The sequence below is a fragment of the SAR324 cluster bacterium genome, from assembly GCA_015232315.1.
GTDB lineage: Bacteria > SAR324 > SAR324 > SAR324 > NAC60-12 > JADFZZ01.
The window spans coordinates 1-115,343 of the sequence record JADFZZ010000007.1; the positions used below are offsets into that span (position 1 = coordinate 1).

The 115,343-nt window shown below is 46.1% G+C and carries 84 protein-coding genes (1 of these 84 running past the window's edge); 32 read left to right on the plus strand and 52 right to left on the minus strand.

Features of this window, described 5'->3' with window-relative positions; all coding sequences use genetic code 11:
• The 3 genes from HQM11_07260 to HQM11_07270 form a co-directional block, all read right to left on the minus strand.
• The coding region (locus HQM11_07260) for an AAA family ATPase (protein MBF0350814.1) at window positions 1–468 on the minus strand (468 nt) is incomplete at its 3' end.
• Between the two features lie 100 nt (window positions 469–568).
• Window positions 569–1,978, minus strand: a complete 1,410-nt coding sequence (lpdA, locus tag HQM11_07265; protein MBF0350815.1) for a dihydrolipoyl dehydrogenase — start codon at window positions 1,976–1,978, stop codon at window positions 569–571.
• 134 nt (window positions 1,979–2,112) lie between these two features.
• Complete coding sequence (locus HQM11_07270) at window positions 2,113–3,276, minus strand: hypothetical protein (protein ID MBF0350816.1); 1,164 nt, start codon at window positions 3,274–3,276, stop codon at window positions 2,113–2,115.
• A 76-nt stretch (window positions 3,277–3,352) separates the two neighbouring features.
• Between HQM11_07270 and HQM11_07275 the strand changes: the two genes are divergently transcribed.
• The 4 genes from HQM11_07275 to HQM11_07290 all read left to right on the plus strand — a co-directional run bounded on the left by HQM11_07275 (window position 3,353) and on the right by HQM11_07290 (window position 6,340).
• A complete protein-coding gene (locus HQM11_07275) occupies window positions 3,353–3,787 on the plus strand; it encodes a DUF3299 domain-containing protein (GenBank protein ID MBF0350817.1) in 435 nt (144 codons plus the stop codon).
• 94 nt (window positions 3,788–3,881) lie between these two features.
• A complete protein-coding gene (locus HQM11_07280) occupies window positions 3,882–4,736 on the plus strand; it encodes a zinc ABC transporter substrate-binding protein (GenBank protein ID MBF0350818.1) in 855 nt (284 codons plus the stop codon).
• 13 nt (window positions 4,737–4,749) lie between these two features.
• Entirely contained in the window at window positions 4,750–5,535 is a 786-nt protein-coding gene (locus HQM11_07285; protein ID MBF0350819.1) for a metal ABC transporter ATP-binding protein, read from the plus strand.
• Window positions 5,528–6,340: a metal ABC transporter permease gene (locus tag HQM11_07290; protein ID MBF0350820.1), complete on the plus strand. Its 813-nt coding sequence runs from the start codon at window positions 5,528–5,530 to the stop codon at window positions 6,338–6,340. Before HQM11_07285 ends, HQM11_07290 begins: the two co-directional genes overlap by 8 nt.
• A gap of 86 nt (window positions 6,341–6,426) precedes the next feature.
• Here HQM11_07290 and HQM11_07295 read toward each other — a convergent pair whose 3' ends face one another.
• A complete protein-coding gene (locus HQM11_07295; GenBank protein ID MBF0350821.1) occupies window positions 6,427–8,277 on the minus strand; it encodes an acyl-CoA dehydrogenase in 1,851 nt (616 codons plus the stop codon).
• A gap of 1,123 nt (window positions 8,278–9,400) precedes the next feature.
• On the opposite strand from HQM11_07295, the gene dnaA reads away from it, so the two are divergent.
• The 4 genes from dnaA (at window position 9,401) to HQM11_07315 (ending at window position 17,977) form a co-directional block, all read left to right on the plus strand.
• Window positions 9,401–10,900, plus strand: coding sequence for a chromosomal replication initiator protein DnaA (gene dnaA / locus HQM11_07300; protein MBF0350822.1), 1,500 nt, complete (start codon window positions 9,401–9,403; stop codon window positions 10,898–10,900).
• Between the two features lie 685 nt (window positions 10,901–11,585).
• Window positions 11,586–12,845 carry a response regulator gene (locus tag HQM11_07305; GenBank protein ID MBF0350823.1) on the plus strand — a complete coding sequence of 420 codons (1,260 nt, stop codon included), beginning with the start codon at window positions 11,586–11,588 and terminating at the stop codon, window positions 12,843–12,845.
• A gap of 5 nt (window positions 12,846–12,850) precedes the next feature.
• A complete protein-coding gene (locus HQM11_07310) occupies window positions 12,851–15,811 on the plus strand; it encodes a cyclic nucleotide-binding domain-containing protein (GenBank protein MBF0350824.1) in 2,961 nt (986 codons plus the stop codon).
• Between the two features lie 96 nt (window positions 15,812–15,907).
• Entirely contained in the window at window positions 15,908–17,977 is a 2,070-nt protein-coding gene (locus tag HQM11_07315; protein ID MBF0350825.1) for a cation:proton antiporter, read from the plus strand.
• Between the two features lie 17 nt (window positions 17,978–17,994).
• Here the strand turns inward: HQM11_07315 and HQM11_07320 are convergent, their stop codons facing one another.
• The gene (locus HQM11_07320) at window positions 17,995–18,960 is read right to left on the minus strand and encodes a hypothetical protein (GenBank protein MBF0350826.1); all 966 of its coding nucleotides are present in this window, start codon (window positions 18,958–18,960) and stop codon (window positions 17,995–17,997) included.
• Window positions 18,961–19,248: 288 nt separating this feature from the next.
• Complete coding sequence (arsS, locus tag HQM11_07325; protein ID MBF0350827.1) at window positions 19,249–20,244, minus strand: arsenosugar biosynthesis radical SAM protein ArsS; 996 nt, start codon at window positions 20,242–20,244, stop codon at window positions 19,249–19,251.
• A gap of 392 nt (window positions 20,245–20,636) precedes the next feature.
• Between arsS and HQM11_07330 the strand changes: the two genes are divergently transcribed.
• From HQM11_07330 to nspC, 9 genes are all read left to right on the plus strand, one after another.
• Window positions 20,637–21,635: an aspartate carbamoyltransferase gene (locus tag HQM11_07330; protein MBF0350828.1), complete on the plus strand. Its 999-nt coding sequence runs from the start codon at window positions 20,637–20,639 to the stop codon at window positions 21,633–21,635.
• A 36-nt stretch (window positions 21,636–21,671) separates the two neighbouring features.
• A complete protein-coding gene (locus HQM11_07335; protein MBF0350829.1) occupies window positions 21,672–23,171 on the plus strand; it encodes a CDP-alcohol phosphatidyltransferase family protein in 1,500 nt (499 codons plus the stop codon).
• Window positions 23,172–23,174: 3 nt separating this feature from the next.
• Entirely contained in the window at window positions 23,175–24,203 is a 1,029-nt protein-coding gene (gene ruvB / locus HQM11_07340; protein MBF0350830.1) for a Holliday junction branch migration DNA helicase RuvB, read from the plus strand.
• Window positions 24,204–24,364: 161 nt separating this feature from the next.
• Window positions 24,365–25,882 carry an amidophosphoribosyltransferase gene (locus HQM11_07345; protein ID MBF0350831.1) on the plus strand — a complete coding sequence of 506 codons (1,518 nt, stop codon included), beginning with the start codon at window positions 24,365–24,367 and terminating at the stop codon, window positions 25,880–25,882.
• Complete coding sequence (locus tag HQM11_07350; protein MBF0350832.1) at window positions 25,879–26,139, plus strand: hypothetical protein; 261 nt, start codon at window positions 25,879–25,881, stop codon at window positions 26,137–26,139. Before HQM11_07345 ends, HQM11_07350 begins: the two co-directional genes overlap by 4 nt.
• 19 nt (window positions 26,140–26,158) lie before the next feature.
• Window positions 26,159–26,362, plus strand: a complete 204-nt coding sequence (locus HQM11_07355) for an integrase (GenBank protein ID MBF0350833.1) — start codon at window positions 26,159–26,161, stop codon at window positions 26,360–26,362.
• Between the two features lie 12 nt (window positions 26,363–26,374).
• Window positions 26,375–26,905, plus strand: coding sequence for a DUF1640 domain-containing protein (locus tag HQM11_07360; protein MBF0350834.1), 531 nt, complete (start codon window positions 26,375–26,377; stop codon window positions 26,903–26,905).
• 149 nt (window positions 26,906–27,054) lie between these two features.
• A complete protein-coding gene (locus tag HQM11_07365; protein ID MBF0350835.1) occupies window positions 27,055–28,233 on the plus strand; it encodes a saccharopine dehydrogenase family protein in 1,179 nt (392 codons plus the stop codon).
• Between the two features lie 12 nt (window positions 28,234–28,245).
• Window positions 28,246–29,382: a carboxynorspermidine decarboxylase gene (gene nspC, locus HQM11_07370; GenBank protein MBF0350836.1), complete on the plus strand. Its 1,137-nt coding sequence runs from the start codon at window positions 28,246–28,248 to the stop codon at window positions 29,380–29,382.
• On the opposite strand, the gene HQM11_07375 is transcribed toward nspC, so the two are convergent.
• From HQM11_07375 to HQM11_07450, 16 genes are all read right to left on the minus strand, one after another.
• Window positions 29,383–31,140, minus strand: coding sequence for a SpoIIE family protein phosphatase (locus HQM11_07375; protein ID MBF0350837.1), 1,758 nt, complete (start codon window positions 31,138–31,140; stop codon window positions 29,383–29,385).
• Between the two features lie 362 nt (window positions 31,141–31,502).
• Window positions 31,503–34,625 (minus strand): CHASE domain-containing protein, encoded by a 3,123-nt coding sequence (locus tag HQM11_07380; protein MBF0350838.1) that lies wholly within the window; start codon window positions 34,623–34,625, stop codon window positions 31,503–31,505.
• Window positions 34,626–34,919: 294 nt separating this feature from the next.
• Window positions 34,920–37,604 (minus strand): response regulator, encoded by a 2,685-nt coding sequence (locus HQM11_07385; GenBank protein MBF0350839.1) that lies wholly within the window; start codon window positions 37,602–37,604, stop codon window positions 34,920–34,922.
• A 279-nt stretch (window positions 37,605–37,883) separates the two neighbouring features.
• The gene (locus tag HQM11_07390) at window positions 37,884–40,031 is read right to left on the minus strand and encodes a DctP family TRAP transporter solute-binding subunit (GenBank protein ID MBF0350840.1); all 2,148 of its coding nucleotides are present in this window, start codon (window positions 40,029–40,031) and stop codon (window positions 37,884–37,886) included.
• Between the two features lie 60 nt (window positions 40,032–40,091).
• On the minus strand, window positions 40,092–41,225 hold the full coding sequence (locus HQM11_07395) for a fused response regulator/phosphatase (GenBank protein ID MBF0350841.1): 1,134 nt from the start codon (window positions 41,223–41,225) through the stop codon (window positions 40,092–40,094).
• A 268-nt stretch (window positions 41,226–41,493) separates the two neighbouring features.
• Window positions 41,494–44,727 carry a PAS domain S-box protein gene (locus HQM11_07400; GenBank protein ID MBF0350842.1) on the minus strand — a complete coding sequence of 1,078 codons (3,234 nt, stop codon included), beginning with the start codon at window positions 44,725–44,727 and terminating at the stop codon, window positions 41,494–41,496.
• Window positions 44,728–44,874: 147 nt separating this feature from the next.
• A complete protein-coding gene (locus HQM11_07405) occupies window positions 44,875–45,075 on the minus strand; it encodes a hypothetical protein (GenBank protein MBF0350843.1) in 201 nt (66 codons plus the stop codon).
• Window positions 45,076–45,094: 19 nt separating this feature from the next.
• The gene (locus tag HQM11_07410) at window positions 45,095–45,403 is read right to left on the minus strand and encodes a hypothetical protein (GenBank protein ID MBF0350844.1); all 309 of its coding nucleotides are present in this window, start codon (window positions 45,401–45,403) and stop codon (window positions 45,095–45,097) included.
• Between the two features lie 2 nt (window positions 45,404–45,405).
• Window positions 45,406–46,290 (minus strand): ATP-binding protein, encoded by an 885-nt coding sequence (locus HQM11_07415; protein MBF0350845.1) that lies wholly within the window; start codon window positions 46,288–46,290, stop codon window positions 45,406–45,408.
• A 437-nt stretch (window positions 46,291–46,727) separates the two neighbouring features.
• Window positions 46,728–49,172 carry a hypothetical protein gene (locus HQM11_07420; protein ID MBF0350846.1) on the minus strand — a complete coding sequence of 815 codons (2,445 nt, stop codon included), beginning with the start codon at window positions 49,170–49,172 and terminating at the stop codon, window positions 46,728–46,730.
• A 502-nt stretch (window positions 49,173–49,674) separates the two neighbouring features.
• Window positions 49,675–50,262 carry a response regulator gene (locus HQM11_07425; protein MBF0350847.1) on the minus strand — a complete coding sequence of 196 codons (588 nt, stop codon included), beginning with the start codon at window positions 50,260–50,262 and terminating at the stop codon, window positions 49,675–49,677.
• Between the two features lie 52 nt (window positions 50,263–50,314).
• Window positions 50,315–52,528: a PAS domain S-box protein gene (locus HQM11_07430; protein ID MBF0350848.1), complete on the minus strand. Its 2,214-nt coding sequence runs from the start codon at window positions 52,526–52,528 to the stop codon at window positions 50,315–50,317.
• A gap of 43 nt (window positions 52,529–52,571) precedes the next feature.
• A complete protein-coding gene (locus HQM11_07435) occupies window positions 52,572–54,845 on the minus strand; it encodes a cyclic nucleotide-binding domain-containing protein (GenBank protein ID MBF0350849.1) in 2,274 nt (757 codons plus the stop codon).
• A 297-nt stretch (window positions 54,846–55,142) separates the two neighbouring features.
• Window positions 55,143–56,048 (minus strand): ATP-binding protein, encoded by a 906-nt coding sequence (locus HQM11_07440; protein ID MBF0350850.1) that lies wholly within the window; start codon window positions 56,046–56,048, stop codon window positions 55,143–55,145.
• A gap of 47 nt (window positions 56,049–56,095) precedes the next feature.
• A complete protein-coding gene (locus HQM11_07445) occupies window positions 56,096–57,847 on the minus strand; it encodes a tetratricopeptide repeat protein (protein MBF0350851.1) in 1,752 nt (583 codons plus the stop codon).
• A gap of 599 nt (window positions 57,848–58,446) precedes the next feature.
• Entirely contained in the window at window positions 58,447–59,826 is a 1,380-nt protein-coding gene (locus HQM11_07450) for a response regulator (GenBank protein MBF0350852.1), read from the minus strand.
• 235 nt (window positions 59,827–60,061) lie between these two features.
• Here HQM11_07450 and HQM11_07455 point away from each other — a divergent pair, with 235 nt between their 5' ends.
• The 4 genes from HQM11_07455 to HQM11_07470 all read left to right on the plus strand — a co-directional run bounded on the left by HQM11_07455 (window position 60,062) and on the right by HQM11_07470 (window position 65,251).
• Window positions 60,062–60,469: a hypothetical protein gene (locus tag HQM11_07455; GenBank protein ID MBF0350853.1), complete on the plus strand. Its 408-nt coding sequence runs from the start codon at window positions 60,062–60,064 to the stop codon at window positions 60,467–60,469.
• A 36-nt stretch (window positions 60,470–60,505) separates the two neighbouring features.
• Window positions 60,506–61,000: a DUF4442 domain-containing protein gene (locus HQM11_07460; protein ID MBF0350854.1), complete on the plus strand. Its 495-nt coding sequence runs from the start codon at window positions 60,506–60,508 to the stop codon at window positions 60,998–61,000.
• A gap of 338 nt (window positions 61,001–61,338) precedes the next feature.
• Window positions 61,339–63,537, plus strand: coding sequence for a hypothetical protein (locus HQM11_07465; protein MBF0350855.1), 2,199 nt, complete (start codon window positions 61,339–61,341; stop codon window positions 63,535–63,537).
• Between the two features lie 127 nt (window positions 63,538–63,664).
• On the plus strand, window positions 63,665–65,251 hold the full coding sequence (locus HQM11_07470) for an AAA-like domain-containing protein (GenBank protein ID MBF0350856.1): 1,587 nt from the start codon (window positions 63,665–63,667) through the stop codon (window positions 65,249–65,251).
• A gap of 34 nt (window positions 65,252–65,285) precedes the next feature.
• On the opposite strand, the gene HQM11_07475 is transcribed toward HQM11_07470, so the two are convergent.
• The 3 genes from HQM11_07475 to HQM11_07485 form a co-directional block, all read right to left on the minus strand.
• Window positions 65,286–65,984 carry an SOS response-associated peptidase gene (locus HQM11_07475; GenBank protein ID MBF0350857.1) on the minus strand — a complete coding sequence of 233 codons (699 nt, stop codon included), beginning with the start codon at window positions 65,982–65,984 and terminating at the stop codon, window positions 65,286–65,288.
• Between the two features lie 34 nt (window positions 65,985–66,018).
• The gene (locus tag HQM11_07480; protein MBF0350858.1) at window positions 66,019–67,239 is read right to left on the minus strand and encodes a tyrosine--tRNA ligase; all 1,221 of its coding nucleotides are present in this window, start codon (window positions 67,237–67,239) and stop codon (window positions 66,019–66,021) included.
• Between the two features lie 69 nt (window positions 67,240–67,308).
• Entirely contained in the window at window positions 67,309–68,097 is a 789-nt protein-coding gene (locus tag HQM11_07485) for a phosphoadenylyl-sulfate reductase (protein MBF0350859.1), read from the minus strand.
• 77 nt (window positions 68,098–68,174) lie between these two features.
• Between HQM11_07485 and HQM11_07490 the strand changes: the two genes are divergently transcribed.
• The 5 genes from HQM11_07490 to HQM11_07510 all read left to right on the plus strand — a co-directional run bounded on the left by HQM11_07490 (window position 68,175) and on the right by HQM11_07510 (window position 71,755).
• Window positions 68,175–68,333 carry a hypothetical protein gene (locus tag HQM11_07490; GenBank protein MBF0350860.1) on the plus strand — a complete coding sequence of 53 codons (159 nt, stop codon included), beginning with the start codon at window positions 68,175–68,177 and terminating at the stop codon, window positions 68,331–68,333.
• Between the two features lie 73 nt (window positions 68,334–68,406).
• Window positions 68,407–68,661: a hypothetical protein gene (locus tag HQM11_07495; GenBank protein MBF0350861.1), complete on the plus strand. Its 255-nt coding sequence runs from the start codon at window positions 68,407–68,409 to the stop codon at window positions 68,659–68,661.
• Window positions 68,662–68,674: 13 nt separating this feature from the next.
• Window positions 68,675–70,024: a DUF445 family protein gene (locus HQM11_07500; GenBank protein MBF0350862.1), complete on the plus strand. Its 1,350-nt coding sequence runs from the start codon at window positions 68,675–68,677 to the stop codon at window positions 70,022–70,024.
• A 76-nt stretch (window positions 70,025–70,100) separates the two neighbouring features.
• Window positions 70,101–70,940 carry a methyltransferase domain-containing protein gene (locus HQM11_07505; protein MBF0350863.1) on the plus strand — a complete coding sequence of 280 codons (840 nt, stop codon included), beginning with the start codon at window positions 70,101–70,103 and terminating at the stop codon, window positions 70,938–70,940.
• A 23-nt stretch (window positions 70,941–70,963) separates the two neighbouring features.
• Window positions 70,964–71,755 (plus strand): tetratricopeptide repeat protein, encoded by a 792-nt coding sequence (locus HQM11_07510; protein MBF0350864.1) that lies wholly within the window; start codon window positions 70,964–70,966, stop codon window positions 71,753–71,755.
• Here HQM11_07510 and HQM11_07515 read toward each other — a convergent pair.
• From HQM11_07515 to HQM11_07535, 5 genes are all read right to left on the minus strand, one after another.
• Window positions 71,752–72,384 carry a mechanosensitive ion channel family protein gene (locus HQM11_07515; protein MBF0350865.1) on the minus strand — a complete coding sequence of 211 codons (633 nt, stop codon included), beginning with the start codon at window positions 72,382–72,384 and terminating at the stop codon, window positions 71,752–71,754. The two genes, HQM11_07510 and HQM11_07515, sit on opposite strands and share 4 nt — an antisense overlap.
• Window positions 72,385–72,811: 427 nt before the next feature.
• Window positions 72,812–74,290 carry a TrkH family potassium uptake protein gene (locus tag HQM11_07520; GenBank protein MBF0350866.1) on the minus strand — a complete coding sequence of 493 codons (1,479 nt, stop codon included), beginning with the start codon at window positions 74,288–74,290 and terminating at the stop codon, window positions 72,812–72,814.
• Window positions 74,291–74,359: 69 nt separating this feature from the next.
• Window positions 74,360–75,052, minus strand: a complete 693-nt coding sequence (locus HQM11_07525; protein MBF0350867.1) for a response regulator — start codon at window positions 75,050–75,052, stop codon at window positions 74,360–74,362.
• Window positions 75,015–76,511 carry a DUF4118 domain-containing protein gene (locus HQM11_07530; protein ID MBF0350868.1) on the minus strand — a complete coding sequence of 499 codons (1,497 nt, stop codon included), beginning with the start codon at window positions 76,509–76,511 and terminating at the stop codon, window positions 75,015–75,017. Before HQM11_07530 ends, HQM11_07525 begins: the two co-directional genes overlap by 38 nt.
• A gap of 371 nt (window positions 76,512–76,882) precedes the next feature.
• Window positions 76,883–77,992: a 2'-deoxycytidine 5'-triphosphate deaminase gene (locus HQM11_07535; protein MBF0350869.1), complete on the minus strand. Its 1,110-nt coding sequence runs from the start codon at window positions 77,990–77,992 to the stop codon at window positions 76,883–76,885.
• 248 nt (window positions 77,993–78,240) lie between these two features.
• On the opposite strand from HQM11_07535, the gene HQM11_07540 reads away from it, so the two are divergent.
• The 6 genes from HQM11_07540 (at window position 78,241) to HQM11_07565 (ending at window position 83,947) form a co-directional block, all read left to right on the plus strand.
• Window positions 78,241–80,052 carry an acyl-CoA dehydrogenase gene (locus tag HQM11_07540; GenBank protein ID MBF0350870.1) on the plus strand — a complete coding sequence of 604 codons (1,812 nt, stop codon included), beginning with the start codon at window positions 78,241–78,243 and terminating at the stop codon, window positions 80,050–80,052.
• A 158-nt stretch (window positions 80,053–80,210) separates the two neighbouring features.
• Entirely contained in the window at window positions 80,211–80,999 is a 789-nt protein-coding gene (locus HQM11_07545; protein ID MBF0350871.1) for a DUF1295 domain-containing protein, read from the plus strand.
• A 72-nt stretch (window positions 81,000–81,071) separates the two neighbouring features.
• Complete coding sequence (locus HQM11_07550; protein MBF0350872.1) at window positions 81,072–81,932, plus strand: 1-acyl-sn-glycerol-3-phosphate acyltransferase; 861 nt, start codon at window positions 81,072–81,074, stop codon at window positions 81,930–81,932.
• 75 nt (window positions 81,933–82,007) lie between these two features.
• A complete protein-coding gene (locus HQM11_07555; protein MBF0350873.1) occupies window positions 82,008–82,454 on the plus strand; it encodes a DNA lyase in 447 nt (148 codons plus the stop codon).
• A 437-nt stretch (window positions 82,455–82,891) separates the two neighbouring features.
• A complete protein-coding gene (locus HQM11_07560; protein ID MBF0350874.1) occupies window positions 82,892–83,146 on the plus strand; it encodes a WGR domain-containing protein in 255 nt (84 codons plus the stop codon).
• 111 nt (window positions 83,147–83,257) lie between these two features.
• On the plus strand, window positions 83,258–83,947 hold the full coding sequence (locus tag HQM11_07565; GenBank protein MBF0350875.1) for a hypothetical protein: 690 nt from the start codon (window positions 83,258–83,260) through the stop codon (window positions 83,945–83,947).
• Window positions 83,948–83,962: 15 nt separating this feature from the next.
• Here HQM11_07565 and HQM11_07570 read toward each other — a convergent pair whose 3' ends face one another.
• From HQM11_07570 to HQM11_07675, 22 genes are all read right to left on the minus strand, one after another.
• Complete coding sequence (locus HQM11_07570; GenBank protein MBF0350876.1) at window positions 83,963–84,172, minus strand: hypothetical protein; 210 nt, start codon at window positions 84,170–84,172, stop codon at window positions 83,963–83,965.
• The gene (locus HQM11_07575; protein MBF0350877.1) at window positions 84,165–84,767 is read right to left on the minus strand and encodes a cyclic nucleotide-binding domain-containing protein; all 603 of its coding nucleotides are present in this window, start codon (window positions 84,765–84,767) and stop codon (window positions 84,165–84,167) included. Before HQM11_07575 ends, HQM11_07570 begins: the two co-directional genes overlap by 8 nt.
• A complete protein-coding gene (locus tag HQM11_07580; GenBank protein MBF0350878.1) occupies window positions 84,764–85,546 on the minus strand; it encodes a lipase family protein in 783 nt (260 codons plus the stop codon). The genes HQM11_07575 and HQM11_07580 overlap by 4 nt, the downstream gene beginning before the upstream one ends.
• A gap of 20 nt (window positions 85,547–85,566) precedes the next feature.
• The gene (locus tag HQM11_07585; GenBank protein MBF0350879.1) at window positions 85,567–86,043 is read right to left on the minus strand and encodes a hypothetical protein; all 477 of its coding nucleotides are present in this window, start codon (window positions 86,041–86,043) and stop codon (window positions 85,567–85,569) included.
• 107 nt (window positions 86,044–86,150) lie between these two features.
• Window positions 86,151–87,107, minus strand: a complete 957-nt coding sequence (locus HQM11_07590; protein MBF0350880.1) for a hypothetical protein — start codon at window positions 87,105–87,107, stop codon at window positions 86,151–86,153.
• 64 nt (window positions 87,108–87,171) lie between these two features.
• Window positions 87,172–87,453 (minus strand): hypothetical protein, encoded by a 282-nt coding sequence (locus HQM11_07595; protein MBF0350881.1) that lies wholly within the window; start codon window positions 87,451–87,453, stop codon window positions 87,172–87,174.
• A 213-nt stretch (window positions 87,454–87,666) separates the two neighbouring features.
• Window positions 87,667–88,365 carry a hypothetical protein gene (locus HQM11_07600; GenBank protein MBF0350882.1) on the minus strand — a complete coding sequence of 233 codons (699 nt, stop codon included), beginning with the start codon at window positions 88,363–88,365 and terminating at the stop codon, window positions 87,667–87,669.
• A gap of 270 nt (window positions 88,366–88,635) precedes the next feature.
• Complete coding sequence (locus HQM11_07605) at window positions 88,636–89,700, minus strand: hypothetical protein (GenBank protein ID MBF0350883.1); 1,065 nt, start codon at window positions 89,698–89,700, stop codon at window positions 88,636–88,638.
• A 113-nt stretch (window positions 89,701–89,813) separates the two neighbouring features.
• A complete protein-coding gene (locus HQM11_07610; protein ID MBF0350884.1) occupies window positions 89,814–93,917 on the minus strand; it encodes a LamG domain-containing protein in 4,104 nt (1,367 codons plus the stop codon).
• Between the two features lie 15 nt (window positions 93,918–93,932).
• Window positions 93,933–95,102, minus strand: a complete 1,170-nt coding sequence (locus tag HQM11_07615) for a hypothetical protein (GenBank protein ID MBF0350885.1) — start codon at window positions 95,100–95,102, stop codon at window positions 93,933–93,935.
• 1 nt (window position 95,103) lies between these two features.
• The gene (locus HQM11_07620) at window positions 95,104–96,510 is read right to left on the minus strand and encodes a hypothetical protein (GenBank protein MBF0350886.1); all 1,407 of its coding nucleotides are present in this window, start codon (window positions 96,508–96,510) and stop codon (window positions 95,104–95,106) included.
• Between the two features lies 1 nt (window position 96,511).
• Complete coding sequence (locus HQM11_07625; GenBank protein ID MBF0350887.1) at window positions 96,512–97,006, minus strand: hypothetical protein; 495 nt, start codon at window positions 97,004–97,006, stop codon at window positions 96,512–96,514.
• Window positions 97,006–98,277 carry a hypothetical protein gene (locus HQM11_07630; GenBank protein MBF0350888.1) on the minus strand — a complete coding sequence of 424 codons (1,272 nt, stop codon included), beginning with the start codon at window positions 98,275–98,277 and terminating at the stop codon, window positions 97,006–97,008. The genes HQM11_07625 and HQM11_07630 overlap by 1 nt, the downstream gene beginning before the upstream one ends.
• 23 nt (window positions 98,278–98,300) lie before the next feature.
• Window positions 98,301–108,704: a phage tail tape measure protein gene (locus HQM11_07635; protein MBF0350889.1), complete on the minus strand. Its 10,404-nt coding sequence runs from the start codon at window positions 108,702–108,704 to the stop codon at window positions 98,301–98,303.
• Entirely contained in the window at window positions 108,701–109,210 is a 510-nt protein-coding gene (locus HQM11_07640; protein MBF0350890.1) for a hypothetical protein, read from the minus strand. The genes HQM11_07635 and HQM11_07640 overlap by 4 nt, the downstream gene beginning before the upstream one ends.
• A 113-nt stretch (window positions 109,211–109,323) precedes the next feature.
• Complete coding sequence (locus tag HQM11_07645) at window positions 109,324–110,103, minus strand: hypothetical protein (protein ID MBF0350891.1); 780 nt, start codon at window positions 110,101–110,103, stop codon at window positions 109,324–109,326.
• 47 nt (window positions 110,104–110,150) lie between these two features.
• Entirely contained in the window at window positions 110,151–112,142 is a 1,992-nt protein-coding gene (locus HQM11_07650) for a hypothetical protein (GenBank protein ID MBF0350892.1), read from the minus strand.
• Between the two features lie 6 nt (window positions 112,143–112,148).
• The gene (locus HQM11_07655; GenBank protein MBF0350893.1) at window positions 112,149–112,559 is read right to left on the minus strand and encodes a hypothetical protein; all 411 of its coding nucleotides are present in this window, start codon (window positions 112,557–112,559) and stop codon (window positions 112,149–112,151) included.
• Between the two features lie 12 nt (window positions 112,560–112,571).
• On the minus strand, window positions 112,572–112,961 hold the full coding sequence (locus HQM11_07660; GenBank protein ID MBF0350894.1) for a hypothetical protein: 390 nt from the start codon (window positions 112,959–112,961) through the stop codon (window positions 112,572–112,574).
• Window positions 112,958–113,461 (minus strand): hypothetical protein, encoded by a 504-nt coding sequence (locus HQM11_07665; GenBank protein MBF0350895.1) that lies wholly within the window; start codon window positions 113,459–113,461, stop codon window positions 112,958–112,960. The genes HQM11_07660 and HQM11_07665 overlap by 4 nt, the downstream gene beginning before the upstream one ends.
• 388 nt (window positions 113,462–113,849) lie before the next feature.
• Window positions 113,850–114,224, minus strand: a complete 375-nt coding sequence (locus tag HQM11_07670) for a hypothetical protein (GenBank protein MBF0350896.1) — start codon at window positions 114,222–114,224, stop codon at window positions 113,850–113,852.
• A gap of 11 nt (window positions 114,225–114,235) precedes the next feature.
• Window positions 114,236–115,343: the 3' portion of an NUDIX domain-containing protein gene (locus HQM11_07675; protein ID MBF0350897.1), read on the minus strand. Its footprint extends 2,888 nt past the window's final position; only the last 1,108 of its 3,996 coding nucleotides appear in the window; its start codon lies beyond the right edge, outside the window; its stop codon occupies window positions 114,236–114,238.

Genomic DNA, 115,343 nt, shown 5'->3' on the forward strand with positions numbered 1-115,343 from the left:
AAGGTAGATTTTCTTGTCCTTGTGCTGATCCAGAAACTGTTTCAGCAGTTGGGACGCCTCCAGGTTGTCCGCGAAACCGAGGGTGGGCAGTGCGTAGTCTCTTTCAAAATTTCTGAGACCTCGCAGAACATTAAAGGCAAAACCCTTGCGAGTGCTTTCCGGGGTATCGGTATGGATTCCGCTGAACTCGAACCGCAGGACATAATAGGTTCCCGCCAGCGGGGTACGGTGCTGGCCGATCCAGTATTTACCAAACCATTCCTCGAAATGTTCCCTGTGTTCGAGGCCGTAGTAGTGAAGCAGAATGGAAATCCACAGGCTTTTGCCAAAACGCCGCGGACGCAGGAACACCAGATAGCGTTCCGGCAGATTTTCCAGTTGTTCCAGAAAGGGCGTGCGGTCGATGAAATGGTAATTTTCGGTTGTCAGTTGGGGAAAGTGGCTGATGCCATAGGGAAGTCGGAGCATAAAATCCTGTGGGGTGAAGATGAAGATTTTTCTCTGAAAAAATGAACTACCCCGCCGCAAGTGAGGGGGGAGTTCATTTTGATGTCCCTGAAATCCGGGATTACATGTGAATGGCACGTTTGCCGGTTGCGTCCAGCGCAGCTTCCTTGATGGCTTCGGCAAAGGTTGGATGGGCATGCGACATACGGGCAAGATCTTCAGCGCTGGCACGGAACTCCAGCGCGACAACAGCTTCCGCGATCAAATCCGCGACTCGGGCTCCAAGCATGTGAATTCCAAGAATTTCATCAGTTTGGGCATCAGTCACTACTTTTACCAGTCCTTCAATTTCATTTGCGGCACGGGCACGTCCCAGTGCTCTGAAGGGGAATGAGCCTGTTTTGCAGGCACGGCCTTCTTTTTTGAGTTCATCTTCCGTGTAGCCAACCCCCGCGACTTCGGGCCATGTATACACCACGCCCGGAATCGCCCGATAATTGATGTGCGGTTTTTGTCCAGCCATGACTTCAGCAACCAGCACGCCTTCTTCCTCAGCTTTGTGAGCCAGCATCATGCCGCCGATAACATCACCGATGGCATATATTCCGGGAACGCTGGTTTCCAGATGGGAAGTGACCGTAATGAAGCCACGTTCACTGAGCTGGATTCCAGCATTTTCGAGGCCAAGTTGCTGAGTATAGGGTTTGCGCCCGACCGCAACGAGACAATAATCCGCTGAAAAATCTACCAGGTCTCCTTTTTTGTTTTTTGCGGTCACCGTGACTTGATTCCCGTCGGATACCGCTTGCTGTACCGCATGTTCCAGAAAAAACTCCATCCCCTGTTTTTTAAGGACTCGCTGAAGTTCCTTGCTGAGTGTGGAGTCCATTCCGGGAATGATACGGTCCATGAATTCCACAACAGAAACTTTCGTACCCAGACGTGAATAGACGGATCCAAGTTCCAGACCAATCACGCCGCCGCCGATCACCAGCATTTTTTCAGGAATAGTCCTCAGGCTCAGTGCTTCTGTGGAGGTGATGATACGTTGCTTGTCAATCGCGATTCCCGGTAGCGATGAAGGTTTGGAACCGGTAGCAATGACTGCTTTTTTTGTTTTGAGTTCAATCCTTGTGTCTCCCTGCTGAACCGCAATGGTATTGGCGTTCAAAAAACTGGCATGCCCATGGAGCACCTCAATTTTGTTTTTTTTCATCAGGAATTTTATACCGTCACAGGTTTGGGAAACCACACTGTCTTTTCGATCAAACATTTTCTGAATGTTGGGACGTATCCCATCGATTTCAATGCCATGGGTGTTAAAATTTTTAGTTGCCTGATGAAAAAATTCAGTAGAGTCCAGTAGTGCCTTGGACGGAATGCAACCGACATTCAGGCAGGTTCCGCCGAGAGTGGCGTAACGTTCCACCAGAGCGGTTTTCATACCAAGTTGAGCACAGCGAATAGCACAAACGTAACCCCCAGGGCCAGAACCTATAACAACCACATCATATTCCACAGGAACCTCCATAAAAAAACTTACTTTAAAAATAACGCTGATGTCAGCAACAAATTAAAATTATCCAACCAATGAATATTCACACCGGTGCTCTGTATCACAAAATAGCAGTGAAAACCAAGCTTTCATCAGCGGGTGATGTATGTTTATTCAGCAAACGGATAATAATTTTCCGGAATAAGTGGTCCATTGAAGGGTTCACACAACCCTGTAACCTGATCAAATGTTTTCCGTATTTTAATATCCTTGAAGATTCCGCCTCTAAAAACTCCCATAAAATATTTTCCAGAATACAAGACCTTCATACAGGCTTTCTGTGTTCTGAAATATAAGGGCAAGATTCCGCCCGGTTGATTCACCCCCATGACCCAGGCTTGTTGTGTTTGAACAGTTGACGGCTCAACTGCCGCAGTGGATGACGAATGCAGGGATGCCCAGGGATACAGGAACGGGACTTCGTTGGCTTTGGGTTGTCGTCGTTCACAATGCCGTAAATGCAATGGTATCTGATAAGTCACCTGGAGATCCTGAAAGGCTCGATGAGAAATCTTGCTGTAATACATCCCATCGCGCGCAACCAGTTCACATAAAGACTTATTCAGAAATTGAAGCAGTCGAACATAACGGCCCTCATCCACCGCCATGGACCAGGCCTGATACACAGCAGGTGGCTTGCCTGATGCCGGCGGATGGTCCCGGGTGAATCCATAGAGATCTTCATATTGGCCAAACGAAAGCCTCTCCTTCAAACAATATTGAGATTCTTTTCGCAGAGAAACATTGAGCTGCCCGGAAGTTTTATAAAAACCACTGAGGGCCACACGCCAGCAATCGTTTGCCTTCGGAAAAATCAATGCTTTTGAATCTTCACCGGTCGCAAGTGGTAATACCCAGGCGTCGATATGATGGGAGCGCCATTGATAAAACGATCGTGTTTCTCTTAAATAACAGGCACTGTGAGGCTTGTCGGATTTCAATGCGTGAAATTGACAACCATCCTGATTTTCGAAGGGGCCTTTCAATCCGACAATCCGGGTTTTGACAGAAACAGGCATATCCGTATCCGGGACCGATGAATCCGGATGTTTCAGGTTATAGTACCACCCTTCACGCATGCCGGTGAAGGGAACAAAAGCTTGTTCCACAGCGGATGCAATCTTTGCCGGAGAAATTAAAACAACAACCAGCAATGCCAAACACCTGAATAAATTATTAGAAGGCAGGAGTTTTAAGACAGCTTTACAATTTGTGTTTTCACTTGAAGATTGGTCATGTCCCATGAATGATAACTCACTGAATATTGGTTTCATTGCAGGAATCCTTTCAAATCCTGTTCCTGTATAACCGGAATCCATCCCTCTGGCTAAAAAAACTCATGAGAATTTTATGAAACAAGTCCGTCTGTTGCTCTTGATAACGATATTTCTGGGAATTGGAGCAACGGTTCAAGCCGTTCCCAAACTGACCATTCATTGGAAAATGCTCCAGGAATTGAATGTTAAAACAGGCCAGGCCTCCGAAGCGCTCAAACACCTGCAGGGGAAACTGGTGCGTCTGCCAGGATATATCGTCCCTCTGGAGGGCGATGAAAATACCGTGAAGCAATTCCTTCTGGTGCCAACGCTGGGGGCATGCATTCATGTTCCCCCTCCGCCACCGAACCAGATTGTGATGGTTAACATGCAAAAATCTATCCCCGCGGATTTTATGACCTATGCGGTCTGGGTAACGGGTTCATTCCACATTGAACAAAAGAACAATGACATTGCTGAAGCCAGTTTTTTTATGGAAGGTGAAGACGTACAGCCTTACCAGCGTTAAGCCGATCAACCCTTCGTTTATCTTGAGTATCGCCTTCAACCAGATATATTTCACAAATTTTTAATCTCAACCCAACATTTGTCAGCTTTTCATTATGAAATCCGTGGTCTGGGCCTTATGCCTTCTCTTGCCGCAACTGGCCTGGAGTGAGCCTCTGCATCTCACTGTCAGTATCATGCCGCAGAAATATTTTGTTGAAAAAATAACGGGAAACACCGTCTCTGTGAATGTCATGGTCCCCCCGGGGGCCGACCCTCACACCTATGAACCCAAACCCAGACAAATGATGGAACTTCAGCAGTCCAAACTGTATTTTTCCATCGGCATTGAATTTGAGAATATCTGGTTGCCAAGGTTCAAGGATATCAACACGAACATGCAAATCATTCCAACCGATCAGGGAATCCCTAAACTCGGAGGCCAGATCGAATCTTTCGAAGAAGAATCTGACCATCAGCATGAATGGCTGGATCCGCATATCTGGTTATCGCCCCTGCTGGTCAAAATACAGATTGTGCACATGCTTCAGGCACTGATCCGGTTGAATCCGGAACAAACAGAACTGTATCAACAGAACTATCAACGGTTTCAGGCAGAACTGGATCAATTGCATTTTGAACTTCAGCAACGGTTTCAAACGGCAGAATCAAAGACATTTCTCGTATTTCATCCGGTCTGGGGATATTTTGCGCAGGCTTACGGCTTGACTCAGGTTCCAATCCAGATTGGAGGCAAGGAACCTAAACCAGGCCAGTTGAAAATGATGATTCTTGCCGCCAGAAAACAGGGAATTCATACGCTGTTCCTGCAACCTCAGATTTCATCCAGAACAGCCGATCTGGTTTCAAGAGAAACGGGTGCCTCCTTGATTGTACTCGACCCTTTGGCTTATGACTGGCCCGCGACCTTGAAAACCGCAACCCAACATATTTGTTCCCCCCACAATTGATGTTACGACACTTATGGCGTTACTGGAAATCAACAATCTTTATTTCAACTATACCACCAGCACTCCAGCACTGAAACAGGTCAATCTGAACGTGGAAGAAGGTGATTTTCTTGCTATTCTCGGACCTAATGGGGGAGGTAAAACCACATTGCTCAAACTGATCGCTGGATTGCTGAACCCCTCGGAAGGGACTATTCGAATTTTATCAGGAACCCCTCGTCAGTCCAGTAAAGTTATGGGTTACATGCCACAGCACACCAATACCAATCCGGATTTCCCAATCGCTGTGCTGGATGTGGTATTGATGGGGAAACTCAATTCCAACAGCGTTTGGTCCATGCTCAGCAAACAGGATCGAAAACAGGCTGAAGAATCACTGAAACGAGTGGGCATGCAAGAATTCCTGCAAGCCAGAATGAATCAGCTTTCAGGAGGCCAGAAACAACGTGTTCTTCTGGCAAGAGCCTTATTGACTCACCCTCGCTTGTTATTGCTCGATGAGCCAACCGCGAATATTGACGCCTCTGGAAAAAGCGAATTTTATAAATTGCTACGAGAATTGAACCGGCAGATGACCATCATCATGATCAGTCATGATCTGAACGCGATCCCCTCCATTGTGAAATCAGTGGCCTGTGTCAACAAGACCCTGGAATTTCATCCATCACCCAAACTCAATGAAAAAATGATCACCATGCTGTATGGCTGTGATGAGGAGTGTCCTGTGGAATTGATCGCTCATGGACACCCACATCGAATATTATCCCATCATCATCATGCCCACGAGTCCCATGATTGAAGCTCTTCAATTTGATTTTATGCGGCATGCCATTTATGCAGGACTCCTCGCGGCCTTGATCTGCGGCATGATTGGCAGTCTGGTTGTTGTCAAACGAATCGTCTTCATCGCTGGCGGCATCGCTCATGCCGCCTATGGTGGCTGTGGTATTGCCATCTATGCCGGAATTCCTATTTTAATCAGCACTCTCGGTTTTTCCGTGGGTATCACAATGTTGATGGCCGCAATCACGTTGAGACAAAAACACCGTGCTGATACAATCATTGGCATTTTATGGGCCGCGGGTATGGCTATCGGCATAATTCTTACCGACTTGACTCCCGGATATCAGGGAGAGTTGATGGGATATCTGTTTGGAGGAATTCTTGCGGTTCCGGGATATGAAATTTACTGGATGTCTACTGTTTCTTTTGTAATTTTCTGTTTACTGACCCTGTTTTATCGGCAATTTCTGGCATTGGCCTATGATGAAGAATTCGCAAGAGTCCGGGGCGTAGAGGTCGATGGTTTGTATTTGCTGTTGCTGTTGATGATTGCGGTTTCAGTCGTGGTCGTGATTCGGGTTGTCGGACTTATTCTGGTTTTAGCCCTGCTGACAATTGCACCCATGATTGTAGAGCGTTATGTCCGGTCCCTGGCATGGATGATGTTTTTTTCGGTGTTGATCAATTTGTGTTTTGTGATTGGGGGCTTGTGGCTTTCCTATAGCTTCAATCTCACTTCAGGTGCCAGCATTGTTCTGGTGGGGGTTGCGGGTTATTCAGTGGCCCAGATTCCCGTGTTTGTGAACAGGTTTTTAAAATAAAAAAGGCGAATCGCTTCGCCTTTTTTTGACACTCTGACTTCGTTTGTTTGACCTCTGCCTTTTTCAAAGTTTAAGGCAGAAAAGTCTTATAACGAAATATCCAACGGAGAAAAATTCCGTTTTTTAGCGATGGTCAACAGTGATTCAAACTGAGGCAGCACCACATCCACAAAATAGCTGATTGTTTTGAGTTTGTTGTCATAGAACAACGCATCGGAATTCGTTTTAAGAAAGGCCTTGTATTGATCGGCTCCAATATTATTTTCCGCTTTGAGTGCTTCCAGTTTTTCCGCGACAACAATTGACTGCTGAAGCAAGAAATAACCAGCGGTAACAGACGAGCAATACATCAGAAATGGGGTTGCGTACAAGGCCACGCCTTCCATACCACGAGTGGTCATGACCTCCTGAACACCCATTGCCATTTCTGACAGGGTTTCACAATGTTGAATCCAGTTTTGAACAATTGGTCCAACCACAGGATGTCCACTGTTTTCTTCTGCCATTTTTCCGAAACGCCCCATGAGTAACATGAAATAAGCGCCATTTTTCATGGTCATTTTACGACCGATCAGATCAAGAGCCTGAATTCCGGTGGTTCCTTCATAAATCGCTGTAATACGAAGGTCACGGTAAAATTGTTCCAGAGGAAAATCTTTGGTATAGCCCACACCACCCAGAACCTGAATGCCAATACGAACGACATCCAGTCCGACCTCAGTCGCCCATGCTTTGCACATGGGTGTCAGCATCTGGATGATACCTTCAGCTTCTTCTTTTTCCTTTTCATTGTCAGAAGCCATGGAAATATCCAGCAAATCCGCTGACGCGTACAACAATGCCCGGATGGCTTCCACACGGCATTTCATATTCAACAGATTCAGACGAACGTCAGGGTGCTCAATGATAGCTACTTTGGGCGGATCGGCTTCCCGCATATTGTTGATATGGGATCCCTGAATTCTTTCTTTGGCATAATCGAGCGTATTCTGATACGCCGCGCTGGACAGGGCCAATCCAATTGTTGCTGTTCCCATACGTGCTTCATTCATCAACTGGAACATATTGGCCATCCCCTTGCCTTCTTCGCCCAGCAACCAACCGTAGCAGTTGTTGTTTTCGCCAAAATTCAACACACATGTAGAACTACAGTTGATCCCCATTTTATGTTCAATGGATGCGACTTCAACATCATTACTTTCACCCACAGAGCCATTATCAGCGACATGTAGTGTTGGCACCACGAACAGACTCAATCCGCGAGTTCCCTCAGGAGCCCCCTTGATTCGGGCAAGAACAGTATGGATCGTATTTTTTCCAAGATCACTGGCACCACCTGAAATCCAGCATTTTGTTCCCTTGATTTTGTATCGGCCATCTCCTGTAGGTTCCGCAACAGTTGTAGACGCACCTACATCCGAACCAGCATGCGGTTCGCTCAGACACATGGAACCCAGAAATTCACCGGTATACATTCGTTGACAATATTTCTGACGCAAAGCCTCAGTGCCGAAAACCTCAATCAGATGCGCGGCACCTTCTGTCAATCCAAAATACATGGAAAGTCCCAGATTTGCTGCGGCAATTCCTTCACTCAACGCCATTCCCAGAATTTGAGGAGCTCCCTGCCCACCAAATTCTGGATTTGCTTTAAGGGACGCCCAGCCCAATTCATAGGCTTTTTTGTAGGGTTCATGGATACATGCTGGCACCTTGACCTTGCCATTTTCAAGCTTGCAACCTGTTCGATCAGCCTCAGACCGGCTTGGATACATAACCTCCAGCGCAAATTTATGACCTTCTTTGACCAGAAGATCTATCGTATCAACATCAAAATCCTTAAAGCGTTCAAATTTTGACAGATTTTCAATATGTAACCATTCCTTCAGTGCAAATTCAATCTCTCGGTTGTCCAGTGTCAATTCAGTACTGCTCATATCCATGCTCCTTTGTTGAATGAATGTAGAGGATTTCGTCCAGGACGAAATGAAGATCACAGAATGACTTATTCTGCAATCGATGATCAACTGATACAGGAAATGTTGTGCGTATGCCGCAAAATTTATTGAGTGACGACATATGGTCTGGTGGTTCTGATTCACCTGAACTCTTGCATTTATCAATGCAGACATCCAATAGTTAATCAGAAAAAGAGGGCTTAATTAGCCGGTTTCAACTAAATGTTCAATCATTTTTTATAACTCGATAGCTGTTAGTTTCAGCTTTCAACATGCGGTTCTCATCAACATATCGCTGTTGCACAAATCCAACGTGGTGCGACACCAACCTAATGGAGAGTGTTTAGTTTTATAAAATCAGAAGCTTAATGAGCAACAAATCCAACGTATCCTGTCGGAATGACACAATAAACGATTTACGCGACAACGACCAGTGAACCGTTTGAATATGTCATTCCGACAGAGCGAGGAACAAGGGACGAGGGATATTAAATAGTGGCGTATCAGTTATCTCCTTAGTCAAAATGACAAACTGTAATCAGAAAAATGCAAATGCAACAGAAGTATGGTGATGCGACATTTTCACCTGAGATGAAACAGATTGAGACAGTTTAAAAATGTTTTACTCAGACACACAAAAAAGTTTCGCTCAAAACAATGCGGTCACAAAAAAACAGAGCATAAAATAGTTATTGATTTTAAGGGATTAATGAGAAACTTGTTGATTACAAAGCTTTTATTTCTGTCAATTTTTTTAGAAAAGCTTTTCAACGGTTTAACCTTATTAACATGTTTTTATTGAGTTTAATTTTGATTGCATTAGATGAAACTTTGTCATAGCTTGACCGGGAGTTAATCGTATCCTAACAACGATTAAACGTTTTTTTGCGCCAAGGCAAAAGAGATATAAAGTTTCTTCTGAGGGGAAAAGAAACTGTTTTTAAGGGGGGTCATAGCAGGGGGAGTGTCAAGAGAATCACTCCATAAATTATCCTCTCAATCATTGACTAATTTTGTTACAGTTGCACAAAATTTTCAGGCGAGTGTCCATTGATGGTCCTCAGGCCTTTGTGCGTCAACTTGTACATCAAACGGGATAAGAATGGATTTTAATCAACAGTGGACTGTTTTTAAAAAAAATATCCGGGAGCTATTGCGACCGGAAGAATATGAAGGTTGGCTGGAGGCCATACAGATTGTAGAACTGGAACATGGGCGTGCGGTGATCGCAGGCATTCCGCATCCTGTCTTTCAATATGATATCAAGAAGAATTACGATGTTCTTTTCCGCAAAGTTCTGGGAGACCTCTTTCCCGAAAAAGCACCTTTTTATAAAAAAAATGTAGAATATCATGTGGGTGAATATCAATTCAAAACCAGGAAAACTTCTGAGAAGCAGACATTGAATCAGCTTTCTCTGTTTGATGAATCATCCACAGCCGTCCCTGAAGTGTCTGAAAAGGCAGGAAAAGAGGTGTCCCGCCCGGTGAACAAAGTGGTGAGGTTACGCCAAAAACCTGTGTTTGATCCGAAATATATTTTCAGCTCTTTTGTGGTTGGATCCAGCAATCGTCTGGCCTATAAAGCGGCTTCCATGATCGCGCAGACACCTGGAGTGTGCTACAATCCTTTTGTGATTACTGGCACGTTGAGTACCGGCAAGACCTTTTTGCTGCAATCCATTGGTCAGGCCATTGAAGAAAATTATCCCGGATTGCAGATTGCCTACATCACGGCTGAGTCGTTCCTCAATGATTTTCTCTATCATTTAAAACATGGTATGTCCGCGTTTCGACAAAAATATCGGGAAGCCGATGTGTTTTTGCTTGATGATCTGCATATATTGGCTGGCGCCAGGGAGTGTCAGAAAGAATTATTGAATACCATCACGACACTCCTTCAGATGGATAAGCAGATTGTGATGACCAGCCAACAGCAACTACATGACATCAAAACCCTTGACCCGACACTCCGCTCCAGACTTGAAGGCGGTCTTACGGTTGAGGTAATGATGCCTGATGTTGAGACAAGAATGGCGATTCTTGACAGCAAAGCAGCCCAGCGCCAAATGAATTTGCCACCACAGGTCACACGCTTCATGGCCGAATATATTTATAGTGATGTACGAAAACTGGAAGGTGCGTTGACACGGCTTGGAGCCTACGCGTCTTTGGCCGCAGAAGAAATTTCACTGGATTTTGCGTTTGCCACTCTGGAAAATTTTTTGGATAGAACCCCGACGGGATATGATCTTTCCAACATTCCACAGGTTTCTACCGAAAAGATTCTGGAGCGGATCTGCAATATGTTTCAAGTGACACAGACAGAAGTTCTGTCTAAAAAAAGAGAACGGCGTATTGTCCTGGCAAGATCTATTCTGATGTACATGCTTAAAGAATTGACGACCCTTTCACTCAAGGATATTGGTGCCAAAATTGGGGGCAGAAGTCATTCCGCTGTTCATAATGCCATTCGGCATCTCAAAGCCCAAATGTTAAAAGATGAATTTTTTCAGCGTCAGATTCATAATCTGATCCGCGAATTTAGCCAGACCCAACTTCCAGAAAAAATCATCCCCAGCAAAAAACAATCCCGTCTTTAACTTCTATTAGAGGGTGGTTCTCCAGTCCATCCTCTATTTCCGGAATTCATTATTTGCATCCTTCACGGGAATCCTGACGCACTCACAAAGCCACACACCATCCCCCAAAGTATCCCAGATAATCTGTGTCATTTCGAGCCAAGGGCGAGAGATCTTTCTAATGTTCCTTCGGGATGACACGTCCTCCAATACTAAGGAATTGCAAAAGAATAAATTGTATAAGTTTGCTCGTGCCCTACGTCCCGTGGGGCACGTTATCCACCAGGCGAAGCTCTGCTTCGCACCCACCGGAGGTGGGTCATGGAACGGTTACGAACGGGACGTTCGTAACCAGAAAGTGTTCCCTGTTATTTTTTGAACATTCCTATAGTGGACCACAGCAGAGCGTTGTTGCGTCATACATAAACTAAAAATTGAAAATTCAGATTTATTTTGCATTATTGACAGGTCTGTATTGCATGAATGGCGATAAATTGTTAAGAAACGTTTATCAATTTGTAAGCGTTTCAGCTTTTAGTATTCAGCTTTCAGTGTTTAGGCGCCTCAGAAGCATTATGACTCTATAGCAGAAAAAATCGTTTGGCTTCCAGGCCTTGAGAATTTCTGAAAACAGATAGCTGACGGCTGTAACGCTTACATCAATGTTATATACCATTCAAAATTCCACTGTGTTTAGAGTGATATTATGGAAAAAACTACAGGGCATGTATTGTATGTCGAAGATGAAAAAGCATTGCGCGATGTGACCTCATTTCAACTAAAAACGATTGGGTGTCAGGTTTCGACAGCAGGACATGGCAAAGAAGCGCTGGATTTCATGGAAAAACAGATCCCTGATCTTGTGCTTACAGATGCGATGATGCCTGTCATGAACGGTTTCGATCTGGTAAAAGCCATGCAGGAAAATGAAAGATTGAAAGCTATTCCTGTTATTTTTATCTCTGCCAACGCGCAGGATTCCAGCAAAGCTCAGGCCTTTGGTACAGGAGCGATTGACTATCTGCAGAAACCCGTTTCAATGAAAGAATTGATCTTCAAGGTGCAGAACAATCTTAAACTGGCGGCTACAAACAAACAGCAGCGCGAGCACATTGCCTATAATCTCAAGAATGCCATGGAAAGTATTGATGCCCTGAAGGATCAAACCCAGATTCTGGCTGAAATCATGAAACGGACTCTGGGAATGCGACAACTGGAAGACATTCACCAGATTGCGGATAAGGCTGTAGCCGGATTTTTTGAGTTATGTGGCGCAGAAGTGAATTTCTGGAGACAACTTTCGGGCAAGTCGGTGATGATGGGAACCAGACATCCCGCTGATGAAATTGAAAATTCAAGGCTGGAACGAATAGAAAGTGTATTCGCCAGCAAGGAAGCAATCACGGAACCCTCACTCCTGCTATATACCGAAGGCTATGTCATGGAAGTCCTTCGCTGGACTGAAGATATGCCGAAGATCATGGAGGTGATGCAACTATATTTCAGCCAGATTGCTGATATTTTCACATCGTTCAAGGATGCTGCCATATTCAGAAAGGTATCTGGTGAGTTGCATGAAATTTTGAAAATCAGAAATACCCTCGTATCGAACCTGGAACATATCCGCTCAGACTCCAATGTCAATGTCAGCAATATCAGTTCCGGGATTGAACAGATTTCAGATCTGGCCTTTAAGGAAACCCTCAGTCCTGAAGACATGGAACAATTGAGAGAGATTTCCACAGAAGTACTCACACTCACTCAATATGGAGATCTGGCAAATCAAAAGATTTTTGCCATCATTCACTCCCTCTCTCAGATATTTGCCTCTCTCGAAGATGATGTTGGAGTGGAATCCGTAGAGATGGAACTATCCATCAGTGAAGTCAGTTCAGACAGCATTGCCGGTTCAGAAGAATCAAACCAGCAAAGTGTTGATGATTTGCTGGCAAATCTTGGATTGTAAATTTCATGACTCGACAAGAACTTTATACGTCACTGAGGAATACCCGATATTTCATCAATTTTTCTGAAGAGGATCTGTTATTTTTAATGGAACTGCTGGAACTTCGCAGTTTTCCGCCGAACCATGTGGTGCTTCAACAAGGACAGATAAATCAGGATATTTTTTTTATTCTGGAAGGACATGTTGTCCTGAAAACTGATCAGGAAACCATCTGCCAGTTCACCCGCCGTGGCGATATGTTCGGTGAGATGAGCGCACTCACCGCAAGACCCAGTGAAGTGACCATTGAATCCATCGGTGCTCTGGAAGTGGCTGTTATTCCGGCGAAAGCTTCAGCCTTTGTAACCCGAAATCCACAACATTCATTCTATCCTCTGTTTTATCAATGGCTGTTCCAGATCATTGCCGATAAACTTCATCTTATTTCACAGAAAGCCAAACAATTCGAAGAAACCAACCGGCTCAAAGACGACTTTCTTGCCATTGCCACCCATGATCTGCGGGCTCCGGTTAGCAGTATCATTACCATCCTTGAAGTGATTCTGACCAACTATGATCTGGAATCGCATGTACAGGAAATGCTGACGTCCTGTATGGAAATATGCAATGATCAGCTTTCCTTGATCAATAATTTTCTGGATATTGCCAAAATCGAATCCGGACAGCTTGAACTTGAATATAAAGCGCTGTCTCCCGCAGAATTGTTGGGCCAAATCAAACAGGGCATGAATCATCACAGGGTTCTGGCCAATAACAAAAATATTTCCTTGCAGATTGAGTTGCACAATCCAGTCAACGATTCAGATCATTTGTTCTTCCAGACCAATGAGAACCAGATCAAAATCAAACAAGTCTCTGTATTCACAGCAAACTTCCCCATTGTTTCACTGGATATTTCCAAGGTCAGGCAAGTCCTTAACAATCTGGTCAGTAACGCCATCAAGTTCACTCCGGAACATGGTCAAATCACCTTGAAAATCAGTCATCCCAACCCTGAGATCGTTCAGTTTTCTGTTCAGGATTCGGGAATGGGAATCAGTCCTGAAAATATCAAATTGATCTTTGATAAATACAAGCAGGTAAAAAATAAAAATGTGGGCACGAAAGGGGAACGGGGCACCGGTCTGGGACTTGCCATCTGTAAAAACATGGTGGAATTGCACCATGGAACCATCTGGGTTGAGAGCAAACCCGGTCATGGCAGTGTGTTCCATTTCACACTCCCCATGAGAAAACAGAAAACAGACGCTGTTTCTGACACCACCTCATCCATATCCACCCCCTTACCGAACGTTGTCTCCGAACCGATTGAACAACCAGAAAACAAGAGTTCCGGCGATCAGCAGAAACAGATATGGAAATTACTCTCAACTTCTTCTTTTTTTAAGGATTTTACGGATGAGGATCTAAGTCTGCTGTTGCCTCTCAGCCAACTCCGGCAGTTTGAGAAAGAGGATATTCTGATTCACCAGGGAGACACCACAGATAACCGTATTTTTTTCCTGCTCAAAGGTCAGGTTTCTGTGTATGTCGACAAAAGATTCATCCTGATGCTGAACCAGACCTGGGATATATTTGGAGAAATGGCCATCTGCAGCGCGGCTCCCCGATCCGCGTCTGTGATTGCTGATAGTTCTGTGCAGGCGTTGATTCTAGATGCTTCCATTGTGCATGATCCCTCTCAACAACATAATTATCAGTTCAGGTATTATTTTTATAACATGCTTGCCGCAATCATGTCCCGTAAACTGAAAACAACTTCTGACCGGGCAAAATTGTATGAAGACGCCTTGACACAGAATCAGCAGATGTCTGAATACAGCCATGGACTTGAAAAACGATTGCAGGATAATCTGGAACACATGCTGTTGTATACCCACATGATCAACAGTGTGCAGGAAGGAATCTTCATCATGACCCCCACAGGAAAAATCACCATGACAAATCCGGCAATTCAGACGCTGTTTTTCATGCGCGATACCGAAATAATCGGAAGAGATCTGGTTGATTTTGTGACGGAGGAGGATTCTCAAAACAGGCTTGAAAACCAATTTATTCCCAATAATGATCACAAATCATGGCTGGGGGAAGTGCTCTGCCACAATGACTCGGGGCATGCTTTCCCGGCCTACCTGTCCATGTCTCCTGTCCGGAATCCCCAAAATGAAATTCTGGCGTTATCCTGTATCATTCGGGATATCACCCGACAAAAAGAACAGGCAACGAGGATTATGGAACAAACAAATTCTCTGGAACAGGCCTATGCGGAATTGCAGGAACTGGATAAACTCAAGGATAACTTTCTGACCTTAATGTCGCATGAAATGCGAACCCCTCTCAGCACGGTCATGGCTTGTGCAGAGATGCTCAATACGCCCGGAATGGTAGCACCTGAAGATCAGCCTGCGCTGCTGGGACCCTTGTTGAGCGAAACACAGAAACTGGACAAACTGATTGGACGGGTCATTTATTTTTCCAATCTGGAACAGGGAACTCATGAATTCCAATTCATGCCGGGAAATATTTATGAACTGATGCAGAGACTGCATACCCGCTGGAATCCAGTCGCCCTGGAAAAAGGTCTGGAAATGGGACTGGAATGCTCGCGTTCCCTGCGCCATATTCAAATGGATATTGAAAGCATGGACATCGTGCTGGACGCTATTCTGGAAAACGCTGTCATGTTCACGGATTCTGGTTTTATTGAAATCAAGGTGACGCAGAACCAAACCGGAACCATCATCAGCATCCGTGATACAGGAATTGGCATTGCACCGGAAAACATTCCCAAAGTATTCAAAAAATTTGAAACCTTTACGGATATGACCTATCACCAACATGGAATGGGTCTGGGAATGCCGGTTTCCAAACTGATTATATCCGCGCATCATGGCGAAATCTGGCTGGAAAGCACCGTAAAAGAGGGAAGCACTTTTTTTGTGTCACTCCCCCGCAGTCATGATTGATCCCGAAATAAAGTTTGATCCCGCACAGCAAAGTTGAGTAGACTCCATTCATATTCCATATAATTTTCTCCATTTGCCTTCTATTCAAAGATTTTCATGCACGGTATTACGTTTTTTCAGGATCTGGCAGTCATTATTATCACAGCCGGGGTGGTGAGTGTTTTATTTTATCGTTTTCGTCAACCCATCATCCTGGGCTATCTGGTGGCCGGCATGGTGGTGGGACCCCATTTGCTAAGTTGGAATATGGTAAAGGATGAAGCGACTATCCGGAGCATCGGGGAACTGGGGGTAGTGTTTCTGATGTTTGCGCTGGGTCTCCATTTCAGCCTCCGGCAACTGTTTCGAGTTGGGATTTCCGCATTGATTGTCGCGTTGCTGGAAATTTCAATCATGATCTCCCTGGGATATGGAGCCGGGCGTACCTTTGGCGGCAGTCCGATTGACAATCTGTTTCTTGGTGCGATGCTTGCCATTTCATCCACCACCATTGTTGTGAAAACCCTCCAGGAATATGGACTTCAGAAAGAAAACTTCACCAAACTGATTTTCGCGATTCTGATCATTGAAGATATTCTCGCCATCGTGTTGCTGGTTTTGTTATCCGGAATTGCCACCAGTGGCGCTTTCAGCATGTCAGCGTTTGGCTGGATGATCCTGAAACTCACCATGTTTTTAACCGGATTGGTGTTTATCGGTCTTCTGACCATTCCCCGCACACTCCGATATCTGGCAAAATTTCGCAATGATGAAATCCTGTTGATGGTATCGCTTGGACTTTGTCTGGGGGTGGCCCTCCTTGCTCAAAAACTGAATTACAGTGTGGCCCTCGGATCTTTCATTATTGGTGCTGTGATTGGCGAAACAAGGGAAGGTGGAAAGATTTCGACATTGATCATGCCCTTACGGGATATGTTCAGTGCCATTTTTTTCGTTACAGTGGGAATGCTTATCGATTTCAGTGTGATTTGGGACAATCTCGCCTTCATTGGGGTCCTGATCAGCATTGTGATTTTGGGGAAAACCACAGGCTGCACCCTTGGTTCCTTTTTGGTGGGTACCACTCCAAGAGATTCCTTGAAAATCGGTGTCAGCTTGTCCCAGATCGGGGAGTTTTCCTTTATCATCGCACAACTCGGACTCTCCCTTGGCGTCGTGAAACCAACACTGTATCCGGTCATCGTCGCGGTTTCTGTGGTGACCTCACTGACCTCGCCCTATCTGGTAAAAAACTCCCGGGGAATCGGTCTTGGCTTTGGAAAAATTATACCAAACGCCTTTCAGAATTCCCTGGTCCTGTATCATGAATGGATCACGGATATCTGGAAGAAAGACTTTTCCAAACAGAATTCCGCTGTTCAAAAAATCGTAAGGAGAAGCATACGTCTGATTGCGATTGATCTCCTTCTCAGCACAACCATTATCATGAGTATTATTGCCGCGGGTCGGTATTTTCAACCTGGAATTCTCCAGATTCCTGAATACCTTGGTGGAATGAATTCCGTGTTATGGCTGATTTCCATGATGATGGTTCTGCCCTTACTGGTGCATACCTTTTTCAAATTGAGAGCACTGACCATGATCTTTGTGGAAATGGGCCTGAATGAACTGAAACAAAAAGCTGTTCCCGCGTTTGTTCATGGGACGTTGAACACTACCCTCATGATTGTTTTTTCAGCGGTGCTGATTTTTTGGCTCTCTCTGGTCAGTCTGGCCATCTTGCCGCCATGGCCGGTACTCCTTGTTTTGGTTGTTGTACTGTTCCTGACCGCAAGTCTGTTACTGAAGCATTTTAACAAACTCTATACACGAACGGAACTCAGATTGTATGAAGTATTCGCGCACCATGTGGAAGTGGAAGCCGAATCAATTTCTGTTGCGGATCATCCACTGAAACAGGCCAATCTGAAACTGGTGCATATTCCTGAACAAGCGTTTGTTCATGGACGTCTGATCCGTGAATTAGCCATTCGAACCCAGACAGGAGCCAGTCTGGTGGGCATCACCCGTGGAGAACTCAACCTGATCAACCCTGACCCTGACGAGGAAATACATTCAGGAGACGATGTGTTGATCCTGGGAACTACCCAGCAACTGGAAGCGTGCACAACCTTGCTGAACAGTAAGGGCTTGCCTCAAAAACAGGCAAAACAGTATCCTTTTTAGACATATCCTGAAACCCTCTAATATCCCATTTCTGATAACATCGCCCATTCTTCATCCCAGCCATGAGCATTATAATATTCGCATCGTTTTACGTAAATTTTTGAAGGACGGTCTTCCGGAAAGATTTGCAGACATTTTTCAAACAGTGGCAAGGCCTCCTTGAATTCATGAAGATGATACAGGCTCACCCCTTCTTCAAAAAAATTACTGATACGCAATTTGGCATCCTTAATATCAAGCGGATCACCATTGATCACCTCCAGCACAGTCACCATTTTGTTTTTTCCCTTGGCTTTCACTCTGTCAAGGATACGAGTCTGAAAGTTCAGAGGTGTTTTAAGATTTAGCAGGATGTCTTCACTCACCAGAATTGTAGAACCATATAATTTATTCATACGCTCAATTCTCGATGCCAGATTGACGGCATCACTGATCACAGTGCTTTCCATCCTGTCAGATTCCCCGATGGTTCCCAGCATGAGCGGCCCCCTGTGAATTCCAATTCCGATCCGTATGGGTTGTCGTGCAGGCCTGTTTCTGGTCTGATTGTACACATTCAGTTCATAGAGCATATCAATTGCGCTCAACAGCGCATCATCCGCATCACCATCAAACAAGGCCATGATGGAATCGCCAATATATTTGTCTACAAAACCACTGTGATGGCGAATGACAGGAACAATTCGTTGCAAATACCCATTGATGAAATAAAAATTATCCTGGGGACTCATCTGTTCAGAGAGCGTGGTGAAGGAGCGGATATCCGCAAACAGAACAGTCATTTCTTTCTGAACATGGTCGCCCAATCGCAGCTCAGCAATGCTATTTTTTTCCAGGTGTCTTAAAAACTCTCTGGGCACAAATCGTTCAATCGCACGCAGAAGATCTGCCGTTTGTTCGCTTGTTTTCAGCGATTTCAATAAGCGGGATTTTCTGGAAAAGACCAGTGCCTTTCTTAATTTATGCTGAGTCCATTTGATCATTGACGCCAATCAGAAAAAATTGTTAAACCCAGCCTTACCTCTGGTGGGGAACCCTCCTTATCCCACCTCCGGTGGCTTGCCAACGAACCGTAGAAGGGCACCAGAGGTGCATTATGGAACGGTTCCCGATGAGACGTCAGGAACCAGAGTAATGTTAAAAAACTTTTGATCGGGTACTTAACTGTACCGGCTTAAACTTGGTAGCCCATCAAACGGAACCACTGCCCACATGCTTGTACACAGGTGTTTTCGTCACCCCGAAGGTAGCTTGTGTTGTCCGTCGGCTGTTCAGACCAGTGTTCCGCCGCAACTGCTGCCAGCACCGGCCGTGCAGCCAAAGCAATGGGAAGCAGTGGCAATTTCGGGTTGTCGATAATCATCAAAGGACTGAAGATCCCAGACAGAACGAACCTTTCCGCTCACGGGAATTTCCAGCATCTGATTAAAATCACAATCATAAAAATTTCCTTCCCATGAAATTGAAAGCAGACTCCGGCACATCAGTCCGGATACAGTACCTGGATTGAACGCGCTCAACAGCAGTGCCATGTAATCATCCCATTGCTGATGACGTTTAAGATCCTGTGCGAAACGGTTGATCGGCAGGTTCGTCATGGTGAATAACTGATTGAAGACGATGCCATAATTTTCTTTGAGAATATCTTTATATTGCTGTTCCAGTGTATGCTGAACTGGCGGCAAGGACGGCCCGCCCGGATTATAAACCAGATTGAGCGACAATCCTGAATCCGGTTGTCCATAGCCCAGTTCATTCAGTTTTCTGATGCCTTCAAGGCTTTTCCGGAAAACGCCTGTGCCGCGTTGTTTATCCACATTTTTTTCCAGATAACAGGGCATGGACGCAATGATTTCCACCTGGTGTTCCTTTAAAAAAGTACCAAGATCTTCTTGTCCTGCTTCGAGCAGAATCGTCAGATTGCAACGATCCATCACATGGCGCCCCAGTTTTCGTGCTTCACGAACCAGCGTGCTAAAATGCGGATTCAGTTCCGGTGCGCCGCCGGTGATGTCCACCGTGCGAATTTCCGGGGAAACCGCCAGCAGTTCCAGGATGCGGGTTACGGTTTTGAGGGCCATGCTTTCTGTGCGTTTGGGACTGGCATCCACATGACAGTGATGGCATGCCTGATTGCAAACACGACCCACATTCACCTGAATAGTGTGAAGCTGATCCCGTTGTAACAATTGCTGACAGTTAGAAACGACATGCCTGAAATCATAGGTTTGTGAAGCGGATACGGACTGGAAAGACGGCATATTCATGAAAGACTCCGGAGGTGTACAAATTTAATGTTGCTGTAAATTTTCTGGTGACGGCAACCGATTCAAGCCATTGCACGGTGTCATTCCGTGCTTGACACGGAATCCATCAGCGCACTCCTGGATCCCCGTTTTCACGGGGATGACATCGTGGCGGGCCACAGGGTTTCATCACCAAATTATTTACAGCAGGAATTTAATCAATGAGAAAACGGACTACACTGATACAAGTTGAATGAGCATAGGATTTTGACTGGACAATGAAAAGCGGTTATTACAGAAAATGAGAGACCAGTTCTTTCAGGGGTCCCATCTTCCAACCTTTCAGAATATGTGATGATATGCAAGAAATTCTGTCTCTCGAGGAATACCTTCGCCTTCCCATAAGGGAACGCATGTCCTATTACGAACATGAAGACCGTCCGCTCCACATCATGATGTCCCAACAGTTTTCAAGAGAATATCTTGAAGATCTGTTTGACTCTGCGGATATGATCAAACACATCACACGGAAACCCAATGGTTCTGAATTTCTGGGATCACTGCTCAAGCACAAACGGGCCATGCTGTATTTCACCCAACCCTCAACCCGAACGTTTTTATCCTTCCTGTCGGCGTGTCAGATTGTGGGTATGAGCACAGGTGAAGTGCGAGATCCAAATCTTTCTTCCGAGATGAAAGGTGAAAGTCAGGAAGATGGAGTGCGAACATTCAGCAGTTATTTTGACCTGATCATCATGCGCGATCCCAAACCCGGATTTTGCGAATATATTTCGTACCTGCTTGGTTTTACCGCACGAAATGTTCCTGTATTCAATGGCGGTAGCGGCAAGGATCAGCATCCCACACAAGCCATGCTGGATTTATATACCATGTACCGTTCTTTTCAGAACAATGGCGGAATTTCCGGAAAAACTTATGGCTTCGTCGGGGATTTGCTCCGTGGTCGCGCAGTGCGTTCGCTCATTTATCTGTTGTCCAAATATGAAGACATCGAGCTTTATTTTATCGCTCCCAAGTCTTTTCAAATTGCCCCTGACCTGGAACAGCATCTGGTGGACTGCAACATCAAGTATCACAAATCAGAAGATCTGGACCAATGTCTGCCTTCTCTGGATTGCGTGTATATGACTCGAATTCAGGATGAATATGATTTGTCAGGAGAATCCAAGCTGTTTGATTATTCAAAGTATCATTTGACTCCTGCGAATGTGAGTAAAATGAAAACGGATGCCATCATCATGCACCCGCTTCCCCGTCGCATGGAAATACATCCCTCTGTGGATGCCGATCCGCGAGCCATGTATTGGAGACAACTTCGTAATGGAATGTATCTCCGTGCGGCACTCATTCTACATGTCTTTCATATGGAAAAACGACTGCAGGAATATTGATATCAGGTTTTCAAGGAAAAGAAGGCTATGCGACCTATGCCCAATAAGGAGTTTCTTTCACAAAACATGGCGGCTTTGCTGGTGTATGGGCGCCCCCCCCTTGTTTTTGCAGGAATGATTTGCGCCATTGCGGTGATGCTGACGCACAATCCAATTATTTATACGTCAGGAGTGATCTGCCTGGTCATTGCCATGAGTTTTGACCTGGTGGATGGCTGGTTTTCTGCCAGGTATCGTCCCCATGCGAAATTGACCCACCTGGCAGACCGGATCATGGACAAGGTGATGTACTCCATGATTTTTCCTCTGGTTGCCACCGGGATGATGTGGCGCTTTCATTTTTATGATGCTGATAACCGTCAGGCTTTATTGCACACTGTGTTTGTGCTCATTCTGTGTGTCACGGTGCTGATTCGTGACAATTTCGCGCACTTCATGCGCAATTTCGCACTGAGGAAAGGGCATGAAGAAGAGATCCGCGAAATCCGGTTGTTGCGTACCATGATCGCTTCGCCTGTAAGCGCGATCCTGTATTCCTATGCGTTTTACATTCCGGAAGGCCCAAGTTCCACCATCTACAATTGGCTGACATGGTTGGGAAATGATCTGCCAATGCGGGGGTTGTTCTTTCTTGAAATCACTTTTCTGATCATCAATTTTGCGTCCATGGCCGGCTATTGCCGGAAATATGGAACCTATTGCCTGGATGAACTGTGTCTCGGGGATAATGTACTCAGGCGCAGAATTCTTTCGGTTTTCCCTAATTTTCTGACCGTGATGAATGCCATCATGGGCGTTCTGGCAATTTTCTTTGCCTATCAGGGGCGGATCCGGGAAGCGTATATGATTCTTCTCGGAGGGGCGTTGTTTGACAAACTGGATGGTGCCTTGGCCCGAAAACTGGGACTTACCACCCCGTCTCCCCAGCAGATCAATAAACACAAAAAGAAAAACGTCACCCTTGGCAGTATTCTGGATGATATTTCCGATGGCGTCAGTTTCTGTATTGCTCCGGGAGTGATTTTTTATGTGATCATGTCCAGACTTCCCTATGAATCCATCCAGAATCTGCCTTATGCCTGGATTGGCTTGCTGTATTCCCTGATGGGTATCTCACGGTTGATTTATTTCACAATAGATCCCACGCCGATTCCGGGATTTTTCAAGGGATTGCCCACTCCGGCCGCGGCTCTGTTCATCACGGCACCCTTGATTGTGCTCCAGCAACTCTCTATGGATCATGCGTTCTGGGCCGAACAATTCGCGCTGGCCTGTCTGGTTATTACAGGGGGGACAGCGATTCTGATGAATGCCTATCCTGTCAGATATATTCATTTTGGACGACTTATGAGCAGAAGACCCGGAGTCAGCAAATTCACGGTTATGCTGGTACTGGGATTTGTATTCACACCATATTTTGGACATGCGGCTTTTTTTTATTTGCTGTTGTATGTGCTTTCACCTTTGATTACATGGAGAGTCAGCCCCGATGTGGCTTCTCAGGAATCCAGGATCAAAACCACCCCATCCCGGTAAGACATGCCTGCTGAACATGATAGAGTTGTGAATCCGTTGCCTGAAGAGGAAGAGCAGGTCGAGCCTTCCCTCAGACCCAAACTTCTGAATGAATACATCGGACAACAGGATATCAAGGAAAACCTCGGCATCTATATTCAGGCAGCAAAAAAAAGAAAACAACCGCTGGATCATGTTCTGTTGAGTGGCCCTCCCGGTCTTGGAAAAACCACGTTGGCCAATATTCTGGCCTCAGAAATGGGAACCTTGTTCCGTTCCACATCAGGACCAGTGATGGAGCGGCAAGGGGATCTGGCGGCAATTCTCACCAACATGGAAGCCGGCAGTATCCTGTTTATTGATGAAATCCATCGGATGAACCGCGTTGTGGAAGAAGTGCTTTATTCCGCAATGGAAGATTTCACACTGGATATCATCATTGGCGAAGGTCCTTCCGCCAGAACCATCAAACTGGATCTGGCACGCTTCACTCTGGTAGGCGCGACCACACGCTCCGGTTTGTTGTCCAGTCCCCTGAGAGATCGTTTCGGTATCCAGTTCCGGCTTAATTTTTATAAACCGGAAGAATTACAGACCATCATCATCCGTGCGGCATCAATTCTGGGAATTGAAATCACCGATGACGCGGCCTTGAAACTGGCGAAACGTGCCCGGGGAACCCCCCGTATTGCCAATCGTCTCCTCCGACGTTGCCGGGATTTTGCGGAAATTAAAACGGCCGGAGTGATTTCAGACGCGCTACTGGAATATAGTCTGGAGCAAATGGGTGTCGATGAACTGGGACTGGATGATATGGACCGGCAGATTTTGAAAATCATTGTTGAAAAATTTGATGGTGGACCCGTTGGTTTGAATACACTGTCTGCGGCCGTGTCTGAAGAAAAAGACACCCTTGAAGATGTGTATGAACCCTATCTGCTGTTGCTGGGCCTCATACAGCGTACTCCCCGAGGACGCGTCGCAACCCGCAGGACCTATGAACATCTGGGAATTCCTGTGGATAACGCACAGCTTCAATATAATTTATTTTGAATCGTAAGAAATCCGAAGTATAGTCGAAAGTTATCAATAGACCTGACAGAATAATCCAGGCAATTGACCCCTCAGTATTGTGACCATGTTTGCCAGATGAAACACGGGTGAACACTAACGGAAATAACATCAAAAATATTTTACATTCATAAAGAGGAATTGTGACGACCTTACATGAAGAATGCGGAATTGCCGCAGTTTATCAACTGGATCAGGCCACGGCTCCCCCCGTCAATGTAACCGCCTATATTCCGGGAATGCTGCTTGATTTACAGAATCGGGGTCAGCTCAGCGCGGGGGTTACCAGTTATAATCCGAAGCGGGAAAGGCTCCTGCAAACCCATAAAGATCTGGGGAATGTCGGCCAGGCATTTAAAATGTACCATTCCTCCAAAGCCCAGCGACTGGTTGAAACCTTTTCCGGCACCGCTGCGATTGGTCATGTGCGTTATGCGACCAGTGGTTTGGAAGATTACAATTTTGCCCAACCCTTTGAGCGTGTTCATGGAAAAAAATGGAAATGGTTTTCCATTGCGTTCAACGGAAATCTGGCAAATTTTGAAACCTTGAAAGCACAGTTGATTGAGAAAGGCTATCACATCACTTACAACACCGATACCGAAGTGATGATGCATTACATCAACAAGGAATTGATCGGTGAGGAACCTAGAGGTTATCTTGAAATTTTTTCAGCGCTTGCAAAGGCTTTTGATGGAGCTTTCAATATTGCCTTTATCAATGGTATGGGCGACATGGTTGTCATGCGGGATCCGCGAGGAATCAAACCGTTGTGCTATGGCATCAAGGGAAACCTGTTGTTTGCGGCTTCAGAAAGTGTGGCACTGACCAGGTTGGGAATCATGGATTATACGGATCTCGAACCCGGAACCATGCTGATTGCCACCAAAGAGGGGTATCGGATCGAACGTTTCCATGAAGAAGTTCAGCATGCACGTTGCTATTTTGAATGGGTTTATTTTTCAAATCTGGCCTCAAACCTGGATGGTCGATCGGTTTACAAGGCCCGTCGTGCACTGGGGGAACAACTTGCTGACATAGAAGATATTCCTCCCGGTGACGATGTGCTGATTGTGCCTGTTCCTGAAACTTCAACGGTTGCGGCAGTCGCCTGTGGATTTAAACTGGGAATTCCTGTGATGGAAGGCTTGGTGCGTAATCGTTATGTCGGGCGAACGTTTATTGAAGGGGAAACCCGGCAAAGCCTGATTCTGAAAAAATTCACACCTATTCCGGAAATTCTGGAAAACAAACGCATCCTGCTGGTGGATGATTCCCTGGTCAGGGCTGTGACCCTCAAAACCATTATTCAGGATCTTTACAATCGGGGCCGCGTCGCAGAAGTTCATGTCCGCATTGCCTGTCCGCCAATATTGGCTCCCTGTTTTTATGGAATTGATATTCCAACCGTCAAGGAACTGTTTGCGACAAGTTACTGGAAACCCGGAGAACCACTGGAACTGTCGCCTGAAGTCCTTCTGGAAATGGCCCGAAAGATGGGCGCGAACAGCCTCAAATTTCTGACAATTCCCCGCTTGGCGGAATCCATAGGTTTCACCGACAAAGACCTGTGTCTGGCATGCGTCAATGGAGAGTATCCTACCCCTTGGGGGCGCTACAATTATCAAAAACAACTTCAGGATTATAAAGCAGGCAAATGATGGATAAAACAATACTTGATATTCTGGTTTGTCCCGAAACACGGACAGCACTTCAATTTGCGGAGGACTCATTGCTTCAGCAAATCAATGCCCGCGTTACGGAGGGCAAACTACTGAACCGCAAGGGTCAATCTGTGACCCGGAAACTGGGGGCAGGACTGTTGCGGCTTGATGAGCGGTTTCTGTATCCGGTGTTTGATGATATTCCAGTGATGCTCATCGATGAAGCAATCCCGTTGAATCAATTGAAACAATAGTTTATTAAGAGGTTGTTCTATGAGTACAATGATTTCTGAAGTTTATGAAGCGTTCAAGGAAGCTGGAGCTTCCGATGAAAAATCAAGAAAAGCCGCAGAAGCCATTGCTAACTACGAAAACCGTTTTGCTAAAATCGAGGCCGATTTATTAGTCATAAAATGGATGTTAGGACTTATTCTGGCTGGTGTTGTTTCATTAGTCGCAAAATCTTTTTTTTCTTAATTGAGACAGAAAATGCTTGTATTTGACACCTTAGCGTTTGCTGAACGACTGCAAAAAGTGAATTTCACCAAGGAACAAGCCAAAGTTCTGACAGAAGAATTCAGGGAACTTCTGGATGAAAATCTCGCTTCAAAACGAGATCTGAAAGAGACAGAAACCGGGTTGCGACACGATTTGAAAGAAATGGAAATCTCGTTGAAACGTGACATGAAAGAAATGGAAATCTCGTTGAAACGTGACATGAAAGAAATGGACGTGTCGTTGAAACGTGACATGAAAGAAATGGACGTGTCGTTGAAACGTGATTTGGCAACAGTTGAAACTAGTCTGAAACAAGACATGAAAGAATTAGAAATCAACACGAGACGTGATTTAACAGAAGTGCAAACTGGTCTAAAACGAGACATGAAAGAACTCGAAATCAATTTAAAACACGATATTGCGGAAACCAAAGCAGACATGATCAAATGGATGTTTGGCGTTGCAGGCATCCAGCTTACTTTAATTGTAACCCTGCTGAAATGGGTGCTCGAAAAAGGGTAATCCGCACTGATCGTGAGACCATGTTTATTTAACTCAGGAAAACTCAATTTTCATACCATGACCATCTTGTTCAACATGATTTTCCCCACCACGCCATTTGACCACTTTTATTCCCTATTAATATTCACTGATTTATCCAGGAGTCATTTATGAGTTCAGTATTGATCGTAGGAACCGGCGGAGTTGGAAGCGTTGTGGCTCACAAATGCCACCAGATCCCCTCTGTTTTTTCTAAAATAACGCTGGCCAACCGGACTTTGTCCAAAGCCGAGGCCATAAAACAAGCGATTGGGAACCCCAAAATTGATACGTATCAGGTCGATGCGGACAACACAGCCGAATTGATCCAGTTGATCAACAAGGTCAAACCTGAACTGGTGATCAATACCGCGTTGCCGTATCAGGATCTATCCATCATGGAAGCTTGTCTGGCAACCAATGTACATTATCTGGACACGGCGAATTATGAACATCCGGATGAAGCAAAATTCTGTTACGCACCCCAATGGGCCTTGCATGAACGCTTTGAACAGAAAGGCTTGATGGCCTTGCTTGGTTGCGGGTTTGATCCGGGTGTGACCAATGTTTACTGTGCTTACGCCAAAAAACACCATTTTGATGTCATGCACACCATTGATATTCTGGATGCCAATGGCGGCGACCATGGTCAGGCGTTTGCCACCAACTTCAATCCGGAGATCAATATCCGTGAAATCACTCAGGAAGGTAAATATTATGAAAACCGGGAATGGAAAACCACCCCGCCCCTTTCTGTGCATGAAACATTCGATTTTCCTGGCATCGGCCCCAAAGAAAAATATCTTCTGTATCATGAGGAACTGGAATCTCTGGTCAAACATTTTCCAGAAATCAAACGCCTCCGGTTCTGGATGACTTTCTCGGAAAAATACCTGACACATCTCCGTGTATTGCAAGCGGTTGGCATGACCGCCATCAAACCAGTGAATTACGAGGGACATCAGATCATTCCGATTCAATTTTTAAAAGCGGTATTGCCCGAACCTTCCTCTCTTGGACCACTGACTAAGGGGAAAACCTGTATCGGTTGTATCATAGAAGGCGAGAAACATGGCAAACCCGTTAAATATTATGTGTACAACATCTGTGATCATCAGGAATGCTATCAGGAAGTTGGTTCCCAGGCAATCTCCTACACCACCGGTGTTCCGGCCATGATTGGCGCCAAAATGATGCTGGAAAAGAAATGGACCGGTAAAGGTGTGTTCAATGTGGAACAGTTCAATCCGGATCCCTTTATGGAAGACCTGAATCGCTACGGATTGCCCTGGACTGAAACATGGCTTTGAGCTGGAGTGCTTATGACAATTGATATTCAACAAATTCCAACGCCCTGTTATGTTTGTGATGAAGCCCTGCTCCGGAAAAATCTGGAAATTCTGAAACAGGTTCAGGATCAGACAGAATGCAATATTCTGCTCGCACTCAAGGGTTTTTCCATGTTCAGTACCTTTCCCATTGTGCGGGAATACCTCAGGGGAGTCGCGACGAGTTCTCTGAATGAAGCCCGTCTGGGGTTTGAGGAATTCGGGGGCATGGTCCACATGTACACACCCGCCTATAAAGAATCAGAGTTTTCTGAGATCATGAACTATGCGGACCATCTGGTGTTTAATTCGTTTGAGCAGTGGAAACGCTTTCGACCGCTGGTTCAACGTTCCGGGAAAAAAATTGAATGCGGGATCAGAATCAATCCTGAACATTCCGAAGTGACCACCGAAATTTATGATCCGTGTCAAAAATTTTCCAGGATGGGTGTGACACAATCCCAGTTTGATGAACAGTCAATGGGGGGATTGACCGGCATTCATTTTCATAATCTTTGTGAAAAAAATTCTGATTCTCTCGAGCGAACCTGGACTGTGGTTGAAAAAAAATTCGGTCATCTGTTTTCGAGACTGGAATGGATCAATCTCGGTGGTGGTCATCATATCACACGCTCAGATTATGACCTTGAACGACTCTGCCGTATCATCCGGAATATTCGAAAAAAATATGGTCTGACCGTGTTTCTTGAACCAGGGGAGGCGATTGCGCTCAATGCCGGGATTCTGGTCGCATCGGTCATGGACACGATGCATAATGGCATGGATATCGCTCTGCTGGATGCGTCAGCCACAACTCACATGCCGGACGTGCTGGAAATGCCTTATCGTCCCACGATTGTAGGTGCCGGAGTTCCCGATCAATATCCCTATCTGTATCGTCTGGGGGGCACAACCTGCCTTTCCGGTGATATCATCGGTGACTATTCCTTTCCTCAGCCCTTGAAACCCGGTGACAAACTGGTGTTTGAGGATATGTTGCATTACACCATGGTTAAAAATACCACATTCAATGGCGTGGAACTGCCTTCCATCGCGATCTGGACAAAAGAGGGAAAACTGGAAGTGGTCAGAAAATTTGGCTATGAGGATTATCGCAACAGGTTGTCCTGATCAGGAGAGCACTTCAAAACCAACAAACGTGAGGTCATCGTTAAAATCAGAAAAACCGGCACCATCAAAGCCAATGACCCGTGTCGGGTCAAAGCCGGTATACTGATGAGCAAACTCGATCATTTCAGGCAAGATTCTATTCAGGGCAAAGGTGTGTCGTTGACTTAAAAAATCATAGAAAGCGTTTTTTCCCCAGAGTTTTCCTTCGTTGTTGGCAATCTCCAGAATTCCATCGGTATAAAAGAGCACTTTGTCCCCAGGTTCCAGAGTGAGCTGTCTTTCATGATAAATCACATCGTTGCTTGAAAACACACCAACCATTGTTCCGATTGTCGTAACCGGATGAATCGCATCGGTATTTTGATGCAGAATCACGGCTGGAGGATGCCCCGCGCCACAGTATGATAAAACATGGCTGTGAGTATCATAAACCGCATAAAAAATGGTGGCGAATTTACCATTTTCCAGTTTCTGGTAAAGGCGCTCATTGGTCAAACGCATCACCTGGGAGGGCGAAGCTCCTGTCATGGCACTTTCCTGAAACACGACTGAAACCATGAAGGATATGAGCGCCGCAGATATTCCATGCCCTGTCACATCCCCGACGACAATTCCAAAACAGCCATTATCCAGATCCAACACATTGTAAAAATCGCCGCCAACCTGCGACATGGGCAAATAGGTCGAGGAGAATTGAATGGCAGGATGAACGGGTAAGGTTTGTGGCATTAAAAACAGTTGGGTTTCACGGGCCTGTTCGAGTTCCTCCAGCATTTGTTTTTGTAAACGATGCACATCTTCGATTGTGGTTTGATAGGTTTGCTCCACAAATTTTTGCAGTTCCATTTCCTGTTTCAGTTCTTCATTGTAGAGCCGAGTGGTTCTCAACGCCCCCTGAATCTGCTGGAACATTCTGATATTTTTAACAATCGACAAGGTCATTCGTGCGATGTTCCTGATAAAGTCCAGATCGTCCTCCTTCAACACGATCGTTCCAACCGGACAGGACAGGTTGATGACCCCTAACGTCTGCTGTTTATCCGCAAGGGGAATACACAACAAAGTTCTGGGAACATCGTCAGGACTCATGATGTATCGGGGATCATCAAAGGTATTGGGCACCAGGATCATTGTTTGGGTTTGTGCCGCAAAGCCGGCAATGCCCTGCCCCTGTTTAAACGTTCTGGGTTGAGCGGGACCTGTCAGCGTATCATGGAATACTGCTGATGATTCATCCTGCATCACAAAATGAATCCGGCATTCCAGGGTATTTCCGGAATCCATCATGTATGCGGAACTCCAATTCATTCGGGTTCGTGTGTACAGAATTTTCAGGGTGTTTTTTAATACTTCTTTTTCGAGTTGAATACTGCCCAGAACATCCCCGGCAATTTTCAATGTTTCAAGTTCAGTTGATTTTTGTTGAAGCAATTGATTCGTCTGTTGAAGATGCCACCAAAGACGTCCGAATTCATCATTCCTTTCAAGAATTAGTGGTTTGTGTGGAAATTTGTTTTCTCCAAGCAAAACCGCTGAATCCTCGAGAGCCTGTAACACGGAGGTCAGTTGAGTTCCCCAGTAGTGTCCTCCAGTTGCGATCAGAACAGCAAATATCCCCCAGATCGTGATTCCTGTGAAAATCATTCGGTCTGAAATCGCCACATTGAGTTTCAACAGCATTGTGAAACCTGCGGCAGAACCCAGCAGAAAAGCCGCAATTCCAAATAATAGTATTTTTTGTTTAATGGAAATCCACATAAAACCCGCGGGTTGGTTGATCTCTATGTTTAAAACGTTCAAAAAATAACAGGGATAACGTGCCCCACGGGACGTACAAGGCTGTTAAGTTAAGAAATTACCTGTGAGTAAATCCCCCTTTTCAAAGGGGGCATGGGGGATTTAAAGCTCAGAATAACATCCCCCTATCCCCCTTAAGCCAAGGGGGAATTGGTGCCAGTGCCTTCACAGGGCATAACTTAACCGACGTGCACGGGACGTAGGTCACGAGCAAACTTTTACTACTTATTTTTTGCCATTCCTTATCCTGTATGTGTGAGTGTCACACATGAGGGCAAGAATCAATCAGATATTGAACGCAACAAAGGGATAAACCCAACCCCTTAGACAAACTCCTTCAGAAAATCATCCAGGGCCTGCATGGTGTGGGTGTAGCATAATTCCATTTGTTGCCAAAGCTCAGGCAAGGGATCAGGAGTTACAGAATCAGGCAGATGTTGGAGCTGGTTGAGCAAATCTGACAATTGTTTCGCGCCCAGACATAAAGCCGCACCTTTGATTTTGTGCGCAATCGTCCTGAGTTGGGAACGATCTTCACTCTTCAGAAACTCCGGGTAGGAGGCGATGACCTCTTCCATTTGCTGCCGCAACATCGTCTGCATGACCTGAAACCCTGACGCGTTTGTGGTAATCTTAAATTCCTCCAAGAGTTCTGAATCTAGCAACTCGAGCTCTTCAGGGGATGGTTCGACCGCCATGGATGAGGGCTTCGGCGTTTTCATAGGGAGTCCCTCATAATTTACGATTTCAATATTTTTGTGGTGAGCGTAGTCCTTCAAAACATTCACCACCGTTTTAATCGTGATGGGTTTGCTGAGATAGGCATTCATTCCGGCCTCCAGGCATTTTTCCTTATCTCCGGGTAGGGCATTGGCTGTCATTGCAATGATCCGGGGCCTGGTTGCTGAGGGGAGCGTTTTGACAAGTTGTCGTGTTGCTTCGAGTCCATCCATTTCAGGCATTTGCACATCCATGAAAATCAGATCATAGTTTTGCTGTTGTGTGACACTCAGCACTTCCAGTCCATTCGTGGCCAAATCCGCCTCATAGCCCAGTTTTTTCAAAATCATCAGTGTGAGTTTCTGGTTGATGGGGTTGTCTTCCGCCAGCAGGATTTTCAGGGGGAGTTTTTCCGCCATTTGAGAATCTGCCGTTTTTTCATCCGTTTTGGGGTGGGAAATGATGATCGGAGTTTCGTGAACTGCTGTCAGAAACACAGTGAACGTCACCACAGACCCCTGCCCCTGAACACTTTCCATGATGATGTTTCCGCCCATCATTTCCACCAGCCTTTTGGCGATCATGAGTCCAAGTCCTGTGCCGCCAAATTTACGGGTGGTTGACACATCCACCTGGGAAAATTGTTGAAACAGCAGGTTGATTTTATCAGGCGCAATCCCGATGCCGGTGTCTCTCACCCTGAACAGCAGTTCCACACGGGGTTCTTCTGACAACCTGAGACCCGTCAACTGTTTAAGTTCAACAGTAACCACAACCGCGCCGCTGCTTGTGAATTTCACAGCATTGCCCAGAAGATTGACCAGAATTTGCCGAAGGCGTGTCACATCTCCTGAAACGATGGCGGGAACCCCCGGTGAAATTTCAGCATGGAGATCAATGTGTTTATCCACAGCTTTGGCTTCAAGCAGCATCAAACTGCTGTCAAGCAGATCATGAATCAGAAACGGCGCATCCTCGAGGGTCATGTTGCCTGCATCAATTTTTGAAAAATCGAGAATGTTATTGATCAGCGAAAGCAGATGCTCGCCGCTCAAATGGATCGTTCGGGCATATTCACGTTGTTCCAGGGTCAGTGGAGTTTCCATGAGCAGACTGGTCATGCCGATCACACCATTCATCGGGGTCCGGATTTCATGACTCATGCTGGCCAGAAATTCAGCTTTGGCCCGTGACGCCTGTTCTGCCGCATCCCGGGCCTGTTTCAGATCTTCCTGATAGCGGATATGCCCGGTGATGTCTTCCAACACCCAGATCACGCCCTGCTCCAGGTTGGCCGGATCAATCGCCTTGCCATTCATGCGCACCCAGATCAGCGTTCCATCACCCCGAAGCATCTGTTGCTCCGTATCAAAAACTTCCCCGCGTTCGAGCACCGGACGGGAATCGGAGTCAAATTGTTCAAACGCTGCCGACGAGGGATACATTTTTCGGGTGGAATGGTTTTCCATTTCTTCTCTGGGATACTGGAATATCTCCAGGCATTTGGGGTTCACCCAGCGTATCACCCGATCAATGACGAGTGAAATCCCGACATTGGCCGTGTCCGCGACAAACCGGAACCGGGCCTCACTTTCCTTGAGTTGGAGTCCTTCTTCCTTCAGTTGTTCGGTCATGGCGTGGGCGATTTTCTGTGCCCGCCGGTTGATGAAATTCAGGGAGTAAATGACATAAAACAGCAACAGGTCAATCAAACTGCCGGCCAGCGCCACAAACAGCGGTTGTCTGGTTTCGCCCTCACTGACAATCCCCGGATGCGAATTGAAATACAGTTTCCAGGTTCGTCCCTGAATGTTGAGGGTTATCAGTTTGCGCAAATAGGACGCCTTGTGCTGTTCCAGCGAATCCAACCGGGTATTGGTGTCAAACAAAAGTGTTTCGGGATTCATGTCCTCCCCGTCAAAAATTTCAAAATCAATTTCAGTATCCCCCGTTCCTAAAATTCCATGCATGAGATCACCGGCCCTGAACGGCGAATACACCCACCCACTGAAGTGGGCTCGACGTGCTTCAAGGGTTGAGGGAACACTCCGGGTACGATAGGTCGGAATATACATCAGAAAACCTTTTTGAACGGCCTCACTGGTTTCCTGGACCAGTGTGATGATCCCTGAGGTTGCCGCAACGCCTTCGTCCCGGGCACGGGACATCGCCCTTCTTCGTGTTTCATTGGACCACATGTCATAGCCGAAGGCCCGTTGATTGCGCCAGTCGAAGGGTTCCAGATAGATGATCGCACTGTAGAAATCCCGGACTCCTTCAGGTTTGATGGTGTATTCGGGAAAGCCCTCCGCACGGATGGACGCTATGTGTTGTTCCCTGTCTTCGGGTCTGACTGGAATGCTGAAACCGATCCCCTGTATTCCCGGCCAATGCCGGTTGATGTTTAAGATTTTCACATATTCCGCCCATTCTTTGCGGGAGACGTGCTCTGAAGACGCGAACAAACCGGCGCCTCCCCACAGAACCTGTTCATAAATTTCCAGGCGATCCTCAATGGCAGTGGCAATCTCATGGGAGCGTAGATTGAACCGTTCAGCAATCCGCTGTTGGACCGAGGTGGAGGTGAAATAATAAGCCCAGATTGTGGCGAGGATGGAGGAACCCAGAATGAGCCAGGCCAACAGTGGATTATGCAGGATGTTCAATAGCCGCTGTTTTTTATTGACCAGCAATTCATCGGTTTGATTCACGGGTATGGTGTCCATAAAACCTGTTCCATAATTTTAAAAAAAACCTGTTCTGCCGGGCATAAGTGCCCGACCCTAAATCTTTAACTATTTTTTCTGGTTCCCTACCTCTGGTGCACGTCTGTTAAGTTAAGAAATTACCTGCGAGAAAATCCCCCTTTTCAAAGGGGGCATGGGGGATTTAACGCTCAGAATAACATCCCCCTAACCCCCTTAAACCAAGGGGGAATTGGTGCCAGTGCCTTCACAGGACTTAACTTAACAGACGTGTACCTCTGGCGAGGAACCTTCCTCTTATTCTTTTGCCATTCGTTAATTCAATTCAATCTGCAATTTTTTTAATTCAGACAGCGTTTCAGTGTAGCACTGTTCCAACGCTGTCAGAAGTTCGGGCAGGGGATCAGGAATCACTCCTGATGGCATATTTTGCAATTGTTGAAATAACTCTGTCAAACGGATGGCACCCAGGCTTGAAACTGTGCCTTTGAGCTTATGGGCGATACGTTTAATGGGGGTCCGATCAGTCTTCTGGATGAAATCCTGAAAATCCTTGATGGCTCCGGTGACCTGCTGTTCAAAGATTTTGAGCATCTCCTGAAATAATTCACGATCCATTTCTAAGAGAAGTTCCTTGATGTAGACCGGATCCAGCAAACCCATGGATGGGGTTCCGGAAAGAGTTGGTTGTTCTGGCAAAGCAGAAACACTGTTGTTCAGGGTGGAAACACCGGAAATATCACCTGATACCACGTCGAAATGTGTTTCACCTTCCTGATTTTTCATGAAATGCAGATGGAGCATCCTGGCCAGATCACGCAGTCGTATGGGTTTACTCAGGTAGTCATTCATCCCGGCCTGCAAACAAATTTCCCTGTCTCCCGGCAGAGCATTGGCTGTCATCGCGATGATCCATGGACGCTCTGCGCTGGATGTTTGGGCCACAATCTGTCGAGTGGCTTCCAGACCATCCATTTCAGGCATCTGGACATCCATGAAGATCACTTCATAGTGCTGTTGACTGACACACTTCAACACCTCCGGTCCCGTGGTGGCAATGTCCGCGGAATAGCCGAATTTTCCAAGCATGCGCAGGAACAATGTTCTGTTGATCGGATTGTCTTCAGCCACCAGAATCCTGATTGGCATTTTTTCCGCCAATTGGGGATCTACAGTTTTTTGTTCCATATGCCTGGAATAATAGTCCCTTGTCAGCGGCAATGATCCTGAAGGCAAGGCACGCAAAGGCACCATGAAAGAAAAGATGGAACCTTTTCCGGGAGTACTCTCCACCCGCATTTTACCCTTCATCAATTCTACCAGTCCTTTGCAAATGGTCAGCCCCAGGCCGGTGCCGCCATATTTGCGGGTTGTCGAAAAATCTTCCTGGGTGAACGCCTGGAAAATATGCTCAATTTTTTCAGGCGCAATACCAATTCCGGTATCCTGAACACTGAACAGTAGTTCCGCACGGGACCCCTCACCCCCTCCCTGAGAGGAAAGCTGTTCTAATTCCACAGAAACCACCACCACCCCTTTCTCGGTGAATTTCAGGGCATTGTCGATGAGATTGAGCAGGATCTGTCGCAGACGTGTGACATCGCCTGTCAGGAACCGCGGAACCATTGGTGAAATATTTAACCGCAAATCAATTTGTTTGGTCTCCGCTTTGGAAATCAGTAATTCCAGTGTATTTTCCAGCAGTTCATTGACCTGGAAGGGAATTTTCTCCAAGGTGATGTTGCCGGAATCAATTTTTGAAAAATCCAGAATATTGTTGATCAGGGTCAGCAGGTGCTCTCCGCTCAAATGAATGGTCTGGGCGAATTCCTGTTGTTCACTGGTCAATTCTGTTTCCATCAGCAGGCTGATCATCCCGATAACCCCGTTCATCGGTGTGCGGATCTCATGGCTCATGTTGGCCAGAAATTCTGATTTTGCGAGGTTGGCGCGTTCCGCGAGTTCTTTGGCCGTCTGCAATTCTTCAGTCCTTGAGGCGACCAGTGCTTCCAGATGATGCTGATGTTCTTGAATTTCCAGTTCCCGCTGATCCATCGCTTTTGCCAGATCTTCCAGTTCATCGCCGGTGCCTACAGGCGCAAAATGCGAGAGTTCATCCTTGTTGGCCAGCCTTGTTTTAGTCCAGAGTCGCAGAATGGGTTGGGCGAGGCTCTGTCCGAGATAGCGAGACAGGCCAACAGCAAACAGCACCAGCACCACACTCGCCAGCAGCAACACTGAAAGCAATTTCCAGAGGATGCGCAGGTATTCTTTTTTCAAGGCACCCATTTCAAACCGGATGTTCAATTGATGCAGGTTGGGCATCGTTTCATCTGCGCTCATTATCAGGGTTTTATAAGCGATTTCAGGATTGTACTGATAGGTATAAATCGTTTGCAGGGGAGTCAATACACGATAAAAACCTGTGGTCGTCGTTGGCACACTCCTGCTGATCAGATCATCCATATGAAATTCGGCAATCAGCGCGCCGATGGGCGTGTGATAATAATCAATGGATTTCACCATAATCAACCGTTGTGAATCCTGAGAAAGTCTGGTGAGTGTCTGGCCTGTCTGTAGCGTTGGACGAAGGTAGAGTTCTGTTTTGTAATCGGGTGGTTGACTGAGACTGCTTGCAAACAGATTGCCTTCAAAATCCACAAGTGTGACTGAATCCACCCCCTGGGCCTTGTTGAAATTCTGAATGAGTTTGGCCAGATATTCGCTGTTGTTGTCAGAAACCGCCAAACTGTTGACGATAAAGTGGTTTTCACTGAAGTTACCGAGATTTTCCTGGAGATAAACCAGTCTCTGCTCCATGGAAATCAGGGAATGCCGGGAACGTGATTCCAGCAGATGTTGCAATTCCTGCTGGATCGAAAGAAAGGCGATAATCGCCACAATCAGGATGAGGGAACTCATCATGCCCGTCACGGTCAAGGTAAAGGTCCGGGTGATGCGTTGTCTGATGCTGGTAGTCTGAAAATAGCTGAAGGACATGTTGTTTCTCAATGGTTCAGAATCGTGTAAAAAATACCCTGTAAAATTTCAAAAAATATCTTCTGCCTGAAACCCGTCTCTACCATCTGTAAACCCAATGTCGTCAACTTAAGGCGTTCTTCGCCGGGGAATCCCCCTTTTCAAAGGGGGCATGGGGGATTTAACGCTCAGAATTACATCCCCCTAACCCCCTTGAACCAAGGGGGAATTGAAACACAGCACCGTTCAGAATGCTTAAGTTGATGACATTGTCTGTAAACCCCGTCTCTACCACCAGATTTATCTATGGCCAACGGGAACAATCGCTCCCGATTTATCAAACTCTGCCAGAAAATAATGTTCAGGATTCAATCCGTCATGCTGCGTGGCAGTGAAGGCCGGTGCATAGCGTTGAACGACGCCATCATACGGAGGCAGGTTTTCCAGCGCATCCCTTATTTTGGAACGTTCGAGTGTACCGGCCTGCTTGATCGCCAGGGCCAGCAAATGAATCAGATCCCAGGCATGAGCGATGCCGACAGGTGCCTCGATTTTTTCAGCGTCAGCAATTTCATATTTTTTCAGATATCGGGTTTTGAGGTCCTCAGCCCGTGGGTTGAGGTGTGTCAGAAAGGAAAAGGTCTGAATAAACTGGAAGGGCACTTTCTCAAGATCCTGATGGGCTTCTTCCCAAAAATTTCCTCCGGTAATTCCCCAATGAGAAATGATTGGCAGAATGTTTTTTTGACGGGCCATGTTGTGCACAATGGTCACGCCTTCAGGCGCGTTGGCAATCAGCAGAATCACATCGGCCTGAGCCGCTTCGATGCGTTTGAGTTGAATGGACATGTCAGGTTCTCCATTGTTGAACCACTCAATCGCTGCCGGTTCGATCTGTCTTGCGTTCAAGGCCTCCTGAAGGGCCTTTTGATTGCTCCGGCCCCAGAGATTGTTGTTCAGCAGCAACGCCGGGCGTTTATAATTTTTTAAGGCTTCCGCGACAAGAAAAGGCCCCACGTATTTGTCATTGGCGGAAACACGAAACACATAGCCCGGAGAATCCTTTTGTTCCGTCAAGCCGGTTGCGGCGCCCCACGGGCCCAGATAAATCAGTTGGTTCTGATGAATGGTTTCCATTCCCAAAAGTACGATTTGACTGTGCAATCCACCCAAGACCGCAACCAGGTTGGGCAAAGTCGCAAAATATCTGATATTTTCCAAACCAATCGCGGCCACACCCGAATTGTTCCGCACAACCAGTTTCAGCCGTTTACCCAGAACACCTCCGTGATGGTTGATGTCCTCAATCGCCAGTTCCGCGCCTCGCTGGATCGCGATGCCGGATTGTGCGGAACCCGCAATCATGTCGGCATCCAGGCCAATGAGAATTTCATTGTTGAGCAGACGTTCTTTCTTTTCCACCAGCAGTCTGGTCAGTTCCAGAAATTCGCCGCCGACTTTACGATACGAATCAATCACCGGCATCAGGGCCTGCTGAAAACGGGCTTTTTCCTCTGTGGTGAGTTCATAAACCTGTGTGCCATGAGCCCGTATCGTTTTAAGCTGTTCTGTTTCCCTCTTTAAAATTTCCTGCCGTTGAAAGCCGGTCAGTTCCACGGCTGTTTCCACAAGGATCTTCTGCAAATCCCCGGGCAGGGTGGTCAATATTTTATTGCTGAAACACAGGGCCTGCGCCAAATAGGCATGATTGCTCAAAATGAGATATTTCTGGATTTCATAAAATTTCATTCCGGCGATGGAGCCAATTGGATTTTCCTGTCCGGAAACATTGCCATCACTCAAGGCACTGTAGGTTTGACTGAAGTCAATCGGGATTGGAACCGCACCCAACAGCCTGTATTGCTCCATGAGCAACGGGCTTTTCATGACGCGGAAATTCAGTCCCCTGAAATCTTCCGGACGATGAATCTCCTTATTGGCTGTGAATTGCTTGAAACCGCTTTCCCAGAAAGTGGGACAGGTCAAACCATGAGCATTCAACAGCTTTGATAACAACTGCCCCGGTTCACCATCCAGCATTTCATAAAGCTGTTCCCGATTTTTGAAAAAAAAGGGCAAATCGGGGTATTGCACGGCAGGTTCCAGGAAGCTCATCTTGGCCGTAGGAGGCAGAGAAATCGCCAGAGTTCCAGCCAGCAAACGCTCTATCATCTGTTCATCAGTCCCCAGAGACTGATTGGGGAAAACCTCAACGACTATGTTCCCCCGGCTTTTATAATTCACAATATCCGCAAACCGCAGGGCGGCAATATGCTGGGCACTGTCTGGAGCCATATCATGCCCGAACTGAAGGTGAAATGGCTCCGGTGTTCCAGTAAGTTTCTTTTCTTTCAGGTCTGTACTGCCGGTTATCCAATTCAGTTCCAGAACGAGCAGAAACAACACAAATATCGCGGTAATTCCCGACAGGAGGTGCTTTTTATTCATAATTTTTCCATGAAGAAACAATTGGTGAGGCGAGGTTCATGAACCACCCAATGACTGCGGTCACACTACTTCGAGACCAACCAGGGTTACATCATCTTCAAAGGTGTCTTTTCCCGAAAAATCCCGCAAATGGTTGACCAGTTGATCCAGCAGGATCTCCATTCGCTGATCGGCATGACGCAATAAAAAATGTTTCAGATTGAGCACACCGAACATTTGCTCTTTTTCATTGAAAACTTCAGTGATTCCATCGGTATACAGCAAAATTTTATCTTTAGGCCGCAAGTCGATTTTACATTCTTCATAATGAGCGATTTCATGCGAAAACAGGCCAATCCCCAAACCTCTGGTTTTGAGGTGTAAAATTTCGTTGGTTGAGGGGCGGATCAACAAGGCCGCGGGGTGTGCCGCTGACGTGTAGGTGAAACTTTGAGTGTCAGGATCATAAATCCCATAAAACATGCTGGCAAAGGAACCCTCTGGCAATTTATTGAAAATGACGCCATTCACCCAGTCCAGAGCCATTTTCGGTGAACGCAAGCCCGGCGAGAAATATTTGAAAATGCCCGACACCATAAAGGAAATCAAGGCCGCGGAAATGCCATGGCCGCTGACATCCGCAATCAGGAAACCGAAGTGTGTTTCATCCACTTCAAACACATCATAAAAATCACCACCGATCCGGGACATGGTCAGGTAGCGGACGGTCACGTTCATTCCAGGCACTTCGGGCAGTTCTTTTTGTAAAAGAGCGTGTTGCATTTCTCTGGCTTGTTCCAGCTCCTGTTGCAGGAGCCGCTGTTGCTGGAACCGTTGTAAATTGCCCAGCACTCTGGCACGGAATTCCTGAAGGATGAACGGTTTGACGATATAATCCGTTGCCCCCAGTTCGAAAGCCCTGATTTTTTGTACAGGCTCCTGATGCGCCGTCAGAAACAAAATGGGTATCTCTTTATACTGTTTTATTTTCCGGATCTGTTCAATCAGTTCAAAGCCATCCATTTCAGGCATTTCCAGATCCGTCACAAGCAAGGACACATTTTGTGCTTCAAGCACCTTCAACGCTTCAACTCCGTTGCTGGCATTGAGAAGCTCCACCGTGCAATCGGCCTCAACTTTCATGGCGGAACGAATCCTCAAATGTATCATGGGATCATCGTCAACCACCAGGATCTGGCATGGATCTTTTCGCATGTTATCCTTCAGGCATGTGATAAAAAATTCGTAAGCGTTCAGCTTACTGTGAAAATCCCCCTTTTCAAAGGGGGTTGGGGGATTTAACCCTCAGAATTACATCCCCCTAACCCCCTTAAACCAAGGGGGAATTGGTTCACAGTACCATTCTGGATGCTTAAGTTGATGACATTGATGGTAGGCGGGGATTACATGCCCCGCAAACGCCAAACATCGTATTTTTGACGGGCACATAGTCCCGTCCTACCAAAGAAGTGAACAACCCTGATTATCCGCCCATGAGCGCACTGAACACCTGTAATTGCGCGTTGAACTTTCCTGTATCTCCTGTCCGGGACGCGGTTGAAAGTTGTTCAGCGTATTTGCGCAATAGTTCTGACTGATGGCTGTCTGCTATTATTTGCAGAATCTGGACAAACGACTCAAGATCCTCCCGTTGCGGATGGTTTACCAGGGAAGGCCAGACGGCCTGAAATTCTTCCCGGATCTCCTGTTGCAAGACCTTGGGAAGTCGGGTGAGATCTAGGGTGTTGGCATCATCAGCACTGTTGCCGGTATGGGTAAGAATGGTGTGGATCGTTTTGATCAGTAATTTGGGTGAGATGGGCTTGAACAGATAATCCGCGCACCATTGTTTCAATTGTTCCGATTCTTCCTTCAGAGCGGAGGCGGTCAGAATGACAATCGGGATATGGGAAGTCTTTGGATTTTCCTTGATCAAACGGGTCGCCTCAATGCCATCCATGCCGGGCATGTGAACATCCATGAGAATCAGATCCGGCAATTCCGCTGTTGCCTGATTCACCCCTTCGTAGCCATCCACGGCCTCCAGACAGGTGATGGGATATTTATGCAGAAATCCGCGGATCACCATTCGATTGGGTTTATTGTCATCGACAATCAAAACCGTGGCCTTCGGCAAATCCATGTCCCTGGCTGGTTGCGTTTCTGTGGGAGTCTCCAACTTGGCAAGTTCAAGTCCATAGAGATTGATTCTGAACAGGGATCCCTGTCCCGGGACACTGCGGAGGTGAATTTTGCCACCCATCATGGTCACCAGTTGTCGAGTGATGCTCAAGCCGAGTCCGGTTCCGCCATAACGACGGGTGCTTTGACCTTCGACCTGGGTGAACACGTCAAAAATCAATTGCTGTTGATCTTCGGCGATACCGATGCCTGTGTCTTCGACTTCCACTACGAGATTGATCCGGGTGGGATCGTGGCTATGGGCGGTTTCAACGATTGAAAACTTCACCTGTCCCTGTGAGGTGAACTTGAACGCGTTGCTCAATAAATTGATCAGAATCTGCCGGAAACGCACTTCATCCAGCATGATTCCAGTCGGGAGTGTGGGCGACACATTGATTTCAAATTGCACGCCACTTTCCTGGACTCGCGGCAGAAACATCGTCCGCATTTCCTGTGCCATGGTGAGGAGGTTGACCGGTTCCAGTCGCAGTTCCAGTCGCCCGGCCTCAATTTTTGACAGATCCAGCACATCATTGATGAGCAACAACAGGTTTTGTCCGCCAATATGAATGCCCTTGAGATATTCCTGTTCCTCAGGCTTCAGATTGATATTCGATAACAGCGATGCGAAGCCCAGAATGGCGTTGAGCGGAGTACGGATTTCATGACTGATATTGGCCAGAAAACGACTTTTTGCCAAATTGGCCTGTTCCGCCCGTTTCTGGGCCTGTACCAGTTTTTCTTCCAGGATCTTCCGTTCAGTGATGTCGGTGTGAGAACCGGACACCCGAACCGGTTTGCCGTCGCTGTCTTTGAACAACTCTCCGCGACCTGAGATCCAGACATAAGAACCATTCTTGTGACGCATGCGGAATTCAGAGTCAAAACGCCCGACACCATATTTCAGATAATGCTGTATTTTTTCAGACATCATCGGTTGATCTTCCGGATGCAGCAGATTGATGAAGGTCTCTGGAACATTGGCCAGTTCGTCATCGTCATAACCGAGGATCTGTTTCCATTGCGGAGAAAAATACATTTCATTGGTCAACAGATCCCAGTCCCAGATGCCATGTTGTGCCCCCCGGACAGCCAGTTCAAACTGATCCCGGTTTTTTGCCAGAGCGTCCTCTGCCAGTTTGAGTTCAGTGATGTCGGTGAACGATGTCACCACGCCATCAGGACTTTGAGTGGATTCCAGGAATATGGGTGAAGAATTGACAGATAACCAGATCATGGAACCCTGCTCATGCTGAACACCAGTGATGACTCGTTTTTGTGATACTCCTGTACGCAAGGTCATCCTTACCGGATACTCCTCATCCGTAAATTCTCGTCCATCCGGATGAATGACTTTCCATTGAGGTGAGGATGTTGATCGACCGATGACCTGGTTTCGTGACACACCCAGAATCTGTTCCGCGGAGGGATTGATCTCAAGGATCTGCCCGTTCCTGCCATACAGGACAACGCCTTCGGCAAGGGTGTTGACCAGCGAACGATAGCGCAGTTCCGCTTTGCTCAGTTCTTCACGGCTTTTTCTCAATTTCTGTTCTTCCCGGTTGCGTATCCGTGTTTGATACCAGAGGGCCGAGATCATTATCCAAAGGACGCACCACAGCACAAGGCCCCTGAGCAGGGTCGGTATTAAATGTGCGCTACGCCATTGCTGTTCAAATTCCAGGCGGTTTAAGGCCAGAACGGTTCTGAAAGGAAAATTTTTCAGTTGATACACCGCATAATCCCAGTCGGTCGCTTCCAGCATTCCGGTGCTCGAAACGAGGGCCTCTGTCAGAACAAGTCTGGAAAAGGCCTCAACCTCTGAAATGGAGTTTCCGAATTTTTCCTGACTTTTGTAACTGTCGTTGATCCAGAGAGAGTGCAGGATCCCCTCAGAATCCATCAGACCTGCCGCATGCATGAACAGGACGGATGTTCGTGACATCTGTTCAAAGTATGAAGAAGGATCAAGCAACAGCAACAGCACACCCAGCGGGTGAGTGCCCTCCTCGTTATACAGAAGCATACTCAGGTGAGTGACCGGGTGATTGTCGTGAGGAGGAAGAATCATCATTTTCTGAGTGTCATGCTGATGCCGTGACAGGAGCGTCTGAAAATCAAGCGGTATGTTCATTTTCATGCCGGGGTACAACCAGATTTCCGCCAGAAGATTACCGTTCATATCAAGCACGGCACTACCGGCAATTTGTGGCACATGAATCATGTGCTGTTGCATGATCCTTTGAAAATCTTCCCGGATGTCCTGCTGAGCGCTCAGAAGCGAGGATATCCGGGAACCGGTTTCCAGCAGGATAAACCGCGAAAGCAGGAGGATTGTATTGATCGAATTTCCCACAATCTGGGCCTGGGAGATGGCTACAGTATGGGTTTGTTCAAGGATGACTTCCCGTTCTTTGAGGACAGATTGTAGCAAATACCACAACGACAACACCATCAAGGCCACCACCATGAGCGCAATAATCGCGGTCAGACGGGTGAGGCTTTGCGGATATTTTGAAGGAACGGTTTTCATGGCGACTCCAATGCTCTTTTTGCGGCTGACACCAACTCCGGGTTCATGCCAAGTTCCTTAACCAATGATTGCTGATCGGATATACGATCTCTCCATGTTTGTCGAGTCTTTGCATCAGGAGAGGCGAAATCGCGACTATGGCCCTGTTCAATCTGGTTTCTGTCTCCCGGAATAAGAGGCTTTCAAGTCTGTAAAGATCTGTTGCACCTCTTCTACCGGCACACCCTCCAGCAGGGCTTTCTGTAAATCAAGCAAGGTCACGGTATAGGTTGTCTTCCCGGTTTTCCTGATTTTAACGGCAAATTCCTCACTGATTTCCAGAAAAAGTTTGGTGACATATTCATCCATAGACATCCTGAATGATTGTTTAATATCTTTGATAATTTTTGGCCTGTGGCGGCGTCAGAAAAAAATTTCTACCTTCCTCTTCATGTACCTGATTGAGAAATCGACAACTAAGACAGGATCTCAACTTTGAAGCGTAAGTTCCCTGTTTTTTATTGAAACATAAGGTTCCGGCGATGACCCAGCAAAATCTGCCCGAATTTTCGCCGTTGTTGACGCCATCAAATTCAGAGTCAGGCAAAGACGCGGGGCATGGTCCGAATTCCTCAACATGCTCTCCGCCTGGTTCTCTGCCGCACTTCATTTCTTCCCAGCAATTTTTTCTTTCCATATTCAACTCCTGTTGGTGAAATCAGAAATTTGCACACCGGGATCAAAGTGTTCAGACTCTTCCTGGTTTACCAGTTTATAAAAATCACATTGTTCACAACCATTTTCATGTTTAGCGTGACCGTGGTTTTTCTTGCCACAGAAGGTTCCATTGATGGCCCAACAGACTCGGCCGCCATTGGTTCCATGATTGCAACCATCCGCGTGATACAGCGCGGAAGCCGGGCATTCCCCATGGTGGACCCTGTAGCCATCCAGTTCCCGTCCGCATTTAAAAAATTCCCAGCAATTCTGTTTTTGGTTTTTACAGGATTCCTTCTGACTCCGGAAAATGATGGTGATTCTGTTTCCTGTTTTATTCCAGAACGCCCCGCTTGATAACTTGCGAATGATCAGAAGTCCTCTGCCGACAGTTGAGCCATTAAAATCAAGCTGTTCGAGTTGCTGAAGTATTTTGAAATCGAAACCATTGCCTTCATCTTCAATGTCAAAACGCAGTTGATCGTCTGTCATTAAATATAAAATATGAACTTTTTTTCGTGAATAAATCGGGTCGTTTTCACAGGACCTTAGTTTTGAATAAAACACACTCCAGTCAGTCTCTTTCAAGGCTGAAGCAATTTCAAAATTTCCGTGAACAACAGCATTTGTAAGTGCTTCATTGAGGCAAAGGTGCACCTTGTCCGGATCAATCCCATGTTTCAGACAATATTCACCACAATGCTGGTCCAGATGTTCCAGTATCTTACTAATATTCTGCAACTGACTTGATATGATAAGCAGTTGAGACTGGTTTACAGGCTGAAACTTGATTCCCCTAAGATCCACATAATCATTCAGGGATGATTCCTCATTGATTCTTTGCTGGAAGTCGTTGGTTTTATTCATGGAGACATCTCAACTAAGGGGATTGATAGCTTGAAGTTGATACTTCAAGCTGAAGTTTATCACTTCCCGACAAGCCCATCAATCACACAGAAGGGAAAAGAAGGGAAAAATTATTTCCGTAGAAAAATTGAATTTTGTGTCAGTCTCAGGACAGTCGAAAAACTTGGCAGACTTTGGAAATAGTGGGCTGGCAGGTACTTCAACAGAAAATCAGGGACAGGCGAAACACAAAACAGGGGGAGTTGTTCCAGAAAAAAAAGTAAAAAAATCCCGGTGATCGTCATCGTTTTGCTCGTGCCCTACGTCCCGTGGGGCACGATATCCATCAGGCGAAGCTCTGCTTCGCACCCACCGGAGGTGGGTCATGGAACGGTTACGAACGGGACGTTCGTAACCAGAAAGTTATCCATGTTATTTTTCGAACGTTCCTTAGGGCCTCAAAGACCGGAATCTTTCCAGAATTTGAGATAATGGCCGATGATAAAAAGTTCAGTCCTGTTCAACAGATATTGTTGGACGTGTTGTGACACATAGGTGGGATTCTGTAAGGACTGAACCGTATTGAACTGCTTTATCAATTGCTGTTGCGTCTGTTCCAGAATCAGCAGACGTCGGGTCAGATGCAGGTGCTGAAAAATCATGTTTCTGAGCAGTTCCAGGGATTGCTCAGAGTAGTTTATGTTCTGACTGACTTTGGAAATTTCTTTCCTACGCTGGAGGAACCGTTTGAGCAACTGCGTTTTATCCTCAAAAATACTGAAGAGATTGAGGCGATAAACCCTGACGAAGTTAGAGGACTTGTCCTGGAATTGACGAAGCCGGAGATAGACGGGCAGACATTGTGATGAACTGTTCAACCAGTCGGTGAACACCACCAGATCATACTTGTCCAACCGGGAATTTTTCAGAAACGCTTCGATACTGTCTGATGAGGAGGGATCATGGTCAGCGGCTTTCATCTGTTTTTCAAGCTTGTTCAGCGTCCAGAGGGCCAGCAAGCCGGCATCAAACCCCTCAGCTATCAAATGTTCACAAATTGGCTCGCCCCTGTCATCAATGATAAGACAGCGGCTGACCCGAACCAGCGCAAGCACCAGTTTTTCCAGATGTCCCCCTTCTTCAATGGCTTCCAACAACAACCAGTGTAACAGCGTCAGGTATTGCGGAAACAATTCCTGAATCGAAGCTTCATTTTGTTGTAGCCGGGTCCGGACTTTATGAACACTCTGCTGTATTTTCCAGAGTTGCTGGTGTTCATTGTATTTTGCGACCAATAACTTATTTTGTTCACTCCGGGTGATGTTTTCTGCCAGTTGTACGAAGCGTTGTGACCATTGATCCACTTTGAAAAAATCAGTGCTGTCCGGATAGGTGTATTCCGACAGGGGTAATTCAGCATCAACAATTTCTGATGACCATTGTTCGGGAAGGGTTGAAATTTCTGAACCGGTGGACCATGACTCCCGGCCTCTCAGCGACAGGATAAGGCTGGCCTGTTCCAGTTCCTGCATGTTTGTTTTTCCCGGTGTTGAGATTATGGCAGAAAGGCCGGTTGCGTCCAGACGCTGGCGTAAATTTTGTTCAAATTCCCCATTCCACAACTTCGGCAACAATAAAACCGGGCGCACCTGCTTTATTTTTTCCTGATCTCCCGGCCGATACACTCTGGTTTGCGGCAGGAATTCGTTCACGTCCAGTGAAGTGAACACCGTTGGGGCCACAGTGTTCCTGTCCAGTGTCGCGGCCGAAATCGTTGCCAGCGTGGATAATACCTGTTTGACGGCAGTGACGTCTGTTTGAAACAGACGCGGTTTGAGATTGTTCAGGAAGTTCTGAAAATTATTATTGAGTTCCTTGAACACACTGGATTTTTCACTGAGACTTTCCACCGGAGATCGTTTTTCCGGTTCCACCTTCTGCTGAAGCTGAGCCACGGTATCATTGAACGTTTCCAGGGGCAGTTGATTCAGTAGTTGATCTTCTTTTTCGGGATCTTCAAGCACCCATTCGGAAAAGGTTTTTCCCTGAAAATACAGATTCTGATAAATTTTCTGCTTCTCAGGATGCCTGTCCAGACGTTTCACCCAGTGATGCAGATATTCCTGTTTGAGTTGTTCAAAGTGAACCAGGCTGTAGTGAATGTTCAAATTGCGGTTGCGCACCCGGGTACGGATTTGCTGACGGAACATCAAATTCAGGAATATGCTACGGTAAGGGTTGACATCCACAGTTTCAGGACGCGCGTATACCAACTTCAGTTGACGGCGATGCTCCAGTTGCTCTGATTTCAGATAATCAGGACTGATATTTTTATAAATCAAATTGTGATATTCCGGTTTGATGGATTGCCGGATCGCCATCATCAAGGCCCCGCGAAAGCCCTTCAAAATGCTGATCTGCCGCTCTTTCTGAAATTCTGAGGGAAAACTGACGCCTGACTCGATTTCAGTCTGGAGAGCGTCCACTGACTCGATTGTCTTTTTGACTTTGTAGAGATCATACAGAACATAAATATCCTGTTCATACGGGTCACGGTTGATAAAAAACCAGTCTCCCTCTCTGTCGCATTCAACCGCATACAGATGACGCATGAACTGATGAAAACTTTTTTCAGAGACAAAAGCCCCATGATATCTGAAAAATTTCTGTTGTGAGACTTCAGACGTTTTTTTCAACTGTTCCAGAAGCGGCAGAATATAAAACCGAAACGCGTGCCGCAAATGGTTGATGCGAACCAGCATGTGATCGGTGAGCTGAAGCTTCTGCTCATAAATTCGATCAGATTTTTCTTTCCAGAACCGGTCGATATTCCTGATTTCTCTGATCCAGAAATTACTTCTGTTGTTGACTGGTATCTCTGGTGATGTGTTTTCAGGCGACATGACGCCTCCTTTCCGGCTATGGCTATTCAATATATACTAAGGAACATTCAAAAAATAACAGGGCAAACTTTCTGGTTATGAACGTCCCGTTCGTAACCGTTCCATGAGCCACCTCCGTGGATGCAGGGCTGTTCACTTCTCTGGTAGGACGGGACTACGTGCCCGTCAAAAATCCGATTTTTGGCGTTTGCGGGGCATGTAATCCCCGCCGACCATCCGGTTGACGCTCAAAATATGGAGAAATGAACAGCCCCGGGTGGATGGTCTATGGTCATCGTTTAGCCAGTGAGTGACGCAAGCCGGGCAGGACGATACCGGGAACGGTAGCCCTGGGTTACGTCCCGGGGAAGGCGACAAACCGTGGAATTTCATCGGGACGTAACCCAATGCTACCGTCTTCGAAAGGGTATTTACCCTCGATGATTCCGCATTTTCTTTTTCGGCAACCGTCTGACACTGACGAAACAATGACTATGGCCACCCGGGCAAAAGTTTTTTAACATTAATCCGGCATTTCATCAGTCCAACTGTCATCCTGCTCTCTCTCCCTGTTTTCGATGAGCCATTTCTGGGTGAGGGAGGTGGTCAGTTGTCTGATTTGCGCGGGTTTGAAGGGTTTGTGAAACGACAACAACCGGTCAGGATTGCCAACTTCGGCAATGATTTCGTCATAGCTGAAATCGGAATAGGCGGAAAAAATCACAATTTCCACATAGGGGTCGAGTTGACGGATCCGTTTGGCTGTTTCCAGTCCATTCATTCCGGGAGGCATTCGCATGTCCAGAAAAACCAGGGCAATCGGTGCCTGTTCAGCCAGCGCTGTTTCAATAAGGCGTAGCGCATCCTTTCCCTGAGAGGCTTCCAGTATTTCATAATTTCCGATATTCCATTCTTCGATCAATATTTCCTCATCATCGCTTTGATCAAAGTCTCCTGTGAATTCGTCCGGTTCCCCGTCTTCTTCATCAAACAGATCCTCCAGTTCTTTCAACCGGGAAAGATTCTGATTGGCTTCAAGGATCTGGCGATAACTTTGTCGAATCGCGAATTCATCATCGACCACCAGAATTCTTATGGATTGAAAATTCATAACGACACCTGAAAAGAGGGTTTTTAGTTGGAAACAAATGAGGCGTCAGCACTCATCCGGTTACAGGCAGTAAAAATTTGATCTGTGTTCCCATTCCGACGCCGGGGGATTCCATTTGAATTTCGCCCTGACAACTGTTGATGAAGTTCGCGCTGTCGTGCAATCCTGATCCCACGTTGTTTGCCTTGGTGGAATATCCCGCCTTAAAAGCCTGGTTCAGAATTTCCGGAGTTGCCCCACAGCCTGAATCCTGAAAAGAAACCTGTATAAACCGGTTGTTTCGCACCAGGGTAGCCTCGATGCTTATGACATGGAATATTTCCGTTCCTACCGGGGGTTGTTCAATGCTTTCAATGGCATTCTTCAGCAGGTTCATCACAACCAGTGACAGTTTATTTCTGTCAATTTTTAATTTTGGCAGATGGTGGTCATATTTCTGGTTCACACCAATCTTCAGTCGGTGGAGTTCCGGTTTCAGGATTTCCAGCACTTCCTCGATCAATTCCCGCATCACGATTTCTTCCCGGACCGGTTGAAAATCAGCAAGTTCCTGCTGGGAGTCAATGATGTCTGTGACCTGTTTCAATTGCTGGTTTATAATTTCCAGAGCCTTGATATTTTCAGCATGATACAGGCTGAGCTGATCCGCCAGTTTCAGGAACATCGGGATGATTTGGATTCCCTGCGGGTGCCCGGATAAATACGTTTCCAGGGTGTTGGTCTGATGATGCTTTGTCAGGGCCTTGTGAGTTTTTCTTAACAGGGATTCCATCAACCGCAGTTGTTCCTGTTGTTCCAGCATCTGATGCGCGCTCACCACAACCGGGGTAATGGCATTGCCAATGTAATGGATATTGCTGATGGCATTTTCCATGACACCGGCTTTATACGCCTGTTGTAACATCAATTTTTGCTGTTGATAAATTTGGGTTTCGGTTTGCTTGCGATGGGTGATATCGCGCACCACACAGACGAATCCCCCTTCTTCCAGTGAGGTGAGCAAAAGATCCTGTGGAAACAGACTGCCATCCTTCCGTCTTCCCTGGGTCTCGCCCTGCCAGTGTCCCTGCTGTTGAAACACAGGCATGATTTCCCGCATAAATCGTTGATATTCAGTGTCAGTATAAAACATGGTCCATTTTTGCCCCAGCAGTTCAGAGGGATCCGCATAACCATACATCCGGGCATGTGCCGCATTCATGTAAATGTAATGGTCCCGGGCATCCAGAATCCCAATGCCTTCCAGAACCGCATTCATGGCCATCGTCTGCCTGTGATCCTTCAACCGGGTGTCTCTGAGTCTGGCAGTCATGCTGTTGAAGGTATTTGCCAGATCATTGATTTCCAGGCTGGCGTTGTGGAGTTGCACCATGTCCCATTTTCCCTTGGCCACATTGGCGGCGGCCTGTTCCAGTTGAATCACCGGGTTGGCGATTTTCCGTGTTAAAACCAGCAGATTGATGCCGATCATGATGATCAGTAACAGTCCACCCAGAGTAATCATCTGGATTTCCATGGCATAAATCGGCTCGCTGATCAGCGTTTCCGGAATTTTTGTCATCAGCGTGAGCGAATAAAACCGGTCCAGCGAAAATTCTCTGATTTCACCCTCCACAGCCATGTTTCCGGCAGTGACGATCGGGTCTCCCTCATGCAACAGCGATAACACCATATCGGCTTGTTTCGGTATTTTTTTCCAGACGCTGTCCCAGTGAAGAACCGCCACCAGAATGCCGTCATGGTGTGGCCCGGAATACACAGGCAACGCCAGAACATAGAGTACTTCTCCGGTTTTGATGCGTGTGAAATTATTGTATTGTTGTCCATCGTCCAGAATTATTTCCTGCATTTTGTATGAATCGAGCAGTTCCCCATACAAACGTTCCCATTCCGGATTGTTGGATGCCAGCAACTCTAAACTGTAATTGTAGAGGCTGACCGAAATATCTTCTTTCATGCCGGAAACGGAAATTTCGCTGATAAACTGCGGTAGATATGCCTCACGTCCGGCATCATCAACCAGACCGTTCATCAATATTGTGCTTTTTGAAAGTTCCCGCATTTCATCTTCAAACAGAGTCAGTCTGTTGGTGATCAATTCACCCATGTGTTTGACAGACATGCTGTAATTCTCACGAATCTGTTCGCGTAGCAGAGAACTGCTGTTGTGGAACAGCATCACACTCAACACACTGATATCCAGCGCGCTGATACAGAACAACACCAGGGATATTGTGACCTTGATGCTGAGACGCCGTTGTTTCATGATGAATCCTTGCGAACCTTGAAAGAATAACCGGTAACCTATTTCAAAAAATATCCCCTGAATCCCCGGACTTGACCGGTAATTGAAACACAATCCTCGCGCCCTGTCCCAAGCCGGGTGACTCAAAGCGGATATGGCCCTTCTGCTCCCGAATAAAATTGGCGCAGTCATGCAATCCGAAACCAGACCCGCGGGATTTGGTGGTGAAGCCAAATTCAAACAGATGTTTCCGCGCGTCGGTGGAGACACCAATGCCGTTGTCCTCAATGGAAAAATCAACCCATTTTCCCATACAAAGAGAACTTTTTATTACAATTTCAGGGGCAGGTTCCACGGATTGCAGAAGTCGTTCATCAATGCTTTCAATGGCGTTTTTGAGCATATTCAGCAGTACCTGCATCAATTTGTTTTTATTACTGACCAGTGGCGGCAGATTTTCTTCCACAAGTTGTACCAGGTGAATATCGCGTTTTTCCAGGGAGGCTTTCATCATATTGATCACATCCTGAATTAAGTCAGCGATCTGAAATGATTCTGATTCCAATCGGTAGTTGGCATATTTCTGTTGCAGGATAATGATTTCTGTCGCATGGGTGAGTTGCAGATCCATGTTTTTCAGAAATTCCTGCTGACGCTGTTGATAGTCCTCGAGTTCTTCCGCAAACTGTTCCAGCAAACCAAGCATTCGTCTGCCTTTGGGGTGCTGTTTGAGATATTCCGGAAGATCTCCCTGTTCAAGGTGTCTGGTCATCGTGCCAAACAGTTTTCTGAGATAGACGGACTGGTTGTTGAGTTGTCCGGTAATCTGCCATTCTTCAAGATTCCAGATCATTGGCGTGAGGGCATTGCCGATGTTATGCAGGGTAGCAATGGCTGTTTCGGCAAGTCCGGCAAGATAGGTGGTCTGGCCTTTCACCCCTGAATCCACCTGATACAAAACGATGAACATCATCCGGGTGATCTGGTTTTGATTATTCCTGAGCGGTGCTCCGGACAAGGCGATGTTCAGCCGTTTCCCGGACTTTGTACGGGTGGCAAGCACCTGTTCCTGACAGGTTTCCCCCTTGAGCAGTCGTTGACACATTATCTGGAACAGGGACTCGCTTTCAGGATCAATAATGGTAATGAATTGATCGAGCATTTCCTGGCGCCCCCATTCAAACAGTTTTTCAGTCGCAGGGTTCCACATTTCAACGAGACACATGGAATCAGTGACGATCATGGCCAGTGGTGAGGCCTGGATCATTGTCTGCAGGGTGCGGTTGAACTCCTGACGGGTTTCTTCCGCTTTCTTCCGGCGCAACGCGTTCACGAGAATTTCTCCAATCAGCTTGAGCGTAGCGAAATCCTCCATGCTCCATTCGGACAACTCCCATTTTGTGTCAAGTCCAAGGAATCCGACCAACTGATTTTCATAATGGATAGGAATGCAGTTGAGTGAATGTATGGGAAGCTTCTCTTTTTCCCGGTTGAGGTCTTCATTGACAGAATGAACATCACCGAAATGAGGAACCCTGGCAATTTTTAACCGTTGCATTTCGGTAACAATCCAGTCCAGCGTATCCAGATTCAGTTGCTCCTGGTGATGAATCGCGGTTGTTTCATGCCCCGGATTCCAGTCATAGGCCTGTTCCACCGTCAGTTTCTCAACATTCAGCAATATCAGATGTCCGCTGTGCGCCTGATATTTTTCTCCAAGCAAGCGGAGGACGTTGTATATCTCCGTCTCAATTTTTGAGGCAGGCAAATTGATAAACAGCGTGGAGACCATGGTCACCAGTTTTGCCTGTTCTGCGCGATGCTCCAGGATCGCCATGGTCTGTTTGAGATTTCGATTCGTGCTCTCATATTGACGGGCCTTGTAGGTTGTGATCGTCAGTTTTTCAGTCAAAATCATGGAAAACAACCGATATAACAGATGATGCAGGGTGTCTCCGTGGATCTCGGTAAAACGGGCAATGCTGTTGATCTGGATGCTGAATACCGTCACCGGGGTTTCGGCAATCACTGTCGCTGTGGTAATGTTATTGCTGATGACACTCATTTCCCCGAAAATATCTCCCCGACGGCGCAATCTGAGAATCACTTCGCCACCCGAACTGACAGCAACGGTTCCCCGTACCAAAAAAAAGATTGTTGTATTCAGTTTTCCTTCGCTTAAAATCTCGCTTCCGGTCGGATAGTTCCTCAATTCTGAAAGGGGGAGTAGCTGCTCCAGCAATTCAGCAGGTAAATGACTGAAAATCCTGGAATCTTTTAAATAATGGATGATGTCCTGATTGTCCTCCAACAGATGAGTGATCAATTGATCAGACATAATATTCTCATAAGGAATGGCAAAAGAATAAGTTGTAAAAGTTTGCTCGTGCCCTCAGGGCTGTTCACTTCTCTGATAGGACGGGACTACATGCCCGTCAAAAATACGATTTTTAGCGTTTGCGGGGCATGTAATCCCCGCCTACCATCCGGTTGACGCTCAAAATAAGGAGAAATGAACACCCCTGCTACGCTATCCACCAGGCGAAGCAGAGCTTCGCAACCTCCGGAGGTGGGTCATGGAACGGCCACGAACGGGACATTCGTAACCAGAAAGTTTTCGTTGTCGTGTTGTTTGTCAGTCTTGGGATTTTTTATTTTTCCGGGTGAGATGATAAAATTGATCCCCACGATAAAATCTGCCTGATTCCTCCTCGTTCACCTTTTTATAAAAAGCGCATTTGTGACAACCTTCAGTGCATTCCGGATGAGCGCTTTTTACCTTTCCACAAATAGTTCCATTGATGGCCCAACAAACACGACCTCCGTTTGTGCCATGATTGAAACCATCCGCATGATACAGCGCAGAAGCAGGACATTCACCATGTTCCGCCACGCTGTGTCCGCCAAGTTCCCTTCCGCAGTTAAAAAACTCCCAGCAATTCTGCCGGGGGACTTTCACAGGCTTCTTTTGGGGGCGAAACATGATTGAGATTCTGTTTCCAGCCTTATTCCAGAATACTCCGTGCGACAGTCGCCGAATGAGTTGAACCCCACGGCCAAAGGTCCATATCTCCTTCTGCGCGTTCGTTTCAGGTTTTGGCATAATTTTAAAATCACAGCCCTGTCCTTCGTCTTCAATTTCAAAACGTAATTGATCCTCAGTAATAAAATATAAAACATAGACTTTTTTTTCAGCGTATGCCGGATCTGATTCCCGGGATTGAACTATGGAATAGAACTCATCCCAATTTGAATCTTTCAAGGTTGACGATATACCAAAGTTTCCATGAACAATGGAATTCGTCAGCGCTTCATGGAGGCAGTAGCGTATATTATAAGTATCAATTTCATGGGTCTGGCAATAATCACGATAGTGTGCCTCCAGATATTCCAGGGTTTTGGGCACATTCACCAATTGACTCCTGAGGGTAAGCTTATGCGACTGCTTTACCGGTTTATATTTAATCGCCTCAAGATCAATGTAATCATCAATGCGGATTTCATCATTATCGTTTATGATCTGGATGTTGTTATCTGCCATAATAACCTTTCCTTCGGGGTTCAAGAAGCGATGACTATTCTGTCTGTTCAGGCAGTCACCGCGATTGTTCGTTCAGCGGCGTCTCCGGGGCTTTCAGTCTCAGGTTCATTACGTTCCCTTCGTTCCGCATCAAGTTTGTAGCGTTCCATGCGCTGTCGGTGTTCCACCAGACGGTTGTAGCGTTGCGTCACATCGGCAATCATTCCCATCTGTCTGGTACGTTGGTAAAGTTTAACCAGCCTGATCAACACCCCTTTTTCCGGCTTCAGCCGCAAGGCTTCTTCATAGGAGTTGATCGCCTTGTAGGGAAGATGTTGCCGTTCAAAATGAAAACCTTCCCTGATTTTCTGATAGTGGCTTTGCAACAATTCCTGTTCCTGTTCGGCTTCTTTCAGTTGATGAAGCTTTTTGCGCAATTCCCTGATTTTTTCATCATTTTTGAGCAGTTCATACGCATGAATGCCTTCTTCAAGCGAGTGAATGGTGGGTCTCAGTTCAATACTTTTTTCATAAATATCAGCGGCCCGTGCATAACGACTGTTACGCATGTGATCAGCGGCCTTTTCATTCATGAAATCCACCAGTTTCCTTGTCAGTTTTTCAAGTTCTTCCGGTTGAACAGCCATGCGTCCGGCACGGGCATAGGTTGTCAAGGCGCCGTCGATATCAGCCAGATCCAGTTTCATGCTGATTACCTTTTCCAGCAGACTGAAACTTTCCTGTTCGGTAAGAATCACTTCGTACATTTCCAAAGCTTTTTTGATGCTACCTTCCACAAAATATTGATCTGCCTGTGCCCTGAACTGCGTCATGTCATAATAGCCGCTGGATTTATCAAGCAGGGTTTTGGCATACAGATAATATTTTCTGGAAAGCAGCAGGGATCCCTGCAAAGCGTATAAACGCCCCAGATTGACATTGGCGTAACGATTGTAAGGATTTGTTCCCAGAAGCATGACCAATTTGTCTATGGCTCTTTCAATATACCCGCGCAAACTGATGGCGATCGCCAGGAAGCATTTAAAATTTTCGTTTTGAGGGTGGGCGATGCTCAACCGTGTGTATATTTTCCAGGCGGCGTTGTATAAATTATTATGGAGTGCGAACAACCCCAGATATTGCATCATCATCAACCCTTCCTCGGTTTGAATCCCGATCTTGTCCAGAACATGCTGGAAGATCCGTTGGGGATCAATTGTGTCCTCCGCTTCCTGTTTTGAATTTTTATCCTTTTTTTCCGCTTTATCTCCGGGTTCTCCGGGTTCTTCCGTTGTTGTTCTGCCCAGTTCTTCATCCAGTTCTTTCTGAATCCGGATCAAAGTGATTTTACCCTCTGTGAAATCAGGAAGTTTGAAGAATTTCATGGACTCAAATTCTGATATGGCGGAAATGGCGGATTGATCCGCATACTCGATCCTGGACATCGCCGCGGCCAGATTGTATTGGGCAAAAGTAAAAGTTGGATCAATCTTGATACAGCGTTCATATAATTTTTCGGCAAGTTTGTAATTTCCGGTTTTGCGATAAGCATTGCCCAGTAAATTGGCCAGTTCAACATCATTTGGCGCTTTCATCAACAGATTGGAACCAATCGAAATCAGCCCCTCATAGTTTCCGGAAGATTTGTATTGATCAAACAGATCCTTGAGTTTCACCATGGTCTTGTCGGGGTTCAACTCCAAAGCCCTGGAAAATTCAACCATGGCACGATCATACAGTTTGCCCTGGATAAGGCCTTCGCCCTTCCTGATCAACTCATCAATCTGTGAATCATCAGTTTTTGCGGGTTTATTGAACATGTTTCATCCCCTACCGATTTACAGTTTGTCAACTCGACGAAGGGGAGATCTTATTCACCACGCTTCAAGACCTCCTTTGTATAAAATATAATATTTTTATGTAAATCAATCAATCATTCAAAAGGGAAAAGAAGGGAAAAATTAATTACCGGGAAGAAGGTTCTTTTCTATTCGCCAAAATATTGGAAAAAATCTGTTGAAGCCTGAATAGTAGAGGCCTGGAAGGGAAACAGGAACGCCAGAATCCATTGGAAAATGAAAACAGCAGAAGGCTTTGTCAGAAAAATAACGTAAAATTCACATTCGTATCCTGCGATCCGTGGGGCACGTTATCCCTCAGGCGAAACTCTGCGTCGCACCGGAGGTGTGTCATGGAACTGTTACGAACCAGACGCTCGTAACCAGAAAGTTATCCATGTGATCTTTTGAACATTCCATGGTGAGAAGGAACATCCTTCCAGGGTCGTTTAATTTCCCCAAAAAGGATGCGTAGGATGGGTAGAGCCTTAGCGAAACCCATCGAGTTTAGTTGGGTTTCACTTCGTTCTACCCAACCTACTCACCATGCCAAACTGAAAATCAAACAACCCTGATCTCCTTCAAGGTGCATTCTGGAGCAGTTTTTTCAGATTGGAGGTGGTAGTTTGCAGATGGGTGCGTTGTGGTTCCAGTTGCGGACAGCGGGTTAACACAAAATTGGCGGTTTCCACCACATTTTTCCAGCGTGGAAATTTAGGAAGTGTATGGACCTTCAGATAACGATCCATCGTTTTGCTCTGATAATGATCTCTATCAATATAAATCCGCCACAAGCCACTTTCCTCGGCTAACTCAATCCTGGTCTTTCCTGTCGTTTTCTCCCAGTATTGAATGGACTGAACCATGACCTGAACCAACGTTTCACGCACTGCGGTGGACTGGTATTCTTCGGACAGATAGTCAGAGATATTCTGTAAGGAACTGCCTGTGTTTCTCAATTCATCGAGCAGTTTATCACGTCCCTGTAGAATCCAATCAAAGATTCCTTCAACCGCGTCTTCCATGGCTTGAATCCGTTGCTGTTCGTGTCCTACCACCCCAATTAAACCGGTGGTCGATGTGATCGGTTGTGAAGAGGAAAATTGGACGGTTCCTGAAATTTTTTCACGGAAAAACACCGCAATTGTTTTTTCTTCTTCAGAAATCAGTTGCAATGCCATGGCTTCAGTCTGAATTTCAGTCTGATCTTCACGATTCAATGCCATTTCAACAGGCACAATGGTTTGAGCGGATTTTGAAGAAAAATTTTCATGCAGACCAACCTGCAGTGCCGACTTACGGATGGTTTCAAGGGGAATGAATTCATGGGCCATTTTTCCTGAAACGGACTGCGCTGAATAGCCGAGGATCCGTTCCGCGCCTCGATTAAAAAAAATAATTCTGGCAGAGTCATCCACCATGATCAGGGCGTCATCCATAAAATCAAGGATGATGGCAAGTCGTTTCTGGGCAATCTGCAAATCGAGTTCTATCTGCTGACGTTTGACAAGTTTTTCCTGTTGAATCAGCAATGACGCCTGTAGTTCGGCCTGGATTTGACGCTGTTGCTGATAACGCTGAATATTTCCCATCACCCGTGCCTGAAATTCCTGTGCGATGAAGGGTTTTGTGATGTAATCCGTGGCTCCCAATTCAAACGCGCGGATTTTGTGGTTCAATTCCTGATAGGAGGACAGAAATAAAATCGGAACCTGTCCAAAGTCTTTTTGTTTTCTGATTAGTTCAATCAGTTCAAAACCATCCATTTCCGGCATATCCAGATCGGTTAGAATCAAATCCACTTCTTTATTTTTCTCCAGAATAGTCAGGGCTTCCATGCCATTATTGGCCTTGATCAATTCAATTGAAACCCCGTCAACGGTCCTCATCGCCTTGAGCACTTGCAGGTGAATCATTGGATTATCGTCTACCACTAAAATCTGACCGGAAATTGATTTCATAATTTATTGAAATTCAGAAGGTTGGAACCAGAGCGGTTGTGAGCAAGCCGCAAATATATGTCACGTAAGAATAAACAAACAAGATTGTTAATAGGGTTAGGACATTCCCGGCGTTATGAGCAAATAAATAAAAGTGACTTTCGATTGTTTTTTCAGGGAAAACCCGTTATGCATCCGTTCTGATTCAATTGATTCAGGGAACTATCCCGGTTTAACCACTTTGAAGGGAGCACCAATGATGAAAAAAACAGGAATGCTGATGTTGGCTGGAATGCTGTGTCTGGCTATGATCACCGCACCACGGAAAGCCGAAGCCGCCCAGCTTAAAATTGTGTTTGAAAACGCACTGTGGGGCGCCGCCATTGGCGGTGTGGTCGGACTTGCGTTGTGGGGTCTCTCTGATGGTGAAAAGGTGGAGAAAATTTCCGGCAATGTGATTCGGGGAGCCGCTCTTGGGGGTCTTTTGGGGATCGGCTATGGCGTTTATCAGCTCAAGGGAAAGAATTTCTCACAAAACAGTTTGCTGGAATATTCAGCAGACAAGGCGCTCATCGCGTTTCGTCCGACTCAACTGCTTCCTCAAATTTCAAAAGATCAAGAAACAACACGTTTTGATATGAATGTGTTTGCCCTGCATTTCTAACAATCTGACACCCCTGCTACTGACAGAAAGGAAAACATGAAATTCAATAACAAGGCCACACAAACCATTGGACGACTGAACGCGCTTCCACAACCCTTGAGAGGGTTTGCCTTGACCAAAGCTATCGGCTCCGTCGTCAAATATATGGGGACATCCAGTGTGAAGGTTCATGAGTTGAACTATCAGAGAGGCGAGTTTTCACTGGATAACATAAAAAAAATCCAGAACCATATTGGTAGCGTTCATGCGGCCGCAATCGCTTTGCTGGCAGAATCCGCTTCAGGCCTGGTGGTGAATATGAATGTTCCAGACACCAATGTTCCAGTGATTAAGACCCTCAAGGTGAACTATGAAAAACGGACTCAAGGGGCCTTGAAAGCTGTGGCAACCTTGACAGAGACCCAGATCCAGGAAATCCGGACAACAGAAAAAGGGGAAGTGACCGTTGAAGTCCATGTGACCGATGAATCCGGCAGGGAACCCGTTGTGTGCGAAATGATCTGGGCATGGACTCCAAAACGCAGAAACTAATCGCTGTCGCTTGATTTGGAAGGGGTATCATCTCGGGAGAGTTTGAATGAAGAGTCAGGCTCTCTCGAAAAGCTCAGAAGTTTCTGACCGCAATGTTTCATGCTCCATTTCTGGCGGGATGATATTGGCAGGAATTTCTCGCAATATCGCTGATGGTTTCAATGCGAGTCCGTTTGGTTTAAATCATTGCTCAGAACTTACGTCTCACGAGTGAAATAAAAATATACAAATTAATCTTGCCCGAACCATGACACCTTGCTAAAAGGAACAAAGTAAGGTCGCCATTTCAGAAAGCGCGTTTCAAATCCTTTCCAGCGTTATACCTACAAAGGTTATTAATGAAAAAATCTCAATTGCATTATTTCGCAAGTCAGGTTGAAAGTTTTGCGGAACGACATCGGTTGTTGTCTTCCTTCATCATGGTTCTGTTTCTGCTTGTTGTAACAGATGAAATATTCCATTTATGGTTGTTCCCACACTATGTCCATTTGCTGGAACACCTGTTTTTCATCAAGCCGGAACACCTGAATATGGTAGACCTTGGCTATGCCCCGGAAGTGTGGCTATCTCTTTTGGGAACAGTTCTGGGAACACTGATCATTGTGATTTCCATCGCATCTCAAAGCATTCCAAAATTGATCGACCTGTATATGGAAGATCGCCCCAGCCTGTTTTATGTCTGGTTTCTTATTTTGTCCGTAGGGCATGCCATTTTTGTCAAAATTTACGCGGAAATTGGCATCGACCGTCAGTCGAGCAGGATTCTCAACATTCATTTCATGCTGACCTTCTCAGCCATTGTCGCCTTCCCTTATATCTTTTACATTTTGAAATACACAAAGCCGAGCAATGTCATCAACCGGATTCTGAGTTCGCAGGGGTTGATGCTCAACTCGCTGACACAACCTCGACTGGAAGCCTTGCTGGACATCCCTAAAATGGTTGAGGAATACCAGTACTGGCTATTTGAATCCATGAATCAGCTCGATGATCTATTGGAATATGTCGCTTTTCGTGAACCCAAAGCAGACATCATTCAAGGAATCAATAACAATCTGTCTCAGTATATTCCCTTGAAAAAACAGATCAATCCTGCCTTTTTCAAGGTTAGTCCCAGGGTTCGTTCAGACATTTCCTTCAAAACCATGATCGGGCAATTTGGCGACATGGAAAAAAGTGGGACATTTCTGGAACAAAAATGCTTCAGACTCCTGGGCAACGTTTATATCAAGCTGATTGAACGGGGTGAGTTTGACCTTGCTTCGCTATGCGCCTCACAAATGACAATGATCGGCAAAGCCGCTGTGGAAGCTGGTGATGACGCCTTGCTCGACACCATCATTATCCGGTTGAATACTATTCTACGGTTTGCGATCAAACATGGTGTGAAAAATAATGAAGGAAGAAATCTTTATAATGCGGCGTTCCATTATGGCAATTTTATTGAACACCTGGTTCGCAGTTCCAAACTGGATCATGTGAAACGATGTTTCATGTATTTGCGCATCTACGGTACCGAAATTTTCAAGCATGGACGCAGTGCTCCCGCCATGTATTTTATTGTGGATGTCTTCGCGTCTGAAATGAAGAAGATTCTTATTCTGGTTTATTCTCAGAAATGGGCGCCTGAAGTGCAAGAGGGTCTGCTCAAGGAAATGCTGATGGTGGACAACCCGCCCGATTTTAACAAGGAAGATCTTGACCGTGGGGTTCTGATGAATAACGGGGTTCGGGTTCTGCAAATTGGTCTGGCTCTGTTTTACTTGCGTGAAGGTGTGAATGATTTTGTTCAGAAAATTGTGGTAGATGTTCTGGATGATCTGAGTTTTATGGGAGAAAATGTGTTTCAACGGGTGATTGACATGACCATGAACCGGTTGAAATTTTCCGGACCAACGTTTTGGGAAGACACTGACCGTGGAAACCTGAACATTTATTATACCCCTGACCAGAACCAGATCGACACGTTCAAAGAATGGTTGGGACGGGAAATGGCGTTGTCGCTCAAACGGGATGCCACTAAAAAGTATCTTCTGGAACCGGTTGAAGTGGACATGCTCTGGGAAATGGCGAACAAAGGTCCAAAGCAGGAATTAATGCAACTCGCTCAACAGCCTGTGTTGTTTGAAAAATGTCAGACTTTACTGGAAAATCTTGATGCGGACCGCATCAACGCGCTGGTGAGTTTACGCAACAAACTGTATTTCACCTCAGACAACCCGAATCTGACGATCACACATACTCGACAAATAGCCCTCCAAAGTGTGCTGGAAATCATGATGACAGACCAACTCAAACAGGTCCAACACAAACGGGCTCGTGTGATTTTCTCCTATCCGGATCATCTATTCATTGAATTTATAGAAAATAAGGAAAATCTGACAGACTTTGTTAAAGCAAAGCAATTGACCATTCAACTCAAATCACTTCGCCAGAATTTGATCTATCAATTCAAATCCCACATTGTCGGACCCTCTGTTGAAAACCTGTTCAAGATGCCTCATACAGATCACGTCAAAATCATTTCGAGTCTTTAGATTCATGGCTTGGGTTTTTGTCTCATCCCGAAGGCAAGGACTCAAAGCTTAGGATCCATACAGAAATAACCGATACACATTTATCGTCCTGACACCCCCGGGGGGAACAGTTTTAACAGGAATCCTTATGAAATTTTTCAATACATCCGGACCGGTCAATCCTCAAAAGCATTATATTTTATCGCCTTTGAAACGATTTAATCTGGGGAATATTCTTTCCCTGATTGAACAGGAAAAATACTTTGTGATGCACGCTCCCCGTCAAACAGGAAAAACCTCCTGTCTGCTGGCTTTGCGGGACTATCTGAATCAGACAGGAAACTATCACTGTCTATACGTCAATGTGGAAGTCGGACAAGCTTCACGCGAAAACGTGCAGGCGGGAATGCAGGCCATTTTGAGCCGGTTTGTTGAAAAAGCCAGGGAACTGGAAGGAAAAACCATCCTTCAAGACCAATGGGAATCTATTCTGGACTCATCAGGACCTTATGACGCTTTCCTGAAAACGCTCTGTGTCTGGACAGAAACTCAAAAACTTCCCACCATTCTCCTGATAGATGAGATCGACGCACTGGTGGGCGACACCCTGATTTCAGTCTTGCGCCAACTCCGTGCGGGTTATACCGACCGACCTGCGCATTTCCCACAAACCGTGGTGCTATGCGGTGTGCGGGATGTGCGGGATTACCGGATGCATTCAGACGGCAAGGACATCATCACCGGCGGCAGTGCCTTCAACATCAAGGATGAATCCCTGCGTCTGGGGAATTTCAGCCGACAGGATATGGAAGACCTCTATGCCCAGCACACGGAAACAACCGGGCAGGTTTTTGAAAGAGACGCCCTGAATCTCGCCTGGGAACTCACGCAGGGCCAACCCTGGCTGGTCAATGCCCTGGCGTATCAAATCTGTTTCAAAATGCCCGAAGGTCAGGACCGAAGCCGGCACGTTACCGCCGAATTGATGGTTAAAGCCAAAGAGACGCTCATTATCAATCGTGTCACTCATCTGCATCAATTGGCTGACAAACTGAAAGAAGATCGTGTGCGGCGAGTCATTGAACCCCTGTTGCAAGGGAAAGATTGGGAAAAAGATGTGAATCCTGACGATCTGGAATACCTGATAGATCTGGGATTGTTGGCTCAAACTCCCCAAGGCCTTGGTATTGCCAATGCCATTTATCGTGAGGTGATTCCACGGCAACTTTCCTGGATTATTCAGATGAATCTGGGCAGTCACTTTACTGGAAATTGGTACGTCGATCCTCAGACCGGAAAACTCGATATGCCCAAACTGCTGACCGCGTTTCAGGCCTTTTTCCGCAAGCATTCCGAACATTGGGTGGAACGGTTTGATTACAAGGAAGCCGGACCACAATTACTGATGCAGGCCTTTCTCCAGCGAATCCTCAATGGCGGTGGACGGATTGAACGGGAATATGGACTGGGACGTGGACGCACTGACTTGCTGGTGATCTGGAATCATGAAGGCGGAGTGCAGGAAGTCGTGATCGAACTGAAAATCCAGTATGATTCCCTGGAATCGACCATCCGTGAAGGACTTGGCCAAACCTGGGAATACATGGATCATTGCGGAACTTCAGAAGGACATCTGATCATTTTCAACCGCAGACCCAAAGTCGCGTGGAGCCGGAAAATCTTCCACAAATCCCGAAATTTTGAAGGACATCCCATTGAAGTCTGGGGGATGTGAGGGGGAAAAGAGGCCGCGTGAGTCTATCTGGTGTTCAAAATAGCGACATCTGCGGATCTTCAGATTTTTTCATCTGGACCGGACGGATGCAGTCCACTGAATCATTGGATGTTTGATTGATCAGGGGACGGACTTCCTCGGCCTGCATCCAATCTTGTGGGCATGGTTTCAAAATATCAATCAATTCAGAAGGCTGATGAACGCCAAGCCACTGCTTCGTCGCTGAAGGCAGGACAATCGCGGGCATCCGGTTATGGATGATTTCCATGAAAGGATTTGGTGGAACGGTGATGATGGTGCAGGTGATCAGCGTTTTTCCTTCAGGATTTTTCCATTCTTCCCACAGGCCTGCCATTGAAAATAAGGGTGTGTTTTTTAAGCGGATGTACAGGGGAGTTTTTTGTTTTCCGGAAGATTTCCATTCAAAAAAACCACTGGCGGGAATCAGGCAGCGCCTACGGGTTAACGCCTGACGGAAGGATGGTTTCTCAGCCAATGTTTCTGCCCGGGCATTGATGAGCTTATTGCCGATTGCGGGATCTTTGGCCCAGAAGGGAACAAGGCCCCACTTCATGGTCCGTAACACAGGAAAGGAGTTTTCCTGCACAATCACAGGTATTTCCTGAGATGGCGCAATGTTATAGCGACTGGCTGTGAAGCCCTTGGCATATTTCAGGTCAAATGTCTGTTTCAGTTTTTCAGGAGATGAATCCAGCGCGAATCTTCCACACATAGGTCGTTTTACCAGAAATCTGAAGTTCTATGCGTTATCGCACGAGCAATCGATGATAACGTTTTTTACCAGCACGAAGCATGATGGACTGATCTTCGATATGGATTGCTGTGAGTTGAAAGAATTCATCTTCAATTCTGTGCTGGTTGACATAAAGGCCTCCTTGGTCCAAAAGTCTGCGCGCCTCGCTCCTGGATTTTGTCAAACCGATTTCCTGATAAATTTCAAACAGCGAAACGCCCTGTTCCAGCCGGTTCATGGAAATTTCTGAAGAAGGAACATTGTCGATGTTTCCTGAACCACTAAATAACGCCGCCGCGGCAGATTGGGCTTTTTCGGCTTCTTCCCTGCCATGAACCAGAGCGGTGGTTTCATAAGCCAGCACTTTTTTGGCTTCGCGAATTTCCGCGTCTTTCAACGCACCCAAACGATTGACCTCCTCCATCGGCAGGAAGGTGAACATGGCCAGAAAACGTTTCACATCACCATCTTCCGTATTGATCCAGTATTGATAATAGTCATAAGGCGATGTTTTTGACGCCTCCAGCCAGACAGCGCCTTTTTCAGTTTTACCCATTTTTTTGCCGGAGGATGTGGTCAGCAAGGGATAGGTCCAGCCATAAACTTCTTTCTGCTCCATCCTGCGGATCAGATCCAATCCGGACAGAATATTGGCCCACTGATCATCACCGCCCATTTGCAGAACACAGCCATAACGACGGTATAACTCCAGAAAATCATACGCCTGCAGAAGTTGGTAATTGAACTCCAGAAAGGATAAGCCTGTTTCCAGGCGAACTTTGTAGGTTTCAAAAGACAGCATACGATTGACAGAAAAGTGCCTTCCAATATCTCTGAGAAAATCAATGTAATTCAACGATCTCAACCAATCGGCGTTGTTCACCAGAAGAGCGCCTTGTTCAAAATCAAGAAATCTTGAAAATTGAGGTTGCATGGCATCAATGTTTTGCTGGAGGTTTTCTTCAGAAAGCATTTTGCGCATTTCTGTCTTACCGCTGGGGTCTCCGATCATGGCGGTTCCACCACCCACCAGTGCAATGACACGGTGTCCGGCACGCTGCATGTGAGCCAATCCCATGATGGGAATAAGATGTCCTACATGCAATGAATCCGCTGTGGGATCAAAGCCTGTATAACAACAGATTTGCCCTTGTTTAACCTGTTTCTCAAGCATGTCAGGATGTGTTACCTGCTGGGAAAATCCTCGTTCACGAAAAATATCCAGAATACTCACGGTGCCTCTTGCAATGAATCAATGATGTTATGATAACAGAGCGGGAAGAGTTTTGTCTCTGCCCGGTGTTCAGATAGCGGACAAAACCGTTTGCCTAAGGCGCAGAACGATTGCTTCCTCAATGGAAATGGTCTGGGATTGATGAGACACATCCGTGGGGTTTATTCCGCAATAATCCACTCCTGACAGGTGTCTCCACCGACCTGCCCGTGGGCGTTCATCCGGACGCACCGGCGTGGTGCAACGATTACAGCCGATGGTGGGAAAACCCTGCTCATGAAGGGGATTGATGATGGTGTCCTGTTCAAGGGCCAATGTTTCATAGTCCTCATTGGAAATAGTGGCCATAGGATTGATCCTGATCAACTTCATGGAGGTGTCCATGCTGACAATCGGTACTTTGGATCGTGCGCCGCCTTCCCCACGACGAAGTGGTCCCAGCAGGGCATCATAATCCTGATGTAACTCCAGCAAGGGTTCCACTTTTCTCATATGACAGCATTTTTCCTGTCCCGCATGGCTGATGTACAGCACTCCATGAAGTCGGGTTTGTTCTTCCATGGAAAGTTTCGGGGCGTAACGTTTTAGCGGTAATCCGTAGGAATTCCTGATCTGTTCCATCGTGTCGTAGGTTTCCTGAAACAGCACACCGGTATCCGAAAAAACCAGATCCAGCTTATGGCCTGATTTATACACCAGTTTGCACAGAATGGAGCCTGCTTTTTGCCCTGAAGTCAAAATACCGATACGCGGAAACACCTTGATACTCCATTCCAGGATTTCATAGGGGGTTCTGGATTCGAGGTATTGATTGACGGGCTGAAGGTCCTGTTCAGAAAGAGTCACCAGATTTGCCACGATGTGTCCTCTCGGGGAATACTAGGTCTAAAGGATGAAATACAATGTTCAAAGAAGCCAAAATATTGAATTAAGATATGACAAGCAAGTTTTTTGGGGGGGTGAAACAGCCCTTACGGAATGGTCTGATTTTTGTTATGGATGGATTGATCATCAATGGAATCAAACAGTTTTGCCTGTTGACAGACCCTTCGCTCCTGTTTGAAAAATATCGACAATATGATGTTGTGGTCTAATAGAATTTAGAGTATTCAAACCGTATTTGGGCGAAACGATGACTATCGCCCTTAAACTTGAGAAGGAGTTTTTATGCCTCAGATTTCTGTTCCAGTCTGGAAAATTATTTTTAAGGATCAATATGTGCGTTATGGTGCCTTGGCAGGCGTTCTTGCAGGATTATTTTTTCAGCAATTTGTGATTCTTCCTTTATTTCTTGATCCTGATTATTTATGGATCAATCAGGCACTCACTGTTTGCGGAATGGGAATGATCGGTTGGGGCACCGGAGTTTATACCGGTTACTACAAACCGGGCAAACGTCCGCATTTGAAGGTTTATCGTTGAAAAAAGGAAGTTTATGAAAATGACCATGGAGCAAATTGATCAGCGTTTCCGTTGGATACTGTTAATCATCACTCTGTTTCTGGGAGCCATACGATGGTTTCTGGAAGAAGAAAACATCTGGATACATGGCAGTTTTATTATATGCATGGCTGGTATTGTCGGTTATTTCACCAACTTTCTTGCCATCCGGATGCTGTTTCAACCCAAACGGGGTACAGTTCTGGGATGGGAAGGCCTGGTTCCCAAAAACAAACCTGATATTGCCCGGAGTCTCGGTGAAAGCATCCAGACCCAGCTTTTGGCTCCTGAAATCATTCTCGAATACATCCAGCAACACCAGCTCATTGAAAAAAGCACAGAAAACCTTGTGCTCTGGATCGACCAGATGCTTCAAAACGAAACCATTCGTGGCAACATCACAGATCAGATCATTTCCATTCTCAAGACCCGTGGACCGGAATATGTAGAAACCCTATTCAATCATTCAGAATCCGCCATTCAGTCTCTCGCTCGTGATCCTGAAACCATCAAAAAATACTGGATGATGATCCGTAAGGAAATCCAGACTTATACAGACTCTTTGGAGAACAGAAACAAAATCGCGGAATTCATCCGTAAAGTTGTGCAAGAAAAAATTCCGCAGATTGCCGAGGTCGTTGATAGCGCAATGGACCGTTATCTTACAGAACATCAGGGAATTGGGACTATTGGTATTGGCTTGAAAAAGCTTATTTCGTTTGACAGCAGTGCGATCCATTCCCTGCTGGAGCGATTCATTGCTGATCCCGAAACCAGCCAGCGTCTGGTTGGCGTGCTGGATATTCTGGTGGCGGAAATTTCAGAAAAAATAAACTCTCCTGAAACCCAGCATCTGTTGGTAACCAAAATTGAACAATGGGTCGATTTGAGTGCTGATTTTGCCAGAAGGAATATTCTTCCACAAAGCATTGAACAATTACAGATCTGGCTGGATGATCCAAAAAGCTGGCAACAGATTGATTACTCATTTCTCAAACTCATGGAGCAGGTAAAATCTTTTGTGCTTCAGTTCGCAAATTCAAGTGATGGCAAAACACTGCTTAAAAACTGGATTGGAAAAGCGGTTCACAAAATCAATGTCACGGATCTTGTGGAAGAACAGGTGATGAAGCTGGATACCGATGAACTGGAAAAAATGATTCTCAATAATACCGGAGGCAATCTGGTGGTGATTCAGTTCATCGGCGGCGTTCTGGGGTTGATCGCAGGCCTGGTTCAGGTCCACATCGGCTTTGCTTTTCCGTTGATCATTCTCATTGTCATTGTCTGGATCGCTCATGAACATAACAGACGCTATTATGAACGGATCGGCGCAAAACAATGATTAAGACGGTTCATTTCACCCGGGAAACAGCGGCATGGTTATCCCGCACATCATCCACAAACAGGAGCAAATATATATGAGCAGCAAAAAGAAAATCGGAACCCACGAAATCGGCCTGGACATTGGTGTGGTGCTGGCAAAGTATTTTTTCAAGACAGAATACATGCATTACGGATACTGGAAAAAGGGCGTGGCCATCAACGTTGATAATCTTCCCCAGGCACAGGAAGAATACGCAAATCTGCTTCTGTCCAATATTCCAGAAGGCACAAAAACCATTCTGGATGTTGGTTGCGGAATCGGTACAGTTGCAGAAAAACTGCTCAATGCGGGATATGAAGTCGATTGTGTTTCACCGAGTCCCCAACTGACACAATACACACGCAATCGTCTGGGTTCAAGGAGCCATATTTATGAAAGCCTGTATCAGGAGGCTCAAATTCCAAAGCGTTATGACATGGTCCTGTTCAGCGAAAGCTTTCAGTATATTCCTCTGGAAGAGGCCCTGAAAAAAACATTGAGTTTACTAAATCCCGGAGGACACCTGCTGATTTGTGATTTTTTCCGCAAGGAGGTGCAGGGCGAAAGCCCCATCAGCGGTGGACACAAGCTTGCACGTTTTTATGAAATTCTTCCTCAATATCCGCTAAAAACCATTGTTGATTTGGACATCACCCGCGAAACAGCCCCAAGCCTGGACATCATGGATGATATTCTCACCAATGTCGTCCACCCCATCTGGAATGCCGTAGCCTATTACATGAATGTCAATCATCCGGCTGTTTCAAAATTGTTTGTGTGGAAAAACAGGGAGAAAATAGAAAAGGCGCATCGTAAATATTTCACGCATCGAACCAATGGAACCCATTTTCAACAGTTCAAATCATACCGGTTGATGGTTTTTCAGCAAAAATGACAAAAAATCATTGAGGTAAAACTATGATGAATTACACCACTGGAACTCTCGGGATTATCCTTTGGGCGGGCATTGTCCTGGCGGAACCCTGCTATCTCAATATTGAGCAGGCGGAAGGAATGGATCAACACCAGATTTATCCGATTGCCGAAGCCATCATGAATCAATATGTCGCACCAATCCAACCCATGCCTGAAGCAGGGATTCGGTCTGATGACTGTCATTACCGGTTGAGCATCATTCCGTCAGGCAACAGCATTACAGCCACATTCTCTGGAAAAGTCAGTGCTTTGGGCAATTCAGGAAAATCCGGAATGGATGGTGTGGCTCAGGCTATTCTCAGGGCCGTGTATGGAATTTCCACTGATTCAACCAGAGCATCTATTTGCAAAGCCTATCCGGAATATTTTGATACACGATGTTCTGCAACCGCTTTAACACCTGAACATCAGGAAATCAAGATTCCCCCGGAACCAGCCAGCGTCATTGTGGTTCCCCGGGAGGACCCACAGCATTTTCGCCGGAGAGACAATCCTTCCCCGCTCATGATGGATCGTCCCAAACAAAATGAAATTCCACCGCAAGTGGAGAAACACCTTCGGCAACTTGTAAAAAAAGGGAGACTGGATGAGGCTTTGAACAAAATTGATGAAAAGTTAAAGGAACATCCTGATCATCCCGGTTTGCTGTTTGGTAGAGCGGAAGTGTTGTATCAGATGAATCGTCCCAGACAAGCCAGAGACAGTGCCCAGCGTGCCTGCGAACTGGGCAACAAGAGGGCCTGTGATGCCCTTCAGAAAATCAGAAACCGCTAGTTGTCTGTAATATTCTGGGTTCTGGCGACCTTGTTGACCATCATTTGAGTTTCGAGGCTGACGGTCACCTTGCCTGATTTACGGCGAATTCCCTTCTGGAAAAATATGTTGTTCGGAATGATCACCAGTGACGGTTCTTCATCCTGTTGTTGATGTTCCAGTGTGGTGTAGATCAGATTCAGATCAACCACTTTTCCCCGGATGCCCGCATTGGTACTGGTGGGTTCAATCACCTCAATTTCATCGCCAATCCTGAAAGGTTTTACTACCAGCAGAATAAACGTGCACAGCACATTGCTCAAAACACTCCATACAGCTACAAATCCGACCGCGACCATTGCCAGAACAGCAGAAATCACTGTCCAAATGCTGACAATACTCACACCGTATTGTTGAAGGATGAGTAGCATGAATATTAAGATTATCAGCCATTTTCCAACTCGTTGCAGGATTTGATTCACCAGTGCTGTTAGCAGTTTCTGTTTTTCCAGAGAATTCATGCCTTTTCGAAAAAATTTCAGCAACACCATTCCTGCCGCTAACAGAATTATTGAAGAAATCGTCGCGTACATTAGTTCCCACGCGGGTGTTGAATCTTTAATCCAGTCCAGACTGACCCAATGTTGCATAATCACCTTTTGAAAAACTGGTTTTGGAAGATACTGTTAAATACTCAACATTGGTAAGGAATCGCACAAAAACAACTTACCCAATTGGAATAACTCTGTAATTCCAATTGGGTAGATAGTCATCAAACAGAAGTGTCATGCTCTCTTTGAAGTCATCTGCTACTGTTCTTCCTGTCAGAAATACGTGTGCGATTCCTTAAGGCGTTCTTCGCCGGGGAATCCCCCTTTTCAAAGGGGGCATGGGGGATTTAACGCTCAGAATTACATCCCCCAAACCCCTTGAACCACGGGGGAATTGAAACACAGCACCATTCAGAATGCTTAAGTTGATGACATTGGGATCACGGCGAACACACAGGCTCACCCCTACGATTTGTGTCCGAAAATATGACCGGCATATGGTTTCATGCGATATCCGTTCCAGGAACTATGGTTTCCAGAGTTTGTTATGGAACAACGCAAGCAGAACAAAAAATTCCAGACGCCCAAGCAACATCATTACGCATAGAGCCAGTTTGGACGGATCATCGAAATGCGCGAAATTTTCCATGGGTCCAACGGTACCAAATCCGGGACCAGTGCCAGACAGACAGGTCATTACCGCGGTAAGCGAGGTCAACAGATCATTATCCCGATAAGCCAGAAACAGCGAACCCAAAGCCAGGGATGTCATATAAACACAGAAAAAGCCTAAAACAGAATGCAGTAGGTCATTATGGATTAGGGTGGTACCCACTCTCAATTTAGTCACAAGCGATGGTGTAAACCCCAACCTGATGTTGTTCGCTATAATTTTGAACATCAAAAACACCCTGAATTGCTTCAGTCCTCCGGCAGTGGAACCAGCCATGCCGCCCATCAACAAACATAAAAAAATCATGAACTGTGGTCCATACGCATAAAGTTCATAGTCATCTGAGGCAAACCCGGTCGTGCTGATGATCGACATCAACTGGAAGGTCGCTGACCGCAAAGCATGGAGAAAATCATAGTCAGTGCGGAGCCAAAGGGATATGGTGCTGACTGAACAGAAAATAATGATTACCGTAATAAAAAACCGCAGTTCCGCATCCTTCAAAACGGCTTTCCAACGGCCTTTGACCAGCAGATAATACAATCCAAAATTCACGGCGGCAAAAAACATGAATACAATAATGATCCATTCAATCATTGGAGAATGAAAATCCGCGACACTGCCATTTTTTGTAGAAAATCCCCCACTGGCCATGGTTGAAAAACTATGCACAATCGCATCCAGTGGCGCCATGCCGGCCAACCAGAGAAGCGTGGCTTCCAGTGCTGTCAGAAACGCGTAGGTGTACCAGAGATTTCGGGAAGTATCTCTGATTCTGGGGGTGACTTCACCTGAGGTCGGGCCCACTGATTCTGTTTTGAACAGCATCTTGGAACCAACACCGAGATTGGGGAATACGCTGACAAACAACACAACAACGCCCAAACCGCCAATCCAGTGAGTGAGACCGCGCCAGAACTGTAATGCGGGAGGCAAAGCTTCAATATTGTTCAAAATGGAGGAACCGGTAGTGGTGAAGCCTGAAACCGATTCGAACAACGCATCCACAAACCGGGGAATGGCGTTGCTTTCCCAGTAAGGCAACGCGCCGACAATTCCGAGTGCCAGCCAGGCATAAGCCACAATAAGAATAGCGGTTCTTGGAAAAAATATTTCATTGCTGCCTTTTCCATAACGACGCAGAACGATTCCTGTCAGGGCAATAAATAAAGATGTTCCCAAAAACAGTTTTCCCAAATAAGGATCCCATTCAAAATAGAAACACCAGGGAAGCGGGAGCAATAAGAATGTTGCCAATAACAAATGCAGCAAACCCACAATTTTACAGAAAGTTTTCTTTGTGTCATAGGCATACATGGATTTGAGATTCATGGGACTCCTTTACTATGGATAAAATCATTCATTTTGTTCTACATCCCCTTCAGTCTGTGGATTGATGGTTCAATAGATTTTAAGACGATATCCGACACCCGGTTCGGTGAGAATATGCCTGGGCCGGGTTGAGTCTGTTTCGATTTTTCGGCGGAGATTGCTGATGTTGACTCTCAACAAATGCGACTCTGACGCATCATGCCGTTGCCAGACCTGTTGCAGAATCTGCTGGTGGGTCATGACCTTTCCCGCATGTGTTACCAGCAACCGCAATACATCATATTCAGTTGGTGTGAGCTGGATTTCCCTGCCCTCCACCGTGACCAGCCTACGGGTTAAATCAACCACAAGATTGTCTGATTGAAAGATGGCTTCTGTTTCAGGATGGGCGGCTCTTCTCAGGGCGGCCCGGACTCTGGCCATGAGTTCACCCATGCTGAAGGGTTTGGTCAGATAATCATCAGCGCCGGCGTCCAGTGCGGCAATCTTATCGGTTTCCTGCTCCCGTACAGAAAGGATGATGATGGGAATTCTGGTCCATTCCCGCAATCGGCGTGTCACTTCAATGCCATCCATCCTGGGCAGTCCGAGGTCCAGAAAGATGATATCCGGTCGATGATTGATCACTTCCTGAAGTGCGGCCTCACCGCAGTCAGCTTCAAAAACCATGTAGTTGTTTGCTTGTAAGGCTGTGTTGAGAAAACGCCTGATGGCATAATCATCATCAACAACCAACACTCTTAGTTGTGTTTCCATAAGCATTTTTTACCGGTAAAATGATGGTCATAATGGTCCCGCCGCCAGAGCGTCCATGAACAGTAATTTTTCCATGATGGGCTTCCACCAAACCTTTACAGATGGATAGCCCCAGACCGGTACCCGCGACATTGTCCCGGCGATGAATCCGGTAGAATTTATTAAAAATGAAGGGAATTTCATCTGCGGGAATTCCAATCCCCTGATCAATCACATCCAGTTCAATCGAAGATTCCTTGACTGTCACAGTCACTTCAATCGGGGTGTTTTCGGGGGAATATTTCAACGCATTATCAAGCAGATTGACCAGCACCTGCATCATCAGCATGAAATCCATCGGAATCAATGGGATATCTAAGGGAATGCTGGTTTTTATGAGACGATTTCCAATCTGGGTTTCAAGATGACTCAGAGCAACCCCAATCACATCCTGAATATCCCCCGGTTCGTAACGAACCTTGATGGATCCTGCTTCAAGCCGAGTCATCTCCAGTAGATTGCTGACAATGCGATTCAAGCGGGTCGCCTGCTGCCAGGCCGTGTTGATCAGTATTTTGCGTGAATTTTCATCCAGATGCGTTTCATCCTCAATCAGGCTGCTCAAAGACCCGGTGATGGTGACGAGAGGTGTGCGAAGATCGTGAGAAATTGAATTCAATAAGGCTGTCTGAAATCGGTCGGTTTCTTTCAGAAGTTGTGCTTCCTGTGCCTTTGTCGCCAGTTGCAGACGTTCAATTGCCTGGGCGCCCTGGTTGGCAATGGATTCCAGAAATTGTAACTGGGATTTATTGAGCGAATTGACCGCTACGGGAATTTTCAGAACACCCACTGGTGTTTTTGAGGATCTTAACGGGAAATAGACCGCCGTGAGTTCTGGAAAAATCGGGGTTCCCGCTCCAGTAGTACAGTCCCGGTCAAACGCCGTTTTAGCCGCCTGTTGATCCGTGTTTGACCATTTTTCTGAATCCTCGGGGATTGAAACCAAACGGTTATTCTGATTGAGCCAAACCACGCCTCTCTCGCCATAAAGCGTTTCAACGTGAATTGATATGATTTCCAACACCCTGTCCAGTTCACTGGCACCCACAAGATCACGACTTAAATGATAGAGTGCCTCCATTTGCAAGGCACGTTGCTCGGCTTCTTTGGTTTGTTTCCGAGACTGGGCCGCAAGTGTGCTGATGATAATACCCACCAGCAACAGGCCCATGAATGTCAGCAGATATTGTGCATCATGAACAACATAAGTGTAATACGGAGGGATAAAGATCAGATTGAACACCAACACACTCAGGCAGGAGGCCAGAATCGCGGGTTTCAATCCATAGCGCAGTGCAGCGACAATAACCGCTGTGAGGTAGAGCATGACCAGATTGGTTGGCTCCACATAAGGACGAACAGGGTAGCCCAGCAAGGAAACCAGCAACACCAACAACAAACTGAAACCATAATTTTTGAAAACCATGACAGTCACTCCCCTGATTTAAATACACATGATTGATACACGTTTTACTTTAACAGATTACGTATCTCGATAGTGTCAAATTTTGAGGAATGTATGTCAAGAAAGTGTAAAGACGGCCGGGATCAAGGGGAAATTTGAGGAGCGAACTTGATGGGAGGGTTAATAAGGAACGTTCAAAAAATAACATGGAAACTTTGACGTGTGATCACCCCTTACATAGATACAAACGCTGGTAGCGTCGGGTTACGTCCCGACGTTCTCCGGAAAGGCATCGGGACGTAACCCGATGCTACCGTTTTCGCCCCGGGATTCACCGTATAATACGAAAAAGTTTACAACTTATTCTTTTGCCGTTCCTATATTGCAGAAAGTCAATCCTGCATGAAATGTTTGGAAAGCCTGAGTCCCTGATGTTGATAATGCGACTGGATACCTGAGCCATACAACTGCACAGGGGATTCATCGTTGGTTTCAAACAGAATCCGGCAAAGCACCTGTCCATGCTCAATCAAAAAAGGCACATCATGTGGTCTGATTTCAAGAACAGCCTTTGCGCCAATCTTGCCCTGGGAGGAAAAACCAAATCCTGAATCAAAAAAACCTGCGTAATGCACCCGTAATTCTCCGCTGTCCGGATCATAGGCAATCATTTCACCACAGATGTCTTCAGGAATTGCGATTCTCTCCCGCGACGCAAAAATGTAAAATTCTTCAGGCTCCAGAATGATATGTCCATTTTTGAGCGAAATTGGTTCCCAGAAGGCATGAACCGGGTAATGATTCACTTTGCGGATATCAATCACTTCGCTGTTCTTTTTAGAGCGGTACCCCACGATGCCTGAATGCAACGATTGAGACAGGTCAATGCTGAGAAACAAACCATCATCACCAATATCCACATTATTTTCGGGCACAGCGTTTCCATGATCGTCATACAACAAGGGAAATTTTTTGTAATATTCCCTGATTTCGTTTTCATCAAGCCGTAAGGAGTGTTCATTGACCAGTCTCAATTGATTCAGACTGTCGCCGGAATGCACTTCAATGGTGAAGGACATCGGCGAAACTTCGACATATAATTTTCCATGATATCCGGGCGCGACATAATTGAAACGGTAATCATAGTCCGAAATAACTCTGGTGAAGATGTCCAGACGACCGGTTGAGCTTTTCGGATTTGTTCTGCCGTGAATGTGTTCCGGCAGATTCATCATTTCCTGAAGCGGAATGATATAAACACAGCCTTTTTCGAGAATGGCCCCCTGGCGCAGATCCAGTTCATACATCAGCAATTCATTGATTTTATCCTCAACCCTGGCGGTTCTGGTCAGAAAACTGCTGCGTACCCGATAGCACACAGCACCCAATCTCAAATCAAGGGTATTGGGTTGGATCTGTCCTGAGGTGAAGGGAGTTTGTGATCCAATCATTCCCTGCTGGATCAAGGTCTGAATTTGACGAGAACTGAGTACGCCTGCCATGAGGATTTTTTCTTAAAGGTGGAGAAATGCTGATTCTTTAGTTTAGACAACGATAATCCCAAAGAAATCAGGTCATAAAAACAATATGGACGAAGGTTCTAAAGATATCATGAAATAATTACAAGTGATTAAAGCACTGACCCCAGCTTTCATCTTGAATCGAGCACCTACTATGGCTATGATGCCCGTCTTTCGCGTATTTCCGGTGTGTCCGGAACAATCCTATCACTCCCTCCACAGGATGATTTATGAGCAGTACTGAATACAAAGTCGACCGTAGAGATATTTTATTCACTATCAATGAAGTGTTTCAGGCATCCAAACTTTGCGAACTTCCAGAATATTCTGAAATGGATCAGGATTTGTTCAACATGACGATCAACGAATCAGCTAATTTTGCTGAGAAAGTTATTGCTCCAATAAATGCCACAGGAGACAAACAGGGGTGTGTGGTTCAGAATGGAACGGTCAAAACACCTGAGGGTTTTGCGGCCGCCTGGAAAAAAATGGGCGAAGATGGCTGGATTGGCATGAACATGCCCGTTGAAGTGGGTGGACAGGGAATGCCCAATCTGATCACCGCCGCGTCAAGAGACATTCTGATGGGAGCAAATCCCGCGTTTTTTCTGACCTGCACATTGACAAGCGGTTCAGCCAATCTGATTCGTTCTTTTGGCAATGCGGAACTGATTGAACAATATTGCGAAAAAATGTTTTCCGGTGAATGGACCGGGTCCATGTGTCTGACGGAACCCTCCTCCGGAAGTTTTCTGGGAGACATCACCACCACAGCCATCAAAGAGGGCGATCATTACCAGATCAAAGGCACAAAACAGTTCATCACCAGTGGTGAACATGACATGGCCGACAATATCATCCACCTGTTGCTCGCACGCACACCCAATGCCCCACTGGGAACCAAGGGCATCAGTCTGTTTGTTGTGCCAAAAATCCGCTTGGATGGAACCCCCAATGATGTGCATATCGTCAATATCGAACACAAAATGGGAATCATGGGTTCACCCACCTGTGTCCTGTCTTTTGGCGACAATGGCAACTGTCATGGTTATCTGCTTCAGGAAGAAAACAAGGGTATGGCACAGATGTTTCAAATGATGAATGAAGCCCGGTTGTTTGTGGCTATTCAGGGATTGAGTGCCTCTGCCGCCGCCCTGGGATTTGCGCAGTCTTATGCCAACGAACGGCTTCAGGGAGCCGCGATTGAAGAAGGCAAAAACCCCAACGCGCCTAAAATTCCGATTGTTCAGCATCCTGATGTCCGACGGATGTTGATGCGGATGAAAGCCACCACAGAAGGACTTCGCGGGTTGGTCTATGCCTGTGGATATTATGATGACATGGCCGAACACGCACCGGAAGAATTGAAGGAACATTATCAAAATCTTCTGGACATCCATATTCCAATTGCCAAATCGTTTGCCACCGATCAGGGCTTCGAAAGCGCATGCACCGGAATTCAGGTTTTGGGTGGTGTCGGTTTTACCAAGGATTTTCCACTCGAACAGAATGCCCGTGATTTGAAAATCGCTTCCATTTATGAAGGAACCAACGGAATTCAGGCGCTGGATCTGGTTGGACGTAAATTTCAGATCAAAAACGGAGCTCTGGTAGCCTCACTCAAACAAGAATTGGAAACCCTGGGCCAAATCAAAAATATTCCAGCCAATGTTCAGAAACTGATTGCAGAATGGAAAAAATATGAGGGTTTGATGTTTGATGCCATCATGAATCTTCAGAAAATGTCACAAACCCACGGACCTCGAGGATATTTTCTGTATGCGGTCAACATGCAGTCCCTGATGGGTGATGTCATGTGCGCCTATTATTTGCTCAAGCAGGCAATTGTCGCGCAAAATAAATTTGACGCAATGGTGAAAGGTGATCCGAAACAGTTTGCTGCCGAAAACCTGGATGGCCAGTTTTACTGGAATAAAGTACGAACCACCGAGTTTTATATTTACAGTATCTTGCCTCGTGCACTGGAAAATGCCCGTGTGATTGAAAACGGCCACATTTCTCCCTTGGAAGCCTACCTGTAATAGTCTGAAAAGAGGGGGTAATTCCATGCCCCCCTTTCTTTCCTATGAAAGAACTTTTTCCTGTCAGGGTTGATCACATTTTCGATCGAAATATGCTCAATCCCTCTGTCGATCCATGTATCAGAAGGTCTATCGGGTTTGCTGATTTGTGAGGAGGAATCTTGATTTTTGGAATTCCATTATTGGTCTTTTTGGTTGGGATCATTTTCTTGATCCAGTGGATTGCTTTCATTCCGGCTTTTATCTTTCAAACGGAAAAGTTCTTCGATTTAATCGGCAGCATGACTTATGTTTTGATAATGAGTCTTGCCGTATTTCTAAGCGCTGAGATGGATGGCCGATCCATGCTCCTGCTTGTTCTGGTCATGATCTGGGCCATACGCTTAGGACTATTTCTGTTCAGTCGCATCCAAAAAACTGGAAAAGATTCTCGTTTTGACAAAATAAAGCCATTCTTTCTGCCATTCCTGCTCACATGGACGATCCAGGGACTATGGGTAACCTTCACTTTGGCGGCCGCACTTTCCGCAATCACGACCACCCACCGCAAGGACATGGGCTTTCCAGCCCTGATTGGTTTAATCCTCTGGATTTCCGGATTTTTTTTTGAAGTGGTGGCAGACCACCAGAAACGCGCTTTCAGGGCAAATCCTGACAACCAAGGTAAATTCATTGACTCTGGCTTATGGGCACTGTCTCGTCACCCCAATTACTTCGGTGAGATTGTTCTCTGGATTGGAATTGCCGTGATTGCAATCCCCGTGTTGCAGGGCTGGCTGTGGTTGAGTTTGATCTCTCCTGTTTTTGTAATTATTCTGCTCACTCGCATCAGTGGTATCCCCTTACTGGAAAAAGCCGCCGATAAACAATGGCTTGAGCAAGAAGCCTATCAAGCCTATAAGGAACGCACTCCGCTTCTTATTCCCAAACTCTGGATCCATCAATAACGGTTCATTTCGTCAAGTCTGCTTGTCAGAAATGGATTTCACTCGAATCAAGACACTTCTGAGCTATGCATTATGTCACATTTCAAAGGAATGATTGTTCTGAGTTACATCATGCTCAATCTGTTGATTGCCAGCATTCCGCTTATGATTCTGGTGTTCTGTAAGGCGTTGATCCCCTTCAATCCCGTCCAACGCGGAACTTATTATTTGATGACCCGACTCTATGGAATCGCGACCTGGATTGATGATCTGCTGTTCTGGAATTTTCTTGGTACCGAATTGGAGATCCGGGGAACCATAGACAAGTCCAAAGAGGAGACCCATCTCATCATCGCAAATCACCGCTCCTGGACGGACATTTTAATATTGCAGAGTATATTTAATGATAAAACTCCTGTACTCAAATTTTTGATTAAAAAAGCACTCAGATATGTTCCCTTTGTGGGTTGGATCTGCTGGGCTTATGAATATCCGTTCATTCCCTTAAAACTGGAAAATGGACATCCGGTGGGACAAAGCCATGCCAAAGAAAAACTGAAGCAGGATCTGACCAAACTCAAACATTCACCAGCCACTATCGTGAATTTTGCGGAAGGTACCCGGTTCACCAACATCAAATGGCAAAAGCAAAATTCACCTTATTCTTACTTGCTGAAACCCAAAACAGGCGGATTCAAAATCATTCTTGATGAATTTGGAAACCTCATTCATTCAATTTATGATGTCACCATCGTTTATGATTCCCTGAATCATACTTTTTGGGATTTTCTATGCGGAAATTGTAAAAAAATTATTGTTGTCCTTCAGAAAATACCTCTTGATGATGCCTCATTTCCTCCTGAACCTTATGAAAAAGAGGCACTACAACAATGGATCAACAAACAATGGCAACAAAAAGATCACATCATTCAGAATGTGCTCAATGAATCATGAATGCGTTAGAATACTGACTACCAACGTTAATAAGTACCCGACCTTGATCGTGTATTTAACATTCTGAGGAACAAAATGAGATTATGGTCATTACACCCTAAATACCTGGATGCTAAAGGGCTTGTTGCACTTTGGCGAGAAGGATTGCTGGCACAAAAAGTATTAGAGGGAAAAACAACGGGCTATCGGCACCACCCTCAATTGCAACGATTTCGAGAACAGGCTTATCCTTTAGTGGCCATAGGAACCTACCTCCTATCTGTTCATGATGAAGCAACTTTTCGAAATTATTCGTTTGACAGATCGAAAATCTCAATTTTTGACAACAGCATACAACTTTCAGTAACCAAAGGGCAAATCCTGTACGAGTGGAAACACTTGTTAACCAAACTATATCAGCGCAACGCTGCACAATACGGAAAAATCCAGGTGATTCTGGAACCGGAATGTCACCCAATATTTCGGGAAATGCCAGGTGATATCGAACAATGGGAGATCCGATTTCGGAGACTGGACAAATGACTTCTGTGATGCCTCAAATATTTTCTCATTCCGGATTCATTCCGGATTCAAGGGTTATCGACTATTTTGGACAAAAGAACAGCTATGCCAGAAACCGGCAAATCTAGCGGTTTTTTTTCATTGTTCATTATTGTTCATTCGTTTTGCTGTTCTTCTTTCGAGAGAGAAAACCATGAAAGCTAGTGTTTATCAGGGTTTGCTGTTGGTGCGTCCGGAAGGACTCGAACCTTCGACCAACGGATTAGAAAGCCGTTGACGTATGACTGCAACATATTGTTTTTATTATATTTTTAACAAAGTGTCATTTTTCATTCCGGATTCATTCCGGATTCAAGGGTGAGTAACCCCCCCTGAAATTGACAAAAAACGGTTTCGGTTGACGGTGGAACAGGATTCATTTTTAACTTATTTTTAACGCATTTTTGAGTGGAGGTTTTATGCAAGCCATTCGCTATTTCGAGCATCATGGGCAAACCATACAAAACAACAAAACCGTCCATCATGACAAGTTCTACAAAATAAAGCTGGAACAAGTCAATGGCATCTGGGTTGTCGAAACTTGGCGGGGCCGGTGCGGAAAACAAGGGCGGTTGATCCCGTTCGGTTATCCCACTCAGGAGCAAGCCCTGGACAAAATCGGGTACCTGGCCTATGCCAAAGCTCGCAAGGGATACCAAGAGGTGAGTATCTAACAATTTCAACAGGGGCCAGCTCAAAATAAAATATTTTTGCGATTTTGCTTTAACTGTTCTATCTAATGCGGATTGCCTTCAATTATTCAACAACATAACTCCAGAGGACTTATGCTTGATACTCAACTCATCGAACTAAACAACCAAATCCTGATCGACAGTACCCATACGCCCGAAGAACTCGAAGACCTCCCAACCCTCTCCACGCTCATCCAGGGCTACCAATACCTTGAACAGCAGACACACGGCCTGAAACGCAACGGGCTTAAAATCCTGCTCTTTATCCATCACTACCGGACACTGTACTTCCAGGATCCTATTTTTGAGCGGTACCGAGACAAACCGTTTGTGGATTTTGTTTGTGAGGTGGTCATGCAGCAATCGAAAGCCACCGCCTATGATGATGTGGCCATCATTAAAATGCTCGACAAGCATAGTGCCTGGCATGTGCTGGATTCCAAACGTTCAAACCTCATCCGTTACCTGCGGGAAGTGGTTTCAGTCCGACTGTTGTCCGTCCAGAGGGATCTGCTGGATGCCGTGGATCATATCAGCAATGAGGAGCTGCTCCGCATTAAAGAGGCCGATACCGACAACCAGAAAAAACAATTGGTGGAGCGGGATAGAACTTACAGGTTTGTGGCTTACCCGAACCTGCCCGTAAAACGCCGGATAGACGAAAAAAACAAACGCTATGAAATCAAGGGTGCATTGAGCTTTCTCCGTGCGCTGGATGATTTACTGGCCTCAGTGACAGAAGAAGACTTTCAACGCATCGTTGCCGAATACAAGAAATACTGATTTAATCATTTGATTTTATTCAGTTTTTAACTCAAGACAGTAATCACAGCACTCACGGAAGTGCTGCGCTTCCTGTCTCGCCCAGAAATCGTGGAACGATTCGTGTTTTTCTGGCGGGAGCTGTTTCAAAAACTCTTTGATTATCAAATACTGCATCCTTAAAAAATGCCGTTGCAAAACCTCTATGTCTTCAACTTCTCTGGTGCTATTTTCAGTCTTACTCATGGTCTCCTGCCTTTCTCATGGCTAACAACAAATCTTTGATGTGCAGATAAAATTCGCAATCAGCATGTTTGTGCTTCGAGTCAAAATATTCAAACAGTGACATGCCTTCCTCCCTGGCAATATCACTCAAAGTGACATTTACCCGCTGTGCCTGACTCACAAATTCTCGAAAACATTCAATTTTGGCGGTGGTTAATCGGAGCTTGTCCGAAAGAATCATGCTCATCACCTTGAACAGTAGCACAGACTCGTACTGGAAATTCGCCATTTCAAAATCCAACTTCAAAAACGACACATCTGTCTCAGCAAAAATATCCGCTGATACTGGTTGCCGGTTGAGGCATGACATCTCTCCGAAAACATCTCCACACCGGCATAACTGGTAAAGGGGATTTCCATTCACCTGTACGGTTACAGACCCGGAAAGCAAAAAATAAATATAATAATTGACCTCGCCTTGAATCATGAGCCTTGTCCCAGCTTTACAACTACCCAGCACTGCCATGTCGCCCATATCGTCCAGCATTTCTTGCGTAAACCCTGAAAAGAGCCGCGATTCTTGACGTAAAATCTGGGTTGCTTCATCGAACGTCATTGTTTCCTTGCCAGTTTTTCGAGTTGTTCGACATATTCCGAAATGAGATGATCTTTCAGGCCATTCGTCAGTAGGAGTTTGTGTTGCCATGTTCCTTGAAACCGCCCAAGAAATTGCTCCCACCACAACTTATCAAAATGAATTTCGCAATCACCATCAATATACACGATACGCTCATTCAAAGCGTGATACCCCATTATCCGTGGCGGTATCCTGGTCACAACATCCAAGTGATTGACCACATGAAATACGGAATACGCAAACGTCCTGGAAATATATTTCACAAAATTCGAGTCACCAACCCTGGGACAGCCGAACGTGTACGTGCTTTGATAACAGGCGGTAAACTGATTGTTGATGTGCAGGTGATAGGTGAGTAACAACGCCAGGGCACCACCAAGACTGTGCCCTGTGATCCAGATGCTTTTACCTGTGGAAATGCGGGAAAGTATCTCGATAATTTGCGGATACACCACATTGAGCATATAGCTGAAGCCCGAATGTATCCCGCCATGGGGAGTGTATAGCTTGTCTACTTTAATGTCAGACATGGCATCATACCAGGACTCTGTGCCTGTGAATGCCACAATGATTTGATCATTGCCATTATGGGCGATGACGCATTCCGATTCTGTTTCAAAGAGTAAAAAACATTCGCTGAAACCATATTCTGTGAATAAGGAAATGACTTTTTTTCGGTCTGTCTCATACGCCGCTGCACTCAGCTTGCAGCAAATCAACGCATTCCATGCGTCATACGCTTTTGTCTTCCGTAACATTCTCCCCTCTTTTGCTGGTGTTATACCATCCGTGAACTCCGGTCAAAATCAATCACAGCAACGCTCACCGCATTTCCCAGCTTGAGTTCCCGGCTGACCTTTTCATAAAATATGGTGTACGCAGATTTGGACGAAAGCACCGTGTGACTGTAATAGGAACCATTGAACGTTTCAGTGTAGCCATCGCCTAACAGGATGCAGCCATCTGTGTCCGTGTGGTAGTTCCCGATGTGAAAATATATCCACTCAAACCCAGGCACATCTTTTATCCATAAAATCGGATGCTCCCCATTGAACATCTTGCAATACTTGGCATAGAATCCCCCTTCTTTACGAAAGGCTAGAGGGTAAACGCCACCAGGGATCCTGGTCTCACCAGCTTTCTTTTCTTTCCGATACTCGTCCTCCAGCGAAAAACACTGGAACTCACCATCCACATACACCTTCCCCAAGGTGCTATTGTGACCACGTTTTTCTCGAATTACCGAAATAATCATATCACCCCCCATTAAATGTGCCCAGGATTAACCAGTGTGACGCAAACACCAGAAAGACCTGGATGCCAAGTTTATATAGAACAAGAGTGTCCTTCCGTGGACTTGTCTCAACGTCCTTGTTGTCCGATTTTTTCATACTCTTCAACTCCTACAAATTTCGTTTCTGTGGTCATTAAAAACTGATTGATGGTCTGGAAAATAAAGCTGTGAAGCCCCTTGTAAAAATCCTCGACCACTTCTAGCTGGTTCGGGTGTTGCTCAATGCCTGCATACCTGGTATTGATAACCGCCTTGACCGATTCCACAACAATATCCAAATCTTTCCTGAGTAGGTGTATCAGCATAATCAGCTCACCGTCTTCAGGATGTCTCACGGGGATATTGTCCAACGAGGTGAGCGCACTCATTTCAGCTTCATGGATAAGACCATCCACCGCTTCATGACGATTCGTTGTACCCAACAAAAGATACTTCCGTTCCATGCACCGTTCCACCACCTCATACCCAAACAACCGCAACGTGAGCCTCAGCAGAAGAACAACATCATGCTGGCTCAAAACCCGTTGCTTGTCCTTCAGATAAAAAAATTCGTGGTCAATCTTACGTTTTATATCAACCGTGGCCCTCTCCAACTGAGCTTGCAGGTCTTTGACTTTTGCGGAAATCTTTTCGGAAATGTGGTTGACTGAGGTCACAGAGAGGCTCTGTAATCTGTCATCAAGCGTCAGCAACTCGATCAGCTTTTCGTTGATGTTGTCAATTTCCTGGGAGATTACCCTCAATAATGTGGCTTGCGCATCCGCTGACTGGTCTTTGGATGTCAAATATCGGTAGGCATAGGATAGGGGGATCTTGAACAGATAAATGAAGGTGAAGAGAATTGCTAAATAAACAATTGTGACCAGAAAAGGGCCATATTCGCCCGAATGCTCAAGGTGCGAAATCGCTGATGTGAAGTTCTGCAAAAAAGGAATCACTTCTTTTATCTGCGACTCAGACATGTCTTCAGCAAAGGCTGAAGTGTGGACAAACTGCGCCATTATAATGAACCATCCCTTGTTCATACGTCCTCCCCTTGTATGTCAGCATCATGCTGAGAGTATAAAACAGCGCCAATCTCTTTTTTATTTACATAGTTGCCTGTTCGTTATCGTTGCCATCTTCTGCACCTGCCATACCCCTCAAAAGAGCATCCACTTCTGCCTCAGTGAGGACATGGTATCCTTCAGGGAGGAACTCCCTTTGATACTTTTTATACGGTAATTCTCCAGCTTTTGTTCTCAATAATGAGACTGCTCGTCTGACAACGCCAAGAAGTTGACTGTAGCAATCAATGCAGAGACGGAGGTTCCCAAATTTCTCAAGTTTTTGGTCATGAGCATTACAGGTATCACATATTTCAATAATCATGGTTATCTATCCAAAAAGTAAATCATTACCAGTCATTCTTTCCCGTTTGCTACCACATACAGAGCAGAAGATTTTATTCCCCTCAATCTTTGCATAGGTCAGAGAATGAAGTTTAAGGTCACAATCATGACATCGTGGTGTCTGTTCCATTCGATACCATTTTGTCCAAGGACTTTCATGAATAGACCAGCCTCCTTGTCTTTCAGTCTCCATTTATCTCGTCAAAGCATATGCAATCAAGAAGTCAATTCCTGTATAGTCTCTTGACGCACCAGAGCATTCTTCATACGGTGTGCGCTGCCAAATAAAATCTGAGCAACCCCATTGATATACAGCATTAGTCTCATTTGTTTCATCAGGGAATCCCACAAGCAGGTAGAGACTTACTACATCTGTGGATTGGCCTGTCAGTTTCCAATACGCTCCAAGATAGAGATGATTCTCATAGTGATCCTCAACACCAGAGGAGGCAATGTATCCTAGATATTCGAGTGTTTGACTTACAGTATATTGAGGATTTTGATTCAGTCTTGCATCAACATTGGCAATGTAGTTGGTCAAGAAAGTGAGATGATTTACAAACGAATCTGTGACAGCAACTTTACAAGCATCATTATTACCAGCTTTACAGTGCAGATTGTACTTGAAAATTGTAGGAGCAATCTTTGCTGAATATTCAAGATCGTGAGCAGAGGTCTTGAAGTCGATTCCTTCAGTTGACAGACCGTATAACTTCATCACCATCCTGAGAACGTGACGATCTGATAAATAGGTCACAGATGGATCAGTATGTCCGATCCCCATTTCGTAACTGTTTGCCACTACATATTTTGCAAAGAGTTCTAACGTTTTTTGGTATTGTGTATAAATCTGCGTGCAATCCGATTCCGCAATCACTGCACCGAGGAACATGAATCCAACTATTCCGTCCTTGCTGATTGAAGTTGTCTGCTTTCCATCTGCAAGTTCCGGATGGCGGAATAGCCTCCCGTTCGTGTCCTGTAACTGTTTGTATCCTTCCCATAACTCAACAATCTCCTCTGTTCGATATGCTTCTTCCCTTCTGGAATGAATGGATTGTCAGCACAGGATGTAATGAATAATGCAATGATGAGTAGGTATTTCATATTTTTCCCCTTAAAATATCGAAAATTCCAAATACAGAATGGCAATATCTGACATTTAATAATTAGTGTTCACCTTGTATGTGCCAGTAACTTGAATATGATACCCATCTGAATACGCATAATAAGCAACAGTTTGACCTCTGTTGACATCAGTTGCTACTACCCTTCCAGTCCCCTGTGGATTGTTGTTTGTAGTTGCAGGAATCATTTGGATAACTCCAATCAATGCGGTGTACGCTGGACTACTGCCAGGGTAATCACAAGGAGTTGGAAGTATAAAATTAAAGCCATTCACGCCGGACCCACCACTTACATTGGAAGCAAAATATTTAGCACTGAAGTTAATACTGCCACCAACTCTAATAAATTTCCCAAGACCATCCAAAGCTAAAGATGAATTGAAACCGCCACCTATATCAGATAGGTCGGGTTCCCAAAGCCCAGATGTAGAATCTCCTTCTTGTTGATGGACGAATTGTCTAATGATAACATCACTTGCATTACCCTGACAATAAAATGCTGTCCCTACTTGTCGTCCGAATGTGTAGCCTGAAGGCATAGCAATTCCGGAATTGACAGCACTTCCATCATTAAGACCACCAAACGTCTTTTTACTTTTTGATGCTACACAGGAGGTTCCAGATGTGCCATATATGACGTGCATGTAATACCAGCCATTTGCAAAATCTCCTGTGTCAATAGAATTTGCTCCTGCCACGGCACTGCTGTCCATCAACTCATTCACTGAACTTAGAACCAACGCCAAACCAGAGGCATTATAAACAGTCACATAATCTGCTGTAACAACAACATCGTCATCTGGGCTATTGGGCACTTGATAAACTGCAATATTTTCATCACGTTTATTAGGTGTGAATGAGCTTCCAATAGCAATACCAGAACCAGGAACTTTCTCAGTGATTGTATTGAACTTAACTGTATCCACGACTTCCAGATTTCGTCCAGTAGGGATTACAACATCATCCCCTACATCAAGACCAAGAGCATTCTTAACATTATCAATCTGAGACTGGAATGTGGACAAAGCTGGCGAAGTCTGCTCATCTCCAGACATTTCTTTACTGAAACGATGGTCACTTACTTTTTTAATAATGGGCATAAATTCCTTTGTGTCTGAGACAATGTTGTAAATTTTTTGTGCTTAACGCTGTGGAAGTGTTAAGCACAGGATGTTATTGATGATGCGATGATTGGAGGTATTTCATAAAAACCTTAAAAAAGTTTATACACATATCCACGCAAATAAATAGACCCTGAATCCACAGTCCCTCCTGTATAGTATTTTAAGTAATCGCTATAAACTATAATTTCACCACTCGTTTGTACTTCGGAACTTGTCCCCACAGACAATGCCGTAATAGAATTAAGACAATTACCAGCGGTTGTTGAATCGTTATCAGTTGTTACATCTAAACCACCATTATCAGCGTTAAGATAAACACTTATTTTTATTGAGTGTGTGATACTTTGTGGAGTGAATTCACTTGAAAAAGAAACAGACCCCGCTGCTGTGATACCGGATTTTACAGTGACTGATTCCATACCAACATGATTCCCAATTTGATGAAAACGAATGAAATTGCTCGAAGTATTTCTAACAGCCCCCACAAGACGTTTAAAAAGGTACCCTGATGGCATTGTGGGTGCTGTTGATGAAATAGACAAAAGTGAAGCCGTGGTTGTTCCATTCCAAATCACCCAGATGTAATACCAACTATTAACCGCTTCAGCTCCAGTATCCAATCCATTTACGCCTGAAACTGTAATATCAGCAGTTAGATTTACAGCAGATAAAACCTGAGCCAAGCCAGCAGTATTATAAACAGTCAAGAAATCCGCATCAATATCCACCTGATAAAGTGGATTTGTTGCATTCACCTTAACAACAACGCCTTCATCACGTTTATTAGGTGTGAATGCACTGCCGATAGCAATACCAGAACCGGGATTCTTCTCGGTGATTGTATCAGTGTATGAATCATTCACAGTAACACTGTTAAAGGCCACGTCTGATGTTGGAGAAACATCCTGATCCGACAATCCAGTATATCCAAATTGCTCTCTGAAGGTCAGAACCTCACCTGCCAGCAAAGCACCAGCAGCAGTCAATGTGATGCTGTTGGCATTGGTTTCAGTATAGTGATTACCTAAAAGGTATCTCAACCCAGAGCTGTGATACACTTCCAATGATTTTCCATCTTTTGTGTAAGCTCCACTGTGAGGAATCACTATGACATCTCCTGCTCCTTTATTACTTGGAGCTACATAATCCTCATACAAATGGGTGTTGGATGTGTATGTCACTAAACCTAAATAATCATACAATACTCCAAAGCTGTTCAGACTATCTTCCGCAGTTTGTGACGTGATTTTGATCTTCAATCCATAAAACCCGCCAGAAAGATAAATAGTTTCACCCGCATTGCAGTTGGTGAAAGATCCTGAATATGCACCTTCAGACACCACAGCAACATCATAGCTGACCTGAAAGTTTGCATCACTGAGTAAGGTATCCAAGTGAACATAAAACTTGTAGTCTATGGCTGTGCCTGGAACTACAATTTCTTTGATTATGTACTGCCCCACCTGAAAATCGTATCGTTTTTCAGCAGAATTATAACTGGCAGTACCATCCAAAATAGTCCCAATGGCGTTGAAAATATCAAAATACAACTCATTGTACGGAGTTGATCCTAACAACGTGGCATAAATTCCATCATCGGAAAACGAATCTCCTGTGCCACTGCCACCACCGCCGAAGCTGGCGAGTTGCGCTGCGACACCCTGAAACTTCGTGATCTCTTCTTTCAAATCTTTTTGTGGAACGTCAATATAAACTGATGTCCCAGATCCCATGACGGTGGTTCTTTGTGCCAGCGCAATGGTCTCCAACGATTGATACGCCACATCCGCATAAACGGACAACACCGCACAACCTTTGAGAATTGAAAGCCCTGCTGATGTGGAAACATACAACTGCTGGGTCGAATCGTCAAAGTCCATCGCCGTGATGTCATTGCCCAGAATTCCAGCCTTAGAATTCAAACTGAACAAGTATTTTTCCATGAGGAAGATCAACGCCGCCTGTTCTTCGGTAATCGTGGTTTTTCCAATTCGGAGTAGAGACAGGGTTCCATTGCTCAACGCATTGGACACCGTGTGTTCCAGGCCGATAAGAATCGTCGCAGATCCGTTTGTGAGCGTTCCCGCAGCATTGGTGATAGTCACATCTGCCGTTTCCAAGGCGCCATTGATGAACATTTTCAACACACCTGCTTTCCTGGTCAAAACGACACTGATCCATTCGTTTGTCCTGACCAACCTTGATGAACTGATTTTGTCTGAGGTTGAAAACCCATCATTTGTGATCTCAAAATGCAATTTACCGTCTGTTCCTACATACACTTTCCACCCTGAATTTTGATATGAGGAGGTGTAATAGGCATAAATCGCAATCGTTTCTAACGAGGATTGTCCTGTGTGTTCTTTGAGCCAAAACTGGATGGCAAAATCATCTGTTCCAAGATCAAAATCCGTATCATATGCCTTATTCATGAAGTTCAACGAGTTGAAACCCTTATAGGCAACCAGAGTGCATCCGGTGTTCACCACTTCCTTGGTGATCGTCCCATTGCTGGTAAAATTATTGGTTTTTCCTGATCTGTCCGTAACCCCCAAATCAGCCACATCCGTCATGTTCATGATCGCTAATATCGGATCGCCAACCATCCATCCCGTCTGGTATTCTTGCGTGATCCAGTCCGCCATTTCTTTGTTGAACAATGCCAATCCGGATGCCGAGGCCATCGCACGGAAAGTATCCAGGCTTCTCAATGCTGAACTTTTAGAGGATGCGGAGGGATTGGATAATACGGGTGGAGTTGATGCCGTACTGATGGAATAATCGGTACCGCCGAACGTTCTGGTGGTATAGGGATAAGCAAACCCGTCAATTCGGGCTGAGGTAGCATTCCCTGCCAGGATTTCCTCATCGGGGCCGGTTGTGACAAAATAATAGTCGTCTCCTGCCGTGGTTTTCATGTTGACCACGGTACCGTCTGGGAGCAACACATCCACGCCGCTCAAGGTTGCCATTGCAACAGTCGGTTGAGACAGGTTCCGTGTGGGATCATCCTCTGTTCCTGATTTGATAAAAACGTGCATCCCGTTGATGGAGGGGCTTGTCAACTTGTTGACCGTAGACAGTTGTCGCCAGCCTGTGACTGTTTGGTTCCTTAACGAAATCAAGGCTTCTGAAGCATACGAAGCTGTGGTGTTGTACCTGTACGAAGTGTCTTTGACGAAATCAATCACAAACAACTCACCCACCAATCCAGAGCATCCCACATACAAGAACCCGTTTTTTGCTCTCACAGAGGAAACCACTGAATCCACAGTCGAGCCGATCATCGTATCGTCTGCGGCTTTGGTGAATTTCATCCACAGATTGACAGTCGATCCATCCAGATCATAGATGTGGACAAAATCATCTCCCGCAACCAGCAAGGCCGTAGAGGGGAATCGGTCTTTTGCGCCACGATTCAAAGCCACACCCGCATATTCCTTGAACCATGACTTTTCGCCACCTAATTCCCGCCATGCTCCACCATCTGAATCCAAAGACGTTTCGTAAAGAAAAACGTCATTCACCGAAGTCACCGCCAGGGTGGAAAGTAAACGGGTGATCAAGGAGGGGTTCGATTCGCTCAGAATTTCCCAGCGTCCATCACCTGCATTATCATTGGGCCTGAGAACCGAGGCTCCGTCATCTGCCACGGTTGAGGTAGGAATGTACCGATACTCTGCACCCAACCCTGAAACGTACCGGATTGCAAAGTCACCAATATTGGCAGTAGGAATGGCTTTCAGAGTCGCTGCGTCTGGCACCGAAGCTCCGTATGCCGCATGTTCAACACTGGATTCTGTGGCAAATTTGTTGGCGTTGTTTGCACCTGCAACATCTAATGCCAGGATTTGATCGTTGGTCAGGTTGGAATATTTCCTCCACCGTCCTGTGCCTGTGTCTGGAACCAGTACAGTGTCATCGTCCCCATTGCTGACATCACTGGCATGGAACCGATAAGCCGTGTACGGCGTGGAGTTGGTCAATAACACCATCATACCGTTTGTTCGATTGGCTGCGGTAATCGCCTTGATCGCAACCACAGAAGCGTATGCCCCACCAATGCGCCGGTTGAGGATACTCACTGCCGTGTCAATATTGTCCTTGTTTGAATCTTCAATGGGTTTCCAAACGGTCGTTCCTGCTTCCGGTTTTTCAAGACTGAGATCCCCTGTTGTGAATGTGCTTGGCATATCGCTCCTTGCGTCCTAATTTTTAATGAGATAGAAAAAAACACTATACTTCGGGGTCACATCAAATGGATGAGTGTGGCCCCCTAGCGAGACGGTATTTCCTGAACCGGATTGTACCTGAACAGTTGCCGTTTCTGGATCGGTCTGAACTTCCTGTTGTCCAGACACGCCGAAATTTGTCGGGTTTGCAGTGTGTGCCTCCCATCCCATCGGGAAGGCATTGCTCATGTTGTAATCTCCCATGTGACCATCAAGCACACGCCATCCTTCCCAGTAGCACCCAACTCTCCCGAACCACTTATCAACACCAGATGCAGGAAAACCAGTGGAAGTCGTGGTCAGTTCAAAGGCGTGTTGAAACTCCCTGAAAGAATGTGGTCTCCAGAGCATGACGCTGCCCTTGGGCGCAAAAAGCTGAGGGTGTGACCGTTCGGGGTGCTGATAATCTCGAATGTCCTTGATGTAGAACTGATATTTTTCCTGAGTCTGCCCTCCGGTATAGACGTTTTGCTCCTTAAAAAATAACTCATCATACTTGATCAACACCCACCTCAAGGAAAACAACAGGATCTCGTCCGAATCCAGAAACACGGAGGGATCCGAATTGCTCAACCGAAAATAGGCTCTCAGTTTAAGCTTTCCGTCCACAACGTTTTCCCTGGCTGCGACAAACACCCAGCATTCTCTATCCGTTGGCCCTGTGATCCCGCTTTCGTCTGTGTACTCAACTGTGATGTTGCCACCGCCATTGACTTCTGTGACATATGTATCCTGGGTGAGAATGACAGGCCGCCCCTTTAACATCATCCGGAGCGGAGATGCCACGGAAGCAGAAAGACCAATCCGGTTGACCAGCTCATCATTCGTGGGCTGGGAATTATTCAGAGACGTTTTCCAAATAAACCGCAACCTGTCACTGTACTGATGCAGGATACTTGATTCACCTGAGAGTCCAATCAACGGATGGATGATCTGCTGGAATGCTTGGGAGGATGGATTGAAACCCAGATCCTTGAACCTCTGATCCAGGGCTTCTATGCTTCTCTGGAGTGACGCAGCGGCAGCGTTCATACCGTTGATGTCAATGTCTAACTGACTGTCACCCGTGGATGTACTCCAACCGCCTTCGGGATACCAAAGGACTTCGTTTCGTTCAAATACTTTTCTGTCGTCTGATCCAGCCATATCAATACTGTATAATTACGGTTTCTTCTATCTCGCCACCTAACTGATAATTTCGCCTGCCTAAAAATACCAGATCTGGACTTGTAGAACAATAGGCTTTTTCACCAACTTTTGGAGTGGTGTCAAAAGCCTGTTTCATGAACACTGTATCTCCTTCAACCCGAAGCACAATTCCGTACCCCACGCCGAACTCGGAAGACACATAAATATAAAAATTTTCGGTCAACCCTGTGACGTTATCCAACACAATCTCTGTCAGGGAAGTAACCCCCGTGATCGTAGAAATAAATATGCGTTGGCCCAGCTTTCGGTATCGCCGAACAAAGGAGTTCTCAAAAAACAACTTGTACTTCACTTTGGACTGCGAGGTTGAGAGCTGGGCGTACCGTACTGAACAGAAAGCGTTTTTGAACGGGAATCCTGATAAATGTGGCAACTCATCGCTGGTAATCGTCACCAGATCGCCATACCGCAAATTGGATAAATAATGCCGGTACGTTTCTCCCTCAATGATAAACTGAGGATCTTTGAGCCGCTTCAGGAACCTGGATGCAATATCAATTGACAAACTCTCTGAACGTCCCCATTTCCAGGGAATATTGAACAACTTCTCCCCGTAGGAATTGACGGAATCCTGATCCGCAAGGTCTTCGGATTGCGTGTCATAGCGTTTGGTACTCCAGTTCAGGTTGTACTGTACCGTAATGAGGTTTGAAATGTTTTTGAGCGTTGCCGTTGCGGAAAGCGTGGTCAACTCGTTATTGGCGTTGATATGCGCCACAGGAAACCTGGAACGCCCACCCGTCTCAGAGTGAAATGTGATCCGGCCTGTCTCAATCTCTGTAAAAAAAAGATACTCTAACATCTCCGCAAACCACTCTGCAAACGAGTTATCACGGTTGATGATGCCTGAAATGTAGAGTCCTTGGGTCACACACGCTTTGATGAGTCCGTACCAGGTGCTTTTGTCCACCACATCAAACAGTTCATTGCCATAAAACTGGATCAAATAGGCCATGATGTGATCCGGCCTTGTGAGTGCCTTGCCGTTTCCCGAAATTCCCTGATCCACAATCCCACGCATCTTGGCTGCCAGTTTCGCCGTCTTGTTGTATGAAAACTCAATGTAGGTGTAAACCTTTCCGTCAATCGTATCAATTCCGGTGGTAAACACTTCCAGCAATTCATAAGAGCCTTCATAGACGGCTTCAATGCCCAGGCATTCACCCCAGCTCACAAAATACCGTTTGGTCGTAATCCTGACAAGAGGAACGATCCCGTCAATACCCACCACAAAATCGCCAAACACGAACTGGAGGAACGCAAACGGATCTTCTGTATCATTGCCAAAAAGCGCAGCTCGGTGGACAACACGCACAATCGAAGCTTTTGTCAGTGAAGATGGCATATCAACCCAAAGAAAGAATTACCTTGTTTTTCGCATACTGTACGGTCTCGATAACGCCCCTGTTTACTTCAGCATAGTAAATGTATGCGAGACCAATAAAACCGAACCTGACGATGACTTCACGCCCCAATAAAGGCTCTTTTGACCATAATGAGGATATGGAATAATCGTGATTTGACAGTGTGACCGATCCTGACCCGGAAGAACTCCGTTTTGACCGTTTCATGGACAAATTATCCTGAACACCGTCTGCAATCGTCACGTCTGTGACCTTGACCAGACGCTCCTCCTTCAAAATCAGGATGTCTGTGCGCTCATCAAACGTTAAGTCATAATCCTCTGGGAGAAAATCCTCCATGGGCAACCCGCTTTGCAGTTCTTCCGCAGCTCGACTGTCCTGAATAAACAATAACCCTCCACTGTCCATCCTCAAATACGCAGTGAATGCCGGAATACTGTCAAACCTGCGCCTGAATCTCTCAAATTCGTGGTTCATCACGCCTCCTTGAGATTGATCTGCCACTGAAGTCGGTCTCGCCGGATATAATCCACAGAAACCTTCTCCTGGTTAAACAGAGAGTACAAATAATCGGAGGGATAGGAAGGGAGGTTGATTGTGTAAAACGCCCTGGACGGTAGTCCTACCTGGTTGCAGGCATACCAAATATCAATGATGGTGTTGCGGTCGGCTTCGGTCAAATTGGAAAATCCCGCCTGATAAAACTTTCTTAATCCATGGATGGAGGTAAAGGACTGCCCTGTTCTGAACTCCGTATCTTCAGTGTAACGTCTGGTCTCAAACCCGTAATTCTTGTTAATGTCACGGCTCAATTGGGTGGCCTTCCCTAAAAATATATGCCCTGCCTCCGGTTTGACCGGATGTGCCTGGTGCGTGATAAGCTCTATCCGCCAATACCGATACTGCTGTAACCCATCCCTGAATAAATAGGCACAATGCTTTTTGGTAAAACCAATCTCTGCTCCAATATCCACCTCAAGCGGAACGGTACCCCAGGCATTCGGGATGGGTTCGCCATTGCTTGTTTGGCTCTCATTGGTGGCCTTGATAATAATTTTATCGCCCAGGGCTTGATCAAGATTATGGTCATGGAGCGCAAAGGCGTTCAACATCCAGGAACCTGAACCAAAATCCACATCAATATACGCCAGTGTGTCATTTGCCTTCCAGCGCATGTTCTTATCCCAGTTGAGCAAATGCTCTGGCAAATAACTACGGTACCCGATAAACGAAAACTCGTCACTCACCTCAAACGGATCCATGCCTGCTGTAACCGCATCACTGAACGATATTTCAACGCCAAGTGAACGAAGATATTCTGGAGTGTCAGAAGGATTTGATGATGTCAGGTACCCTTCAAGACCGTTGGTGTGGTAGCTTGCTCCTCCATCGGTCGAATAATAGTAACGTGCGCCACCAACTTTGCCATAGGTCGGCAAGGACGCATCGCCCTTGGACTTGATCCTGACAATGATGGTTTTCTGGTCTTCTGCGATATAATCCCCCTGCACTTGCACGGTGCCAGAACCCGCATGGGACGCTCTAACGTTGCTGAAAAATCCTGGGTATGTTGAGGATGTCTGAAACGAAAACTGCGCAAGATCAGCCTCTTTTGCTGCTTCCAGTTCACTAAAAACGAGAAAGGTGATCCGTTCAATGATTTTTACTGGAGTCCCGCCTGATCCACCGTAATAAGTATCTCCGTATGGTGTAACCCCATACTCTCCAGTCGTTAAAAATACAGGCATAATACCCATCCCCTTAATTTTAATTAACGATAAACTTCCTGTCCTTCTGTAATAGATCGAACATCCTCAAACACATCCACGCCAAACACATTCCCCAGTCCAAGGCTTTGTAGTTTGGGGATAATAGCCTGAACAATCTCGTCTGCGCCGCCGTCACCACTCACTTTGAACGTGGTGAATTCTCCATTGTTGTTGATTGCCACAGTCAGGTTATTGACCACATTATAATCCACCGATGTCGTGCCTGCGCCACCAGTATCTCCGTTGGCTACAATACCACCAGCCGCATATTTTTTGGGAACCCTGCCGGTATTATTCATGAAATCGAGATTCTCAACTCCCAATCTGGAAACAGCCGACTTTCTGAGTATGTACTCACCGCCTTCCAGTTCGACAGAATTGCCCGCAATCGGGCCACCCATCGCCATTTTTATCGGAATGATCCCGCCTTCGCCAAACGGCAAGTATTTTTGAAAGTCCTTGGGAACAACGTCTTTCACAATATCCCTGCCAATCTTGCCTAGATCAATGCCACCGCCCACATTACTGAAATTGGCTATAAATGAATCAGTCGCTTTCCTGGCCACTGCTCCAAAATCTGGGAAGGTAGACGCATCAAACGACAACTTCCCGAATATGTCGTTTAAGGCTTTAGACGCTTGTTCCTGTATGTTAGAAAAAGTGGAGGAATCAAACGACAGCAATGCGCCCACTTTATCGAACGATGCAGAAAAGTTTTCAGTAAAGTTGCTAAAGGTTGACGGATCAAAACTCAACTTCCCAAACACGCTATCAAGAACGTTTCTTACAGTAGCTTCCAGATTATATTGTTCACTCACTCCCTGCAAAAATGTAGCTGCTGCATTGAATGGAGCCATTAACACGTCAAAAACGCCCTGTACCGCACCTGTAATATCTGGCGTGGTCACTGATACGCTCCCAATATTCGCTGCGCCACCACCACCGCCGGTAAATAAACCAAACAGACTCGAAATTGATCCAATCACCAACTGGAACGCATCATTTGCCGCATTCACCACTGCAATCACTGTTGCCGAAGATGCCTGCATTTGCGTCAATGGTGCAGACAATGATGCCAAAAATCCTGGAATCACACCTGATCCCCCTGCGGAGGCTTCCGCAGGAACACCACCTCCCTCCTCAAATTTCGGAATCAAGCCTCCATCGGCAAAAGTTCCCGTTTTGTTTAGCCGCCCCAGCCTGGATGCTCCGATCCGGTTGACGGTAGCTTTTTTGATGATGTACTCACCACCCTCCAGCTCCACCATTCCTCTGGAAGCTTTTACATACGCTGGGATTCCTCCATGCTTATGCGAAGGCCCAACGAGCAACCCCCCAGTCTGATAGGTGTCAATCGGGCCACCTTCCGCCTTCTCTTCACCGCCACCACCACCAAAAATACTGGAGATTATATTCCCGAATGTGCTGAATACCGATCCCACGTTTCGCCCTAGCAATTGCATCGCTTGCGACGCCTGTGTCAATGTCGGAAAGTCCATCATTGCTCCCAAATCACCAATGGATGTACCTATCCCTGAAATCCAGTTGCCAAGCTCTTTAATCCAGTCTTCTGGGCCACCAAATTGGCTCAGATCCGGCATTTCAAAATCAAATTCGGTGATGGTATCTTTCAAGGGGTTCAACGCCACATCCAGGTCTGATAACATTTTGCCGAAGTTCTCCAAGTTGACCGTCAGCGCATTGAGTACGTCTATATCTGCTTGTGAAAACACGTCCTTCAAGGGGTTCAGCCCCACATCCAGGTCTGATAACGCTTCTCCAAAATTCCCCAGATTGACCGTCAATGCGTTGACATAATCAAATTCAAGCACAAAATCTTTCAAGGGGTTCAACGCAACATCTATGTCTGAAAAAAATGATTCAAGCCCTTTCAAATTGGATGTAATGATGTTCAGCACATCAAAATCAAACTCAAAGCTCAGATCAACACCCTCAATCAACTCCTTCAAGGGGTTCAACCCTACATCTATGTCTGAAAAGAATGATTCTAGCCCTTTCAAATTGGATGTAATGATGTTCAGCACATCAAAATCAATGTCCTTGAACGCATCTGGATTCGGCATCAATGATCCGATAACCTTGGCTATCAGTTTATCAATCTCTTCCTGAATCGTGTCGAATGTCGGGCTTTTCTGGGCAATGTCCAGAGCCAATGCCAGCGGTGCCAAAGGCAACAGCAAAATGAACAGGAATAATTTTTTTATGTCTTCTTCATGTGCGCTGAACTCTCGCTCAATGTCCTGCATGATCTTTTCAGGGTCATTATTCGCAAAAATCATTCCGACTATTAATGCAGCAGCAGCCACCATCCAGCCACCGGCAACAAAGGCTATGGCAGTGGCAATTCCAACCGCAATGGCTTCTTCATCCGTGGCATTGTCGCCTAACAGTGCCTTGGTAATCAATGCGCCACCTACCAGGAACCCTATGGCAAGCCCGAATGTACCGCCTACTACGACCGCAATCGCAGAAGCCAACGCTAACGCATTACTGGCTTCAGGCTCAAACCCTGCCATATCCGCCAAGGCCGCCGTGAACATTGCCGCTGCTCCTGCCATCAGAATACTGCTTAACATTTCAGGGGCACCAGGAGGCAGATTGGCTGCTGCGCCCGCTAACGTTCCCGCACCTGAAATCAATGCCAGTGGGTCTGTTTTTGGTGGAGGATTGTCGTTTAGATTTGGATCCGGTGGGTCTGTGTCCGGCAAATCATATTTAGGGATCGTTATTGTTGACCCTGTGTCCGATGGGCCTGTACCGGAACTTGTATCGCCCGAAGTATCCACCGTGACTTTGATCCCAGGATCAACGAGCTTTTCCAGTGCAGACTGGGTCTCCTTGTCCATCGAAATATCGAGGGACGTTGGGACGCTACTCGCATCCATTTTGACGGTGAAGGTTTTATCGGCTGTATTGAAGGTTTTTAACTGACCTGCCAGGCCGTTAAACGCACTCTGAGACTCTCCCTCTAATGAACTAATCACTTTCTGGGTCAGGGTAAAATCCGGCCCTATCTGCTCTGCCGTTTCCACTGAACTAACAAGGACAGCCCTCAATTCCAGGGCATCGTCTACCGACTGTCTTAACTGGGCATCATCAATAGCGATGGTGAGACCTTGATCAAGAAATTCAGCCTGACTCACTGCGTCAACCAACGGCTGAAAGCTCACAATCTGGGACTCGTCAAATGTCTCCACAAAGCCTTTTATCTTAGCCCGCATGGTTGCAAGTTCATCATCCTGCGTCTTCCTGAAGGATGAAGCAACCCTGTCAAAAGTGGAAGCCAATGCGTCCAGTTCCTCAACCGTCTTTGCTACAGAAATTGCGCTCAGGAGATCCGAGCTGATCGCTTGATCTGCCGTCATGCCTCCGGTTGCCAATTTTTGCAGAGCTTTCCCCAGAATACCGCCTTGCTCAAACTTTCCTTCCTGTTGAGATTGGCTGAAGTTCTTTCCATGAGAGGCCAGCAATTGCAGGAAAAACTCCTGGAATCCAGGCAGTTTCATAATATCTTTCGGGATAACTCCCTCACCGCCTTCCACTTCCGCAATATACACCCCATCTTTGTTCTGCACCTTGATGCCCCCCTGTGCGTGGCTTGGGCCTTCCAGAATTCCACCCACTGCATGAGAGGGAAGTATCATGCCTTTTGCCCCGAAACCAAACCCTTTGAACACATCAACAATGGGTTTCAAGATACTGCCTTCCCAGGGGTCATGTTCTTCATCTTCATCCTTCTCATTTTTTTTCTCATCTGCAAGCGAGGTTTGATAGCCTGTCATGATGTTCAGGATTGCCTGGATACCGTTCGTGGCGTTGCTTCTTACCGTATCAATCGCATCTGTGATCGTGGTATCAGCTTCGTTTCCAGAAATGGTCTGTATCAGTGGTGTCATATTGGCGTTGAGCGTATCCAAGGCTGCATTGGTCTGAGCTTGCAGGTCAAACAACTTCTGGTCTCTGGCCTTCTGTAAATCTTCCTTGATTTTTTCCAGTAGTTCTCGCCGCTCTTCCTGGGATTTCATCAAATCAATGAGATCCTTCTCAAATTGCGCCTCCGCAGTTTTCAGACCGTCCAAGATGGTATTCTGGGCACCCAGCAATCGCTGGAGTTCAGTGTTTTGTGCTTCCATGGCTGCGGTTTGTCCCGCAATTGCGAGGTTTGTCAAATCTGTTTGCTGTTGCAGGAGGGCGTTTTGCTGTTCCACCTGCTTATCAATCCTGATTTTTGCCAGTTCATTGTTCTTGGTATCACGGGCTACATCATACTCTCGGTTTTTTGCTGCCAGTTCTGCATCGGCCTGTATTTGTTGCTCCAGCAACGCAATATTCTGTTCCCGTCTGAGTGACTCCATTTGATCGTTTGCAGCAGTGAGCTGCGCTGCGATGTCTTCGCCCAGCGAGCCGAGAAGATTAAACAACGGGCCTGACTCCCCAAGCGAACCCACTAAACCGTCACGGACTTCAACCAATAAGGAACTGATCGGGCCATCGGCAGACAACAAATCTGTCAAAGAGGCGTCTCCGTCCACCTGGTTTGCCACCAGGTTCCCGATTTCGCCCTGCAATTGCTGAAGCTGAAACACATATTGGTCTGTGGAAATAAACCCTTGCTCATATTGCTGCTCCAATACGTCAACCTGCCGGTTGAGCAGGATGTTTGCCTGTTCCCGATTACCTGAAAGGCTGGTGTCCAGAGAGGCGTATTGCGCTTGCAAATCTGATAAAGATGAGGCCAGTGACTCCGCCGAAACGGAACCTGTTGAATCGTTCAGGCTTGCTTCAAAAATCTTTTCCTCAATGGATTTGTTGAGGTCAAACATGCTGTCCACAAAGTCTCTAAAATTATTCAGAGTCTCTGACTGGGAATCTGACTGTTCTTGTATCGCTTTCATCTGGGCATCAAACTCAGCATTGATATTCGCCACCTGAAGGTCGTGCAATATGTCCAGATATTCCAGCTCGATCCCTCTTTTCTCCTCGATTGCGTTCAACTCCTCCTGGGCCTGTTTTTCCAGTAGGTCGAGCTGATAAGCGTTGTACCGCTCTGTGGTTTTCCTGGCGTTATCAACATCTTCCGTGGTCAACGCTGCCAAAGATTCAATCCTGGCCATTTCCTGGAGATGTTCGTCCTCTTTGAACTCTGCGCCTTCAATGTTTGCTCTGACTGCTTCTTTGTATGCTTTGCTGTCCAACTGAGCCTGAACGTCAGCGGCTTTGGTCATAATACCCGCCAGTTCAGCGGCCATCCTTGTTTCTAATGTGGATTGTATGTCTGTGCCTTTTACTTTTGACAATTCCAACCGTGCATCAACGGCAGCAAGTCTGGCCGCCATGTTATCTCCGGCAGCGTTGAATTTCGCCTGTTCGATGCTCAAATCCTCCGAGGCTCTCAGATTTTCAATCATGGTGGCATTGTAGGCGGCCAAAATAGATGCTTCTTCATTCCGCAAGATGGCCATTTGGTTTACATAGCCCTGCTCTATTTCGATCAAGGCTCTTGTCGTGTTGAGGTCGGATATGGTGGAGAGGACTGAACTAGATAAACTCTCTAGCCCCTCTCTGAGTGAGCTGATAGTGGATTCTGTACTGGAGATGGATTCTCTCACACCGTAGATTGCGTCATTCAAACCGAGTTTTGCTTCTGAGACCAGCATACCTGCGGTGTTATAAACTGCTTCTGCGCCGTCCATGATGAGACTGACCTGTTCTTTCAACTGATTGAGTTCTTCCAGACGGCTTCCGGCTTTGACTTCACCATATTGATTGGCCTGGAAATTCAATAACTCGGCTTCAAACCCGTCACCGACTATCCCTGTAATCTGCTCTGCGAAGTCACCAAACACGCTCTCCATAGTGGAGCCTTCTCCGAATATCTCTTCCAGTTGTGTCTGGTCGATTCCAGTAGTCAGCGCAGCGTCCAGGAATGATTTTTGACTTTCCAACATCAGATTCAGGTACTCCACCTGAGCGTCAAAATTGCTTTTAATCGCTACTGCCAGACTGTCATGCAACTGGATAAGGCTTTCCAGGTCAGGCATTAAATCGGCCACATTTTCCTGCTGGCTTGCGAGGGCGGCGTTGTATTTTTCCATTCCCTTGGTAATGAGCGCCGTGGTGGTACTGATGGCGATGCCCATATCCTCAAAACCTGCTGCGCCCTGGTTGATCAATGTTTCTGCCAACACACCGTCTGTTGTACCAGGATCAAAATCACCCGCAGACACCAACCCTTCAAACTTCTTCCCAATCTGAGTAACAAGATCCGCAATGTCCGCCTGGGTACTCTCTATCGCTGACTGGGCGGCTTTCAGTGGCGACTTGGTGAGAGTATCAACAATCGAATTAATATCCTTGGTGATGCTGCTGATGTTCTCCAGAACAGATTTAATATTGTTCAAGAGTTCCATCTGTAACTTATAGTTTTCCATGATGGCATCTGAAACCAGTTCGGAGTTTTTCACAACCGCATTGGCAAACGCTTCGCTATCATAATCAAGACCCTCGAATCCCGTAGTAATCAGCGAGGAAAAGTCTGCGAAACCGTTTGCTCCCGCTTTGATAACACCCTTGAGCTGAGAATTAAGGTCATCAATTGCGCCTCCAGCTCCGATTCGCAAATTGTTCTGTGCCTCAAGCATTCTATCAGAGATGGATGAACCGGCCTCTTTGATGGACTGGAATTTCCCTTCCAAATCACCAATGGCTGCCGAAAAGGTGTCCATTATTCTGTTGATCCTGTCCATGGTCTCTTGATATTTGCGCTCCCGCTCTTCCTCTTTGGCTTGCTGTACGCCATACGCTGCGCCTGCCAACGCAAACACCGCACCGACTGGGCCTGCATAAGCTGAAGCTCCAGCAACACCCGCAAATTCTGCGGCCTGTATGCCAGCCGCCCCTAGAGCCAACCCTTGCTGTGATCCTTGCAATCCTGCATCGAACCCGTCCACGTTGCGCTTGAAGGCATCCGCAATCAATTTACCGGCTTCCGACCATCCCTGTTCTGATAGCTGATCCCATTGACCAGTGATGAGCAGCCCTGTGTTTCCTGCGCCAGCTCCCGAAAATGCCGACATGATCGCAGCCCGTTCTTTCTGCTTCTTGAGGATCTCGTCTTCCAGCTCATACATTTGTTCCAGCAAACCCAGTTGCGTTTCGTATTCTGTGGAAATTTCTGGCAATCCTGCGCTCTTGGCTACACCAATCGCTTTGCTGGCTTCTTCCAGTTGCAGTTCCCGCTCCTTGTTTTTTGCGGCCTTCTCTCCTCCTTCGATAAACGATTCCTGAATGATCAGATTTTTCTGGAGCTGGTAGTTTTGCGTCTGCAATTGCTCCTGAAACCTCTTCAACTGCTCATTGCGTTGCTTGTCAGTTTCCGACAGTTTCTCGTTGGCTGCCATTTCTGTCTGCACATCGTGGATCTCGGTCACAAGTCTCTTTTGTTCCTCCAGTCCTGCAATCAGGTCTGCTTTCCCTGCCTTCCGAGCGGCTTCTAGCTTTTCGTCAATATTCTTCAACTCAATGCGGTATTCGGTCTCACGTTGCAATAGGCCCAGTTGGTCTCTTCTGGTCTGTTCCTTCCGTTCCTCGATGTCTGCGAGGTTGCGTTCAATCTCGGTCTGTTCCCTGGAACCCTGGAGTTGATTTTCAGAGGTTTTTCCGAGTTCTTTGGACTTTTCCAGCATTTTAATACTAAGCGATAGCTGGTCACTAAGCCCCTTGTTCTGTTCCGCAACTTCTCTTGTCTGCGTTTTCAGCTCGTCTGTGATTTCTTGCTGATTGTTAAATTCTTCAAGCAGTTGTGCCGCAGTTTTGTTGGCCTTGTTGGGTGCCAAAGTGTCCAGTACCTTCAATTGGGCATCAATTTGCTGCAACTCTGAAGTCATCTGGGAGATGTAGGTTTTTTCCTGTGCGACACCAGCCTGTAAATCATCAAGTTTATTCTGATAAATTTTTACACTGTTGCTGGCGAATCTTTCGCCAAGCTTGCCCCTGTTCGCATTCACATCATCAATCAATTTTTGAGTATTGGAAATGGCCAAATTTGACTTTTCGATGCGTCTGTCTGCATCATCCATTTCTGATCTAATCACTGACGCATAATCGCCCCAGTATTTTTTCAAGTCTTTTGCAAATGCAGCGTTTTTTGCGTCAATCCTCAGCCCTTTTGCCTTGGCCGCATTGAATTCTTTCACTGTCGCAGTGTTCCCCGCATAGGTCTGGATCAAAAGATCATTGGCCTGTTTTTCTGCGATCAACCCCTTCAAATACCTGTCACTCAGTGCCATGAGGAGGTTGTATTTGTTCACGGCAACTCCTCCCACACTGGCGGCGGTGGAGGTACTCTCTGTCAATTCTTTGATCAAGTCCCTGATTTCTCCCAGTGCTTTCTTGTCGATAAAGTCTTTAATCACCAGAGCTTCACCACTGCCTTCTGCTTGTTTACGCAAATTGGCGATGGCTGCCGTCATCGTGGCCATCATGCGATCCAACGCTCCACTGAAATTAAATGAAAACACATCCGTCATCAATTGCAGTAAACCAATGGCCAAAATCTTGATTCCTTCAAGCATCTTGGAGATTTTATCCAGGCTTGACTCTAGCTCCTCCATGCCGGTTGGACTTTTTTTGATCTGCTGGAAGGTCTCATAAATAGCATAGCCCACGGCCAGAATACCGGACGCAAGCAGTGCCATTTTACCGGCGGTCAATCCCACCAAAGCCACTTTCAGCGCATTGGCTGCGATCACCGCCTGACTCATCCCGACCTGGAATAACAAAATAGCTTTGTCTACACGCTCCACCACCGCAAGGTAGGCGACTTTTGCCAGCACCAGGGTCTTGTATGCGGTGGTTAGCAATACAATCGTACCGGTCAAGGACAGCATCATTTCACCAAGCCCTCGCAACAACACGATGGAATTATCCGTGGACTCAAAAAAGTCCCTGATGGAATTCGCCAGATCCTCAACGTGCCTCAATACTGCCATCACTGCCGGTCTCAACTTCTGGAACAACGCTTCATACATCGCATCCAGTGCCGATAGCGTAATGGACATTTGCCCTGCGGTGTTGTCCAGGGCGGCCTTATACGATTCCTCGGCTGAGATGGCGTAACGCTGCGCTCTGGCGTAATCCTCAATGCCTTTGGTCGTTTCTTTTACGGAGTTCAGCAAAACCATGGCCGAGGCCACATTCTCCCGTCCGAAAATCCGCCCCATGATGGATTGGATGTCCACATCGTTCAGTCCTTCCACGCTTTGCCGAATCAGCCCGAAAATTTCTGGAAGAGTCTTGAGCTTTCCTGTGGATTCATCCGTAAAACTATTGACGGAGAGCTTTAGACGGCCAAAGGCTTCAACGGTTTCAGGGGTGATAGATGTGAGTATGGACAGGATGCCTTTGAGTTGATTACCGGCTTTTGAACCGTCTATGGCATTGTCATTGAACAGGGACAGGGTAGCTGCCGTGTTTTCCAGGCTCATCCCGACAGCGTTGGCAATCGGGCCGACTTCAGCTAATCCTTCAGCCAGTCGTTCCACATTGGCAGCACTCGTAGTCCAAGCCCCGACAAACACATCGGAAACCCTGTCTGCCTGATCTGCCATCAAGCCAAATTGGTTTAAGGTAGCAACTATGACTTCACCCACCCGCTCGATGTTCGTGCTGGTTGCTCCTGCGAGATTGAGGGCGGCGGTAATGGCGTTGAGCGAATCCACGGCTTTGAGTCCGCCAGCGATTAAATTGGCAAACGCATTGGCCACTTGACCTGCGGTGAAGGCGGTTGTCGAACCCAATGCCTTGGCTTTTTCGGTAATTTCGGAAAATAACTCACTCGTTTTTTGGAGATTTCCAACCTGGGCGACTTTAGACAGTGACTTTTCCAGCTCAATGCCACTAGCGGTTAAAGTACGGATAGTGCCAACCGTCAACATCCCGACCGCCTGGATCGCAAACAAGCCGGAAGCAATTTCATTGAGAGTTGTGTTTTTGTGCCGCAGTCCAGCCAACGCCTGATCAAGCTTTTTTGTGCTGTCCACAGTTCGGTTGAAACTATTTCTGACAGCCTCAGAACTCTGGACAAGCGTCTGGATTGACCTTCCCGCAATCACGATGTCTTTGGCGGCCATTCCCCACTTTTTTGCAGCAACCTCCGCAGCTTTGCCGCTCTCTCGTCCCGCTTTGCTGAAGGATGCCGCCAGTTGTTCCGCAGTCCTGGTTCCACCAGACGCAATGGCCTGATGGCTTTTCTGGTAAGTATCGGCTGTTTGTTTGGAGGAGGTTTTAAGGGCTTTGTCAGTTTGCTCTGCGGTGCGCTGGAACGCTCTGAGTTTTGGGGTTCCGTCATCCTCTACGGTGATCTTACTGCGTAAATCGAAAGTCATGTTGCCTTTGTACGCTGCTGGTCGTGTTTCTGATGATTCCGTTTCTGGTTTTCGCTCTGCGCTTTGGAGTAACCGCTATAATAAGAGGCCACCAGACGCTTCACGAACAACAATTCCTGCGGATTTTCTGGGTCTAATTCATATTCGGCCATCATCATCTTCAAATCATCGGTGTCATAAAGCTTGAACTCACTTTGTGCCCCACAGATGAAAGTCATAATGACGCTCAGATGTCGTTTCAGATCATGCAACAGTCTGTTCTGTAGCCCCAATCTGCAATTTCCAAAGCAATAATACTGATTTTTGTTAAGGAGTGATTCACCAAATAACTTGGTGGCTAGAATCCTGTATTCCATTTCTGAATAAACGGAATCTCTGGGATCGGGGTGGCCTTGTTCTGTCCAAAGTTGGAAGGTCGTTTTTTCGTCTGGCTGGAGTTTGTCAGCCTTGAATCTGCGGAGAAAATCGTCCAGTTCTTCCTCATCATAGTATAATCCCTGAAACATATCTCCGTAGTCCTCAGTAGAACCCGAAACATTGCAATGGCCCCCATAATTTTTACAGACGGGGGCATTGTCCAGATTAACTTGATAACCGAACTCTCTGATTTTTCTGGTTGCTATTCTTGACGGAAAATTTTTTTTTCTTTCCTGAGCATTGCACGAAAGTTTCTGGCAAATTCCATCAAATCCTGGAACACCAGTGGATTGCGGTCAATGAACTCATGAAGAACTTCCATGTCTTGAGACTCAGAATCCCCTTGATATACCAACTCCTTACCTTCTGCATCATACAGCCCCTCAAACGACTTGATAGCTCGTTTGGCAATGGCCTGATAATACCGTTTTTCGTTGACCCCTTCATGGCCTGGTAACGTCCCAGGATCGTATTCATTGCGAGGCATCAAATGCCGGTGAAGTATCTCCTGCTCAACCATCTGTGGCAGAAACCGGACAACACACTTGAACGGTTTCATGCCTGTCTGATCAGGGTTTGTTATCTCTTTTGCTCCAAGCAACTCCTGATACGATTCGAGAATCTGCTCAAACAGTCGTGGGTCTTCATCAAGCAGTTGTTCCAAGGAACTGTCAAAGCCCGAAATGGACTCTACAATCAACTTGGCTTTCATCTGCTTGACCCTCGACAGCTTTTCTGGGTTTCTGGAAGTGCTTTTCTCTTTTTTGTCCCATGCGTATTGAATCTCAATGATACGCAAATCCTGATTCCCAATCAATTTCACCCCAGAGCCTTCTGACTTTGAAATGCGAACCACGATGGTTTTGTCATCGCCGTCTGGATTGAGTTCTTTTTTTGCGTTCCTTGGCCCATACTTCAAGGAATGTAACGGAGCATACACCGCCGTCACGGGTTTGTCTTGTGTCGCTTCTGCCATTGCCATGTTATCCTCGAAAGAAATGAATAGCCCCATATTGCAGGGGCGGTTTATTAGCAGTACGCCAGATAAAAAGCTGGAACGTCTGCATCCTGGTATACATTGGCCCTGATGGTCGATGTCGCTTTCTTGTCACCTGCGTCACGGGTGGGTTGCGCCATCGTCATCTTGGGAACGTACACCGACACTCGTCTGCCTTTTACAGCGCCAACGGTAGTCTGGAGACTGGTTGGAGCTTTTGCCAGAGATGCGTATTGCATCGCAAAAAATGAAGGCTTGTAATTCGCTTCCACTTCCAGCGTGAACTCCCGCACATCGTCCTCTGGAAGACCTGCAAAATCATCAAGAGATCGTTCTTCAGCATCAAATGCGATGTTCTTATTGACACCAATTCGCACGGTCTTGGTAGTGAGTTTCGTATCCCCAATCAAGGTCACTACGTCCTTTCTGGCTTGGATAGGAGATGCGTCTGAACCTGTAGGAGTAGGGAAATACAGATCGCAGTCGTCATGATCCAGAATGGCTTTGATTCCACTTCCGGCCATGCCTCGCCATACATTTGCGATGGTGTTGACCGCACTGGTTGTATCCCAATTGTTATAACCATAAACCCCAGGGGACTTCTCCACAAATCCACCGCTTTCACCCACCATGATGATTTCGCTGGTGGTTGGATTTTTAACCGTGATGTAGGGGTTGAGTCTGGTACAATCCAGTAATCCGATGGTTCCCTTGGTGGCAAAATACGCATTTGCGCTCGCTGGAGAAGTAATCAACGGCGTGGTGAGTACCAGACTGTCAACGGTACAATTGGCGTCTGTCCAGTATTGGTTCCCGTCAATATAAACCGGAATTCCTGCTGCTGGTGCGGATGCCAGTGAAGCCAAAGCGGAGTCTGTTACAGCAACGGAGTATTCACCTGCGGTTCCAGTCGCCAGAATCACACCATCGGCTTCGGCTACAGTGAATTTCCAGTTTCCAATGCCGTAAACTGTAATAACAGCATTGTCCAGGACTGGAAGTGCCAAAGGCTCTGCCAGGTTCAATGCGGATACGCTTCCGGCTGCGGTCACATAATAACGATCACCACCTGCATGAGCAATTTTCACAATCAACCCTGCGGGAATTGCCACGGTAAGATCACCTGCTGCGCCATCATCGACACCGACCGTCATATCACCTGCGGATGCGGCAGTATCGGCTGCAATCGTTCCCCCGGCAATGAACACAGTGTTGATGCTCGCATAATCAGAAGCAATCGGGTTCAGCCGGTTGCCCATGAAATTTGCCTGAATCCCAGAGAACACACCCAACGCACCAATCTCAAAACTGTGCTGGAGGTATCCATCGTTGCCTGCTTCCATGTTCCAGGACTGCACAGCCATAGACGTTACCAGGTCGGCTGCGATGTCGGACTGTGACAAAAAGTTTGCCAACGGGGTACGGACAGAATCGTTGAACGTATAAACCACTGGGCCTGCTTCCACCACATCTCCATTCTGCGGAGTGCTGTCCAGATTGGCATTCAGGGTAATCGTGTTTCCACTGATGGCTGCGATATGTCGGACTGAGGAAGAAGACGTGCCCACATAAACCGGCATCCCTACAGCCAAACCTGTTGCGCTGGCCACCACGAATTCCTTGTCGCTGGTCACTGAAGAAATCGTGGTTGTCCCCACTGGGCGTACCGCTTTTTCGGTAAAGAACATGCTCAGAAGCTTGTCCTCAATAGGCAACGAACCTGATGCTAAACCTGTGGGCTTGGCATAGATTGGGGCAGTTTGGGTCAATGGCGTAAAACTCCCGTAATCTTTTTTACGAGGGTCTTTGGACGCACTGGCTTCGTTATTTTCCAGCTCTGCCTGTTCTTGTGAAAATGCGTTCAAGTCACGCAAAAATTTGATGGCATCCCCACCTCTGGGGAACATCGTTTCGACTTCAAACCTACGGGTCGGGTCGTATTGTGGTCTTAAATAAAACTGTTGTCGTTTGACGTTGATCGTTGCTGATGATCGTTGAGCCGATAAAGCCGGTGTTCCCATCATTACCCCCTAAAGATATATATTGAGGTTATACAAAAATGCCCGATGTTCTATCGGGTTCCGCCCTGTGAAAGGGACGAAGCTTTTAAGTTCCAAGACAAATTCTTTATCGAGATCAAACCCGTACAATAACTGGTTGAACTCATCAAAAGATGACAGCCAATCTATTTCTGCCAAAGCAGGGTTGTATATCATTAACAGCACAGCGTTTTCCACGTTCGCATACGGTGCCGACCTGCTCTCCGCACTGTTGAATGATATTGTTCCAGGGTAACAATAGGCTGTTGCTACCGACCCAAGCGTTTCAACCCCAACATTGGTGATGTCAATATAGGGATACGCCAACTTTGAAACAGCCTTATAACCTGTAAGACTGTTGATAAAGTCTACCAATGACACAAGCACATCGAACGGGTTCATACGCACACTCCGTTATTTTTCTTCATAATATACTATAAAAGTCGTTATGAAAGCAAATACCTTTTTCCCATTGATGGTAACAACCTCCGGTTGCTTGATTGGCCCTGACTCACAAATCACATAATTTACCCTGTAATTGGTCAAAACGTCTTGCTTCAGATGATGCAACTCTGAGGCTATAGCTCTGCTGTTTGCATGGGCGTTAGTGAGTGATTCGTTTCTGGTTGTGATGTAAATACGGGAGAAAATAAGCTCTGGGGCGATGCCTTTACTCATGATTTCGGTAATCATGGTACAATTGGAAACATCCTCTGGAAATAAATCCGCAAATAAGTTCATCCCCAGTACCGTTCCGGCAATTTTGGTGCTGATGTAGTCTGCAATTTCTTTGATCAAAGTCATAATGAGAACGCTGAAAAGGTGTCATCAAATATTTCTTGAATGTCTTTTTCGTTTTCTTCAATCGCTCTGGCGAGAAATTTACCACCCACTCGAATGCCTTGTGCCTTGACGGATCTATCCTTTTCTACGGACAGTTTTCCAAGTCTTCTCACACCATCAATCGCAAAGTTTGTCCTGGCTTCTCCGGTCTGCGGATCTGCTGAATAACCCGATTCTCCAATTTCAAGAGTCTCATGCTGGAGATAGGCGTAATCGCTGGCCTTTCCACCGAACTCTACCATTGCCGTTGTGTCGAGTCCCTGCCTATGTGCAGGCGTCACCTCATAATCGTACATCAATGTGGGAGCCAATTCAGGATTCACAGGTGCCCGCCTTGATGCTTGATCCCCAATATATTCGGCGACCGTTTCCACCGCTTTCACAATAGCGTTTTCATGCGCTCGGATGATTTCATCCATGTGGGCCACATACTTTGCTAAGTTGGTGAAAGCAATAGACATATTGATCCTCGGATTATCCGAAACCTGGACGATAAATAAAAAACTTACCTGATGGCTCGTATATTTTTCGGAATATTTGCGGTTTACAAGGGTATCTTTCCGCATTACTCGTGGTTATGATCCAATCCCCTGGACACACCACATGGCCTCCATCATTGGTATCTATCCACCCATGTTTTATACTAGGATGGTCACATATTAGACAAATATCTGCATGTTGGCGTGGTATTCTGAAATAGCGAACCACTGCTCCTTCTGATAGGAAGAGTTCGCCATGTTCATCCTGAATCCATTGAGACCCGTCTTGCGGATGATCACCATTTTCAAACCATTGATGCGCTTCAAATAAGACCATTTTATCCAAGTCGTTGATATGGTTTACTTTTAATTAAACATTTATCATAAACCCAGTGAGTCTCTGTCGGCGTTCCTCGGAAAGGCTTGCTAAATAAGCTTGCCATCTCTCCCATTTGGCCACCAGTTCTTTGTCTTGTTCCTCTATTTCTACCACATAAATCTTCTCACCTGAACTTAATTTTAACTGATAAGAAATTTTATTCAGTTTGGTCAACTCCTCCACCTCACTGCAATGTGTGTGCTGATGCTCTGTGCCGAACGCTTCACCCCAGCAAAAGAGATTGCCTTCCAGGAAGTCACCCATGCCGATTATCATAGGAAAATTGTCCACATGGAACAACATTCCCTTCGTATTACATTTTTCCACAAATTCACTCTTCAGTTCTTCACCTTTGAACGCTGCCATCGTCCTCCGCTTTATAAGGGTTTATTATTTCCATAAAAGATCATGGATTTTACAGGTCTGCCATCTGGCATTTCAGTTATGCCATGGTTTTTGAAAACTTTTAACAATTCTTCTGCTTCATACTGTGAAAGACACACAAACGCTTCCACTTCGTCAAAAATACTAAGCGCATTCTTAACCATGAACTCGTTACGCCGTGAATTTTGCTTGTATTTCTCCCATTTTTCGGGCTTAAAATCCTGTTCATAATGAGAAGCACCCTCATACATCCGACCATAATTGTCACCAGAATAGGCCACCAAGTCCATGCGGGATAATACTGACTTTTTTAGTCTTATCTGTGATCGCCCATTATCAACCTTGTATTGATTCTGCATCGTAAAAAACACATAATTCGCTCCACCCGTGTGCATATCTGTTTCTGGGGATTCTCCACCGCTCAAGGGGATTCCTTTACGGAGCCGTTCCATCGTGCAGGTAAAATCTCCACCCTGGTCAAGGAAATAACCAACCAACTGGTCTAGTTTGGTTTCGGTGTAATGACTAAGACTTTGATCCTTGAAACGCTCCTCTGCGTCCTTTTTGGTGAAATCCCACCTGTACCGTTTATTCCACCCGTCGCCAAAGTGGTTCACCTCTCCTTCTGGGTTATACCACTCAGGATAGGGCTCATTGGATGGCAAGTCAATCATGTGTGTTAAAGCCACGTAGCCTTTCAGCTCTGCAACCTTTTTCTGGTATGACCAGTCAGAGTTGTTAATCTCAGTGATCACGGGGTGCTTATCACCAAGTTTGTGTAACCCTTGCATCAAATACAACCACTCCTTGAACTCTTTTGGCGTTTGGCTCATGTCAATACCCATCTCGCCCATGAATCCAACAATTTCCTTGTAAGCGTTGTCGTTGAATTCTCCATTATATTTCAGCTCAACTTGCCCCTCAAAAGCGTAAAACTTGTGTTCCCCTCGTCCCTCTGTATCTATGCTAAAGTCTTTCCCGTGATACTTACCATAGTAAGTGGCTTCAACAGCCCCTTTTGTCAGGACAACTACTTTTTTATTTTTGTTCAGCCGGAAAGCATTTGTTTCTGTTTCCTTTGCATAGCCTTTTATTATCTCT

Coding starts and splice junctions, on each gene's coding strand:
- lpdA (MBF0350815.1), bottom strand. CDS start 1,978: ATGGAGGTTCCTGTGGAATATGATGTGGTTGTTATAGGTTCTGGCCCT.
- HQM11_07270 (MBF0350816.1), bottom strand. CDS start 3,276: ATGAAACCAATATTCAGTGAGTTATCATTCATGGGACATGACCAATCT.
- HQM11_07275 (MBF0350817.1), top strand. CDS start 3,353: ATGAAACAAGTCCGTCTGTTGCTCTTGATAACGATATTTCTGGGAATT.
- HQM11_07280 (MBF0350818.1), top strand. CDS start 3,882: ATGAAATCCGTGGTCTGGGCCTTATGCCTTCTCTTGCCGCAACTGGCC.
- HQM11_07285 (MBF0350819.1), top strand. CDS start 4,750: ATGGCGTTACTGGAAATCAACAATCTTTATTTCAACTATACCACCAGC.
- HQM11_07290 (MBF0350820.1), top strand. CDS start 5,528: ATGATTGAAGCTCTTCAATTTGATTTTATGCGGCATGCCATTTATGCA.
- HQM11_07295 (MBF0350821.1), bottom strand. CDS start 8,277: ATGAGCAGTACTGAATTGACACTGGACAACCGAGAGATTGAATTTGCA.
- dnaA (MBF0350822.1), top strand. CDS start 9,401: ATGGATTTTAATCAACAGTGGACTGTTTTTAAAAAAAATATCCGGGAG.
- HQM11_07305 (MBF0350823.1), top strand. CDS start 11,586: ATGGAAAAAACTACAGGGCATGTATTGTATGTCGAAGATGAAAAAGCA.
- HQM11_07310 (MBF0350824.1), top strand. CDS start 12,851: ATGACTCGACAAGAACTTTATACGTCACTGAGGAATACCCGATATTTC.
- HQM11_07315 (MBF0350825.1), top strand. CDS start 15,908: ATGCACGGTATTACGTTTTTTCAGGATCTGGCAGTCATTATTATCACA.
- HQM11_07320 (MBF0350826.1), bottom strand. CDS start 18,960: ATGATCAAATGGACTCAGCATAAATTAAGAAAGGCACTGGTCTTTTCC.
- arsS (MBF0350827.1), bottom strand. CDS start 20,244: ATGAATATGCCGTCTTTCCAGTCCGTATCCGCTTCACAAACCTATGAT.
- HQM11_07330 (MBF0350828.1), top strand. CDS start 20,637: ATGTCCTATTACGAACATGAAGACCGTCCGCTCCACATCATGATGTCC.
- HQM11_07335 (MBF0350829.1), top strand. CDS start 21,672: ATGCCCAATAAGGAGTTTCTTTCACAAAACATGGCGGCTTTGCTGGTG.
- ruvB (MBF0350830.1), top strand. CDS start 23,175: ATGCCTGCTGAACATGATAGAGTTGTGAATCCGTTGCCTGAAGAGGAA.
- HQM11_07350 (MBF0350832.1), top strand. CDS start 25,879: ATGATGGATAAAACAATACTTGATATTCTGGTTTGTCCCGAAACACGG.
- HQM11_07355 (MBF0350833.1), top strand. CDS start 26,159: ATGAGTACAATGATTTCTGAAGTTTATGAAGCGTTCAAGGAAGCTGGA.
- HQM11_07360 (MBF0350834.1), top strand. CDS start 26,375: ATGCTTGTATTTGACACCTTAGCGTTTGCTGAACGACTGCAAAAAGTG.
- HQM11_07365 (MBF0350835.1), top strand. CDS start 27,055: ATGAGTTCAGTATTGATCGTAGGAACCGGCGGAGTTGGAAGCGTTGTG.
- nspC (MBF0350836.1), top strand. CDS start 28,246: ATGACAATTGATATTCAACAAATTCCAACGCCCTGTTATGTTTGTGAT.
- HQM11_07375 (MBF0350837.1), bottom strand. CDS start 31,140: ATGTGGATTTCCATTAAACAAAAAATACTATTATTTGGAATTGCGGCT.
- HQM11_07380 (MBF0350838.1), bottom strand. CDS start 34,625: ATGGACACCATACCCGTGAATCAAACCGATGAATTGCTGGTCAATAAA.
- HQM11_07385 (MBF0350839.1), bottom strand. CDS start 37,604: ATGTCCTTCAGCTATTTTCAGACTACCAGCATCAGACAACGCATCACC.
- HQM11_07390 (MBF0350840.1), bottom strand. CDS start 40,031: ATGAATAAAAAGCACCTCCTGTCGGGAATTACCGCGATATTTGTGTTG.
- HQM11_07395 (MBF0350841.1), bottom strand. CDS start 41,225: ATGCGAAAAGATCCATGCCAGATCCTGGTGGTTGACGATGATCCCATG.
- HQM11_07400 (MBF0350842.1), bottom strand. CDS start 44,727: ATGAAAACCGTTCCTTCAAAATATCCGCAAAGCCTCACCCGTCTGACC.
- HQM11_07405 (MBF0350843.1), bottom strand. CDS start 45,075: ATGGATGAATATGTCACCAAACTTTTTCTGGAAATCAGTGAGGAATTT.
- HQM11_07410 (MBF0350844.1), bottom strand. CDS start 45,403: ATGGAAAGAAAAAATTGCTGGGAAGAAATGAAGTGCGGCAGAGAACCA.
- HQM11_07415 (MBF0350845.1), bottom strand. CDS start 46,290: ATGAATAAAACCAACGACTTCCAGCAAAGAATCAATGAGGAATCATCC.
- HQM11_07420 (MBF0350846.1), bottom strand. CDS start 49,172: ATGTCGCCTGAAAACACATCACCAGAGATACCAGTCAACAACAGAAGT.
- HQM11_07425 (MBF0350847.1), bottom strand. CDS start 50,262: ATGAATTTTCAATCCATAAGAATTCTGGTGGTCGATGATGAATTCGCG.
- HQM11_07430 (MBF0350848.1), bottom strand. CDS start 52,528: ATGAAACAACGGCGTCTCAGCATCAAGGTCACAATATCCCTGGTGTTG.
- HQM11_07435 (MBF0350849.1), bottom strand. CDS start 54,845: ATGTCTGATCAATTGATCACTCATCTGTTGGAGGACAATCAGGACATC.
- HQM11_07440 (MBF0350850.1), bottom strand. CDS start 56,048: ATGGCAGATAACAACATCCAGATCATAAACGATAATGATGAAATCCGC.
- HQM11_07445 (MBF0350851.1), bottom strand. CDS start 57,847: ATGTTCAATAAACCCGCAAAAACTGATGATTCACAGATTGATGAGTTG.
- HQM11_07450 (MBF0350852.1), bottom strand. CDS start 59,826: ATGAAATCAATTTCCGGTCAGATTTTAGTGGTAGACGATAATCCAATG.
- HQM11_07455 (MBF0350853.1), top strand. CDS start 60,062: ATGATGAAAAAAACAGGAATGCTGATGTTGGCTGGAATGCTGTGTCTG.
- HQM11_07460 (MBF0350854.1), top strand. CDS start 60,506: ATGAAATTCAATAACAAGGCCACACAAACCATTGGACGACTGAACGCG.
- HQM11_07465 (MBF0350855.1), top strand. CDS start 61,339: ATGAAAAAATCTCAATTGCATTATTTCGCAAGTCAGGTTGAAAGTTTT.
- HQM11_07470 (MBF0350856.1), top strand. CDS start 63,665: ATGAAATTTTTCAATACATCCGGACCGGTCAATCCTCAAAAGCATTAT.
- HQM11_07475 (MBF0350857.1), bottom strand. CDS start 65,984: ATGTGTGGAAGATTCGCGCTGGATTCATCTCCTGAAAAACTGAAACAG.
- HQM11_07490 (MBF0350860.1), top strand. CDS start 68,175: ATGACAAGCAAGTTTTTTGGGGGGGTGAAACAGCCCTTACGGAATGGT.
- HQM11_07495 (MBF0350861.1), top strand. CDS start 68,407: ATGCCTCAGATTTCTGTTCCAGTCTGGAAAATTATTTTTAAGGATCAA.
- HQM11_07500 (MBF0350862.1), top strand. CDS start 68,675: ATGAAAATGACCATGGAGCAAATTGATCAGCGTTTCCGTTGGATACTG.
- HQM11_07505 (MBF0350863.1), top strand. CDS start 70,101: ATGAGCAGCAAAAAGAAAATCGGAACCCACGAAATCGGCCTGGACATT.
- HQM11_07510 (MBF0350864.1), top strand. CDS start 70,964: ATGATGAATTACACCACTGGAACTCTCGGGATTATCCTTTGGGCGGGC.
- HQM11_07515 (MBF0350865.1), bottom strand. CDS start 72,384: ATGCAACATTGGGTCAGTCTGGACTGGATTAAAGATTCAACACCCGCG.
- HQM11_07520 (MBF0350866.1), bottom strand. CDS start 74,290: ATGAATCTCAAATCCATGTATGCCTATGACACAAAGAAAACTTTCTGT.
- HQM11_07525 (MBF0350867.1), bottom strand. CDS start 75,052: ATGCTTATGGAAACACAACTAAGAGTGTTGGTTGTTGATGATGATTAT.
- HQM11_07530 (MBF0350868.1), bottom strand. CDS start 76,511: ATGGTTTTCAAAAATTATGGTTTCAGTTTGTTGTTGGTGTTGCTGGTT.
- HQM11_07535 (MBF0350869.1), bottom strand. CDS start 77,992: ATGGCAGGCGTACTCAGTTCTCGTCAAATTCAGACCTTGATCCAGCAG.
- HQM11_07540 (MBF0350870.1), top strand. CDS start 78,241: ATGAGCAGTACTGAATACAAAGTCGACCGTAGAGATATTTTATTCACT.
- HQM11_07550 (MBF0350872.1), top strand. CDS start 81,072: ATGTCACATTTCAAAGGAATGATTGTTCTGAGTTACATCATGCTCAAT.
- HQM11_07555 (MBF0350873.1), top strand. CDS start 82,008: ATGAGATTATGGTCATTACACCCTAAATACCTGGATGCTAAAGGGCTT.
- HQM11_07560 (MBF0350874.1), top strand. CDS start 82,892: ATGCAAGCCATTCGCTATTTCGAGCATCATGGGCAAACCATACAAAAC.
- HQM11_07565 (MBF0350875.1), top strand. CDS start 83,258: ATGCTTGATACTCAACTCATCGAACTAAACAACCAAATCCTGATCGAC.
- HQM11_07570 (MBF0350876.1), bottom strand. CDS start 84,172: ATGAGTAAGACTGAAAATAGCACCAGAGAAGTTGAAGACATAGAGGTT.
- HQM11_07575 (MBF0350877.1), bottom strand. CDS start 84,767: ATGACGTTCGATGAAGCAACCCAGATTTTACGTCAAGAATCGCGGCTC.
- HQM11_07580 (MBF0350878.1), bottom strand. CDS start 85,546: ATGTTACGGAAGACAAAAGCGTATGACGCATGGAATGCGTTGATTTGC.
- HQM11_07585 (MBF0350879.1), bottom strand. CDS start 86,043: ATGATTATTTCGGTAATTCGAGAAAAACGTGGTCACAATAGCACCTTG.
- HQM11_07590 (MBF0350880.1), bottom strand. CDS start 87,107: ATGAACAAGGGATGGTTCATTATAATGGCGCAGTTTGTCCACACTTCA.
- HQM11_07595 (MBF0350881.1), bottom strand. CDS start 87,453: ATGATTATTGAAATATGTGATACCTGTAATGCTCATGACCAAAAACTT.
- HQM11_07600 (MBF0350882.1), bottom strand. CDS start 88,365: ATGTTCCTCGGTGCAGTGATTGCGGAATCGGATTGCACGCAGATTTAT.
- HQM11_07605 (MBF0350883.1), bottom strand. CDS start 89,700: ATGCCCATTATTAAAAAAGTAAGTGACCATCGTTTCAGTAAAGAAATG.
- HQM11_07610 (MBF0350884.1), bottom strand. CDS start 93,917: ATGCCAAGCACATTCACAACAGGGGATCTCAGTCTTGAAAAACCGGAA.
- HQM11_07615 (MBF0350885.1), bottom strand. CDS start 95,102: ATGGCTGGATCAGACGACAGAAAAGTATTTGAACGAAACGAAGTCCTT.
- HQM11_07620 (MBF0350886.1), bottom strand. CDS start 96,510: ATGCCATCTTCACTGACAAAAGCTTCGATTGTGCGTGTTGTCCACCGA.
- HQM11_07625 (MBF0350887.1), bottom strand. CDS start 97,006: ATGAACCACGAATTTGAGAGATTCAGGCGCAGGTTTGACAGTATTCCG.
- HQM11_07630 (MBF0350888.1), bottom strand. CDS start 98,277: ATGCCTGTATTTTTAACGACTGGAGAGTATGGGGTTACACCATACGGA.
- HQM11_07635 (MBF0350889.1), bottom strand. CDS start 108,704: ATGACTTTCGATTTACGCAGTAAGATCACCGTAGAGGATGACGGAACC.
- HQM11_07640 (MBF0350890.1), bottom strand. CDS start 109,210: ATGTTTCAGGGATTATACTATGATGAGGAAGAACTGGACGATTTTCTC.
- HQM11_07645 (MBF0350891.1), bottom strand. CDS start 110,103: ATGGCAATGGCAGAAGCGACACAAGACAAACCCGTGACGGCGGTGTAT.
- HQM11_07650 (MBF0350892.1), bottom strand. CDS start 112,142: ATGATGGGAACACCGGCTTTATCGGCTCAACGATCATCAGCAACGATC.
- HQM11_07655 (MBF0350893.1), bottom strand. CDS start 112,559: ATGAACCCGTTCGATGTGCTTGTGTCATTGGTAGACTTTATCAACAGT.
- HQM11_07660 (MBF0350894.1), bottom strand. CDS start 112,961: ATGACTTTGATCAAAGAAATTGCAGACTACATCAGCACCAAAATTGCC.
- HQM11_07665 (MBF0350895.1), bottom strand. CDS start 113,461: ATGTCTATTGCTTTCACCAACTTAGCAAAGTATGTGGCCCACATGGAT.
- HQM11_07670 (MBF0350896.1), bottom strand. CDS start 114,224: ATGGCAGCGTTCAAAGGTGAAGAACTGAAGAGTGAATTTGTGGAAAAA.